The organism is Streptococcus vulneris (assembly GCF_019218685.1).
GTDB lineage: Bacteria > Bacillota > Bacilli > Lactobacillales > Streptococcaceae > Streptococcus > Streptococcus vulneris.
This window is the reverse complement of the sequence record NZ_JAHUZC010000007.1, coordinates 1-111020: the sequence shown is the minus strand read 5'-3', so window position 1 is coordinate 111020 and position 111020 is coordinate 1. Positions and strand designations below refer to the sequence as shown.

Below are 111020 nucleotides of genomic sequence, written 5' to 3'. Positions count from 1 at the left end.
TTGGGCGCGTAGCTCAGGTGGTTAGAGCGCACGCCTGATAAGCGTGAGGTCGGTGGTTCGAGTCCACTCGTGCCCATAAAGTTTGGTCCGTTGGTCAAGGGGTTAAGACACCGCCTTTTCACGGCGGTAACACGGGTTCGAATCCCGTACGGACTATTTTGGAGGATTACCCAAGTCCGGCTGAAGGGAACGGTCTTGAAAACCGTCAGGCGTGTAAAAGCGTGCGTGGGTTCGAATCCCACATCCTCCTTTTGTATTAACGCGGGATGGAGCAGCTCGGTAGCTCGTCGGGCTCATAACCCGAAGGTCGTAGGTTCAAATCCTGCTCCCGCAATAAGGCTCGGTAGCTCAGTTGGTAGAGCAATGGATTGAAGCTCCATGTGTCGGCGGTTCGATTCCGTCTCGCGCCATTATATATTTTTCGGAAGGGTAGCGAAGAGGCTAAACGCGGCGGACTGTAAATCCGCTCCTTCGGGTTCGGGGGTTCGAATCCCTCCCCTTCCATTACTTTAGTTACGGGCATAGTTTAAAGGTAGAACTAAGGTCTCCAAAACCTTCAGTGTGGGTTCAATTCCTACTGCCCGTGTTAATAAAATTATGGCGGGTGTGGTGAAGTGGTTAACACACCAGATTGTGGCTCTGGCATGCGTGGGTTCGATCCCCATCACTCGCCTATTTTATATTATTGGGGTATAGCCAAGCGGTAAGGCAAGGGACTTTGACTCCCTCATGCGTTGGTTCGAATCCAGCTACCCCAGTTACTATTTGCCGGCGTGGCGGAATTGGCAGACGCGCTGGACTCAAAATCCAGTGTCCGCAAGGACGTGCCGGTTCGACCCCGGCCGCCGGTATAGTATAGAGTTAAGGAACGTTGTAAATCTTCGTTCCTTTTTTATATTATTTTTGCTATAATAATAGTTATTCAAATTTTATTTAGATTATGAAAGTGTAGGGAAGTATGTCTCGTTCTATCGATTTATTAAAACATCGGTATTTGAAAAATATTAAAGAAAATCCTGAATTGTTTGTTGGGATTGAGTTGGAATATCCTGTTGTAAACTTGGAAGGGGATGCTACAAATGTTGAAGTTATCAAGCACTTATTCCGATATTTAGTTTCTTCTTTTGATTTTACTGTTGAAAAGGTAGATGATTTTGGAACTCCTATTCAGTTAGTGGATACAGTAAGTCATGATGCTATTTTATTTGAAGTTTCCTATACTACAATTGAGTTTGCATTTGGTAAGGCTGAAACGATACAAGAAGTTAAAAAACGTTTTAGTATTTATATGGAAGCAATCCAGAAGAAGTTAGCTGAATCAAATCATGCTATCGTTGGCTGCGGTATTCATCCTAACTGGGATATAAATGAGAATTGTCCAGTGGCTTACCCACGCTATCAGATGTTGATGGACTATTTGAATTTGAGTAGAAATGTGACTAAATCAAACTTACATCAATTCCCTGAATACGGAGCGTTTATTTGTGGGAGTCAGGTTCAGTTGGATGTTTCAAAGTCTAACTACTTACGAGTGATTAATGCTTTTACCCAAATTGAAGGGGCTAAGGCTTATTTATTTGCAAACTCTGAGTTTACAGGTGCGGATTGGGATACAAAAATCTCAAGAGATATTTTTTGGGAAGAATCGATGCATGGTATCTATCCAGAGAATGTTGGTGTCAATGCTAGACTTTTTAATGATGAAGCTGATTTTTTTGATTATCTAGATCATTCTGCAATTTTTACTGCGGAACGTGATGAACAAACCTATTATTTTTATCCCATTCAGGCAAGGGACTATTTGCCTACACCTGAAATCCAAGCATATGCACTTAATGGGGATGAGATTATTATTTATCCTCAAGAGAAGGATTTTGAAACTCATCGCAGTTATCAGTACCAAGACTTAACGATTCGAGGAACAATTGAGTTTCGTAGTGTGTGTACACAGCCACTTGATAGGACTTTTGCTTCTGCAGCTTTTCACTTGGGATTATTAGTTAATTTAGAGAAACTTGAATCTTACTTAGAAATCGCACCTTTCTTTAAAGCATTTGGGAGAAATTATAAGTCTTTAAGGCGGCAATTTTCTAAGAAAAAGCTAACAGATGAGGAGAAAACTGCGATTATAGAGTTTTCAAAAGACTTACTCTTGCTAGCTGAGGAAGGCCTGAAGATGAGAAATAAACAAGAAATGATTTATTTAGAGCCTTTGAAGAAAGAATTTGGACTATAATTTCTTTTACAAAGGGAGAATTTTCTGAAAAATCATGATATAATGGAAAAGACTATAGATAAAGGATAGAGAGTAATGACATTAGTTTATCAATCAACGCGTAATGCTAACAATACAGTAACTGCCAGCCAAGCTATTTTACAAGGTTTGGCGACGGACGGTGGTTTGTTTACACCGGTTACTTATCCAAAGGTAGATTTGGACTTTGACAAATTGAAAGATGCTTCTTATCAGGAAGTTGCTAAGTTAGTTTTGTCAGCATTTTTAGATGACTTTACAGCTGAGGAGTTGGACTACTGTATCAACAATGCCTACGATAGCAAATTTGATACTCCAACTATCGCGCCATTAGTGAAATTAGACGGACAATATAACTTGGAACTTTTCCATGGTTCAACAATTGCCTTTAAGGATATGGCCTTGTCTATCTTGCCATACTTTATGACAACAGCTGCTAAGAAGCATGGTTTGGAGAACAAGATTGTCATCTTAACAGCGACATCTGGTGATACTGGTAAAGCTGCTATGGCAGGATTTGCAGATGTACCTGGTACTGAGATTATCGTCTTTTATCCAAAGGATGGTGTCAGCAAGGTTCAAGAGTTGCAAATGACCACTCAGACTGGCGACAATACTCATGTTATTGCTATTGATGGTAACTTTGACGATGCGCAAACAAATGTGAAGCACATGTTTAACGATGTGGCTCTTCGTGAGAAGTTGGCAGCCAACAAGTTGCAATTTTCATCGGCTAACTCTATGAATATTGGCCGTTTGGTGCCACAAATTGTCTACTATGTTTATGCCTACGCTCAGTTGGTTAAGACTGGTGAAATTGTGGCTGGTGAAAAGGTTAACTTCACAGTACCAACAGGAAACTTTGGAAATATCTTGGCTGCCTTTTATGCTAAACAAATTGGTCTTCCAGTTGGTAAATTAATCTGTGCTTCAAATGATAACAATGTCTTGACAGACTTCTTCAAGACACGTGTTTACGACAAGAAACGTGAGTTTAAAGTAACAACTAGTCCATCTATGGATATCTTGGTATCTTCAAACTTGGAGCGTTTGATTTTCCATCTTTTGGGTAATGATGCAGTTAAGACAGCTGAACTCATGAATGCCTTGAACAAGCAAGGACAATATGAGTTGACAGACTTTGATGCAGAGATTCTTAACCTCTTTGCAGCTGAATATGCGACTGAGGAAGAAACAGTGGCAGAAATCAAGCGTGTTTATGAGTCAGATTCTTATATCGAGGATCCACATACGGCGGTTGCCTCAGCAGTTTATAGAAAATACCAAGCGGCTACTGGCGATGTGACTAAGACGGTGATTGCTTCAACAGCTAGTCCATACAAGTTCCCAGTGGTTGCAGTAGAAGCTGTAACTGGGAAAGTTGGCTTGACTGACTTTGAAGCCTTAGCTCAACTACATGAAATCTCAGGAGTGGCTGTGCCACCTGCAGTTGATGGGCTTGAAACAGCTCTAGTTCGTCATAAGACAACTGTGGCGGCTGCTGACATGCAAGCAGCGGTTGAGGCTTATCTAGAACTTTAAGACAGAGGGAGTAAACTCGGTTGGGAAACCAACTGAGTTTCTTTTCATCAGGAGGAAGGATTGTTTAAGAAAAATAAAGACATTCTTAATATTGCCTTACCAGCTATGGGCGAAAACTTTTTGCAGATGCTCATAGGGATGGTGGATAGTTATTTGGTTGCTCATTTAGGATTGATAGCTATTTCAGGTGTTTCAGTAGCTGGCAATATTATCACGATTTATCAGGCGATTTTCATCGCTCTGGGAGCTGCTATTTCCAGTGTTGTTTCAAAAAGTTTGGGGCAGAAGGATCAATCTATGCTAGCCTATCATGTGACTGAGGCGTTGAAGATTACTTTACTATTAAGTTTCCTTTTAGGAACTTTGTCTATCTTCGCTGGACAAGAGATGATAGGACTTTTGGGGACTGAACAGGCTGTGACCGAAAGTGGAGGACTCTACCTATCTTTGGTAGGCGGGTCGATTGTTCTTTTGGGATTGATGACGAGTCTGGGAGCCTTGATTCGTGCAACGCATAATCCACGTTTGCCCCTCTATGTTAGTTTTTTATCCAATGCCTTGAATATTCTCTTTTCCAGTCTAGCTATTTTTGTTCTGGATATGGGGATAGCTGGTGTTGCTTGGGGGACAATTCTGTCTCGTTTGGTAGGTCTTGTGATTTTATGGTCGCAATTAAAGTTGCCTGTTGAGAAACCGACTTTTGGTTTAGATAAGGAACTATTGACCTTAGCTTTGCCAGCAGCTGGAGAGCGGCTCATGATGCGGGCTGGAGATGTCGTGATCATTGCCTTGGTTGTTTCTTTTGGAACGGAGGCGGTGGCTGGAAATGCAGTCGGAGAAGTCTTGACCCAGTTTAACTATATGCCTGCTTTTGGAGTTGCTACGGCAACGGTCATGCTGGTAGCTCGAGCAGTTGGAGAGGATAATTGGAATAGAGTAGATAAGTTGAGTAAACAAGCCTTTTGGCTCTCTCTGGTCCTCATGTTACCCTTGACCTTTAGTATCTATGTCTTGGGTATACCACTAACTCATCTCTATACGACTGATTCTCTAGCGGTGGAGGCTAGTGTTCTAGTGACACTTTTTTCACTACTTGGTACTCCTATGACGATAGGAACAGTCATCTATACAGCAGTCTGGCAGGGTTTGGGCAATGCTCGGCTTCCCTTTTATGCGACAAGTATAGGAATGTGGTGTATCCGCATTGGAACAGGATATCTGATGGGGATTGTGCTTGGTTGGGGCTTGCCCGGTATTTGGGCCGGAACCCTTTTGGATAATGGTTTTCGTTGGTTATTTCTACGTTACCGTTACCAGCATTATATGAGCTTGAAAGGATAGGAAATGAAAAAAACAGCTTTTATTTGGGATTTAGACGGGACTTTATTGGACTCTTACGAAGCGATTTTGTCAGGGATTGAGGAAACTTTTGCTCAGTTTTCTATTCCTTATGATAAGGAGCAGGTGAGAGAGTATATCCTCAAGTATTCGGTGCAAGATTTGCTTGTGCGGGTAGCAGAAGATAGAAATCTGGATGTGGAAGTGCTCAATCAAGTCCGTGCCCAGAGTCTGGCTGAGAAGAATGCTCAGGTAGTTTTGATGCCAGGTGCGCGTGAAGTGTTGTCTTGGGCAGACCAAGTAGGAATTCAACAGTTTGTCTACACTCATAAAGGAGATAATGCTTTTACCATTCTAAGAGACTTGGGTTTGGAATCTTATTTTACAGAGATTTTAACAAGTCAGAGTGGCTTTGCGCGGAAGCCAAGTTCAGAAGCGGCTACCTATCTGTTAGGCAAGTATCAGTTGGATTCTGAGAAGACCTATTATATAGGGGATCGGACTCTGGATGTGGAATTTGCCCAGAATAGTGGAATTCAAAGTATCAACTTTTTAGAGTCGTCTTATGAAGGCAATTACAGGATTCAAGCGTTAGCAGATATTCCTCTTATTTTTAAGGTTAAGTGATAAAAATATTGTGTCAGTTTTGTGACAGAGACCTAACAAACTATTTCAAGTAATCGAGTTTGTTACAAGGAATAGACAGTTCTGTTAAATAGGCCCGAGAGGGCTTTTTTTCTGCATTTTTTGTGTTATGATAGACAGGTACTCATTTGAAAGGAATTTGAAAGAATGAAGAAAAGAATATTATTAGCCTCAACAGTAGCCTTGTCATTTGCCCCAGTATTGGCAACTCAAGCAGAAGAAGTTCTTTGGACTGCACGTAGTGTTGAGCAAATCCAAAACGATTTGACTAAAACGGACAACAAAACAAGTTATACCGTTCAGTATGGTGATACCTTGAGCACCATTGCAGAGGCCTTGGGTGTAGATGTCACAGTTCTTGCGAATTTGAATAAAATCACGAATATGGACTTGATTTTCCCAGAAACTATTTTGACAACGACCGTCAATGAAGCAGAAGAAGTAACAGAAGTCGAAATCCAAACTCCTCAAGCAGCTTCTGGTGACGAAGTGACAACTGCGACAGCAGATTTGACAACCAATCAAGTGACGGTTGATGATCAAACTGTTCAGGTTGCAGACCTTTCTCAACCGATTGCAGAAGCGCCAAAAGAGGTAGAAAATACAAGTATAAAAGAAGTAGCAACAAGTTCAGAAGTTACAGATACAGTGACTGTTTCAGAAGAAGTGACACCATCTACAGGAACTTCTGTCCCAGAGGAGCAAACAGCCGAAACAAGTAGTGCAGTTGCAGAAGCAGCTCCTCAGGCAACGACTCCAGCTGAGAAAGATGAAACTCAAGCAAGCACTCAAGCTGAATCAGCAGTAGAAGCAACTACAACACCAGTAGAAGAAAAGGTAGCCGAAACAACTTCAGCAACTTACGCAGCTCCAGCAGCGCCCGATTATGCTGGACTTGCGGTAGCGAAAGCTGAAAATGCAGGCCTTCAACCACAAACAGCTGCCTTTAAAGAAGAAATTGCCAACTTGTTTGGCATCACATCCTTTAGTGGTTACCGTCCAGGAGACAGTGGAGATCACGGAAAAGGTTTGGCTATCGACTTTATGGTACCAGAAAGCTCAGAACTAGGGGATAAGATTGCGGAATACGCTATTCAAAATATGGCCAGCCGTGGAATTAGTTACATTATTTGGAAACAACGTTTCTATGCTCCATTCGATAGCAAATATGGGCCAGCTAACACTTGGAACCCAATGCCGGACCGTGGTAGCGTGACAGAAAATCACTATGATCACGTTCACGTTTCAATGAATGGATAAATCAGACTTTGTAATATTATTTTGACGAATGAGATTTAGCTTTCGTGATAGGAAGCGATTCTCGTTCGTTTTTTTCTTTGTCATACTCTTCGAAAATCTCTTCAAACCACATCAGTTTCGCCTTGTCGTACTCAAGTAGAGCCTGCGGTTAGCTTCCTAGTTTTCTCTTTGATTTTCATTGAGTATCAATATGAATGGAAAATGGAAGTTACCATTTTGTAATGATTGAAGCAACATTCTTGCAATCTATTTTACTTTGTATTACACTTGATTAATCAACTATTGATAAATCAACAAAAAGGAGAAAGAAGTGATAGAGATTCAAGATCTGCTTTATCAACTCCGCTTGTCTGAGCAAGCGAGTACGCAATTGTTTGAAAAAAGACTTGGGATTAGTTTGACACGGTATCAAATTTTATTATTTTTGTTGAAGCATTCCCCTTGTAATCAAATAGCGGTTCAGGAGCGTTTGAAGATTGATCAGGCTGCTTTGACCCGACATTTCAAAATTCTGGAAAAGGAAGGTTTGGTGGAGCGTCATCGCAATCCTGAAAATCAGCGGGAAGTGTTGGTAGAAGCTACGAAGTATGCCAAGGAGCAGTTAGTGGTGAATCCACCTCTGCAGCATATCAAGGTTAAGCAAGAGATGGAAAGTATCTTAACAGAGTCTGAAAGAACAGAACTCAGCCGTTTATTAAATAAATTGGTTTTGGGTATTGAAAATATAGAAATTTAAGGAGAAATAGATGTCAATTATTACACTCATTTTAGCAACGATTGTTGCTTTGGAGCATTTTTACATTTTTTATTTGGAAAGTATTGCAACGCAATCAGAAGTAACTGGTCGTGTCTTTAATATGGACAAGGAAGAACTGGCTCGTCCGTCAGTAAGCTCATTGTTTAAAAATCAAGGGATTTATAATGCTCTGCTAGGAGTCTTTCTCTTGTATGGCATTTATTTTTCACAGAATTTAGAAATTGTGACTATTTTTGTCTTATTTGTGATTGGGGCTGCGGCTTATGGCTCTCTGACAGCAGACAAGAAAATTATTTTGAAGCAAGGTGGACCAGCTATTTTAGCCTTGATCAGCATTTTACTTTTTAAATAGACTCAAAAGGTCAATCCTAGTCTCGCTAGTCCTTTTCACTCCAGAATAAGGGAAATATGTTATACTTGTCTTTAAGAAAAGTGTTTCATGAAATAATTTGTAAGGAGTTAGAAATGAAAGTATTAGTGACAGGTTTTGAGCCCTTTGGAGGGGAAAAGGTCAATCCAGCTTTGGAGGCCATTAAAGGTTTACCAGCTGAAATCCATGGTGCGGAGGTTCGTTGGCTAGAAGTACCGACAGTCTTTCACAAATCGGCTCAAGTATTGGAAGAAGAGATGAACCGTTATCAACCTGACTTTATCCTTTGTATCGGCCAAGCAGGTGGAAGAACCAGCTTGACACCTGAGCGAGTGGCTATTAATCAAGATGATGCACGGATTCCTGATAATGAGGGTAATCAACCGATTGACCTTCCCATTCGACTAGACGGTGCTCCGGCCTACTTTAGTAGTCTACCGATTAAAGCGATGGTTCAAGCTATAAAAAAAGAGGGATTGCCGGCCTCTGTTTCCAATACGGCAGGGACTTTTGTCTGCAATCATTTGATGTATCAAGTCCTCTATTTGGTAGAAAGGGAATTTCTACATGTTAAGGCAGGTTTTATGCATATTCCTTATATGATGGAACAGGTGGTGAATCGACCGACCACTCCAGCTATGAGTTTAGTGGATATTAGGCGAGGGATAGAAGTGGCAATCGGCGCCATTATAGAACATGGAGAACAGGACCTCAAGTTGATAGGCGGAGAAACTCATTGATAGAAAAAAGCTTGAGGGAACAACCTTCAAGCTTTTGGACGTTTTCGAGCCAATACTGCTCGGTAAAAAATCATTTTATTAATTTGAATGTAGGGTAGGAGTGAGAAACTAGCAATCCCAAAAGTAATCCAATTGAGGAAGTACCAAGGAAGGAGTTGTAGGTCTAGAATAAAGCGCTGAAATTTGTAACCTTTCATTAAGAAACGGCTGGTTTTTAGGATTTGTCCTGGTTTGGCTTGTCCTAAGTCTAGGGTGTCACAGAGGAGAAATTCTACCTGCGAATAGGCATAGTATTGTGGAATATAGAGACTATTTCCGACAATCATCAAGAGGATACTTGCTAGAAAGTAAAGACCAAAGGTCAAGAGGAAACGCTCGGTTTCAATTGACGAGAGATCCAGATTAGGAAATTCAGGATGGATTTCAACGAATTTCTTTGCTAGAAAGCTACTGTAAAAGAGGAAGTAAATCCCAAGCAAACTAGGAATACTCCATAAGAAGAGATAGAAGCGTTTGAGAAGGAGAGTCAAAAAGGTTTGTGAAAAGTGCTCTTCGTTAAAGAGAGTGATACTATTTTTGATGGATAGTTCTGTATCGGGATTCTTGATGAGTTTCAGCGTTGTATAGACGGAACTGGTTAGAAGTATTGTTCCGATAAAGGAGACTAATAGTGGAAAAAGGTAGGCCTGGAATACATGACTAAGTACGCTTAAAAAGGGTTGTTCTAAAACACTCTCGTTGATGCGCTCTAAGGGATTGAGGAAGCCAGACAAAATGACCAGCATGCTAGGTAAGAGATAGACGAGAAAGAGGCGGGGATTTTCAGCCTGAAATTGTCTGGCTTGCAGACGAACGGTTTTTAAATCAATTTTTGGGTATTTCATTCTCTCATTATACCATAGTTCGTGACAGTTCCTACTTTTTTTGATAAAATCATACAGTATGCCCTTGGGCACAAAGTATGAACTGGGACTGTCTTTCCCAGCTTCGGAGGTAAAAAATGTCAGATTCACCAATCAAATATCGTTTGATTAAGAAAGAAAAACACACAGGAGCTCGTCTGGGAGAAATCATCACTCCCCACGGTACCTTCCCAACACCTATGTTTATGCCAGTTGGGACACAAGCCACTGTCAAAACTCAGTCGCCTGAAGAATTGAAGGAGATGGGTTCGGGAATTATCCTGTCAAACACCTATCATCTCTGGCTTCGTCCTGGAGATGAACTCATCGCTCGCGCAGGTGGTCTCCACAAGTTCATGAATTGGGACCAGCCTATCTTGACAGATAGTGGTGGTTTCCAGGTTTATTCTCTAGCAGATAGCCGAAATATCACAGAAGAAGGGGTAACTTTTAAAAACCATCTCAATGGCTCTAAGATGTTCTTGTCACCAGAAAAAGCCATTTCTATTCAGAACAATCTAGGCTCAGATATTATGATGTCCTTTGACGAATGTCCTCAGTTTTATCAACCATACGACTACGTTAAGAAATCAATCGAGCGTACAAGCCGTTGGGCTGAGCGTGGTTTGAAGGCTCACCGTCGTCCACATGACCAAGGGTTATTTGGAATTGTGCAGGGGGCTGGATTTGAAGACCTGCGTCGCCAATCGGCTCATGACCTTGTCAGCATGGATTTCCTAGGCTACTCTATCGGTGGCTTAGCAGTGGGAGAAACCCACGAAGAGATGAATGCGGTCTTGGACTTTACAACCCAATTGTTGCCTGAAAACAAACCTCGCTATTTGATGGGTGTGGGAGCGCCAGATAGCTTGATTGATGGGGTGATTCGTGGGGTGGATATGTTTGACTGTGTCTTGCCGACTCGTATCGCTCGTAATGGGACTTGTATGACTAGTCAGGGGCGTTTGGTTGTCAAAAATGCCCAGTTTGCTGAGGACTTTACGCCGTTGGATCCTGAGTGTGATTGCTACACATGTAAGAACTATACACGCGCTTATCTTCGTCACCTGCTCAAGGCTGATGAAACCTTCGGTATCCGCTTGACTAGCTACCACAATCTTTACTTCTTGCTTAACCTGATGAAGCAAGTGCGACAAGCCATCATGGATGACAATCTCTTGGAATTCCGTGAGTATTTTGTTGAAAAATATGGCTATAATAAGTCAGGCCGTAATTTTTAAACTGGAATTGATATAAGCTAAAAATCCTAAGTTTTCTCTTGGGATTTTTCTTCTTTTTTTGATAGAATAAAGTGTATAATGAAAGGGAGAATAAACTCGTATGCGCATTAAATGGTTTTCCTTGATTAGGATTACAGGTTTACTACTGGTACTCTTGTATCATTTCTTTCAGACGATCTTTCCTGGAGGATTTTTCGGGGTAGATGTCTTTTTCACGTTTTCAGGCTTCCTGATTACGGCTCTACTCATCGAAGAATTTTCTAAAAATCATGAGATTGACTTGATAGGATTTTTTAGGAGACGCTTTTATCGGATTGTGCCACCTGTGGTTTTGATGGTCTTGGTAACCATGCCCTTTACTTTTCTAGTTCGCCAAGATTATGTGGCTGGAATTGGGGGTCAGATTGCGGGTGTTTTAGGCTTCATGACCAACTTCTATGAGCTCCTAACAGGTGGGAGTTATGAATCTCAGTTCATTCCACATTTGTTTGTTCATAATTGGAGCTTGGCTGTTGAGGTTCACTACTATATCCTCTGGGGATTGGCAGTTTGGTTCTTATCTAAACAGGCTAAATCAAATGGTCAGTTGAGGGGGATGGTCTTTCTCTTGTCTGCTGCTGCCTTCTTGATCAGCTTCTTCTCCATGTTTATTGGTAGTTTTCTAGTAACCTCTTATTCCTCTGTTTACTTCTCCAGTTTAACTCATGTTTATCCATTCTTTTTGGGAAGTGTGTTAGCAACTATCGTAGGCGTTCGTCAGACGACTTCCCTAGTTAAGCAATTGGATAAAATCTGGGATTTACGCAAGACCCTTTTAGTTTTTGGGGGAGGTTTTGGATTCTTACTCATTTTGACCTTCTTTGTCAAATTTACCTATCTCTTTACCTATCTTATGGGCTTCTTGCTTGCCAGCCTTGCAGCCCTTGCTATGATTTTGGCGGCGCGTGTCTTACATGAAAAGACTCCTAACGTGCAGGAGCCAAAGATGATCAGCTTTTTAGCGGATACTAGCTATGCGGTTTATCTTTTCCATTGGCCTTTCTACATTATTTTCTCACAGTTGACATCAAATCTTTTTGCTGTGTTACTGACTTTGATTTTTTCTTATGGATTCGCCAGTCTTTCATTTTATGTGTTGGAACCTTGGATTGCAGGAAAGGACACACCTATTCTACAAACTCTTCGTCCCCTGCCTCATATTCACGCAATCCTTGCAGCAAGTACAGGAATCTTGGCCTTCATTGTCTTTTTAGTGACTTTGATGGCGCCACAAGTGGGAGCTTTTGAGACAGACTTAACTGTCAATGGCTTGAAGCAAGCTGCAACAAATATTAGCCAGACCAAGGTGATGACAGAACGAGCAGAAGCTGATAGTTTAGGAATTGCTGATGGCACTATGTTAATTGGTGATTCGGTAGCGCTAAGAGCTAATACAGCTTTGCAGACAGCCCTTCCTGGAGCACAGATTAATGCACAAGTCAGCAGAACAACCAAGACTGCCAATGAAATCATGCTAAATAATAGCCAGAATAAATTTCTACCAAAGATGGTGGTTATTGCAACTGGGGTAAATAATCCTGAAAATTACAAGGAAGATTGGGATAGCATCGTGAAAAATCTTCCTAAGGGCCACCATATGGTTTTGGTGACTCCTTATGAAGGAGATAAGACAAAAGAGACCTATGCAATCGTTGAGAAAGAGGCTGCCTATATGAGAGAATTGGCAGAGAAGACACCTTACATCACGATAGCAGATTGGAATCAAGTTGCTAAGGAACATCCAGAAATTTGGACTGGAACAGACCAAGTCCATTTTGGAAGTGACAACAGTAAAATTGAAGCAGGAGCAAAATTGTATGCAGATACCATTGCTACAGCCTTGCAAACAGCTCAAGACAAGCCAGTTAAATCAAAATAACTTGTATTAAAAAGAGAAGAGTTGGAGAAATCCAGCTCTTTTAAAATATCTCTAGAAAATAGGTCTATACCATTTACAAATAAAAAAGAAAGGTTTATAATGTAATTGACATAATAAATTGTAGAATCAATCTTTTAAGGAGGTTAACATTATGCCTAACTATATTAAAGCGGATCAGTTTTTCTACCCACACGGAGTGCGTCGTGGTGGTTACTTGGAACTTGTGGACGGCAAGTTTGGAAAACATGTCGAGCAGATTCCTGAGGGAGCTGAGATTATTGACTATACAGGTTATAGCATTGCTCCAGGACTTGTAGATACCCACATTCATGGATTTGGCGGTGTGGATGTTATGGATAATAATATCGAAGGAACCCTTCATACCATGAGTGAAGGACTCCTCAGCATGGGGGTAACGAGCTTCTTGCCAACCACTTTGACATCAACTTATGAGCAATTACTCGCGGTAACTGAAAATATCGGTGCTCGTTACCAGGAAGCAAGTGGAGCCAAGATTCGTGGAATCTATTTCGAAGGGCCTTATTTCACAGAGAAATACAAGGGGGCTCAAAACCCTGCCTACATGAAAGATCCTCGCATGGATGAGTTTCGTGCTTGGCAAAAAGCAGCTAATGGCTTGCTTAATAAAATTGCTCTTGCGCCAGAGCGTGAAGGTGTAGAAGACTTTGTACGGACTATCACTGGAGAAGGTGTGACGGTTGCTCTTGGGCACTCAAACGCGACTTTTGATGAAGCTAAAAAAGCAGTCGATGCTGGAGCGAGTGTTTGGGTACACGCCTACAATGGCATGCGTGGCTTGACTCACCGCGAACTGGGTATGGTTGGAGCCATGTACCAATTGCCACATACCTATGCAGAGTTGATCTGTGACGGCCATCACGTAGATCCAAAAGCCTGCGAAATTCTTATCAAACAAAAAGGAACTGAAAATATTGCCCTTATCACAGACTGTATGACAGCGGGTGGATTGGAAGACGGCGACTACATGTTGGGAGAATTTCCAGTTGTCGTTGCAAATGGAACTGCTCGTCTCAAATCGACAGGTAACTTGGCAGGTTCTATTCTCAAACTCAAAGACGGTTTGAAAAATGTGGTTGACTGGAACATTGCCTCTCCACACGAAGCAGTTATGATGGCCAGCTTCAACCCAGCAAAATCTGTTCATATTGACGATGTCTGTGGTCAAATCCGTGAAGGCTATGACGCGGACTTTATCGTACTAGATAAAGATTTAGAATTGGTAGCAACCTACCTAGATGGCGTGAAACGTTATCAAGCATAAGATAGAAAGCAGAAGTTAAAGACTGATTTCTTTTCAGGTTTTATAAAGAATAAATTGCACCCCAAAAGTTAGATTTTTTTCGCCTAACTTTCGGGGTGTTTTCGTTATGTGTAAAACAGAACTAAATTCACTAGGTAAATTATTCATCTAACTTTTTTTGGGGAGTACTGTTATGAAGATTTTTTAATTTCCTTAAATGAGTAGTAAGAATACAAATAAGGAAATTCTTTGTTGTCTTAAAGTGGCTTCCTTTTGTCTTTAGAAAACACCTCTAAGTATGGTAAAATAGTAGGAGAATAATGTGAGGAAAATGAATGTCAAATAGTTTTGAAATTTTGATGAATCAACTGGGGATGCCTGCTGAAATGAGACAGGCTCCTGCTTTAGCACAGGCCGATATTGAGCGAGTTGTGGTTCATAAAATTAGTAAGGTATGGGAGTTTCATTTCGTATTTTCTAATATTTTACCGATTGAAATCTTTTTAGAATTAAAGAAAGGTTTGAGGGAAGAATTTTCTAAGACAGGGAATAAAGCAATTTTTGAAATCAAGGCTCTGTCTCAAGAATTTTCAAATCAACTCTTGCAGTCCTACTATAGGGAGGCTTTCTCTGAAGGCCCATGTACTAGTCAAGGTTTTAAATCTCTTTATCAGAATTTGCAAGTTCGTGCTGAGGGAAATCAACTCTTTATTGAGGGTTCTGAGGCGATTGATAAGGAACATTTTAAGAAGAATCATCTTCCTAATTTAGCCAAACAACTTGAAAAGTTTGGTTTTCCAACTTTTACTTGTCAAGTAGAGAAAAATGATGTGCTGACCCAAGAGCAGGAAGAGGCCTTTCATGCTGAAAATGAGCAGATTGTTCAAGCTGCCAATGAGGAAGCGCTCCGTGCTATAGAACAACTAGAACAGATGGCACCTCCTCCAGCAGAAGAGAAACCAGCCTTTGATTTTCAAGCCAAAAAAGCTGCAGCTAAACCCAAGCTAGATAAGGCAGAGATTACTCCTATGATCGAAGTGACGACGGAGGAAAATCGTCTAGTCTTCGAAGGGGTTGTTTTTGATGTGGAGCAAAAAGTGACCAGAACAGGGCGTGTTTTGATCAACTTTAAAATGACGGACTACACTTCAAGTTTTTCGATGCAAAAGTGGGTTAAGAACGAGGAAGAGGCTCAGAAGTTTGATCTAATTAAGAAAAATTCTTGGCTCCGAGTTCGTGGGAATGTGGAGATGAATAACTTCACACGCGATTTGACGATGAACGTGCAGGATGTGCAGGAAGTTGTTCACTATGAGCGGAAGGATTTAATGCCAGAAGGAGAACGGCGGGTTGAGTTTCATGCTCATACTAACATGTCGACCATGGATGCTCTCCCAGAGGTTGAAGAAATCGTTGCGACAGCTGCTAAGTGGGGACACAAAGCAGTTGCTATCACTGACCACGGGAATGTTCAATCCTTCCCACACGGCTATAAAGCGGCTAAGAAAGCAGGAATCCAGCTAATTTATGGTATGGAAGCCAATATCGTGGAGGACCGTGTCCCTATCGTCTACAACGAAGTGGAGATGGACTTATCAGAAGCTACCTACGTGGTCTTTGACGTGGAAACGACGGGGCTTTCAGCTATCTATAATGATTTGATTCAGGTTGCGGCCTCTAAGATGTACAAGGGGAATGTTATTGCCGAATTTGATGAATTTATCAATCCTGGACATCCCTTGTCAGCTTTTACTACTGAGTTGACTGGAATTACAGATGACCATGTCAAAAATGCCAAACCACTGGAACAAGTTTTGCAAGAATTCCAAGAATTCTGCAAGGATACGGTCTTAGTTGCCCACAATGCTACCTTTGACGTTGGATTTATGAATGCCAACTATGAGCGTCATGGTCTGCCAAAGATTAGTCAGCCAGTTATTGATACGCTGGAGTTTGCTAGAAATCTCTATCCTGAGTATAAACGTCATGGTTTGGGGCCTTTGACCAAGCGTTTTGGTGTGGCTTTGGAACATCACCACATGGCCAACTACGATGCGGAAGCGACTGGTCGTCTGCTCTTTATCTTTATCAAAGAGGTGGCAGAAAAACATGGTGTGACCGATCTAGCTAGACTCAACATTGATTTGATTAGTCCAGATTCTTATAAAAAAGCTCGGATCAAGCATGCGACCATCTATGTCAAGAATCAGGTGGGGCTAAAAAATATCTTTAAGCTGGTTTCCTTGTCTGATACTAAGTACTTTGAAGGAGTGCCACGGATTCCGAGAACAGTTCTAGATGCCCATCGGGAAGGTTTGATTTTAGGTTCAGCTTGCTCTGAAGGTGAAGTTTTTGATGCAGTCGTTTCCCAAGGTGTGGATGAGGCGGTTGAGGTGGCCAAGTATTATGACTTTATCGAGGTTATGCCACCAGCTATCTATGCTCCCTTGATTGCTAAGGAGCAGGTCAAGGATATGGAGGAACTCCAGACCATTATCAAGAGTTTGATAGAGGTTGGAGACCGCCTTGGCAAGCCCGTTCTGGCTACGGGAAATGTCCACTATATCGAACCGGAAGAAGAAATTTATCGTGAAATTATCGTCCGTAGTTTAGGACAGGGGGCTATGATTAACCGGACTATTGGTCATGGCGAACATGCCCAACCAGCACCACTTCCCAAGGCTCATTTTAGAACGACCAATGAAATGTTGGATGAATTTGCCTTCTTGGGAGAGGAACTGGCACGTAAACTGGTTATTGAAAACACCAATGCCTTGGCAGAAACCTTTGAACCTGTTGAAGTTGTAAAAGGTGACTTGTACACGCCTTTCATCGACAAGGCTGAAGAAACAGTTGCTGAGTTGACCTATAAGAAAGCTTTTGAGATTTATGGAAATCCACTGCCAGATATTGTCGATTTGCGGATTGAAAAAGAATTAACTTCTATTCTGGGGAATGGATTTGCCGTGATTTATCTGGCTTCCCAGATGCTGGTGCAACGTTCCAATGAACGGGGTTACTTGGTAGGTTCTCGAGGATCTGTCGGATCTAGTTTCGTTGCGACCATGATTGGGATTACAGAGGTCAATCCTCTCTCTCCTCACTATGTCTGTGGTCAGTGTCAGTACAGTGAGTTTATCACGGATGGTTCTTATGGTTCAGGTTTTGATATGCCCAATAAGGACTGTCCGAACTGTGGTCACAAACTCAGCAAAAATGGGCAGGATATTCCGTTTGAGACCTTCCTTGGTTTTGATGGAGATAAGGTTCCCGATATTGACTTGAACTTCTCGGGAGAAGATCAACCTAGCGCCCACTTGGATGTGCGTGATATCTTTGGTGAGGAATATGCCTTCCGTGCAGGAACGGTTGGTACGGTGGCTGCCAAGACCGCTTATGGATTTGTCAAGGGCTATGAGCGAGATTATGGCAAGTTTTATCGTGATGCAGAGGTGGAACGTCTAGCCCAGGGAGCTGCTGGTGTCAAACGAACGACAGGACAACACCCAGGGGGAATCGTTGTTATTCCTAACTACATGGATGTCTATGATTTTACGCCTGTCCAGTATCCAGCAGATGACGTGACGGCTGAATGGCAGACCACTCACTTTAACTTCCATGATATCGATGAGAACGTCCTCAAACTTGATGTACTGGGACATGATGATCCGACAATGATTCGGAAACTTCAAGATTTATCTGGGATTGATCCTAATGAAATCCCAATGGATGATGAGGGAGTTATGGCTCTCTTTTCTGGGACTGATGTGCTAGGAGTGACACCTGAGCAAATCGGAACGCCTACGGGCATGCTGGGGATTCCTGAGTTTGGGACCAACTTTGTCCGAGGGATGGTCGATGAAACCCATCCGACGACTTTTGCAGAATTGCTTCAGTTGTCAGGGTTGTCCCACGGTACCGACGTTTGGCTGGGCAATGCTCAAGATCTGATTAAGCAAGGGATTGCTGACCTATCAACCGTTATCGGTTGTCGAGACGACATCATGGTTTACCTCATGCATGCTGGTCTGGAACCTAAGATGGCCTTTACCATCATGGAACGGGTACGTAAGGGCTTGTGGCTCAAGATTTCCGAAGAGGAACGCAATGGCTACATTGAAGCCATGAAGGCTAATAAGGTGCCAGAGTGGTATATCGAGTCCTGTGGGAAAATTAAGTATATGTTCCCTAAGGCCCATGCGGCAGCCTACGTTATGATGGCCTTGCGAGTAGCTTACTTCAAGGTTCATCATCCCATTTATTACTACTGTGCTTATTTCTCAATCCGTGCTAAGGCTTTTGATATCAAGACCATGGGGGCGGGCTTGGAGGCTATCAAGCGCAGAATGGAAGAAATCTCTGAAAAACGGAAGAACAATGAAGCCTCTAATGTGGAGATCGATCTCTATACAACTCTTGAGATTGTCAATGAGATGTGGGAGCGTGGCTTCAAGTTTGGGAAGTTAGACCTCTACCGTAGTGATGCGACTGAATTCATCATTGACGGAGATACACTGATTCCACCATTTGTCGCTATGGATGGTCTGGGAGAGAACGTTGCTAAGCAGTTGGTGCGAGCGCGTGAAGAGGGAGAATTCCTCTCTAAAACAGAACTCCGCAAACGTGGTGGACTCTCATCAACCTTGGTTGAAAAGATGGATGAAATGGGGATTCTTGGAAATATGCCAGAGGATAACCAGTTGAGTTTGTTTGATGAGTTGTTTTAAAAAATTGCTTATTTTGATCAAGTGGACAAAATATGTCCACTTGATTTGTTATAATTCTCTTAAAAATAATAGAAAAGAGAGTATAATATGGTGGATCAAGGAATTTTAAATTCTAACGTGTCAATTGAAGAGCAAATTTACAATTTTGAAAAAGGCTTGAAAGATGATGGGAGTGATTGGACTGGATTCCCACAAATAGACTTAAAAGAAGATTCTCAATGTATTTACATTTGCGGTATTTCAGAGACTGACAGATGGCATTTGTTTTATACGTTAACTAAAATAAAACCTGCTACTCCAATAGCATCACTTGGATATTATCGAGTGAGAGATAATTTGATTTTTTCTAAACATAGTCAATGGATAAAACTGCAAATGGAGCATACAGAGTATGACTTGATTTTTCTGGAGGGAGTTCAATTTTTGGGAGAGGCTGATCAAAGGGTACAGGAATACTGGATGCAGCAATTCAAAGAGAATAAGAAAAGAAACAAACTCTTCATTGTATATTCAGACTGCTTACCCGAAGACTTAAAAAATATGGCTGAATCCGTAGTTGAGTTCTTCGAATCTGGCATAGTGGTACAGTTGAAATCACCTAAGGGCTAGTTTATTTTGCTTTAATCGTTTTGAATATAAAGTGCAAAGTTAGAGGTTAAAATGATGAACAATACAGGATTAGATAACAAATATCAATTAAAAAATTTTCTAGAAAAAGATGGTAATGATTTAGCAAAGAAAGGGGCCGTAGCTGTAGTAGAAAACTTAGGGTTACAATATAATCCCCTTTATATTTATGGGGAATCGGGTTCAGGCAAAACACATCTCCTTCAAGCTATTGGGAATAAGGTGCTTGAGAACAATCCAGAAAAACGAGTAAAATACATTTCTGCCGAAAACTTATTGGAAAATGAGTTAGAAATACAAAAAGTTAGAAGTGAGGAGTTTGATCTCCTAATTGTAGATGATATTCAGGTATTGGGAGAAAAAGATGATATGATTCAAGAAAAATTTTTTAATCTATTTAATTCTCAACATATTAAGAATAAGCAAATTGTTTTATCTGGTGATTCTGAACCAGATCAGTTGAAAAATGTTCAATCTCGTTTAATTGTGCGTTTTAAGTGGGGGATGACAGCGTGTTTAACATCGCTTGAAAAATAATAAGAAGGACTGAAAATGAATGATCAAGAGAGACTACTAACGATTTTTTTACGTTTACAGTTAGGTACTTCATTTGAAAAAAAGCAATTGGCTCAGGAATTTGAGGTTAGTGAAAAGACTATACAGAGAGATTTTTCGCTACTCCGTGATATTTTATCTAGTAACACCAGTTATAGTGGAGATTTTCTTTATAACCGTAAGACGAATAAGTATTGTTTAGCAAGTAAGTCAGTTTTTAATAAAAAGGATATTCTCGTTATTTCAAAGATTTTATTGGAAAATCGAGCACTGAACAGACCAGAAATTGATAGCTTACTAAAAAATTTGCTGGTTTTAGTTCCTCGTGATGACCAAAAAGAAATTGAGCAGATTATTGGCAGTGAAAAGCTGAACTATGCTCCCTTAACGGATCAACAAAATAGAATAGAGAAAATTTGGAATTTATCAGAAGCTATTTTGCATGAACAGGTTCTAGATATTATCTATCAAAAACCTTATTCTGAATCTTCTAAGAGGCAGACTGTTTTGCCAGTCTCTCTTTACTATGATAATCATTATTTCTATCTGGTTGTTTACCAGTTGAAACATGCTACTTATATTACTTTAAGAGTAGACCGTATCCAGTCCTGGTCTTTTAGTGGTATAGAGAAACCTTCTATTTCTTATCGAGATAAATTTAGAGATGGTGATATTCGTAACGAGAGAGTGGATGCTTTTATCGGGAAGAAAATCAGTATTGAAATCGAGTACTTGTACGATCCGACGATTGTGATGGATCAATTTCCAAATGCAAAAATAGTTGGGAAAAATGGCGATTGGACTCATTTTCAGTTTGAAAGTCAGCATACACCGGGGCTTAAACGCTGGTTGCTGGGGCAAGGAGAAGCGGTTACTGTTTTGTCTCCTCGGATTTTAGTAGAGGATATGAAGCAAACAGTTCAAGAAATGATAGATAAATATAGATGAGGGTAAAATGACTATTCAATTTACTTCTAAAAAGGTTGGAGAACTATTGAAAGAAGGGAATTTGCGAATTCCTTCTTATCAAAGACCATATAAATGGAACAGAAAACATATCCGTAATCTTTTTTATGATTTACGAGATGCTATGGGGAAAAAGGAATATCAGATTGGTTCTGTTATCTTGCATGAAAATGATGGAAATGATAGATACTTAGATATTGTCGATGGACAGCAACGGCTAATTTCTATTTCCTTGTTTCTTCATTTATTAGATGATTTAGAGAATTATAAGGGTGCTAATCAACTGCTGAGTGCTGCTGAATTTGGAGAGCTATCTTGCTATCATGCGAGTGAAAATTATAATGAGTGGGAAAATTTGACTCAATTGGTTGGTGAAAATCAGGCAAAAGATATTTGCAACTTTTTATTGGAAAATTGTTCTGTCTCCGTGATTACTATGCCACAGAAACGATTATCTGAAGCCTTTCAGTTATTTGATTCTCAGAATAATCGTGGAAAATCTTTAGAACCTCATGATTTGCTCAAAGCCTACCATCTTCGCAAGGAAGATTCAGAGGATGAAAAGATTGTTGAAAAGTGGGAGCAATTTGTAGAAGATAAAGATTTAAGTCTCAAAGAGTTGTTTGATAAACATCTTTTCCGTATGAGACGTTGGTCGCGCGGAGAGACAGGATTAACAAACAAACGTTATGGATCTTATCTGCGTTTTACAGAGGATTTTATTGACGATTTTAAAGGCGTTGATTTGAATCAGAACTTTCCGTATCTAGAATTGTATCGTCATATTGAAAATCTCACCATGTCTATTACTATGCCAATCATTGATGGAAGTAAATTTTTTGAGTATATTGAATCTGCTCATGAAACTATTAAAAATCATAAAGATTTTTTAAATGAAAAGTTACGAGTCTCCAATGAGTCAGAGGGAGAAGAAAAAAATCTAACTTACCCAGAAGGTATGTTAAACATTTACAATAGCTCCAAAGGACGCTATCTCAAGTGTCACAATATATTCCTAAATATTTGCTCGCTTTTTGCTGAGAGATTTGGAAAAGATGAGCTATCAAAGGAGATAGTAGAGACTTTGTTTATTTGGTCTTATTACCCTAGAGTTAAGTCTAAAGCAATATATGACGCAACGGTAGGGAAATACGCTGCTGGTGGAAGTTTTAGACAAAAAGAGGCTCAAAAGCTATTTCAACTTTTATCTCATGCTGTCACTCCGAATGATTTCATGATTAAGATAGATAGAGGGCTATTTGAAAATTATACTGTGGACAAGATTATAGAAGAGGAAAAAGATAAATGGTAGAAACACATATAAGCTTATCAGTTAATCGTTTATTAAATGAAGATACCTATGCTATTCCTCTATATCAGAGAAATTTTGCTTGGACTTATGATGAAATTGAACAATTGTTGAACGATGTGGCGGATGCTTTTCAAGAAAATAGAGACAATTACTATAAAAATAGAGACAATTACTATATTGGAACATTAGTCGTTAATAAAGAGAATGGCATTTTCAAAATCATAGATGGGCAACAACGGACAACAGCCCTTAATTTGATTGCCTTAGCTTTGAAGCATGAGTTTGGTTTTGATAGATTGAAAGCTGTCAATCTTACCTTCCCAGCTAGGCAGAAATCAAATAAAAATATTAAAGATTTATTTGCCAAGCAAGAAATTTCAGAGGACGATGAAAATGAGCTGACTAGAGGTTACAGATATGCTAAAGACGCATTGAAAAAAGTGCTAGAGGAGCGCCGTCTTGATCCTCAGTCTTTCGTTGATTATCTTTTTGAGAATGTCATCATTTTTCGGAGTATACTTCCTGAGGATTTAGATTTGAATCTTTATTTCGAACGTTTCAACTCTCGAGGCGAACAACTAGAGGCTCATGAGATTCTTAAGGAACAAATGATGTCTAAATTTGGTGAAGATCAAGAAATGGCACAAAAATTTGCGAGAATTTGGGATGCCTGTGCAGAGTTTGATAAGCCGGTAATAAAAACTTTTCAAATCCGAAGTAGACCAAACAATACTGATGAAGAGGGAGAGAAAATTTTTGGTAAAGAATTTACTAACTTCAAATTGGAAAGTGTATTTGAGAAAATAAGAGTAAAAAAAATTGAGCAACGAAGTTTACTAGATGCAATTACTCAGACAAAATATGAAAGTAGTAGCTTAGTAAATAATGGAGCAGATATTTCAAATTATACGACTGTAATTGATTTTCCAACATTTTTACTTCAAGTTTTTTTCATCATGGAAGGAAATGACGAAACTACATTTGATGATAAAAAATTATTGAAAATTTTTGAAATTGAACGACGAGATAGAGAATGGGTCCAACAATTTGGGCAACTACTTCTGACTATGAAGCATATATTTGATACGCTTATCGTAAAAAATGTCCAATTAGAAAATGAAACCGAATGGCAAATCAAACGAGGTCAGTATGAGACATATCAACGAAATGAAAATGGAGGATGGAAATATGTTCGAATTAATTTTCAAAAAAATACTTTTGACAATTTAAACAAAAATATTATCCTCCTTCAATCCATGTTTGCTGTGACCTTTACTGCTAATCGTGATAGTCGTTGGTTATATGAAATCTTGCAATTCTTGTTTAACCATATTGAAGAGTTAAATCAAGCAGAATTTGCTAGTCTCTTTAAGGAGTTTCTGGAAAAAATGGCAGTGAGATATGCTGAGGAAAGATTGTTTACCGAAGATAAAAGTATCAAAAAATATGGGGCAATTCCTGTTTATGCTTTTAACTTTGTAGATTATGTTTTATGGAAAAATCGTGAAGAATTGAAGAAAGATTACGATATTGAGTTTGGAGATTTTAAATTTGCTTATCGTCGTTCAATAGAGCATTGGTATCCTCAGAATCCAAATGGACATGATGGAGAGAGCCAATTACCTGCTGAGTTTTTACATTCCTTTGGCAACCTTTGTATTATTACCGATAGTCAGAACTCCAGGTTTGGCAACTCCTATCCAGAAGCTAAATTAAAACAATGGGAAAAAGAAGATATATTCCATCGCCAGAGTTTAAAATTACAGATGATGGCAGAGATAACTTCTAAAAAAAATAGATGGGATATTGGTGAGATTCAATCTATGGAAAAAGAAGTGGAAAGATATGTACAAAATTTTTGTAATAGCTAATTAAAACAAGCTTCAGTAAGCTTGTTTTTTAAAATACCAATATATGTGATATACTAGTAAGGGAGGATATTTCATGAAACTAAGAATTTTTGCGGAAGATAAGCCGGCTGAGAAGGTATTTGAATATCAATTAGAACTTGCTGATCAAACAATTCTTTTATCAACAGCACTCTTGTCAGGTGCCATTGCTTTAGCAGGATTATTTTCTGCTTTGAAAGAAAAATAAAAATAGAAAAGAGAAAATTACATGGTTTTACCAAATTTTAAAGAAAATCTAGAAAAATATGCGAAATTATTGGTTGCGAACGGAATCAATGTGCAACCTGGTCACACTTTGGCTCTCTCTATCGATGTGGAGCAACGCGAGTTGGCTCACTTAATCGTCAAAGAAGCTTATGCTTTGGGTGCGCATGAGGTGATCGTTCAGTGGACAGATGATGTCATTAACCGTGAGAAATTCCTCCATGCGCCGATGGAGCGTCTGGACAATGTGCCAGAATACAAGATTGCTGAGATGAACTATCTTTTGGAGAACAAGGCTAGCCGTCTTGGGGTTCGTTCTTCTGATCCGGGTGCCTTGAACGGAGTGGACGCTGACAAGCTTTCAGCTTCTGCTAAAGCTATGGGACTTGCTATGAAGCCAATGCGTATCGCAACTCAATCCAACAAGGTTAGCTGGACTGTAGCAGCTGCTGCTGGGCTTGAGTGGGCTAAGAAAGTCTTTCCAAATGCTGCGAGCGACGAGGAAGCAGTCGATCTCCTTTGGGACCAAATCTTCAAAACTTGCCGTGTTTACGAAGAAGATCCTGTTAAGGCTTGGGAAGAGCATGCGGCTATCCTCAAGAGCAAGGCAGATATGCTTAATAAAGAACAATTCTCAGCCCTTCACTACACAGCGCCAGGAACAGATTTGACACTTGGTTTGCCAAAGAACCACGTTTGGGAATCCGCTGGTGCTATAAATGCCCAGGGCGAAGGATTCTTGCCAAATATGCCGACAGAGGAAGTCTTCACAGCACCTGATTTTCGTCGTGCAGATGGTTATGTCACTTCTACAAAACCGCTTAGCTATAATGGAAATATCATTGAAGGTATTAAGGTGACCTTTAAAGATGGACAAATCGTAGATATCACTGCTGAGAAGGGTGATCAGGTCATGAAAGACCTTGTCTTTGAAAATGCGGGTGCGCGTGCCTTAGGTGAATGTGCCTTGGTGCCAGATCCAAGTCCAATTTCTCAGTCAGGTATCACCTTCTTTAACACCCTTTTCGACGAAAATGCATCAAACCACTTGGCTATCGGTGCAGCCTATGCGACTAGCGTAGTTGGTGGAGCGGATATGAGCGAAGAGGAGCTTGAAGCCGCGGGGCTTAACCGTTCAGATGTTCACGTAGACTTTATGATTGGTTCTAACCAAATGGATATCGATGGTATCCGTGAGGATGGGACACGTGTACCACTCTTCCGTAACGGAGATTGGGCAAATTAAGGAGATAATATGCTAGGAAGTATGTTCGTTGGTCTCCTAGTGGGATTTTTAGCAGGTACTCTGACCAATCGTGGAGAGCGAATGGGGTGTTTTGGAAAAATGTTTCTAGGCTGGATTGGTGCCTTTATAGGCCATTTGCTTTTTGGGACTTGGGGACCGATAATAGCAGGAACTGCCATTATTCCGGCAGTACTAGGTTCCATGATTGTCTTAGCGATTTTCTGGAGACGAGGAAGTTAATTTCTTAAATCTGATACTCAATGAAAATCAAAGAGCAAACTAGGAAACTAGCCGCAGGCTGCTCAAAGCACTGCTTTGCGGTTGTAGATAGAACTGACGAAGTCAGCTCAAAACACTGTTTTGAGGTTGCAGATAGAACTGACGAAGTCAGTAACATATATACGGCAAGGCGATGTTGACGCGGTTTGAAGAGATTTTTGAAGAGTATGAAACGAAAAGGAGGTTGGTCATTGTACCAGCCTCCTTTTGAGTATGATATAATAGTTCTATGAGATTAGATAAATTTTTAGTTGCCTGCGCTGTGGGAAGTCGGACTGAGGTCAAAAACTTGCTCAAGGCTGGGCGCGTGACGGTAAATGGTAAAAAAGAAAAGTCAGCAAAATTGCAGATTGATGAAGAAAGAGATGAGATTCGCTTTGATGGGCAAGTGTTGGAGTATGAAGAGTTTGTCTACTACATGATGAACAAGCCCCAAGGGGTTATTTCAGCGACTGAGGATCCCAAGCACAGAACCGTTCTGGACTTGCTGGATGATATTGCTCGGAGCAAGGAAGTTTTCCCAGTAGGACGCTTGGATATTGACACGCATGGTCTTTTGCTCTTGACTAATAACGGCAAGCTTGCCCATGCTCTTCTTTCGCCAAAGCGTCATGTGGATAAGACCTATCTGGCTCAGGTCAAGGGAATTATGACCCAAGAAGACGTAGAGACATTTGCCAAGGGCATTCCGCTCAAAGACTTTACCTGTCAGCCCGCTAGACTGGAGATTGTGTCCATAGATAAAGAAAAAAATCAAAGCCAAATTCGTGTGACCATTGCAGAAGGGAAGTTCCATCAGGTCAAGCGTATGGTGGGCTACTGTGGCAAGGAAGTAGTAGACTTGCAACGTTTGACTATGGGAACTTTAGTTTTAGATGAGAATTTGCAGCGAGGAGAATGGCGTCGCTTGACCAAGGAAGAATTAGAGATTCTCCTTGCAAGTATTGCTTAGTTTGATTTATATTAGAAAAAGGTGAGGGACAATGTCCTTGCCTTTTATGTTTTTCAGTTGCTTCCTTTGTGAAAAGAGTTATAATAGACTGTAGAATAAAAGGAGGAATCTATGAACGCGATTCAAGAATCATTTACTGATAAACTATTTGCCAATTATGAAGCAAATGTAAAATACCAAGCGATTGAAAATGCTGCCAGCCACAACGGAATTTTTGCAGCCCTTGAGCGTCGCCAAAGCCATGTAGACAACACCCCTGTTTTCTCATTGGATTTGACCAAGGACAAGGTCACTAACCAGAAAGCATCTGGTCGTTGCTGGATGTTTGCGGCTCTCAATACCTTCCGCCACAAACTTATCTCTCAATACAAACTGGAGAATTTTGAGTTGTCACAGGCCCACACATTCTTCTGGGACAAGTATGAGAAATCAAACTGGTTCTTGGAGCAAGTCATTGCGACTGCAGACCAAGACTTGACGAGTCGTAAGGTTAAATTCCTACTTCAAACTCCACAACAAGATGGCGGTCAATGGGATATGGTCGTTTCTCTCTTTGAGAAATACGGTGTCGTGCCTAAGTCAGTTTACCCTGAGTCTGTTTCATCTAGTAGCAGTCGTGAGCTAAATGCCATTCTCAACAAATTGCTTCGCCAAGATGCTCAAATTTTGCGTGACTTGCTTGCTTCTGGTGCAGACCAAGCGACTGTTCAAGCTAAGAAAGAAGACCTCTTGCAAGAAATCTTTAACTTTCTTGCTATGTCTTTAGGACTTCCACCACGTAAATTTGACTTTGCTTATCGCGATAAAGATAACAACTACCAAAGTGAAAAGGGCATTACACCACAAGAGTTTTACAAGAAATATGTCAATCTTCCTCTAGAAGACTACGTTTCTGTTATCAACGCCCCAACTGCTGACAAGCCTTACGGCCAATCTTACACAGTTGAGATGTTAGGAAATGTGGTTGGTAGCCGTGCGGTTCGTTACATCAACGTGCCGATGGAGCGCTTGAAAGAGTTGGCAATTGCTCAAATGCAAGCAGGTGAGACTGTTTGGTTTGGTTCTGATGTCGGCCAGCTCAGCAACCGTAAGGCTGGAATCCTTGCGACAGATGTTTATGACTTTGAATCAAGCATGGACATTAAACTCACTCAAGACAAGGCTGGACGTTTGGATTACAGCGAAAGCTTAATGACCCACGCCATGGTCTTGACAGGTGTTGATTTGGATGAAAATGGGAAGTCAACCAAGTGGAAGGTTGAAAACTCATGGGGAGACAAGGTTGGTACCGATGGTTACTTTGTTGCCTCAGACGCTTGGATGGACGAATACACTTACCAAATCGTTGTCCGTAAGGAATTGCTGACAGCAGAAGAACAAGCTGCCTATGAAGCAGAACCAATTGTACTCGCACCATGGGATCCAATGGGTGCCTTGGCCGAATAAAAGTATAGAAAAAAGGAATCAGATTTTAGAACCTGATTCCTTTTAAGTTGCTTGATTACATGATGTGAAGAACATGTGCCACAATACCCACTGCGAAGAGTGCAAGGATAATAGTGATTGGAGATACTTTTTTCTTAAGCAAGTACATGCAAAGGAGAGTAAGGAGTAGTCCTGATAGTCCAGGGATCAACATATCCAAGTTTTGTTGGAAAGTAGTAACTTTTTCAGGTGTTTGAGACAATCCTTGTCCTACTTGTGCGAATGCTTCTTGGATACCTTTAGATCCTTCTGGCAATTTATCCCAATGGATATAAGCTTTTTCATCTAGTTGAACTTTGGCAACATCGAAAGCAAATTTAATATTTACCCAACGTTGAACAAGGACAGCAAGAATGAACATACCAAGGATAGAAGCTCCTTTAGTGATGTCTTGAAGGATACCGCCAGACATATCTTTAGTGATTTCTGATCCAGCCTTGTATCCAATCTCTTGTGTATACCACAAGAATGACATACGAATCAAGTTCCAAAGAACGAAGAAGAGGATTGGACCTAAGATATTACCAGTAAGGGCAAGTGAAGCACCGAGTGATCCAAGGATTGGGCGTACTGTAAACCAGAATACTGGGTCACCGATACCAGCAAGAGGTCCCATCATACCGATTTTAACCCCTTGGATAGCAGCGTCATCAATTTCAACACCGTTAGCACGTTCTTCTTCAAGTGCAAGAGTAACCCCCATGATTGGAGCGGCTACGTATGGGTGAGTGTTGAAGAACTCAAGATGGCGTTCAAGAGCAGCTATTTGATCTTCTTTTTTAGTGTAGAGTTTTTTAAGAGCTGGAATTAATGAGTAAGCCCAACCCAAGTTTTGCATACGTTCATAGTTCCAAGAACCTTGTAAGAAAGTTGAACGCCACCAAACTTTTTTACGATCTGATTTAGTTAATTGAAGTTTTTCAGTCATGATGTTTTCAGTCCTTTCTTATCTTAGTAGTCTTCTAGGATATCGCCGATTGGGTCGTTAGAAGTTGCGGCTCCTCCGCCACCGTTTCCACCAGTTTTAGAAAGGTGAAGGTAGATAAGAGCGATAGCAACACCGATAGCACCAAATCCGATTAGAGTAATATCTGACACGGCAGCAAGCACGAAACCGATAGCGAAGAATGGCCATACTTCACGAGTTGCCATCATGTTGATAACCATAGCGTAACCAACGGCAACGACCATACCACCACCGATAGCCATACCATCTTTGAGCCAATCAGGCATAGCATTTAGAATGCTTTGTACTGTTTCAGTTGGTACCATTAGAAGGAGTGCTGCAGGGACTGCAATACGAAGACCTTGAAGAAGAAGTGCGACAAAGTGAGCACGTTCAACTGCTTTGAAGTCACCTTTTTTAGCAGAAGCATCAGCAGTGTGAACCAATCCGACAGAGAGTGTACGGACAATCATAGTCAAGAATAGACCAGCAACTGCAAGAGGGATAGCAACCGCTTGGGCAACACCGATACCTGTCTTAGTAAAGTCGCCACCAAGAACCATGATAATGGCAGCAGCAACAGAAGCAAGAGCAGCGTCAGGAGCTACGGCAGCTCCGATGTTAGCCCAACCAAGGGCGATCATTTGAAGAGAACCACCAAGGATGATCCCTGCTTCAAGGTTACCAGTAACAAGGCCGATAAGGGTACAAGCTACGATTGGTTGATGGAATTGGAACTGGTCGAGGATACCTTCAAGACCTGCTAGGAAGGCTACAACGACTACTAAAACCATAGAAATAATAGACATCTTTAAAATCCTTTCATAAAATCGATTATTGCACGTTTGCTTTGTTGATCAAGTCAAACAAATCTTTTTTCGTGTCGTTTGGTACTTTACGTACATCAAATTCAACACCAAGGTCACGCATTTTTTCAAATGTAGCAACGTCTTCTTTATCCATAGACAAAACGTTGTTAACCATTGTTTTACCAGTTGAGTGAGCCATTGATCCAACATTAAGAGTTTTGATTGGCACGCCACCTTCAATAGCACGAAGGGCATCTTGAGGTGTTTCAAACAAGATAAGGGCATGTGTTCCTCCGAAGCGAGGATCTTTTGCAACGTCGATTAGTTTTTGGATAGGAACAACGTTTGCTTTCACTTTACCTGGAGCTGCTTGTTTAATCAATTCTTTACGTAATTCGTCTTTAGCTACGTTATCTGAAGCAACGATGATACGATCTGCTTTTGAATCTGGAGTCCAAGCAGTTGCAACTTGACCGTGAAGTAAACGAGTGTCTAGACGGGCAAGGTTGATTTTGAGTTTACCGTCTCCGATGACAGTTCCTTCTGGAATAGCAGCTTGGGCAACTGGATCAGCTGCAGCACTTGCTACTTCCTCAACTGGGTTTAGCTCTTCTGGAAGAGCCTTGATGCCATCTTTGGCTTCTTTAATGATATTAGCAGCGACTTTTTCGACACCTGCAGCAGCGTCCATGAGGCGCTCTGTGTAGGCTTGAATTAACATCGGTAAGTTCAGTCCTGTGATGATGGCAAACTTACGCTCAGGATTTTCTCCCATCACGCGGCTAGCTTGGTTAAATGGAGATCCACTCCAAAGGTCAGCCAAAACTAGAACCTCATCTTCTGCGTCAAATGCAGCAACAGCGTTATTAAACTTAGCGTATAGATCATCAGGACCTTCGTTTGGCATAAAGGTTACAACTTGAACCTTTTCTTGTTCACCAAAGATCATAGATCCTGACTGATGAATACCCGCAGCAAATTCGCCGTGGCTCGCAATAATGATTCCGATACTCATTATTGTCATTCCTCCTTTTTTGTTTTAGTTTTCGTTTAAGAAAACTTTAAGACTGTTTAAGTATAAACCGTTTTCATCTAAAAATCAACTATTTATCATAAAATAATTAAAAAGATTACATCTGAAAATATTGATATATTGAGTTTTAGAGAAGTTTTTTTGAATCCTTATTAAAAAATTTAATATAAAAAAGTTGGAAGCGCATTCCAACTTTTAAAATAGGTTTTTATTAGATTAGTGGGTGAAGTCAAGTACCATACGTCCTTGGATTTGACCTTTTTCCATTTCGTCAAAAATGGCTACGGCATCTTCGACTGGGCGTTTTTGGACAACTGGAACTACTAAACCTTCTGCACCGAATTGGAAGGCTTCTTCCAAGTCTTTACGAGTTCCAACAAGAGAACCGATGACTTGGATTCCATCTAGAACGGTTTTCACGATGCTGAGTTCCATCATTTCAGAAGGGAGACCAACAGCGACTACGCGACCACCAGCACGAACTGAGTCAACAGCCTGGTTGAAGGCAACTTTAGATACAGCAGTTACGACAGCTGAATGAGCTCCACCATCAGTTTTTTCCTTGATGAGTCCAGGTACATCTTCAACTTCGAGGCCGTTAATAACAATGTCCGCACCCACTTCTTTTGCAAGGGCAAGTTTGTCGTTATTGATATCAACTGCGATGACATGAGCATTGAATACTTTTTTAGCGTATTGAACAGCTAGGTTACCAAGTCCACCAGCGCCGTAAAGAACAACCCATTGGCCTGGTTCAACTTTGGCTTCTTTAATAGCTTTATAGGTTGTTACACCAGCACATGTGATAGAAGAGGCTTGGGCTGGATCAAGTCCGTCAGGAACTTTAACAGCATAGTCTGCAGTTACGATACATTGTTCAGCCATACCACCATCTACTGAGTAGCCGGCATTTTTCACTGTACGGCAAAGGGTTTCGCGACCAGTTGTACAGTATTCGCAAGTGCCACATCCTTCAAAGAACCAAGCAACGCTGACGCGGTCACCGACTTTAAGGCTTTTCACATCTGGGGCAATTTCTTTAACGATACCAACACCTTCGTGACCTAGGACACGTCCTGGTACCTGACCAAAGTCACCATGGGCAACGTGGAGGTCAGTGTGGCAAACACCACAATATTCAATTTCTACAAGTGCTTCCCCAGTTTCAAGTGGACGGAGTACTTTTTCTTCAACAGCAACACCAGTGCTTTCTGGATTTACAACAACAGCTTTCATAGCTATCCTCCTTGATATTAACTGAGAGCAGGAGAAACGGGACTGGATTGATTTTGTGTCAACAGAGTCGAGTGTGACGAGCTCTCTTGTATTTATATGTGAAGTATATCACAAAAGAAAGCCTTTTCCAAGGTTTTGGATGCAAAAAGTAGAACAATCGATTAACTGGTTGATGAGACTGTGAAAAGAACACAAAGACCAGCTCGCAAGCTGGTCATACTCTTCGAAAATCAAATTCAAACCACGTCAGCTTCGCCTTGCCGTACTCAAGTACTGCCTACGGCTAGCTTCCTAGTTTGCTCTTTGATTTTCATTGAGTATCAGTATGGACTATAAGAATAAGTCTTGCAGGGTTTTTGCAACCCCATCTTGGTCATTTGTCAAGGAAATTTGCTCATCTGCATAAGGGAGTAGCTCTGGGTTAGCATTTTTCATGGCATAGCCCTTCCCAGCAAAAGCTAGCATTTCGGTATCATTGTGTTCATCTCCAAAAGCAATCAAATCCTTTTTATCTCGGTTCATTACCTTGAGCAAGTAGTCCAAAGCAAAGGCCTTATTGACACCTTTTGGGGTACACTCAAGGATATTGAGCGGACCACCCCAAGTATTAATAGAAAGTTGATGCTGGTAGAAGGCATTCATTTCTTTTGCCAAGGCATACTTGTTAATGGCTCTGGTCTGTAACAGGATACAGTTAGGATCTTTGGTCACTAATTCAGGCTGAAATTGATCTTCAGGATGGAAAGCTTCCACACCAAATAGTTTGGGATTGGCAATTTCTTCATTAGGATTTGTAATGTAGAATTTTTTACGGTATTCTCCAGCGATAAAATCGGCTTGAATGTCCTCTGAACGTCGAACCATATCTAGCAGATATTTTTTGTCTACAGTCAAACACTTTTCAAAGTCCCAAGTTTGGTCTGGTAAATGAGTGAGGGAGCCGTTGAAATTAATCATAGGAGTGTCTAAGCCTAGTTCACGGTAGAAATCTTTTGACATGCGGTAAGGGCGCCCTGTCGTAATAATAACTTGATGGCCTTTTTCAGTAACTTTTTTTATGGTTTCTTTGGTAAAGTCAGAAATTTGACTGTCTGAGTTGAGCAGGGTTCCATCCAGGTCAACTGCAATAATTTTTTTCGTCATAGGGACCTTTCTAGTGTCTTTTCAGATAAGATGTCTTCTATTATAACAGAAAGCAGGCAGAAAAGCAGATTCCAAACAAAAAATGAAATTGGATCAATTTCTTAAATAAATCAAACAAAGATATTGAAAAAGTGAATGATAAATGATATAATTCTATTATTGTTCGTAAAAATTAAAAGGAGATTAATAATGGACAAATTATTTAAACTAAAAGAGAACGGTACAGACGTTCGTACAGAGGTTCTCGCTGGTTTAACAACTTTCTTTGCAATGAGTTATATTCTCTTTGTAAACCCACAAATTCTTTCGCAAACAGGAATGCCTGCTCAAGGTGTATTCCTCGCAACGATTATCGGTGCAGTTGCGGGTACCCTGATGATGGCCTTCTATGCTAACTTACCTTATGCCCAAGCACCAGGTATGGGACTCAATGCCTTCTTTACCTTTACAGTTGTATTTGGACTCGGTTATTCTTGGCAACAAGCCTTGGCTATGGTCTTCATCTGTGGGATTATCTCATTGATTATTACCTTGACAAATGTTCGTAAAATGATCATTGAATCGATTCCAAATGCTCTTCGCTCAGCTATTTCAGCTGGTATCGGTGTCTTTCTTGCCTACGTAGGAATTAAGAATGCTGGATTTTTGAAATTTACGATTGATCCAGGTAACTATACTGTTGTAGGAGAAGGGGCTGACAAAGCTAAAGCAACGATTGCAGCAAACTCTTCAGCAGTTCCAGGATTGGTTGACTTTAATAACCCAGCTGTTTTGGTGGCACTTGCAGGACTGGCCATTACAATCTTCTTTGTTATCAAAGGAATTAAAGGGGGAATTATCCTCTCTATCTTGACAACAACTATTCTTGCTATCGCAGTTGGTTTGGTAGATTTGTCAAGCATCGATTTTGCTAATAACCATGTTGGTGCAGCCTTTGAAGACTTGAAGACAGTCTTTGGTGTAGCTCTTGGTTCAGAAGGTTTGGGAGCTTTGATTTCAGATACAGCTCGCTTGCCTGAAACTCTGATGGCTATTCTTGCCTTCTCATTGACAGATATTTTTGATACAATTGGTACCTTGATCGGTACAGGTGAAAAAGTTGGTATCGTAGCGACAAATGGTGAAAATCACCAATCAGCTAAGTTGGATAAGGCTCTTTACTCTGACTTGATTGGTACTTCAATTGGTGCCATCGCTGGTACTTCGAACGTAACGACTTATGTCGAGTCTGCTGCTGGTATCGGTGCGGGTGGACGTACTGGTTTGACAGCCTTGGTCGTAGCTATCTGTTTTGCGATCTCAAGCTTCTTTAGCCCACTTCTAGCGATTGTACCAACAGCCGCTACAGCTCCAATCTTGATTATCGTTGGGATTATGATGTTGGCTAGCTTGAAAAATATCCATTGGGACGATATGTCTGAAGCGGTTCCTGCTTTCTTCACATCTATCTTTATGGGATTCAGCTACTCTATCACTCAAGGGATTGCAGTTGGTTTCTTGACTTACACTTTGACTAAGCTTGTCAAAGGTCAAGCTAAAGATGTTCATGTCATGATTTGGATTTTGGATGCCTTGTTTATCCTTAACTACATCAGCATGGCCTTATAATAGGATAACCCAGGGGGAATTTCCCCCTTTTTTAATACAAAGGAGATAGGTGATGAAAGAGAAAAGTATCTGGAAAGAATTATTGAATCGTGCAGGTTGGCTGTTAATCTTTCTGCTAGCGACAATTTTATATCAGATTCCTATAGGGGTTACTGCTATTTTAACTTTAAATGCAGTACCACTGTTGCAGTCAGGACTGATAGTTTCTGGTATTTCGATTGTGATTCTGGTGCTGTTTATTATTGGAGCTCGTAAAACGCAGTTAGCAAGTTTTAATTTTTCTTTTTTTAGAGCGAAGGATTTGGCACGTTTGGGATTAAGTTATTTAGTCATTATCTGTTCAAATATACTTGGTTCCATTTTATTGCAACTATCAAATGAGACGACAACAGGGAATCAGTCTCAGATTAACGACATGGTTCAGAATAGTTCTCTGATTTCCAGTTTCTTCTTGTTGGCCTTGCTTGCTCCAATTTGTGAGGAAATCTTGTGCCGTGGGATTGTTCCTAAAAAGATTTTCCGAGGAAAAGAGAACTTGGGATTTATAGTCGGTACGATTGTGTTTGCTTTATTGCATCAACCAAGTAATTTACCTTCTTTATTGATTTATGGAGGTATGTCGATCGTTCTGTCTTGGACGGCTTACAAGACCCAACGTTTGGAAATGTCTATCTTACTTCACATGATTGTGAATGGGGTTGCTTTCTGTTTGCTGGCTCTCGTGGTGATTTTGAGTCGGACATTAGGGATTTCTGTTTAAGATTTTTGACAATTGCTTACTTGTTTCTACTGGGAAAAAGATGAATGCAATCGTGTCCATCTTTTTCTTTTTATGGTAAAATAGAGAAATAATATGATGAAAAGCCTTGAGGGAGTGACCGATATGTCAACTAAAGTAAATCATGCAAAGACAGCTATTTGCGGAATTATCAATGTAACCCCAGATTCCTTTTCGGATGGTGGTCAATTTTTTGCTCTTGAGCAGGCACTCCAGCAGGCTCGTAAATTGATAGCAGAAGGAGCCAGTATGCTCGATATCGGTGGAGAATCAACTCGGCCGGGAAGTAGCTATAGCTATGTTGAGATAGAAGAGGAAATCCAGCGTGTTGTTCCAGTAATCAAAGCTATTCGCAAGGAAAGTGATGTTCTCATCTCTATCGATACTTGGAAAAGTCAGGTGGCAGAGGCGGCTTTGGCTGCTGGTGCTAATCTAGTTAATGATATCACTGGTCTCATGGGTGATGAAAAAATGGCTCATGTGGTAGCAGAAGCGAGAGCGAAAGTGGTCATCATGTTTAATCCAGTTATGGCGCGACCTCAGCATCCTAGCTCGCTCATATTTCCTCATTTTGGTTTTGGACAAGCTTTTACAGAGGAAGAGTTAGCTGACTTTGAAACATTGCCAATCGAAGAGTTAATGGAGGCTTTCTTTGAACGAGCACTAGCGAGAGCAGAGGAAGCTGGGATTGCACAAGAAAATATCCTGTTGGATCTGGGAATCGGCTTTGGTCTAACCAAGAAAGAAAATTTGCTTCTTTTACGGGATCTGGATAAACTACATCAGAAAGGTTATCCAATCTTTCTCGGAGTGTCGCGCAAGCGATTTGTCATCAATATCCTTGAAGAAAATGGTTTTGAAGTCAATCCTGAGACAGAACTTGGTTTCCGCAATCGGGACACAGCTTCGGCTCATGTAACTAGTATCGCTGCGAGGCAGGGTGTAGAAGTGGTGCGCGTGCATGATGTAGCTAGTCACAGGATGGCAGTTGAAATTGCCTCCGCTATTCGTCTGGCTGATGAAGCGGAAAATCTAGATTTAAAACAATATAAATAAGATGAAAGAATTTGAAAATAATCAGTGGATTGCTAACTACCGGACGGACCAACCGCATTTTGGCTTGGAACGAATGGTGGAACTATTAGCTTTGCGTGGCAATCCCCATCTCAAACTCAAGGTCATCCATATCGGAGGAACCAATGGCAAGGGGTCGACAATTGCTTTTTTGAAAAATATGCTAGAAAAGCTAGGGCTGAGAGTTGGTGTTTTCAGCTCGCCCTACCTCATTCATTACACAGACCAGATTAGCATCAACGGGGAATCTATTCCCGAGGCTAGACTCGAAACTCTCATGGCAGACTATCAGTCTTTACTTGAGGGAGAAGCGACCGCTAATTTACAGGGCACAACCGAGTTTGAGATTATCACAGCCATAGCCTATGACTACTTTGCCTCAGAGCAAGTAGATGTGGCTATCATGGAAGTGGGCATGGGTGGACTTTTGGATAGTACCAATGTTTGCCAGCCCATTTTGACAGGAATTACGACTATTGGATTGGATCATGTAGCCCTACTTGGTGACACTTTGGAGGCCATAGCAGAGCAGAAAGCTGGTATTATCAAACAAGGGATTCCCTTGGTAACAGGGCGTATTGCTCCAGAAGCTTTGGCTGTGATTGACCGCATTGCGGAAGATAAAAATGCGCCGAGACTTGCCTACGGGGCAGATTATCAGATCAGCCATCAAAAGAGTGTGGTAACGGGTGAAGTCTTTGACTATACAAGTGTTGTCAGGCAAGGTCGCTTCCAGACTGGCCTGCTTGGCTTGCACCAGATAGAGAATGCTGGGATGGCCATAGCTTTACTTGATAATTTTTGTCAAGAAGATGGTCGAGAGCTACCAGCTAATACCTTGCTTGCTCAAGCTCTGGAAGAAACAAGATGGCCGGGGCGTCTGGAGGTAGTGTCAAGAGAACCCTTGATGATTTTGGATGGAGCCCACAATCCCCATGCTATCAAGGCTTTATTAGCAACCTTGCAAGAACGCTTTGCGGATTATCGTAAGGAAATCCTCTTTACTTGTATCAAAACCAAGGCCTTGGAGGATATGTTGGACTTGCTGGGGGCCATGCCAGATACCGAGCTTACCCTGACACATTTTGACGATAGTCGGGCGACTGATGAAAATGTGCTGAAAGAGGCAGCCAAGTCTAGAAATCTCAGCTACCAAGGTTGGCAGGATTTTCTAGAGCAGAAATTGACAGATAAAAAAGAAGAGAAACAAACAGTTAGGATTGTCACAGGTTCTTTGTATTTCTTGAGCCAAGTGAGAGCCTATCTGATGGAGAGGAAGAACGAAAATGGATACACAAAAGATTGAAGCAGCTGTAAAAATGATTATCGAGGCTGTCGGAGAGGACGCTAACCGTGAGGGCTTGCAGGAAACGCCTGCTCGTGTGGCCCGTATGTACCAAGAGATTTTTTCAGGGCTTGGTCAAACAGCGGAGGAACATTTGTCAAAATCTTTTGAGATTATTGACGATAATATGGTGGTAGAAAAGGATATCTTTTTCCATACCATGTGTGAACACCACTTATTGCCATTTTATGGGAGAGCGCATATTGCCTATATTCCAGATGGCCGTGTAGCAGGTTTGTCTAAGCTAGCCCGTACGGTTGAAGTTTATTCGAAAAAACCACAAATTCAAGAACGTTTGAATATCGAAGTGGCTGATGCCTTGATGGACTATCTAGGTGCTAAAGGAGCCTTTGTTGTCATTGAGGCGGAACATATGTGTATGAGCATGCGTGGTGTCAGAAAACCAGGCACTGCAACCTTGACGACAGTAGCTCGTGGTCTATTTGAAACAGATAAGGACCTCCGAGACCAGGCTTATCGTTTAATGGGACTATAATACTCTTCGAAAATCAAATTCAAACCACGTCAGCTTTCATCTGCAACCTCAAAACAGTGTTTTGAGCAGCCTGCGGCTAGCTTTCTAGTTTGCATTTTGATTTTCATTGAGTATAAAAAAAATCCGCTTGAAGCGGATTTTTCTAGAAAGGAATCATTATGGATCAACTGCAGATTAAGGATTTGGAAATTTTTGCCTATCATGGTCTTTTTCCTAGTGAGAAAGAATTAGGGCAAAAGTTTGTCGTTTCAGCTATCCTATTCTATGATATGACTAAGGCGGCTACAGATTTGGATTTAACAGCCTCTGTCCATTACGGAGAACTGTGTCAGCAGTGGACGACTTGGTTTCAGGAGAGCACTGAAGATTTGATTGAAACGGTAGCCTACAAACTGGTAGAACGTACTTTTGAGGCTTATCCTCTTGTCCAAGAAATAAAGCTAGAACTGAAAAAACCTTGGGCGCCAGTGCATTTGCCGCTAGATACTTGCTCGGTAACCATTCATCGCCGCAAGCAACGAGCCTTTATCGCCCTAGGAAGCAATATGGGAGATAAACAAGCAAATTTGAAACAAGCCATTGAGAAAATGCGAGCTCGAGGTATCCATATTCTCAAAGAGTCCAGTGTCTTGACGACGGAGCCTTGGGGTGGTGTGGAGCAAGATAGCTTTGCTAATCAAGTGGTTGAGGTTGAAACCTGGTTGCCCGCCCCAGTTTTATTAGAGACCTTGTTAGCCATTGAGTCAGAGATGGGACGGGTGAGAGAAGTGCATTGGGGACCTCGTTTGATTGATTTGGACTTGCTCTTTGTGGAGGACCAGGTCATTTATACAGACGACCTCATCTTGCCTCATCCTTACATAGCGGAACGCCTTTTTGTCCTTGAATCTCTTCAAGAAATTGCGCCTCATTTTATCCATCCGACATTAAAGCAACCGATCCGCAACTTGTATAATGCTTTGAAACAATAGAAAAAACTCTAGTTTTCAGTCACTTGCAACTGAAGGCTAGAGTTTTTATACTCTTCGAAAATCTCTTCAAACCACGTCAGCGTCGCCTTACCGTAGGTATGGTTACTGACTTCGTCAGTTCTATCCACAACCTCAAAACAGTGTTTTGAGCAACCTGCGGCTAGCTTCCTAGTTTGCTCTTTGATTTTCATTGAGTATTAAAATAGGTCATTTTCTTCTGGGAGGAGGATAGTCTCTCTACCATCCATGTCTAAAACCAAGACTCTGGGGGGATAAAGAGGGTCGAAAGGGTGGTTAAAATCAAAATCAATGGCTGTAGGGAGGTGTTGACTTGAGAAGTGGAAGGTAATTTTTCCTTGGTTATTGAGCAATTGAAACTCGAGTTCTTCTTCCAATTCAAAGACATTTTTTAAGAAATGGTCGATGATATACCAAAATGAGTCAATAACGTCATCAGGCAAGCTGGTAACAATGCCAAAACTAGCTGACCGCATGTGGGTATTGGTAAAAGCCATATTTCTTCCCCCTTTCTTTTCCCTTATCATACAGCAAATAGGATTAAAAATCAAGAAAAGGTGATTTTTTCTTCATAAACATAGCTTCCTATGAAATTTTTTCAAATAATCTTCAAAAAATGCTTGAAAGTGTTTACAAATAGTGATAAAATGGAATAAGTAGAATCATGAAAACGAAATTTTCATACCGTCTCTTTTTTTGGAGTCTCGTGAGGTATGATATAGAAAGGAAATGGAATGAATACAGACGATACAGTAACGATTTATGATGTCGCCCGTGAAGCAGGAGTTTCAATGGCGACGGTTAGCCGTGTAGTTAATGGCAATAAGAATGTAAAAGAGAATACCCGTAAAAAAGTACTTGAGGTGATTGATCGTTTGGATTACCGTCCAAATGCCGTGGCGCGTGGTCTTGCAAGTAAGAAGACAACCACTGTCGGTGTTGTGATTCCAAATATCACTAATGGTTATTTCTCAACGCTTGCCAAAGGGATTGATGATATCGCTGAAATGTACAAGTACAATATCGTCCTTGCTAACAGTGATGAGGATGATGACAAGGAAGTTTCAGTTGTCAATACACTATTTTCTAAGCAAGTGGATGGTATTATCTTTATGGGTTACCACTTGACTGAAAAAATTCGTTCAGAGTTTTCGCGTTCTCGGACACCAGTTGTTCTTGCGGGAACAGTGGATGTAGAGCATCAACTCCCAAGTGTTAATATTGACTACAAACAAGCTACGATTGACGCAGTGACCTACCTTGCTAAAGAAAATGAGCGCATTGCGTTCGTTAGCGGTCCACTAGTGGATGATATCAATGGTAAGGTTCGTTTGGTTGGTTACAAGGAAGCCTTGAAAAAAGCAGGGATTTCTTATAGCGAAGGATTGGTATTTGAATCTAAATACACTTATGAAGACGGCTATGCCTTGGCAGAACGCTTGATTTCATCAAATGCAACTGCAGCAGTTGTAACAGGTGATGAATTGGCAGCAGGTGTCTTGAATGGTTTGGCTGACCACGGTGTGTCAGTGCCAGAAGAGTTTGAAATCATTACTAGTGATGATTCACAAATCTCACGCTTTACCCGTCCAAACTTGACAACGATTGCTCAACCTCTTTATGACCTTGGTGCCATCAGTATGCGTATGTTGACTAAGATTATGCACAAGGAAGAGTTGGAAGAACGTGAAGTTCTCTTACCTCATGGTTTGACAGAACGTCGTTCAACACGAAAACGTAAATAGAAAAAATCAGGGAATCGTGAAGATTTCCTGATTTTGCTTTCTAGAGAAGAGGTTAGCCTTCCATATAGTCTTTTAAGGCTTGTCCTTTTAATCCAGCATTGAGGGCAATGAGGAGTTTTAAGCGGGCTTTTTGGGCGTTGAGTTCTTTAACAAAGAAGACACCAGATTTTTGCAACTGCACGCCCCCGCCTTGGTAGGCATAAACAGGCTCAGCGATACCGTTAAAGCATCGTGAAACCAGGGCGACTGGGATTCCTTTTTGTAGAAGGCTTTCTAACTTTTCAGCCGTTTCTTTGGGAATATTACCAGCTCCGAAGGCTTGGATAATCAAACCGTCCAATTGTTCCAAATCCAGCATATCAATCAGCTCATCTGTCATACCAGCATAAGCAGAGATGATAGGGACTAAGCCTTGTATGTGATTAAGGTCAAAGCGGACACGAGGTTCAGCTGTTTTGAAGTAGAGGATTTCCTGTTTCATAATCAGGCCAAGCGGCCCGTGTGTTGGAGTCTGGAAGGTGCTGACGTTGGTCGTATGTGTTTTGGTGACATACTTGGCAGCGTGGATTTCATCGTTCATAACGACCAAAACTCCTTTGTCAGCAGCCCTGTCATCGCTAGCCACTCGTAGAGCACTCAGATAATTATAAACACCATCACTGCCGAGTTCGTTGGAGCTGCGCATGGCACCTGTTAGAACGATAGGCATATGGGGAACTTCCATTGTATCAAGGAAATAGGCTGTTTCCTCTAAAGTATCGGTTCCATGTGTAATCACAACCCCATCGTAGTTATCTGCTTCCTCTTTGATTTTCTGGTAGAGAGCCAGCATATGCTTGGGTTTGATATGGGGGCTTGGTAGGTTAAAAAAGTCCAAGGCGTGGACTTGGATTCCTTCAAGTGGGTTGGATACATGGTTCATGGGATTATCTGAACTCGTCACAACAGCGCCAGAAGCATCGGCCTGCATAGAAATAGTCCCACCCGTATGTAAAACAAGGATTTTCTTAGGCATGATTTACTCACTCTTTCTGAAATGTGGTATAATCATTGTATCACAAAAGGGGAGATTGGGATAGGATGGAAGTCAAAGCTGTTTTTTTTGATATCGATGGAACCTTGGTCAACGATCGCAAGAGTGTTTTGAAATCCACTAAGGACGCGATTAAAATCGTCAAAGAACAAGGGGTACTTGTCGGCGTAGCGACAGGACGAGGACCTTTTTTTGTTAAGGAATTGATGGACGATTTGGATTTGGACTTTGCGGTAACCTATAATGGCCAGTATATCTTTACTAAAGACAGAGTCTTATTCACGAGTCCTATTTCCAAGTTACATTTGCGCCAGCTTATTACTTATGCTAAAAAAGAGGGTAAGGAGATTGCCCTAGGGACCAAGGATGCCATGTTGGGTTCTAAAATCATGTCGTTTGGTTTGGGTTCTTTTTCCCAACGAATCAGTCGCTTCGTTCCCTCAGTTTTAACTCGGACAGTGAGTCATTCCTTTAATCGTATGGTCAGCAAGGTTGTTCCCCAAAAGGAAGAAGACCTGCTTCATCTGATGAATCAGCCTATCTACCAAGTTTTGATGCTGATGACACCAGAAGAATCTGAGAAGGCAGCAGCTGATTTTGAAGATTTGAAATTGACACGTAGCAATCCTTTTGCAGCAGATGTCATCAATCAAGGAAACTCTAAATTGGAAGGCATTCGACGAGTTGGGAAAGAATATGGTTTTGATCTCAACCAAGTCATGGCCTTTGGTGACTCCGATAACGACCTAGAAATGCTGGCGGGTGTAGGTATGTCGGTCGCTATGGGAAATGGTAGTAGCAGTGTCAAGGAAGTTGCCAAGCACATCACTACCAGCAACCAGCAAGATGGAATCCACAAGGCCCTAGAACATTTTGGTGTTCTGGCCTCAGAAAAAGTCTTTGTCAGCCGTGACTATCATTTCAATAAGGTCAAGACCTTCCACCACATGATGGATGAACGAACCCAAGAAGAACCTCGAGCTTGGGATTTAGAAGGTGCAACCCACAGGGCTGGCTTTAAAATAGAAGAATTGGTGGAATTTGTTCGAGCTGCCAGTCCTTCTGAAGAGGACTTTGATCAAGCTCTATTGCAACTTCATCAAGCTCTTGATAAGGCGGCAGATAAAGTAGCCAAGAAGACCCCTGCTCAGCAAGATTTGATAGGGCAAGTGGATGCCTTGATTGACACGCTTTATTTCACCTACGGTAGTTTTGTCTTGATGGGGGTGGACCCAGAACGTATTTTTGATATTGTTCATCATGCCAATATGGGGAAAATTTTTCCAGATGGCAAGGCTCACTTTGATCCAGTGACCCATAAAATCTTAAAACCAGATGATTGGGAAGAAAAATATGCTCCAGAACCTGCTATTAAAAAGGAACTGCAGCGCCAGCTCAAGGCTTATGAGCGTCATAAAGAGAGAAATAATACTCAATGAAAATCAAAGAGCAAATTAGGAAACTAGCCGCAGGCTGTACTTGAGTACGGCAAGGCGACGTTGACGTGGTTTGAATTTGATTTTCGAAGAGTATAAATAGTAAACAAAAAGGAGCGCTGAGCTCCTTTTCTTCGTGACTATAAGGTTTTTTCTTGTTCTCTCACAACCAGCAAATCAACCTTAGCATGGCGGAGGATGTATTCAGATGAAGAACCGACCAAGAGGCGTTCAAAGGCGTTGAGACCAGTTGCGCCAACGAGGATGAGGTCCACTTCCTCAGCATCGGGAATAGTACGTGCCAGTAGGGTCTTTGGATTTCCCATTTCAATGACGATATGAACATCTGCCACACCAGCATCTTTAGCACGTTTTTCGTACTCTTTCATCAGACTTTCAGCGTCGACTTGGAGTTCTTCATAAACTTCAGCATCAAAGGTGGATACGCTTTGGAGAGCGCGTGTGTCAATGACATGTGCGATGGTGAGTTTAGCGTCGTTTCGTAGAGCAGAATGAACTCCCTTGACAAAAGCCAAGTCTGCTTCTTTAGAACCATCGATTGCGACCATGATATTTTGGTAACGTTGTGCCATAATGAAACCTCCTGAAATTTTCTTACTATAATTGTAAACCTTTTCACTATAGAAGTAAAGCAAAAAAAGTATTTTTCAAAAGAATGTTATCGATTAAAATCTATATAAATATATGATAAAATAAAAGAAAGGATAGCAGGAAAGAAGTGAAGGGAGGGAGAATGACGAAGCACTCTTTTCAAGAAACAAAAAAATCAAATTTCCTTTATTATGGAATCATCCTAGTTTCAGTCTTGCTAGAAGTTATCATGATCTGGCAATTAGAGAGTCTGGTACCGTTTCTTTATCCAGGTTTTATCGGCTTTTTAGTCTTTCATGTACTCTACCATCTAATTTTATTCCTAGTTGCAAAACGAAGTGGGCGTTGGGATTACTTGATGATATGGGGACTTTTTCTCATGTTCAATCTTCTTTATGACTCCTTTTTAGGCTTGCTTTTTCTAGGTTTATCTTTTGGTATGTGATGTGACTTTCGCAAAATACCTGCTATCTCCCCTGTCTTAGCCTCGCTTTTAGCGAGGTTTTTCTTCTATCTTAATCTAGTAACACATTTCAGTAAACTTGTCGCATTTTCTTTCTAGTGGTATAATGTTACTATCCTGATGAATTGAGGAAACAAGATGAAAGAATATAACAAGTCTAGTAAGTTAGAGCATGTTGCTTATGATATCCGTGGTCCTGTTTTGGAAGAAGCCATGCGGATGCGAGCAAACGGAGAAAAGATTTTACGTCTGAATACAGGAAATCCAGCAGAATTTGGCTTTACAGCGCCAGACGAGGTCATTCATGACTTGATTATGAATGCGCGTGATAGTGAAGGATATTCTGACTCCAAAGGGATTTTCTCAGCCCGTAAGGCCATCATGCAGTATTGCCAATTGAAGAAATTCCCAAATGTAGATATTGATGATATCTACCTTGGAAATGGTGTCAGTGAGTTGATTGTCATGTCCATGCAGGGGCTTTTGGACAACGGGGATGAAGTCTTGGTGCCAATGCCAGACTATCCTCTCTGGACAGCAGCTGTTAGCCTAGCTGGGGGAAATGCCGTTCACTATATCTGTGATGAAGCTGCAGAATGGTACCCAGATATTGACGATATCAAGTCAAAAATCACTTCCAACACCAAGGCAATCGTCCTTATCAATCCAAACAACCCAACTGGAGCCCTTTATCCTAAGGAACTCTTGCTGGAGATTATTGAGATTGCCCGTCAAAATGATTTGATTATCTTTGCGGATGAAATTTACGACCGCATGGTCATGGATGGTCATGTGCATACGCCTGTCGCTAGCTTGGCACCAGATGTTTTCTGTGTCAGCATGAATGGTCTATCAAAATCTCACCGTATCGCTGGTTTCCGTGTAGGTTGGATGGTCTTGTCTGGACCTAAGACTCATGTCAAGGGCTATATCGAAGGGCTCAATATGCTGTCCAATATGCGCCTTTGCTCTAACGTTTTAGCTCAACAAGTCGTGCAAACTTCCTTGGGTGGTCACCAATCAGTCGATGAATTGCTCCTTCCAGGTGGTAGGATTTATGAACAAAGAAACTTCATCTACAATGCTATTCAAGATATTCCAGGTTTGTCTGCGGTTAAACCCAAGGCTGGGCTCTATATCTTCCCTAAAATCGACCGCAATATGTACCGTATCGATGATGATGAGCAATTTGTCCTTGATTTCTTGAAGCAGGAAAAGGTTCTCTTGGTTCATGGTCGAGGCTTCAACTGGCAGGAACCAGACCATTTCCGTATCGTTTACCTTCCTCGTGTTGATGAACTAGCCCAAATCCAAGAAAAGATGACTCGTTTCTTGAAACAGTATCGTAGATAGGGCTTACATTCGAAAAAGCTGGAAACATTTGTCTAGAGCTATTGACAAAAGTGAAAGAATCAGATAGAATAGTAAAGTATGTTTAGTAACTGATCACTTTATAGCCGGCTAAACGAATACAAAATCTATGAGGAGGTATTCATCGTGAAACGTACTTATCAACCAAGTAAACTTCGTCGTGCGCGCAAACACGGATTCCGTAACCGTATGTCAACTAAAAACGGTCGTCGCGTATTGGCAGCTCGTCGTCGTAAAGGACGCAAAGTTTTGGCTGCATAATCCAAACGAATTCTATCAAAAATCAGTAGGAACTCGAGTCTACTGATTTTTATTTTTGTAAAAAAGTACAAAAAGCTTTATGTTTTTACTTAAATAGTGTATAATATTTCACATACTGTAAAATTGGAGAATAATCATGAAGAAATCAAAAGTTATGCTTTTTGGAGCTATGGCTTTGACAGCAGGTCTAGCTTTAGCAGCATGTGGGTCTTCCCAATCAAGTAATGCAGATAAAACCTACTCTTATGTATTTGCCAGCAATCCGGATACATTGGACTACATTACTTCAACACGTGGTTCCACTTCTAGCATCACAACCAACTTGATTGATGGTTTGTTGGAAAATGACCGGTATGGCAATCTCATTCCTTCTATGGCTGAGTCATGGACTGTGTCAAAAGATGGTTTGACCTACACTTATAAAATCCGTCAGGGAGCTAAATGGTACACTTCTGAAGGAGAAGAGTATGCGGACGTAACAGCTCATGACTTTGTGACTGGTCTCAAGTATGCGGCTGATAAAAAGGCTGAAAACTTGTACTTGGTACAAGACTCTATCAAAGGGCTAGCAGACTATGTTGAAGGGAAATCATCTGATTTTGGGACTGTTGGTGTTAAGGCGGTGGATGATTACACACTACAATACACCCTCAATCAACCAGAGACTTATTGGAACTCTAAAACAACAGCAAGTATCCTTAGTCCGGTAAATGAAGCCTTCTTGAAGGCTAAGGGAGATGACTTTGGAAGTGTGACACCGTCAAGTATCTTGTCAAATGGTCCTTACTTGTTTAAGTCCTTCACATCCAAATCTTTGATTGAATTTGATAAAAATCCTAACTATTGGGATAAGGACAATGTCAAAATTGAGAAAGTGAAACTCTCTTTCTTTGACGGTTCAGACCAAGATAGTTTGGCCCGAGGTTTCTTAGAGGGAAACTATACAGACGGACGTATCTTCCCTACAAGTTCAGTGTTTGCTGAACTCAAAAAGGGGAATGAGGACAAGATTACCTACACACCGCAAAACTCACTTACTTTCTATTATCTTTTCAACGTTAATCGTCAAAGCTACAAGCAGACTATGAAACAGTCTGATAAGGAAAAGACAGATTCACGTGCAGCTATGCAAAATAAGGATTTCCGTCAGGCTATCAACTTTGCCTTTGACCGTCATGCCTATGCAGCACAGACAAATGGTGAAGATGGAGCAGATCGTATCTTGCGTAACACAGTTACACCAAGTAACTTTGTCCAAGTTGGCGATAAGAACTTCGGTGACATTGTCAATGAGAAAATTGTCAACTACGGTAAAGATTGGGCAAACATCAACCTAAATGATGGTAAGCAAGCCTTCTTGAATCCTGAAAAGGCCAAAGAGAAGTTTGCTAAGGCCAAAGAAAGCCTGCAAGCTCAGGGAGTAACTTTCCCAATTCATTTGGATATGCCAGTTGACCAAACTGCTAAGTTAGATGTGCAACAGGCTGGCTCTTTCAAACAAACTGTGGAAGAAACTCTTGGTAAGGATAATGTAGTTATCGACGTTATCCAACTTTCTCCAGATGAAAAAGACCAGGCAACTTTCTTTGCGGACACCGCCGATCAAAAGGATTACGACATTGATATCTCGGGTTGGAGTGGGGACTTCTCAGATCCGAAAACCTATCTTGATCTCTTGGATCCAGACTCTGGTTCTCAGTTGAAAAACATGGGCTTGTCTGAAGGAAAAGATAAGGAAGTTAAGGACAAGATTGGTCTTTCTGACTATAAGAAACTCTTGGATCAGGCTGATGCGGAAATCACAGATACTCAAGCTCGCTATGAAAAATTTGCCGAAGTTCAAGCTTGGTTGACAGATAGTGCTCTCTTCCTACCTGTTCAAAGTGGAGGAGCTAATCCAATTTTCCGTAAGACAGTTCCGTTTACAGGTCCATTCTCATTTGTTGGGCACAAAGGAGATTCTGACAACTACAAATATGTTGAATTGCAAAAAGAGCCAGTAACTGCTAAACAGTACCAAGAACTCTATGAAAAATGGCTGAAAGAAAAAGCTGAGTCAAATAAAAAAGCTCAGGAAGATTTAGCTAACCACATTCAATGATATTCCTAGTCATGCTTTTCAGTTAATACTCTTCGAAAATCTCTTCAAACCACGTCAGCGTTGCCTTACCGTATATATATGTTACTGACTTCGTCAGTTCTATCTACAACCTCAAAACAGTGTTTTGAGCTGACTTCGTCAGTTCTATCTACAACCTCAAAACAGTGTTTTGAGCTGACTTCGTCAGTTTCATCTACAACCTCAAAGCAGTGCTTTGAGCAGCCTGCGGCTAGCTTCCTAGTTTGCTCTTTGATTTTCATTGAGTATAGGCATAGTGACTGGTTTCAGAAAAAGGCCTTATCAGACGCTTCTCGCTTCTGGTAGGGCCTTTTCTTTATTCTTTTAAGTGATAGGAGTAGCTAGCGACAACGACGTCCTGGTGCCAACGGAGGGCGTATTTTAGTTTGAGGCTCATCTGATTGTGCAGGATATTTTGCCAAGGTTTATTAGGGATAAACTGGGGTACCAGAACAGTGACTGTATAGTTCTTTTTCTGGGCTTCCTCGGATATCCGTTTGACATACTTGACAGTAGGCGTAATGATGTCACGGTAGCTGGTCTTGATGTTTTTCAGAGTAATAGTGGGGAAGTAATCGGCAAATTCTTGGAGAATTTCTTGGTCTTTCTCTGCTGTTTCCTTAGTAGAAATGTGCATTGCTAAGACTTCATCTCCGATACTTTGAGCGTAGTTAATAGCTCCAACGCTTACACGGGTGACATTTCCTACGAGGACGAGAACCAGATTGCCATCGTAGGTACGTTTTTCGATTCCTTCATAGAGACGCAGTTGTTGGGCCACTTTTTGGTAATGACTGTGAATGGCCAAGAAGAGTAGGGTGAGTACGAGAATAATCGGGAAGAAAGGCCAGATATCACTGAGACGGAAAAAGAGCAAGATTAGTACAATCGCGTAGCAAATGATTGCCCCAATGATATTAGCAAGAGCAGGTTTTAAGAAATTTGCTCCTTTTTCCTTTTTCCAATGACGAATCATCCCAGTCTGAGATAGGGCGAAGGGAACGAAGACTCCGATAGTATAAAGAGGAATCAAGCGTTCTGTATTGCCATTAAAAATGAGAAGAAGAATCATAGCTCCAAAAGCCAGAGTTAAAATTCCATTGGAGTAGCCTAGGCGGTCTCCTTTTTCCATAAAGAGATGGGGCATGTATTTGTTTTTAGCCATATTGTAAGCTAGCATAGGGAAGGCCGAAAAGCCAGTATTTGCAGCTACGGCTAAAATCAAGGCTGTGGAGAATTGGAAGATATAATAGCCAAGGTGACCTAAGAAGGAATTACCAAGGATGCCTTGAGCCATCTGTGAAAGAATAGTTTCTCCGTGTTGAGGCAGAATCCCCATCCAGTAGTTTAGGAAGGTAATGCCTGCAAAAAGAAAACCTAAAATCAGTGACATAATGGTCAAGGTTTGAGCGGCATTCTTTTCTTTTGGAGCCTTGAAAAAGGGAACGGCATTTGAAATAGCTTCAACCCCTGTCAGAGAGGCAGAGCCACTGGTAAAGGCTCTTAGAATGAGAACGATAGACAGGCTCGGAACAGCATGCCCAATAGGTGAAGTTGCCTGATAGCTGAGAGACCCTGTCATTAGTTGAAAGATTCCGTAGAGCAAGAGAAAGATAGTACTGATGATAAAGAGATAGACAGGAATCATCAGTGAACTTGCAGATTCTTTTAAGCCCCGTAAATTCAAGAGCATAAGCAAGCAAACTAGAAAAATGGAGATGTGAAGGTTGTAAGGGTGGAGAGCAGGGAGAGCCGCTGTGATAGCGTCCGCTCCAGATGAAACAGATACTGCTACGGTCAGCATGTAGTCAACCAGCAGACTACCTCCAGCAATTAAGCCAAGTTCGGGAGATAGATTTTCTCGAGTAACCATATAGGCCCCTCCTCCTTGAGGGTAGGCATGGATGATTTGACGGTAGGAGACGGTCAGGCTAGCTAGGAGCAGGAGGACAAAGAGGCCGATAGGAAGACTCCACCATATCGCAAGAGGAGAGAGACTAGCCAAGACGAGGACTACTTGCTCAGGCCCATAGGCAATGGAAGATAGAGCGTCGCTTGACAACATGGCCAAGGCCTGCATTTTTCCCAGCAGACCTCCCTCGCCTTCTGTTAAGGACTTAAGAGGACGACCGATAAAGGTCTGTTTTAATTTTGTAAACATTGTATTTTCCTTTTCTGAAAATTTCAATAAGTGCTATTATACTGCTTTGGGAAAATAGCGTCAAGAGACGACGATGGATTTTAGAATATTTTGTACAGATGAGGAGAGAGGGCAGTTTTTTGGTATAATAGAAGATAGAAAACGAGGTTAGAAGAGATGATTTTTGATACACATACACACTTGAATGTAGAAGAATTTGCAGGTCATGAGGCAGAAGAAATCGCCTTAGCTGCTGAGATGGGTGTGACACAGATGAATATTGTTGGTTTTGATAAACCGACGATTGAGCGTGCCTTGGAGTTGGTAGATGAGTATGACCAGCTCTATGCGACTATTGGTTGGCATCCGACAGAAGCAGGGACTTACACGGAGGAGATTGAAGCCTACTTGCTTGATAAGCTCAAGCATCCCAAGGTTGTTGCTTTAGGTGAGATTGGTTTGGACTACCATTGGATGACAGCGCCAAAAGAGGTGCAGGAGCAGGTTTTTCGCCGTCAGATTCAGTTATCTAAGGACTTGGATTTACCTTTTGTTGTCCATACTCGTGATGCGCTGGAAGATACCTATGAGATTATCAAAAGTGAGGGCGTTGGTCCTCGTGGTGGGATTATGCACTCATTTTCAGGGACGCTTGAGTGGGCAGAGAAGTTTGTCGCGCTTGGCATGACTATTTCCTTCTCAGGAGTGGTGACTTTTAAGAAGGCCACCGACATCCAAGAGGCGGCTAGAGAACTTCCTTTGGACAAGATTTTGGTGGAGACGGATGCGCCTTACTTGGCTCCTGTTCCTAAACGTGGTCGTGAAAATAAAACAGCCTACACTCGCTATGTAGTGGACTTTATCGCCGACTTACGTGGTATGACGACAGAAGAGCTAGCGGCGATAACAACTGCAAATGCAGAACGAATTTTTGGATTGGACAGCAAGTAATGAAAGAAAAAATTTCCCAAGTTATCGTGGTCGAAGGGCGCGATGATACGGCCAATCTCAAACGCTATTTCGATGTAGAGACCTATGAGACACGAGGTTCTGCCATCAATGAGCAAGATATTGCACGTATTCAGCGCCTGCACCAGCGTCATGGGGTCATCGTTTTTACAGACCCAGATTTTAATGGGGAGCGGATTCGCCGCATGATTATGACGGCCATTCCAACAGTTCAGCATGCCTTTCTCAAACGAGATGAAGCTGTTCCCAAGTCCAAGAGCAAGGGGCGTTCTCTGGGAATTGAGCATGCCAGCTATGAAGACCTGAAAACGGCTCTAGCTCAGGTGACAGAACAATTTGAACATGAGAGTCAGTTTGATATCAGTCGTAGCGACTTGATTCGCCTTGGTTTTCTAGCAGGGGCAGATAGCCGTAAGCGCAGAGAATATTTGGGAGAGGCTCTCCGAATCGGCTATTCTAACGGCAAGCAACTCCTCAAGCGCTTAGAGTTATTTGGGGTTACCTTGGCAGAAGTGGAAGAAGCTATGAAATCTTATGAGAATAGTTAAGCAGACCCCAAATACAAGGGGAATGTGTTACAATAGAAGTAAGTAGATTTATGTCAGGGGATTCACTTTGATAATATTTAAATAGATGTTTAAAAGGGAAGAGTGAAATGAAAATACGAGTTGATAGAGAATCTATCTGTATGGGAGATGATGTTTTTTCTCATCAGATAGATCTTGATATCCCGGAGGATATGACAGTTGAGGAGCTTTGTAGTTTTCTTCAAAAGGACAGATATTTACCTAGCTTAGATACAGAATGGCTTTTACGACATGGTGGAAAGACAATAACAAGTTATAATACGGAAACAAAAGAACTGACGAATCCAAATGTTTATTTAAAAGACCTGATTCATCAGGGCTCTAGAGGAAATGATTTTGTTTGGATATATCGTCGTTCATATTAGAAAAGAGAATAAATGAGAATTGCAGATTATAGCGTGACCAAGGCAGTGCTAGAGCGTCACGGTTTTACCTTTAAAAAATCCTTTGGGCAAAATTTCCTGACGGATACTAATATCCTTCAAAAGATCGTGGATACGGCTGAAATTGATGACCAGGTCAATGTTATCGAAATCGGGCCAGGGATTGGTGCCTTGACCGAGTTTCTGGCTGAGCGTGCAGCAGAGGTCATGGCTTTTGAGATTGACCACCGTTTGGTGCCAATTTTGGCAGATACCCTGCGTGATTTTGATAATGTGACCGTAGTTAACGAGGACATTCTCAAGGTTGACTTGGCGCAACATATCCAGAATTTCAAAAATCCTGACCTGCCAATTAAGGTAGTGGCTAACTTGCCATACTACATCACGACGCCTATTCTCATGCACTTGATTGAAAGTGGCATTCCTTTTAGTGAGTTTGTGGTCATGATGCAGAAAGAGGTGGCAGATCGTATCTCAGCCCAGCCAAACACCAAAGCCTACGGCAGCTTGTCGATTGCGGTGCAGTATTACATGACTGCCAAGGTTGCCTTTATCGTGCCTCGTACGGTCTTTGTGCCAGCGCCAAATGTGGACTCGGCTATCTTGAAAATGGTGCGCCGTCCAGAACCAGCTGTAGCAGTGGAAGATGAGAACTTCTTCTTTAAGGTTTCCAAGGCAAGTTTCACTCATCGCCGCAAGACCTTATGGAACAACTTGACAGGTTGCTTTGGCAAGACTGAAGAGATCAAGGACAAGCTGACCAAGGCTTTGGATCAGGCAGGCTTGTCACCAAGTGTGCGTGGGGAAGCGCTCAGCTTGGCAGAATTTGCCAGCTTAGCAGACGCGCTTAAAGGGCAAGGGCTCTAAAATGCAGGGACAAATCATTAAAGCCTTAGCAGGCTTCTACTATGTAGAGAGTGATGGCCAGGTTTATCAGACACGAGCGCGTGGAAATTTTCGTAAAAAAGGCCACACACCCTATGTCGGGGATTGGGTCGATTTTTCTGCCGAGGAAAATTCAGAGGGCTATATTCTCAAGATTCACGAACGGAAAAATAGTCTGGTTCGTCCGCCTATTGTCAATATTGACCAAGCTGTAGTAATCATGTCCGTCAAGGAACCTGATTTTAACAGCAATTTGCTGGATCGTTTCTTGGTTCTTTTGGAGCACAAGGGCATCCATCCCATCGTCTATATTTCCAAAATGGATTTGTTGGAAGATAGAGGAGAACTGGATTTTTATGAACAGACTTATGGTGACATCGGCTATGACTTTGTGACCAGTAAAGAGGAACTCCTGCCCTTGTTAACAGGCAAGGTGACAGTCTTTATGGGGCAGACGGGCGTTGGGAAATCAACTCTTCTCAATAAAATCGCACCAGACCTCAATCTTGAAACAGGAGAAATTTCAGACAGTCTAGGTCGCGGGCGCCATACCACTCGAGCTGTTAGTTTTTACAACCTTAATGGGGGTAAAATCGCAGATACACCAGGTTTTTCATCCTTGGACTATGAAGTATCAACGGCGGAAGACCTCAATCAGGCCTTTCCAGAGATTGCTAGTGTTAGCCGAGACTGCAAATTCCGTACCTGTACCCATACCCATGAGCCGTCTTGTGCAGTCAAGCCAGCTGTCGAAGAGGGTGCCATTGCGTCCTTCCGTTTTGACAACTACCTGCAATTCCTCAGTGAAATTGAAAATCGCAGAGAAACCTATAAAAAAGTCAGCAAAAAAATTCCAAAATAAGGAGAAACCTATGTCTCAATACAAGATTGCTCCGTCAATTCTGGCAGCAGATTATGCCAACTTTGAACGTGAAATCAAACGTCTAGAAGCAACTGGTGCAGAATATGCCCATATCGATATCATGGATGGGCACTTTGTGCCACAAATCAGTTTTGGTGCAGGTGTGGTCGAAGCTCTTCGCCCTCATAGTAAGATGGTTTTCGATTGCCACTTGATGGTGTCAAACCCTGAGCATCATTTAGAAGATTTTGCGCGTGCAGGTGCAGATATCATCAGCATCCATGTGGAAGCAACGCCTCATATTCATGGCGCCCTCCAAAAAATTCGCTCACTCGGTGTCAAGCCTTCAGTCGTTATCAATCCTGGTACGCCTGTCGAGGCGATTAAGCACGTTCTTCACCTAGTTGACCAAGTCTTAGTCATGACAGTTAATCCTGGATTTGGTGGTCAAGCTTTTCTGCCTGAAACCATGGATAAGGTCCGTGAGTTGGTTGCTCTTCGTGATGAAAAAGGCTTGAACTTTGAAATCGAAGTGGATGGCGGGATTGATGACCAAACTATTGCTCTAGCCAAAGAAGCTGGTGCGACTGTTTTTGTAGCAGGTTCCTATGTCTTTAAGGGAGATGTCAATGAGCGAGTACAAACTCTCAGAAAACAACTGGACTAGGGTTGCTGTTTTTGCAGGCGGAGACCGCGGTCACTATCGGACGGACTTTGATTGCTTTGTCGGTGTGGATCGAGGCTCGCTCTGGGTCTTGGAGGAAAAACTACCTCTTGCTCTAGCAGTCGGAGATTTTGATTCTGTGACCGAAGAAGAGCGACAGGTGATTCAAAAACGTGCCCAGTATTTTGTCCAAGCCCGACCAGAAAAGGATGATACCGATTTGGAATTGGCTCTCTTGACTATCTTTGAGAAAAATCCTCAGGCTCAGGTCACTATTTTTGGTGCTTTGGGTGGCCGTATTGACCATATGTTGGCCAATGTCTTTTTACCTAGCAATCCCAAGTTGGCTCCCTATATGCGTCAGATAGCGATTGAGGATGGGCAAAATTTGATTGCCTATTGTCCAGAAGGAACCAGTCAGCTAGAACCTCGTTCAGACTACGATTATCTAGCTTTTATGCCGGTTCGAGATAGCCAGCTTACCATTCTCGGAGCCAAGTATGAGTTGACAGAGGACAATTTTTTCTTTAAAAAAGTGTACACTTCTAACGAATATATAGATAGGGAAGTGTCGGTGACTTGCCCAGATGGTTATGTGGTCGTGCTGCATAGCAAGGACAGGAGGTAGAATGGAAAGTTTACTTGTTCTATTATTGATTGCCAATCTAGCTGGCCTCTTTCTGATTTGGCAAAGGCAGGATAAGCAGGAAAAACATCTAGCCAAGAGCTTGGAGGATCAGGCAGATCATTTGTCAGACCAGTTGGATTACCGTTTTGAACAAGCCAGACAAGCCAGCCAGTTAGATCAAAAAGACTTGGAAGTGGCTGTCAGCGATCGCCTGCAAGAAGTGAGAATCGAATTGCACCAAGGCTTAACTCAGGTCCGTCAAGAAATGACTGAGAATCTCCTCCAAACCAGGGATAAGACTGACCAACGTCTCCAAGCCTTGCAGGAATCAAATGAGCAACGTTTGGAACAAATGCGCCAAACCGTCGAGGAAAAACTAGAAAAGACCTTGCAGACACGCCTACAGGCTTCCTTTGAGACAGTTTCCAAGCAATTGGAGTCTGTCAATCGTGGTCTTGGAGAAATGCAGACAGTTGCCCGCGATGTCGGAGCCCTCAACAAGGTTCTCTCTGGAACCAAGACACGAGGGATTCTGGGAGAATTGCAATTGGGGCAAATTATTGAGGACATCATGACCCCTGCCCAGTATGAACGAGAATACGCAACGGTTGAAAACTCTAGTGAACGAGTGGAGTATGCCATCAAGTTGCCTGGACAGGGTGACCTGGAATATGTCTACTTACCGATTGACTCCAAGTTTCCACTGGCAGATTACTACCGCTTAGAAGAAGCCTATGAAGCAGGTGACAAGGATGAAATCGAACGCTGTCGCAAGTCACTCCTAGCAAGTGTCAAGCGTTTTGCCAAGGATATCAAGAGCAAGTACATAGCACCACCTCGGACGACCAATTTTGGAGTTTTGTTTGTTCCGACAGAAGGTCTCTACTCAGAAATCGTCCGCAATCCGGTCTTCTTTGATGATTTGAGACGGGAGGAGCAGATTATTGTCGCAGGTCCAAGTACCCTATCAGCTCTTCTCAATTCCCTATCAGTTGGTTTCAAAACCCTTAATATCCAAAAGAGTGCCGACCATATCAGCAAGACGCTTGCCAGTGTCAAAACCGAGTTTGGCAAGTTTGGTGGTATTCTGGTCAAGGCACAAAAACATCTCCAACATGCCTCTGGCAATATTGATGAATTATTAAACCGTCGCACCACAGCTATCGAGCGGACGCTCCGTCACATTGAGTTGTCAGAAGGTGAGCCTGCGCTTGATCTACTCCATTTCCAAGAAAATGAGGAAGAATATGAAGATTAGTCACATGAAAAAAGATGAGCTGTTTGAAGGCTTTTACCTAATCAAGTCAGCTGACCTTAGACAAACTCGCGCTGGGAAAAACTACCTAGCCTTTACCTTCCAAGATGATAGTGGCGAGATTGAAGGGAAACTCTGGGATGCTCAACCTCATAACGTTGAGGCCTTTACCGCAGGTAAGGTTGTCCACATGAAAGGACGCCGAGAAGTTTATAACAACACCCCTCAAGTCAATCAAATTACCCTCCGCTTGCCTCAGCCTGGTGAACCCAATGATCCAGCTGATTTCAAGGTCAAGTCGCCAGTTGATGTCAGGGAAATCCGTGACTACATGTCGCAAATGATTTTTAAAATTGAAAATCCTGTTTGGCAACGGATTGTTCGAAAGCTCTACACCAAGTATGATAAGGAATTTTACTCCTATCCAGCTGCCAAGACTAATCACCATGCCTTTGAAACGGGTTTGGCTTATCATACGGCGACCATGGTGCGTTTGGCGGATGCTATTAGCGAAGTCTATCCTCAGCTCAATAAGAGCCTGCTCTATGCTGGGATTATGCTGCATGACTTGGCTAAGGTCATCGAGTTAACGGGACCAGACCAGACCGAGTACACGGTCAGAGGTAATCTTCTTGGGCATATTGCTCTCATTGATAGTGAAATTACCAAGACAGTGATGGAGCTCGGTATCGATGATACCAAGGAAGAAGTTGTTCTGCTTCGTCACGTCATCCTCAGTCACCACGGCTTACTTGAGTATGGAAGCCCAGTCCGTCCACGCATTATGGAAGCAGAGATTATCCATATGATTGACAATCTGGATGCTAGCATGATGATGATGTCAACTGCTCTTGCTTTGGTAGACAAAGGAGAGATGACCAATAAAATCTTCGCTATGGACAATCGTTCCTTCTATAAACCAGATTTAGATTAATAATTTAAGAAAAATGAGCATTTTTAGGATAAGAATGTTCGTTTTTTTATGTGAATATGGTATAATAGATAAAATATCAAAATTAAATGAAGTGGGAAATAGAAATGAAATTAAGAAGAAGTGATCGGATGGTTGTCATTTCCAACTATTTGATTAATAATCCTTATCAACTAACTAGTCTCAATACTTTTGCTGAAAAGTATGAATCTGCTAAATCATCCATCTCAGAAGATATCGTCATTATCAAACGCGCCTTTGAAGAAATTGAAATCGGTCATATCCAAACAGTAACTGGTGCTGGTGGAGGTGTCATTTTTACACCATCTATTTCGAGCCATGATGCCAAGAAAATGGTTGAGGACTTGCGTGCCAAGTTGTCAGAAAGTGATCGTATCTTGCCAGGTGGTTATATCTACCTCTCTGATTTGCTTAGCACACCAGCCATCTTGAAAAATATTGGTCGCATTATTGCCAAGAGCTTTATGGACCAAAAAATTGATGCGGTTATGACAGTAGCGACGAAGGGTGTGCCACTTGCAAATGCAGTTGCCAATGTCCTCAATGTTCCTTTTGTCATTGTGCGCCGTGACCTGAAAATTACCGAAGGTTCAACTGTCAGCGTCAACTATGTATCAGGTTCAAGTGGTGACCGTATTGAGAAAATGTTCCTTTCGAAACGTAGTCTCAAGGCAGGTAGCCGTGTTTTGATTGTGGATGATTTCTTGAAAGGTGGCGGAACTGTCAACGGGATGATTAGTCTCTTGCGTGAGTTCGACTCAGAACTAGCAGGTGTTGCAGTCTTTGCGGACAATGCCCAAGAAGAACGTGAAAAGCAGTTTGACTACAAGTCACTCTTGAAGGTAACCAATATTGATGTCAAGAACCAAACTATCGATGTTGAGGTTGGTAATATCTTTGACGAAGATAAATAAGAGATAGAACTAAAGGTTGGAACGATTGTCCCAGCCTTTCTTTGCAAATAGAATAGAAGGAAGCATATGAAAACACCATTTATCAATAGAGAAGACTTAGAAGCGATTGTTGCTGAGTTCCCGACTCCCTTTCACTTGTATGATGAGAAGGGGATTCGTGAGAAGGCAAGAGCCGTTAACCAAGCTTTTTCGTGGAACAAGGGCTTTAAGGAATATTTTGCAGTTAAGGCTACTCCAACCCCAGCCATCTTGAAAATCCTCAAAGAGGAAGGCTGTGGTGTAGACTGCTCTAGTTATGTAGAGCTTTTGATGAGTCATAAACTGGATTTTCCTGGTTCTGAGATTATGTTCTCTTCAAACAACACGCCAGACAAGGAATATGCCTATGCGCGTAAATTGGGTGCGACCATTAACTTGGATGCCTTTGAAGATATTGAACATCTAGAGCGTGCAGCAGGCATTCCAGAAATTATCTCTTGTCGTTACAATCCTGGAGGCGTTTTTGAACTGGGAACAGATATTATGGACAATCCTGGAGAAGCCAAGTTTGGTATGACCAAGGACCAGCTCTTTGAAGCTTTTGCCATCTTGAAGGAAAAAGGAGCCAAGACTTTTGGGATTCACTCCTTCCTAGCGTCCAATACCGTCACCCATCTCTATTACCCAGAGTTGGCTCGTCAGCTTTTTGAATTGGCTGTTGAAATCAAGGAAAAGTTGGGCATTTCGCTAGACTTTATCAATCTTTCTGGCGGTATTGGTGTCAACTATCGTCCAGACCAGGAGCCAAATGATATTGCCTTGATTGGTGAGGGAGTTCGTAAGGTGTATGAAGAGGTCCTTACGCCAGCAGGTCTTGGTCAGGTTAAGATTTTCACCGAATTGGGTCGTTTTATGTTGGCACCTCACGGTGCTTTGGTCACAAGAGTCACTCATAAGAAGGAAACCTACCGTACCTATCTAGGTGTGGATGCATCAGCAGTCAACCTCATGCGTCCAGCCATGTACGGAGCCTACCACCATATTACCAATCTGACCCATCCAGATGGACCAGCTGAAGTTGTAGATGTGGTTGGTTCACTCTGTGAAAACAATGATAAATTTGCAGTAAATCGTGAACTACCTCATACAGAAATCGGTGATTTGCTGGTAATTCATGATACAGGTGCTCATGGTTTTTCAATGGGCTACCAGTACAATGCCAAACTTCGTTCTGCGGAAATCCTCTATACCGAAGAAGGTAAAGCCCGTCAAATCCGCCGTGCAGAGCGCCCTGAGGACTACTTTGCAACCTTGTATGGCTTTGATTTTGAAGAATAAAATGATAAGTAATTGAAAATGAAATTGAAAAACAGATTGCTTTCTAAAAAATAGGCAAAAATCTTGTTTTTCCTTCAAGTCGTGATATAATAAAACTATAAAACGTTTTCAAGGAAGGTAACGATATGTCTGAAGAAACAATTGATTATGGACAAGTGACAGGAATGGTGCATTCGACAGAAAGTTTTGGGGCGGTAGATGGCCCTGGTATTCGCTTTATTGTCTTTTTGCAGGGCTGTCACATGCGTTGCCAGTATTGCCATAACCCGGATACTTGGGCTATGGAGTCCAATAAGTCACGTGAACGGACGGTAGATGATGTCTTGACAGAGGCCTTGCGCTACCGCGGTTTCTGGGGAAATAAGGGCGGTATTACAGTCAGTGGAGGAGAAGCCCTCTTGCAGATTGATTTCCTGATTGCTCTCTTCACCAAGGCTAAGGAACAAGGAATCCACTGTACTTTGGACACCTGTGCCCTTCCTTTCCGTAATAAACCACGTTACCTTGAGAAGTTTGACAAACTCATGGCTGTCACTGACTTGGTCCTCTTGGATATCAAAGAAATCAACGAAGAACAGCACAAGATTGTTACTAGCCAAACCAATAAAAATATCTTGGCCTGTGCCCAGTATTTATCAGATATTGGAAAACCTGTCTGGATTCGCCACGTGCTAGTTCCAGGGTTGACAGACAGAGATGATGACTTGATTGAACTTGGTAAATTCGTCAAGACCCTTAAAAATGTTGATAAGTTTGAAATTCTACCTTATCACACTATGGGAGAATTCAAATGGCGTGAATTGGGAATTCCATATTCACTCGAAGGGGTTAAACCACCAACAGCAGACCGCGTCAAGAATGCTAAGAAACTCATGGATACTGAAAGTTACCAAGACTATATGAAACGTGTACATGGATAAAAAAGAAGCCTGATGGAAACATCGGGCTTTTAAATTTACACAAATATAGATAATTAAATGAAACAAAATTTTATACTCTTCGAAAATCTCTTCAAACCACGTCAGCGTCGCTTTGTCGTATATATGTGACTGACTTCGTCAGTCTTATCTACAACCTCAAAACCGTGTTTTGAGCAGCCTGCGGCTAGCTTCCTAGTTTGCTCTTTGATTTTCATTGAGTATTAAATCTTTTTTACTCTCTAAATTCTGAAAAAAATCCGAAAATGAGTGTATAAGATATAGTTACTTTTAGAAATATTAAATAGAATAGGAGAACATCTATGGAACAAAGTATTACCATTAAAAATTTATGTAAGTCGTATGGCCAAACTCAAATTTTAAAAGATATTTCTTTTGAAGCAAAAGCAGGTAAAGTGACTGCTTTCCTGGGTCCAAATGGAGCTGGTAAAAGTTCAACCTTACGTATTTTATTAGGATTAGACAAAGCAACATCTGGTCTTACCAAAATTGGAGATCAAACTTATAAGGAATTAAAATTTCCTCTAAAGACTGTAGGAGCTTCATTTGACAGTGTAGGAGCTCCTGATGATCGGACTGTTTATCAACATTTGAAAATTGTTGCTGCTAGTAATGGGATATCCAGTCAGCGAATTGAACAAGTCTTGGATATGGTGGATATTAGTCATAAGAAAAAATCTAAAATTGGGAAATTATCATTAGGAGAAGGACAACGCTTGGGAATTGCAACAGCTCTATTAGGAAATCCTCAATATCTGATATTGGATGAACCGACTAATGGGTTGGATCCAAGAGGAATTCGGTGGTTTAGAGAGTTTATAAAAAAACAAGCTCAAGAAGGGAAGACCGTCTTACTGTCATCTCATATATTATCGGAAGTGGAAGCAGTAACAGATGATGTAGTTATCATAAATAAAGGAAAAGTTCTTATAAAAGGGACTTTACAAGAAGTGATGAAAAATCTTTCTTCACTAGAGGAAGTCTTCTTTAGTTTAACAGAGGGAGGGAAGTGACATGGCACTTATTTACTCTCTTCATTCTGAAATATTGAAATTACTTTATAATAGAGCTACTCATGTTGTACTATTCTTGATACTGGTATTTCAAACGTTTTTAGCAAATATTGGTGCTTCTCAAATTGTTTCAGTTGGTATCCATGCTACACCAGAGACAAATCCAGATTTAGCAGAGGCCTTACCTCCTATTGAATTTTTAGGTTTTGATGTCACTTTATTTGGTGTTTTTATTATGATTATCCTAGGCTCAATTTACGGAGCCGAGGAATACAAAGGCTTGGCTATTCGTACAAGCCTCCTCTCTGTTACAAATCGAAGTACTTTCCTAGTTTCAAAAACATTAGTTTGGCTTATATTTTCTTTTATCATTTCCTTTCTATCAATATTCTTGACAATTAACATGACACATTATGTTTTAGGACAAGATGGCTTATTGCTTTTTTTACTAAATGGAACAGTTTGGTTCTATATATTTTTAGCCAGTATAGCTTGGACTTTGTTGGGACTGCTGGCCTATATTATGGCTTTGACATTTAAAACAGCCATTGTTCCTCTATTATTTTTGCTTCCTCAAGTCTACAATTTAGGAACATTCTTAGCAAACTATATATCGGTTGCAAAATTTCTTCCAGTTGCATTGGGGCAAGGATTGATTGCTACATCTCCTCAAATTTTAGAATATAATAGTTTACAAAATATTTTACTTTTACTTTGTTGGAACTTCTCATTCTTGGCTTTAGCAATCTACCGCTTACTTAAGTCAGATATTGGAGGAGGTGAATAAGTTGAAAGAGCAACTTAAAAGTGAGTATCTCAAGTTTATTATGAATCCGTGGCACTGGTTGATTATAGGTGCTCTATTACTGTGTGTTCCAGCGTTAGTTATTTTTTTAAATAATAAGCCAGACCAGTTGACCCTACAGTTTGTTTTGGAACAGCTACTGCAAAGTCTCTATTTAGGACAGGCGGGTTTCATTAGTCTAGCTGTTCTATTTATAGGTCAAGAATTTACAGGTTCTAGCCTTCGTACCAGTTTTCTTACATGTCCAAATCGTTTGATATTTATAATCTGTAAACTAGCTATTGTATTATGTATGGAAATTGTATTATTGGTTGCTGTAATATCATTATGCATACTAATCGCGCAAGGATACTACAATATCAATCTTTTGAGTAATATTAAACATGTTCTAACAATTCTATTTCCAGCTTGTATTTCTATTCTAACCTTCTCTCTTTTAAGTGGTATTTTTGTATTTATTTCCCAGTCTTTTATCTTAATTTTGGGAATAAGTTTATCCCTTTTATTGGGGTTGGGACAAATGTTATTACAATTCAGTTCTTTTTTTAGAAATTTACCATTACTGGCTAGTATGAATTGTTTTTATACCTATCCATTGTCTCTTTATTATCCAGTGTGGCAAGGCTTAGGGATACAAATAGTTTGGTTATTAATTGTTTTTCTATTTGCTACATTGATACTTATAGGAAAAAATGTACGCTAAAGACAGGGGATATCCTGTCTTTTTCTCAGTTAGTGCTATAATATATTCAGGAGGGTGAGTTATGGCTTATAAAATTTTGGTTGTAGATGATGATCTTGCTATTCTTCGCCTAATAAAAAAAGTACTAGAATATGAAAAATATGAAGTAGTCATACGAAATAAGATAGAAGAGATTGATCTTTGTGATTTTACAGGCTTTGACTTGATTCTATTAGATATTATGATGCCTGTTAGTGGTTTAGAAATCTGTCAGATGATTCGCGAGCAGATAACTGTTCCTATCTGTTTTATAACTGCCAAGGATATGGATGAAGACTTAGTAGCTGGAATCAATGCAGGTGCTGATGATTATATTATGAAGCCCTTTAGTATGCAAGAACTTTTAGCACGTGTTAAAATGCACTTGCGTCGTGAAGAACGGACTAAAGGAAATGTTCATCAAATAAAGATTGGGAAGCTTATACTATATACGGATAGTAAGGAACTATTTGTAAACGATGATAAGATTGCCTTGACAAGGAGGGAATTTGATATAGTGAATCTTTTAGCAAGCACCCCAAGTAGAATATACTCTATAGAGGAAATTTATAATTATCTATATCCACAAAGTTCCGAAGCTCTTTTACGTTCGGTTTCAGAGTATATTTATCAAATTCGTCAAAAGCTGAAACCTTATCAATTAAATCCAATTAAAACCTTGTATGGTGGAGGATATCAATGGGTAGAATCAAAAGTTTTAGACAATTAATTCGAGAAACCTGTTGGAGAATTATTTGGCAGTTTAGTCTTGGCTTACTAATGGCCTATCTTATTCCCTTAGCTTCAGTATCTATACAAATAAATGAAGATGGGAAACCTTTAAACAATAGTGGTGTTCTATCAATCTTTTTTAATGTGTCATCATGGATATATATTTGTGTTTTATTGATTATTCTAATAAGTTATCACATTGGAAAATTGTTGAAAAAACTGAGTTATGAAATGACTTTGATTTATGAAAATAGTATGTGGTTGGAGAAGGAATGTACAGAAAGTTTAACGGTTAAAGAATTTCGCGAGACAGGAAATCGGATTATTGTGATGCAAGATAGAATTCGACAATTAATAGTTGATGAGAAACAGCAGAAGGAAGATTTAATGTTTCAGGTTTCAGCAGCTTCTCATGATTTAAAAACTCCCTTAACCATTATTAGGGGAAATGTGGAATTTTTGCAGACGATAACTGAAAACGACCAATCTCAAGAATGCTTAGCAGATATAGAAAGAGCTAGTCAACAGTTACTAGATTATTTCAATCAATTGATTCACTATTCTAAAACCTATTATGATGATGAGACAGGTTGGACGGAGTATTCCTCTTCAGATTTTATCAATGAATTAGAGAAAGAAGTCTCTTTTTTGATAAAAAATCAGATGAAGTTTTCTTTTGAACAAAATGTGAAAGGAACTGAAAACTATTATATAAATCCATCTCTTCTGATTCGTGCCATACAAAATATTTTAACAAATGCTTTGGAATACGCCGATAAACAGAATCCTAAAATTAACATTAGGGTAGAGCAAGAGGAGAAAGAATTGAAAATAGGCATATGGAATAATGGCTCGGAATTTCCAGATGAAGTTTTAAATAATTTTGGAAAGCTCTTTTATCGTATGGATAAAGCTAGATCGTATAAAGAGCAACATTATGGTATTGGACTTAGTTTTGTATGTAGAGTTGCAAAACTACACAAAGGCCGAGTTGAGCTTAGAAATAGAGACGCGGGAGCAGAAGTTTTAATAACTGTGAATTGTATTAAATCATAGTGATTTACTTGTTAATTTATGATTGAATAGTTTTTTATATGTGAGCTTTTAAACTATTTAACGTTTTCGATTAGTATAAGATGTAACGGTAGATAATAAAAACGAATGATGATATCTAGTTGATGAAAACTATTTATCATTCATTCGTTTTTTTAATTATTGGATAATTTACGTAGCCTTATCTCGAACGTTGTTTTCCAGCGTTGCGATTTTTATGTTTTTTCTTGCTTGTGATAGCAGTTGGTTGTCCAGGGGTAACGTCTTTTCGTCCACTTGGTGTAGAGAAAGTACTTGCTTTTGGTGGGTTCTTTGCCAGTTCTTCACGGACTTTTTTGCGAAGTTTTGGACGAACGATATAGTTGACGATAAACTGTTGGAGAATCATCATGAAACCACCGACAACCCAGTAAAGTGTGACACTGGCTGGTGAAATGAGGGAGAAGACAACAATCGTGATTGGGCTCACGTAAGCCATTTTCTTGATTTGTTCTCTTTGCGTTTCGTCTTCTACTCCGTGAAGTGAAAGGAGCGATTGAAGATAGTAAAGGACACCTGCGCAGGCAACCAAAATCATACTTGGAGAACCTAGAGGAATGCCTAGGTAGCTTGCTTGAGCAACCCCTTCAGTATGTTGGGCAGCAAAGTAGATAGCTGAGAAGAAAGGCATTTGAAGGAGAATAGGGAAACATCCTACACCACCAAACATGCTGATGCCGTGCTCTTTTTGAGCGGCAAAGAGAGCTTGTTGGGCTTCGAGTTTTTCTTCTTGAGTAGTTGCTTCTTTGAGACGCGTTTGGTGTGGCTCAAGGACGTGCTTGAGGGCGTTCATCTTTTCAGAGTGCAGAGTTGCTTTCCATGATTGGTAGATACCAAGTGGCAAGATAATCAAGCGCACGATAATGGTTACGATGATGATAGCGACACCAAAGCCTAGACCTTGATCAGTAGCGAAGTACTTGATAGCTTCAGCCATAGGCGCTCCGATAGTATTCCAAACCAATCCTGTTGGCTGGCCTGTGGTTTTATCGACATTGACACAGCCAGTTAAGACTAGCAACATAGCCACTCCCATAGCTGAGAGGGCAAAACGTTTAATAGCTTTCAATTTGTTCATTCCTTCTTTTAAAAATAATACCTTTCTATTCTACTGTTTTTTTACAAAATATACAATAGTTCTAGAGACCTAATTTGCGATTTTAAAGTCAGGGTAGGGAGGAAAGTTGCTTAGTTTGACATCTAAGTAGCTGATTTTTGAAAAAGGTGTTGGTCCTTTGCGGATTTCTTGGATAAATTTTGCCATGGTAGCAGATGAGTTTGCTTGGGCTAAAATTTCCACTGTGCCATCGTCGTTATTCCATACTCGACCTGTGATGCCACCAATTTCAAGTGCTAAGCTGTAAACACCCCAACGAAAGCCGACTCCTTGCACCCTACCTTGGGCAATCATTCTAACCTTTTGCATACCAAACCCCTTTGATTGTGTTATAATATTTCTATGACTATTATAACCTCAAAAGCCAATTCTGTGGTAAAAAATGCCAAGAAATTACACCAAAAAAAATACCGCAAGTCTACTTATTTGATTGAAGGTTGGCACTTGTTTGAAGAAACTGTTCAAGCTGGAGTGACGATTGAGAAAATTTTTGCCCTAGAAAGTTATAGAGATCAGTTAGCTGCTTTTCCGCAAACTATCTGGGTGTCAGAGGAGATTTTGCGGGATTTGGCAGATACGCAAACACCTCAAGGCATTGTCGCAGTTATTCAAAAAGAAGAAGTAGGAAAAGTTGACTTTAGTCAGGGTAAGTTTCTATTTTTAGAAGATGTCCAAGATCCTGGTAATGTAGGTACCATGATTCGGACTGCGGACGCGGCAGGTTTGACAGGGGTCATTGTTTCAGACAAGTCAGCGGATATTTACAGTCTCAAGACTCTGCGTTCCATGCAAGGAAGCCATTTTCATTTGCCCATCTATCGTATGCCTGTTGCTACCTTTATAGAAGAGGCAAAGAAGAGCAATTTGCCCATTCTGGCAACGACCTTATCGAGAGATTCCAAGGATTATCGTGAGCTTTCTCCCCTAGAAAATTTTGCTTTAGTCATGGGAAATGAAGGGCAAGGGATTAGTCCTATCATGGCTGAAAGTGCCAATCAGCTGGTTCATATTGGTATGAAAGGTAGGGCGGAGAGTCTCAATGTGGCAGTTGCCGCAGGCATTTTGATGTTTTATTTCAGCTAATTTAAAAAAACTTTGTTATAATCAAGATATAGTTATAGAAAAAGGAGAATCAGAATGAATCAAACAATTATTCAAGAACGTTCAGGTCTCAATCAATTTTACGCTAAGGTTTATGCCTTTGTAGGGATTGGAATTGGACTATCAGCTCTGGTGTCAGCTTTGATGTTGACAGTCTTTCAGGCTCAATTGACTTACTTTTTAATGCATGGCCGTCTCTGGTTGATGGTTGCAACTTTTGCAGAACTTGCTCTGGTATTTGTTGCAAGTAGCATGGCTGCAAAAAATAGCCCAGCAGCTCTGCCAGTATTTCTAGTATACTCCCTACTGAATGGCTTCACCCTTAGCTTTGTCGTAGCCTTCTATACACCGGGAACAGTTTTGTCAGCCTTTGTATCCAGCGCTCTTCTCTTCTTTGTCATGGCGGCAATCGGGATTTTCACCAAGAAGGATTTGAGTGGAATGGGACGAGCTTTGATGGCGGCGCTTGTTGGTCTCATCATTGCCATGGTTGTGAATCTATTTTTAGCCAATAGCTTCTTTGACTACATGATTAGTATTGCCATGGTCTTGGTTTTCTCTGGTTTGATTGCTTGGGATAATCAAAAGATTCGCTATGTTTATGAGCAGTCACGAGGACAAGTAGCGACAGGTTGGATCATCTCAATGGCACTCAGTATCTATCTTGATTTTATCAATCTTTTCCTCAGTATTCTACGTATCTTTGGTCGCAATGACTAAAGGTCCATGAAATCAGTGTTCGAAGGAGCACTGATTTTTTTAAATTTTCTCTTTTCTTTTCTTGGAAATAGGTGTATAATGCTTTTAATTAATTTTTGAGGAGTAGCCTATGAAGAAAAGTTTTATCCATCAACAAGAAGAAATTTCCTTTGTCAAAAACACTTTTACCCAGTATTTGAAAGATAAGCTAGAAGTTGTCGAAGTTCAAGGTCCTATCTTGAGCAAGGTCGGTGACGGGATGCAGGATAACCTGTCTGGTGTGGAAAATCCAGTATCTGTCAAGGTTTTGCAGATTCCTGATGAAACCTATGAAGTGGTGCATTCACTTGCCAAATGGAAACGCCATACTTTGGCTCGTTTTGGTTTCGGTGAGGGTGAAGGTCTCTTCGTCCACATGAAGGCCCTTCGTCCAGACGAAGATTCGTTGGATGCGACCCACTCTGTTTATGTTGACCAGTGGGACTGGGAAAAAGTCATTCCAAATGGTAAACGTAACATCGCTTATCTAAAAGAAACAGTTGAAAAGATTTACAAGGCTATTCGATTGACTGAGCTAGCAGTAGAAGCTCGCTATGACATCGAGTCTGTCTTGCCAAAACAAATCACTTTCATCCATACAGAAGAGTTGGTAGAACGCTACCCAGACTTGACACCGAAAGAACGTGAAAATGCTATCTGTAAAGAATTTGGTGCTGTCTTCTTGATTGGTATCGGTGGTGAATTACCAGACGGTAAACCGCACGATGGACGTGCACCAGACTATGATGACTGGACAAGCGAATCTGAAAATGGCTACAAGGGTCTAAATGGTGATATTCTTGTCTGGAATGAATCTCTAGGTGGAGCCTTTGAGTTGTCTTCTATGGGAATCCGTGTAGATGAAGAAACGCTTCGCCGTCAGGTTGCCATCACAGGTGATGAAGACCGCTTGGAATTGGAATGGCACAAGGCTTTGTTGAATGGCCTATTCCCATTGACAATCGGTGGAGGAATTGGACAATCTCGGATGGCCATGTTCCTACTTCGCAAGAAACATATTGGGGAAGTGCAAACAAGTGTTTGGCCTCAAGAAGTCCGCGATACTTACGAAAATATTTTGTAGAGAATCGAACCGCAAGGTTCGGTTTTCTTTCTCTTTTTGCCCATAATTTGGTATAATAAACGGTATGAAAATCGTATCAGGAATCTATGGGGGACGTCCCCTCAAGACACTAGAAGGCAAGACGACAAGACCTACTTCGGATAAGGTTAGGGGCGCCATTTTTAACATGATTGGTCCCTACTTTGAAGGGGGACGAGTCTTGGACCTTTATGCAGGTAGTGGTGGTTTATCTATCGAGGCAGTCTCACGTGGCATGTCCAGTGCTGTTTTGGTGGAGCGAGACCGTAAGGCTCAGGCTATCGTGGCTGAAAATATTCAGATGACCAAGGAAGTTGGAAAATTTGAGCTCCTCAAGATGGATGCAGAAAGGGCATTGGAACAGGTATCTGGGAAATTTAATCTCATTTTCTTAGACCCTCCTTATGCCAAGGAACAAATCGTAGCAGATATTGAAAAAATGGCTGAGAGAGACCTTTTTTCTGAAGATGTCATGGTCGTGTGTGAGACGGATAAGGCCGTTGAACTTCCAGAAGAAATTGCCTGCCTGGGTATCTGGAAGGAAAAAATTTATGGAATTAGTAAGGTGACAGTTTATGTCAGATAAGATTGGCTTATTCACAGGCTCATTTGATCCGATGACAAATGGGCATCTGGATATGATTGAACGGGCGAGCAGACTCTTTGATAAGCTCTATGTCGGTATTTTTTTCAATCCCCATAAACAAGGATTTCTCCCTCTTGAAAATCGTAAACGGGGACTAGAAAAGGCTTTGGAACATTTGGGGAATGTTGAAGTCGTGTTTTCTCATGATGAATTGGTGGTTGATGTTGCAAAAAGACTGGGGGCTACTTTCCTAGTGCGAGGCTTGAGAAATGCGTCGGATTTGCAATATGAAGCCAGTTTTGATTACTACAACCATCAGCTGTCTCCTAATATAGAGACCATTTATTTACATAGTCGACCTGAACATCTCTATCTCAGTTCATCCGGTGTTAGAGAACTTTTGAAGTTTGGTCAGGATATTACCTGCTATGTTCCTGAGAGTATTTTGGAGGAAATAAAAAATGAAAAAAAAGATTAGATGGCCCTTATATGTCATTGCGGCCTTAATTGTGACTTTCTTGGCATTTGTAGTGCCCTTGCCCTACTATATAGAAGTTCCAGGTGGTTCGGAAGATATTCGCCAAGTCCTTAAAGTCAATGACACAGAAGATAAGGAAGCTGGTGCCTATCAATTCGTTACGGTTGGTGTCCAACATGCCACTTTAGCTCATATGATTTATGCATGGTTGACGCCTTTTACAGATATTCGTAGTGCTCAGGAGACTACAGGTGGCTCTTCCGATGTTGAATTTATGCGGATCAATCAATTCTACATGCAAACATCACAAAACATGGCTAAGTATCAAGGGCTAAAAACAGCTGGTAAGGATATTGAACTAAAATATCTTGGGGTTTATGTTTTGACTGTGACGGATAATTCGACCTTTAAAGGGATTCTCAACATCTCTGATACGGTCACAGCAGTCAATGATCAAACCTTTGACAGTTCCAAAGACTTGATTGATTACGTCAATTCTCAAAAACTAGGGGACTCCGTCAAGGTCACCTATGAAGAGGATGGGCAAACCAAGTCTGCAGAAGGTAAGATTATCACCTTGGAAAATGGCAAAAATGGGATTGGAATCGGTTTGATTGACCGTACGGAAGTGACCAGTGATGTCCCAATTCGCTTTTCAACAGCTGGTATCGGCGGACCAAGTGCTGGTCTCATGTTTAGTCTGGCCATCTATACCCAAATAGCTGACCCTGGCCTTCGAAATGGCCGTATCATTGCCGGTACAGGAACCATTGACCGTGATGGTAATGTGGGGGATATTGGAGGTATTGATAAGAAAGTTGTAGCTTCGGCTAGAGAAGGTGCTGCTATTTTCTTTGCCCCAGATAATCCTGTTAGCGAAGAAGAACAAAAAGCACATCCTGATGCGAAAAACAACTACCAAACAGCCCTGGAAGCAGCTAAAACAATCAAGACAGATATGAAAATCGTGCCAGTTAAAACCCTACAAGATGCAATTGATTACTTGAAAAACAATCCCTAGTTTTTGAGTGAAGTTTCCAAACTAGCGCACAAACAGAGAAGATGGTATAATAGTCAAATGGTTCAATTATTATTCACTCTAAGCAGTCACATGCTCTTTATTTATGTGAGTTTTTACCTTTTAAAGAATCTTGTTAGATGGGAAAAGGTTTTAAAAGTGACAACTGAGAATACAGGAAAAGTTCGTTTACTAGTAGCCTTTTTCAGCATTGTCATGGGCTATATCATGAGTTCTTTCTTTATCAGCCTATATCAGTTGTGGCAAGAAGCGCTTAGAGGATTATTATAATTTGCGTGTTTAAGAAATTACTTTCAAGATATTATTAAACTTATAGGGAGAAATAGAATTCATGGATATTATAATCTTATTATTGATAACGCTATTAATTTATTTGTTACCTCAAAATAAGGATTATCTAAATGCTAAATCTACATCAGGGCTTAGAGGATTTCTAGCTATAGGAATAATATTTCATCATTTGTCACAATGGGTTACATCTGGTGATGAATTTTCTAATTTTTCCTATATGGGAACTTATATCGTTTCTATTTTCTTCTTTTTATCAGCCTATGGATTGTATTTTCAGAACGAAAATAAGAAAAACTACCTAGATAATTTTTTAGTTAAGAGACTTTCTAAAATTCTAGTTCCATTTTTTTCTATATCTTTGATTTATATGTTTTACAGATTCGTAAACGGTCAATTAATGGATTTAGATTTTTTTGCTAATTTATTTAAAAAAGGAAGTACAATTATTTATAATGGTTGGTTTGTCGATATTATAATTTTAATGTATATATTTTTTTATATATCATTTAAGTTTTTCAAAAATAAGTTTATTTCTATTGTTATCAATACAGTATTCATAATTGGTTATATCTGTTTAGCTATAAAATTAGGTTACGGTTTTTGGTGGTATAATAGTGTTTTTCCCTTCATTATTGGCTTAATATGGGCTAAAAATAAAGAGAAAATTGATGGAGTTTTAGATAGACATTATTTTATCATACTTGTTTTAGTAACTGTGTTACTCTTTATCTCACATCAATACGATATTTTGTTGAGGTATGTGCATTTAGAAGATAGTTATAGTTATGCGTTAGCTGCTAATTTAGATAATATTATTTTTACAATCTACTTTATTATTGTTTTTCTGAAAAAAATAAATTTTTCAAATATGTATTTGATTTTACTAGGTAGTATATCGTTTGAATTATATATGATACATGGATTAGTAATCTCTATTCTAGAAAAAATATTTGTGTCATCCAGAGTAAATGATGTGTTATTTACATTTTTTGTATTGATGATAAGTCTGATTTTGGCTTGGATTATTAACAAATTAGTTAATAGGTTTATTCAAAAAGTAAGTCTATTACAAAATCAAGAGTAAAGGAAATAAGTATGGAAAAAATTGTGGTTCAAGGTGGCGATAATCGTCTGGTAGGAAGTGTTACGATCGAAGGAGCAAAGAATGCAGTCTTGCCCTTGTTGGCAGCGACTATTCTAGCAAGTGAAGGAAAGACCGTCTTGCAGAATGTTCCTATCTTGTCAGATGTTTTCACTATGAATCAGGTGGTTCGTGGTTTGAATGCCAAGGTGGACTTTAATGAAGAAGCTCATCTTGTTGAGGTGGACGCGACTGGCGATATCACTGAGGAAGCTCCTTGCAAGTATGTCAGCAAGATGCGCGCATCTATTGTTGTCTTGGGACCGATTCTTGCTCGTGTAGGTCATGCCAAGGTATCCATGCCAGGCGGTTGTACAATTGGTAGCCGTCCTATTGACCTTCATTTGAAAGGCCTGGAAGCTATGGGGGCTAAGATTAGTCAGACTGCTGGTTATATCGAAGCCAAGGCTGACCGCTTGCAGGGTGCTCATATCTACATGGACTTCCCGAGTGTTGGCGCTACGCAGAACTTGATGATGGCAGCGACTCTAGCTGATGGTGTGACAGTGATTGAAAATGCTGCGCGTGAGCCTGAGATTGTTGACCTAGCCATTCTCCTCAATGAAATGGGAGCCAAGGTCAAAGGTGCTGGTACAGAGACTATTACCATTACCGGTGTTGAGAAACTTCATGGTACAACTCACAATGTAGTCCAAGACCGTATCGAAGCAGGAACCTTTATGGTAGCTGCTGCCATGACTGGTGGTGATGTCTTGATTAAAGACGCTGTCTGGGAGCACAATCGTCCCTTGATTGCCAAATTACTTGAAATGGGAGTGGAAGTGACAGAGGAGACTGAAGGAATTCGAGTTCGTTCTCAACTAGAAAAGCTAAAAGCTGTCCATGTAAAAACCTTGCCCCACCCAGGATTTCCAACAGATATGCAGGCTCAATTTACAGCCTTGATGACCATCGCAAACGGGGAATCAACCATGGTGGAGACAGTTTTTGAAAATCGTTTCCAACACCTAGAAGAAATGAGACGTATGGGATTGCATTCTGAGATTATCCGTGATACGGCTCGTATTGTTGGTGGACAACCTTTGCAGGGAGCAGAAGTTCTTTCTACTGACCTTCGTGCCAGTGCAGCCTTGATTTTGACAGGTTTGGTAGCACAAGGAGAAACTGTGGTTGGTAAATTGGTTCACTTGGATAGAGGTTACTACCGTTTCCATGAGAAGTTGGCGCAGCTAGGTGCTAAGATTCAGCAGATTGAGGCAAGCGATGAAGATGAATAAGAAATCAAGCTATGTAATCAAGCGTTTACTTTTAGTCATTTTGGTACTGTTTTTAGGTGCTCTAGCCTTAGGAATCGGCTTAATGGTAGGTTATGGAATCTTGGGCAAGAGTCAAGATCCATGGGCTATCTTGTCTCCAGCAAAATGGCATGAATTAATTCATAAATTTACAGGGAATTAGGCTGGGAGACCAGCCTTTTTATAAAGATAAGGAGAAATATGAACAAAAAAACAAGACAGACACTAATCGGACTGCTAGTGTTATTGCTTTTGTCTGCGGGAAGCTATTATATCAAGCAGATGCAGTTGACACCTAATAGTCCCAAAACCAAGGTTAGTCAGAAAAAACAAGCATCTGAAGCTCCTAGTCAAGCATTGGCAGAGAGTGTCTTAACAGACGCAGTCAAAAGCCAAATAAAAGGGAGTATTGAGTGGAATGGCTCAGGTGCTTTTATCGTCAATGGTAATAAAACAAACCTAGATGCCAAGGTTTCAAGTAAGCCCTACGCTGACAATAAAACAAAGACAGTGGGCAAGGAAACAGTGCCAACTGTAGCAAATGCCCTCTTGTCTAAGGCTACTCGCCAGTACAAAAATCGTGAAGAAACTGGCAATGGTTCAACTTCTTGGACTCCTCCAGGTTGGCATCAGGTCAAGAATCTAAAGGGCTCTTATACCCATGCCGTCGATAGAGGTCACTTGTTAGGCTATGCCTTAATCGGTGGCTTGGATGGTTTTGATGCCTCAACAAGTAATCCTAAAAACATTGCTGTTCAGACAGCCTGGGCAAATCAGGCACAAGCCGAGGATTCGACTGGTCAAAACTACTATGAAAGCATGGTGCGTAAAGCCTTGGACCAAAACAAGCGCGTCCGTTACCGCGTGACCCTTTATTACGCTTCAAACGAGGACTTAGTTCCTTCAGCTTCACAGATTGAAGCCAAGTCTTCAGACGGAGAATTGGAATTTAATGTTCTAGTCCCCAATGTTCAAAAGGGACTTCAACTGGATTACCGAACTGGAGAAGTGACTGTTACTCAGTAAAATATAAAATAAGCTCCTATGTCACTTGTGGATGTAGGAGTTCTTTCTTACTAGTTTCAGCAGGGCTACAATAGACACTAATACTCAATGAAAATCAAAGTGCAAACTAGGAAGCTAGCCGTCAAAACACTGTTTTGAGGTTGCGGATAGAACTGACGAAGTCAGTAACCATACCTACGGCAAGGTGAAGCTGACGTAGTTTGAAGAGATTTTCGAAGAGTATGAGAAAAAAATAATATGTACTGGATTAGATTTTGTGATATAATAAAGGATAAGATACTATTTTAGGAGAAGAACTATGGAAGACCCAAGTAGTCAGAATTTGTTGCTACAGTTTGTTTTATTGTTTATCTTGACGGTGTTAAATGCCTTTTTCTCAGCCACAGAAATGGCCATGGTGTCACTAAACCGTGCGCGGGTTGAACAAAAGGCAGAAGAAGGAGATAGACGTTATATCCGTCTACTGAAGGTACTAGAAAATCCTAACCACTTTTTATCAACCATTCAAGTAGGGATTACCCTGATTACGATCTTATCTGGGGCGAGTTTGGCAGAAACTCTGGGACGAGAGATTGCTTCTTGGCTTGGAAATGGCGAAACAGCTTATGCCGTTGCAAGTTTTCTGTCTTTAGCATTTTTGACTTATATTTCCATCGTTTTTGGGGAATTGTATCCTAAGAGAATCGCTCTTAATCTAAAGGATGCTTTGGCGATTCGTACAGCGCCAGTTATCATTGGGCTGGGGAAACTAGTTAGTCCCTTTGTTTGGCTCTTGTCTGCATCTACCAATCTCTTGAGTCGCTTGACTCCTATGACCTTTGACGATGCTGACGAAAAAATGACCCGTGATGAAATTGAGTACATGTTGACCAATAGTGAAGAAACACTAGATGCTGACGAAATTGAAATGTTACAAGGAATCTTTTCACTGGACGAATTAATGGCCAGAGAAGTCATGGTTCCTCGAACGGATGCCTTTATGGTCGATATTCAGGATGATAGTCAAACCATCATCCAAAGTATTTTAAAACAAAACTTTTCCCGTATCCCTGTTTATGATGGGGATAAGGATAACGTGATTGGAATCATTCACACTAAGAGTCTTCTTAAGGCAGCTTTTGAAGACGGTTTTGATAATATTGTATGGAAGAGAATTTTACAAGATCCACTTTTTGTTCCTGAAACTATTTTTGTGGATGACTTGCTAAAAGAATTGCGAAATACTCAAAGACAAATGGCAATCTTGCTAGATGAATACGGTGGGATGGCTGGTTTGGTGACCCTGGAAGACCTCTTAGAGGAAATCGTTGGGGAAATCGATGACGAAACAGATAAGGCTGAAATCGAAGTTCATCAAATCGGAGAAGATACTTATATTGTTCAAGGTACCATGAATCTCAATGATTTCAATGATTACTTTGATGTTGAACTGGAAAGTGATGACGTTGATACCATCGCTGGTTATTATTTGACGGGAGTTGGGACCATTCCAACGACTGAGAAACTCAGCTATGAATTGGTCAGCCAAAACAAACAGCTTATCCTAACCAATGATAAAGTGAAAAATGGACGTGTTACCAAGGTAAAAGTCCAAATCACAGAAGTCGAAATAGAAGAAGAAACAGAATAAGTTAAAGGCTTTTGTCACCATGCGTGACGAAGCTTTTTTAGTTGATTTTAAAAAATTGTCTCCTAAAAAGAAGTCTGCCCCAAATCCGCCCCAAAGGTTTTTTAAAGTTATGCTTATTTATCCGAAGAAAATAAAAAAGCCCTTTAAATTGGGCTTTCTGTTTAAATGAAACCTGATAAATCAAGTTATAGAAGGCGGTAGACGGATTTGAACCGACGATCAAGCTTTTGCAGAGCCGTGCCTTACCACTTGGCTATACCGCCTTAACGTTTATTATTATACCTTGAAAATGATTTTCAGTCAATAGCTTTTTCAGATTTTTTGTCTCAATAAGCCTAAATATTCTGAAAATTCGTTTACTTTTCTTGAAATCTATGATATAATTGATGATAACCTATACTTTATAAGAGGAGTAAAGAAATGAAAAAAAGTAGAGTCTTTGTTGCAGCAGGAGTTGCTTTATTAGCAACAGGTGTATTAGTAGCTTGTGGGAATTCAAAATCATCTGATTCGACAGCTCCAAAAACCTATGGTTATGTCTATTCGGCTGACCCAGAAACATTAGATTATATTATTTCTGGAAAAGAGAGTACGAAAGTGGCTACTTCAAACGGGATCGATGGCCTCTTCACAAATGACAAATACGGGAATTTGGCTCCTGCGGTTGCAGAAGACTGGTTTGTATCAAAAGATGGATTGACTTATACCTACAAAATTCGTAAAGGTGTCAAATGGATGACATCTGATGGTGAAGAATATGCTGAAGTGACTGCTAAAGATTTCGTGAATGGATTGAAACATGCGGCAGATAAGAAATCAGAAGCCCTATATCTAGCTGAAACTTCTGTTAAAGGTTTGTCTGATTATTTAGCCGGAAATTCAAAAGATTTCTCTACAGTAGGTGTTAAAGCAGTTGATGATTACACTCTCGAGTATACTTTGAACCAACCAGAACCTTATTGGAACTCTAAGATGGCTTACGCAATTTTCTGGCCATTAAACGAAGAATTTGAAAAATCAAAAGGTTCTGATTTTGCTAAAGCAACAGACCCTACATCTTTGCTATATAATGGACCTTTCTTACTTAAAGGTTTGACTGCTAAATCTTCTATCGAATTTGCTAAGAACGAGCAGTACTGGGATAAAGAGAATGTTCATTTAGATACAGCAACACTTGCATATTTTGATGGTTCGGACCAAGAATCACTTGAACGTAACTTTACAAGTGAAGCATACAGCTTTGCTCGTCTTTACCCAACCAGTTCAAACTTCTCAAAGGTAGAAGAGTCATACAAGGATAATATTTTCTACACTCCATCAGGAGCCGGTATTGGAGGTTTAGGTGTAAATATTGATCGTCAAAATTACAAATATACCTCTAAAACAACAGATGAAGAGAAAACATCTACTAAGAAAGCTCTTCTTAACAAAGACTTCCGCCAAGCCTTGAACTTTGCCTTTGACCGTACAGCTTACTCTGCTCAAGTTAATGGTAAAGAAGGTGCTCCTCTAGCAGTTCGTAATCTATTTGTGAAACCGGACTTTGTTTCTGCAGGTGAAAAAACTTTCGGTGACTTGGTTGCTGAAAAAGTTACGACTTATGGAGACGAGTGGAAAAATGTAAACTTTGCCGATGGTCAAGACGGTCTCTTTAATGCTGATAAAGCTAAAGCAGAATTTGCTAAAGCTAAAACTGCTTTGGAAGCAGAAGGTGTGAAATTCCCTATCCACTTGGATGTTCCAGTAGACCAAACGTCTAAAAACTTTATCGCACGTATTCAGTCATTCAAACAATCAGTTGAAAAAGTTTTAGGTGAAGAAAATGTTGTAATCGACATTCAACAAATTTCTAAAGATGAATTCTTTAATGCGACTTATTATGCTGCTAATGCGGCGGCTGAGGATTGGGATCTTTCAGGTGCGGTTGGATGGAATCCAGACTATGAAGATCCATCAACTTATCTTGATATCCTTAAATCAACTAATAGTGAGCAAACGAAAACTTATATGGGTTATGATGATCCATCAAATGCAGCTGCAGCAAAAGTTGGTGTGAAAGATTACGATAAATTGCTTGATGAAGCTGGAAAAGAAACAAGTGATCTTAACAAACGTTATGAAAAATATGCTGCTGCTCAAGCTTGGTTGACAGACAGCTCACTCTTCTTACCAGCTATGTCTTCTAGTGGTGCTGCACCATTCATTTCTCGTGTTGTACCATTCTCAGCTTCTTATAGCCAATCTGGAGACAAAGGTTCAAATGTCTACTTCAAATATATTCAGTTACAAAATAAGGTTGTAACAAAGGCTGATTATGAACAAGCTCGTGAGAAATGGCTCAAAGAGAAAAAAGAATCAAACGAAAAAGTTCAAAAAGAATTGACTAAACACGTTAAATAAATAACTCTCAAGGGAACTTTCTCTCCATGAGGAGAAGGTTCTTTTGGGATTTTAAAAGGAAACGATATGAAGAAATATATTTTTATGCGTGTCTTGCGGTCATTGGTTTCTATCTTCTTAGTAACAACCTTGACTTACACGATTATCTATACAATGGTTCCTCGAAAATTGATTTTCAAACAGGATACCAACTATAACAAGATTGCTACAACTGCTGATAAACGTGATAACTATGAGAATACCGTTTATGAGCGTATGGGCTATATCGAGTACTACGATACCAAAGAGTTGCAAGAAAAAGCTAGCCAGATGGATGCTTCTGTAACAGTTGAAGCCAATGATACCAACAAGGCTATCTATGAAAAATACATCAAACAAATCGGTCATGGTTGGACCCTGGGAGAATTTACTGAAAGTGGCCAATTCTACGCTACACGTGAAATTCCAATTTTTGAACGTGTGTTTAAATTCTATGCAAACTTGCTTGATATCGACCACACAAACAAGATTCAGGACCCAGAAAATCCAAATTTGGAGCGTTATTTGCGTTTTGAAAATGATCCCGCTATCGGCTGGTCTCTGGTAGGTTCAGGGACTAAACACAAGTACCTCTTGTACTTCAATAGTCAGTTCCCATTTGTTCACCAAAACTTTGTGAACTTGAATTTGGGTGATTCATATCCAACTTATGCTAATACTCCTGTGCTTCAAGTTATCACACAAGGACAAGGTCAAACTAAGACATCAGAAGTGCAATTCCCAACTGGTAAGAAAACATCTTCAGTTAATATCTACTCAAGAACCTACAAATCGCCTAGTCAGGCTGATTCTCGTGAAGTAGCTAACTATGGGAAAGATGACCCATATACTGCAACTGAAAGCAACTACCAATATCCTTCTATGATTGCTAGCTCTGCAGTCGTTGGATTGATTGGTTTGGTGATTTCTTATGCGATTGCCGTGCCACTTGGTTCAGCTATGGCTCGCTTCAAGAATACTTGGATTGATAGCTTCTCAACAGGGTTTTTGACCTTCTTGATGGCCCTTCCAACCATTGCCTTGGTTTACATTGTTCGTTTGATTGGATCATCAATTGGTCTTCCAGATTCATTCCCTATCTTGGGTGCTGGAGATTGGCGTTCGTATGTTTTACCAGCAGTTATCCTTGGTTTATTGGGTGCTCCTGGTACAGCTATTTGGATTCGTCGTTACATGATTGACTTGCAATCACAGGACTTTGTTCGTTTTGCTCGTGCAAAAGGTTTGTCTGAAAAAGAAATTTCAAACAAACACATCTTTAAAAATGCCATGGTTCCGCTGGTTTCAGGAATTCCTGGTGCTGTTATCGGGGTTATCGGTGGTGCAACCCTTACTGAAACAGTCTTCGCTTTCCCAGGTATGGGTAAAATGTTGATTGACTCTGTAAAAGCATCTAATAACTCTATGGTCGTAGGTCTTGTCTTCATCTTTACATGTATTTCTATCTTCTCACTTCTTTTGGGAGATATTTGGATGACTATTATTGACCCACGTATTAAATTGACTGAGAAAGGAGGCAAATAATGTCTACAATCGATAAAGAAAAATTTCAGTTCGTAAAACGTGACGATTTTGCCTCTGAAGCCATTGATGCGCCAGCCTATTCATACTGGGGCTCAGTGTTTAGACAATTTATGAAGAAGAAATCAACTGTAGTCATGTTGGGAATCTTGGTAGCTATCATTTTGATGAGTTTCATCTACCCAATGTTTTCTAAGTTTGATTTCAATGATGTCAGCAAAGTAAACGACTTTAGTGCTCGTTATATCAAGCCAAATGCTGAGCATTGGTTCGGTACAGACAGTAACGGTAAATCTCTCTTTGACGGTGTCTGGTTCGGAGCTCGTAACTCTATCCTCATTTCTGTGATTGCGACAGTGATTAACTTGGTTATCGGTGTTTTTGTCGGTGGTATTTGGGGAATTTCAAAATCAGTTGACCGTGTGATGATGGAAGTTTATAATGTCATCTCAAACATCCCATCTCTTTTGATTGTCATTGTCTTGACTTACTCAATCGGAGCTGGATTCTGGAATCTGATTTTTGCTATGAGTGTGACTACTTGGATTGGTATTGCTTACTCAATTCGTATTCAGATCATGCGTTATCGTGACTTGGAGTATAACCTTGCTTCACGTACACTTGGAACACCAACCTTTAAGATTGTTGTAAAAAACATTATGCCACAATTGGTATCTGTTATCGTTACGACGACATCTCAAATGCTTCCAGCCTTTATCTCATACGAAGCTTTCCTTTCATTCTTTGGACTTGGATTGCCGATTACAGTTCCAAGTTTAGGTCGTTTGATTTCAGATTACTCTCAGAACGTAACGACAAATGCATACCTCTTCTGGATTCCATTGACAACTCTTGTCTTGGTATCCTTATCCCTTTTCGTAGTTGGTCAAAACTTAGCGGATGCTAGTGATCCACGTACACATAGATAGGAGTAGAAATGACAAAAGAAAAAAATGTAATTTTGACTGCTCGCGATATTGTCGTGGAATTTGACGTTCGTGACAAAGTATTGACAGCCATTCGCGGCGTTTCCCTTGAACTAGTTGAAGGAGAAGTATTAGCCTTGGTAGGTGAGTCAGGATCAGGAAAATCTGTTTTGACAAAGACTTTCACAGGTATGCTTGAAGAAAATGGTCGCATTGCCCAAGGTAGCATTGACTACCGTGGTCAAGATTTGACAGCTTTATCTTCTCACAAGGATTGGGAACAAATTCGTGGCGCTAAGATTGCGACTATCTTCCAAGATCCAATGACTAGTTTGGACCCAATTAAAACAATTGGTAGTCAGATTACAGAAGTTATTGTAAAACACCAAGGAAAAACAGCTAAAGAAGCGAAAGAATTGGCCATTGACTACATGAATAAGGTTGGGATTCCAGATGCAGATAGACGTTTTGATGAATACCCATTCCAATATTCTGGAGGAATGCGTCAACGTATCGTTATTGCGATTGCTCTTGCCTGCCGACCTGATGTCTTGATTTGTGATGAGCCAACGACTGCCTTGGATGTGACCATCCAAGCTCAGATTATTGATTTGTTGAAATCTTTACAAAACGAGTACCATTTCACAACAATCTTTATCACCCACGACCTTGGTGTGGTGGCAAGTATTGCAGATAAGGTAGCGGTTATGTATGCAGGAGAAATCGTTGAGTATGGAACTGTTGAGGAAGTCTTCTATGACCCTCGCCATCCATATACATGGAGTCTCTTGTCTAGCTTGCCTCAGCTTGCTGATGATAAAGGGGATCTTTACTCAATCCCAGGAACACCTCCGTCACTTTATACTGACCTGAAAGGGGATGCCTTTGCCTTGCGTTCTGACTATGCAATGCAAATTGACTTCGAACAAAAAGCTCCTCAATTCTCAGTATCAGAGACACATTGGGCTAAAACTTGGCTACTTCATGAGGATGCTCCAAAAGTAGAAAAACCAGCTGTGATTGCAAATCTCCATGATAAGATTCGTGAAAAAATGGGATTTGCCCATCTGGCTGACTAGGAGGAAGGAAATGTCTGAAAAATTAGTAGAAATCAAAGATTTAGAAATTTCCTTCGGTGAAGGAAGTAAGAAGTTTGTCGCAGTTAAAAATGCTAACTTCTTTATCAACAAGGGAGAAACTTTCTCGCTTGTAGGTGAGTCAGGTAGTGGGAAAACAACTATTGGTCGTGCCATCATCGGTCTTAATGATACAAGTAATGGGGATATCATTTTTGATGGTCAAAAGATTAATGGTAAGAAATCGCGTGAACAAGCTGCAGAATTGATTCGTCGTATCCAGATGATTTTTCAAGATCCTGCCGCAAGTTTGAATGAACGTGCGACTGTTGATTATATTATTTCTGAAGGTCTTTACAATCACCATTTGTTTAAGGATGAAGAAGAACGCAAAGAGAAAGTTAAAAATATTATCCGTGAAGTGGGGCTTCTTGCTGAGCACTTGACTCGTTACCCTCATGAGTTCTCAGGTGGTCAACGTCAACGTATCGGTATTGCCCGTGCCTTGGTGATGCAACCAGACTTTGTTATTGCAGATGAGCCAATTTCAGCCTTGGACGTTTCTGTGCGTGCCCAAGTCTTGAACTTGCTCAAAAAATTCCAAAAAGAACTTGGTTTGACCTATCTCTTTATTGCTCATGACTTGTCGGTTGTTCGCTTTATTTCAGATCGTATCGCAGTTATTTATAAGGGTGTTATTGTAGAGGTTGCTGAAACAGAAGAATTGTTTAACAATCCAATTCACCCATATACTCAGGCCTTGCTTTCAGCTGTACCAATTCCAGATCCAATCTTGGAACGTAAGAAGGTCTTGAAAGTTTATGACCCAAGCCAACACGACTATGAGACTGATAAGCCATCTATGGTTGAAATCCGTCCAGGTCACTATGTTTGGGCTAACCAAGCCGAATTGGCACGTTACCAACAAGGACTAAACTAATAATGGTTTTATAATTTCCATGTCAGTTTTTATGGAAATTATAAAACTTTTTTTGTTGGAATGATTTGAAAGGCTTTGAAATCTTCCTGAAAGAATTTTCGAAAAATTTTAAAAAATTCTGAAATATTCTTGACAGGTGATGAAAAAGGTGGTAAGATAGGAAACATCAAAAAAGAAAGCAGAAAAAGAAATGAATAAGAAACAAGCTGTAACGATGAATCAAAACTTTTACTTTAGCTACTTTAGATAGTGTTTGTAGACATGTCACCATGGATGCAAACAGTTCAAGCAATTTGTTTGTATCTATGTGGCTAAGATTTTTGATTGCGGTCCATATAGATGAATATCTAAATGGACTAGCTAAGTTATAACTTGTTAGATTATTTCAAGCATCCGTTTAGATATTATCTAGGCGGTTTTTTGTTTTATCTTTTCTGAGAAGGAGTTTCATTATGAAAGTTGTTCGAAAATTACTAGCCCCTCTCTTGGTAGTGGGAATCCTCTTGACCTCTCTGATTAGTTTGCATCAGTTGAAGGCAGATAAGAAAAAAGATGTGTTTCGTATCGGTATTTCGCAATTTATCACTCATCAATCTTTGGACGCTACTAGAGAAGGATTTGTGGATGAACTGGCGAAGCAAGGCTATATTGAGGGGAAAAATATTGAGATTGATTTGCAAAATGCACAGGGAGAACAACGAAATCTTAAAACGATTTCCCAGCAACTAGCAGAATCAAGCGATGTTGTTCTAGCTATCGCAACGCCTTCTGCTCAGAGCTTGGCCAATACAACACAAACGACACCGGTTATCTTTTCAGCTGTAACAGATCCTGTCAGTGCCAAGTTGGTTGAGTCAAGAGAGCATCCTGGGGGCAATGTAACTGGGACAAGCGACCAGTCATCAGATGCCATTTCAACTCAAATCAATTTGATAAAGAAAGTGTTGCCAAAGGCTAAAACAATTGGAATTCTCTATACTCAGAGCGAGCCAAACTCAGTTGTCCAAAAGGATGAAGCTAAGCGTCTTCTGGAAGAAAAAGGCTTTACCGTTGTTGAAAAAACAATCTTGGACAGTAACAACGTCAAGGCTGCTGCAGAAAGCTTGATGGCAGAGGTGGATATGGTTTTTGTACCAACGGATAATATCATTTCATCAACCATGGAAACAGTCAAGCAGGTTTCTATTAAACACAAGGTACCAGTATTTGGTGGTTCAACAGAAATGATTGCTGTTGGTGGCTTGTATAACTACGGAACTAATTATGAAGAATTGGGACGTCAGACAGCGCGAATGCTGATTCGTGTCTTAAAAGGTGAGAAGCCAGAAAATATAGCAGTTGAGTTGCCTGAAAAACTGGAATTGCATACTAATCAAGAAATGGCAGATGCATTGGGAATTGATATCAGTAAGTTAGAAGGTAAGGAATAAGGAGGTTTAAGATGAATTTTGTATTATCTAGTTTATCAGAAGGTTTGTTGTGGTCGATTATGGCTATTGGGGTCTACTTGACTTTCCGGATTTTGGATATTGCGGATATGACAGCTGAGGGATCCTTTCCCTTGGGGGCGGCTGTCGTCGTATCTCAGATACAGGCAGGGACAAATCCTTGGATTGCGACCTTGCTAGCTTTGCTGGCAGGTATGGTAGCAGGTCTTGTATCAGGAATGCTCCACACCAAGATGAAAATCCCAGCGCTTTTGACAGGGATTGTGACCTTGACAGGGCTTTATTCAATTAATATTAAAATCATGGGTAGCGTGCCCAATCTTTCCTTGGGAGATTCTTCAACCGTCTTTAAACAATTGGCGAGTTTGGGTCTGACAAATGAAGAAGCTGTTTTCTCACTCAGCTTAGCCTGTCTCTTACTTGTTTGTTTAGTCTTGACTCTTTTGATGAAAACAGAGATTGGTTTGGTCTTGCGTTCGACTGGGGACAATATTCCGATGAGTGAGGCTAATGGGGTCAATGTCGACACTATGAAGATTGTTGGTTACATGATTTCAAACGGTTTGATTGCTCTATGTGGTTCCTTGTTCGCCCAAAATGATGGATTTTCAGATGTGACTTCTGGGACAGGAACCATTGTTGTTGGTTTGAGTGCAGTTATTATTGCGGAAGTTTTGATACACGACTTGACCATTGGAGGTCGCTTGTTATCCATCGGAATTGGTGCTATTGTTTACCGTTTGATTATTTTAAATATCTATGAAATTCCAAATCTAGATCAAAACCTGGTTCGTCTCTTTAATGCAATCTTGCTTGCCTTGGTTTTATTTGCACCAGAATTGCAAAAGAGACTAAAGATTCGTGGTTTGAAACTGAGAAATGAATAGGAGGAGAAAGTTATGGCAAGTTTATTAACACTTGAAAATATTCACAAGACATTTGAAACAGGGACGGTCAATGAGAATCATCTCCTCAAAGGATTAGATTTAGAAGTTGAAGAGGGAGATTTTATCTCTGTGATTGGTGGAAATGGAGCAGGGAAATCCACTTTGATGAATATCTTGGCTGGCAATCTATCGGTGGATGAAGGGGACCTTTTATTGGCAGGGAAATCCATTAAAAATCTGAGTGTCAGAAAGAGAGCCAAGGATATTGCCCGTGTTTTTCAAGATCCTAAGATGGGAACAGCTTCTCGTTTGACGATTGAGGAGAATATGGCTATTGCCTTGAGACGCGGGCAGAAGAGAGGGCTTGGTTGGGGCGTGAAGGAGAAGGATAGAATCCAGTTCCAAGAGGCCTTGAAGGAGTTGAATATTGGTCTTGAAAACCGCTTAAAAGTAGATACTCAATACCTCTCAGGAGGACAAAGACAGGCTTTGACCCTAGTCATGGCAGCTCTGGTGAAACCCAAACTCTTGCTTTTGGATGAACATACTGCGGCACTTGACCCGAAAACGAGTCAAATGGTGATGGATTTGACGCAAAAGATTGTGGAACACCATCAGTTGACGACTTTGATGATTACCCACGATATGAACCATGCGATTGAGTACGGCAATCGTCTCATTATGCTCTATCAGGGTAAGATAGTGGTGGATGTCAAAGGGGAAGAGAAAAAGAATCTAACAGTTGAAGATCTCATGCATCTCTTCCAGAAAAATAGTGGCCAAAGTCTGGTCAGTGATGAATTAGTTTTGGGATAAAGAAAAACACCACACTTTGTAAGACACAAGGTGTGGTTGTATTTTATCTCTTAGACCAAGTTCTCTTCATAAAGAGAAGTAGGATTGGGTATATCTCCAAGCGGCCTGCAATCATTGCAAAGGAGAGGAGAATTTTTGAGATAGGACTAAAGATTGAGAAACTAGAAGTGGTTCCTAGGATAGGCCCAATATTATTGAAACAGCTAAAGACAGCGCTGGTCACAACCAGAAAATCATTGCTATCTAGGCTGACAATAAAGATAAGGGATAGCAAAATCATAGAATAGATGACAAAGTACTTGAGAATCTTATGCTGGGTATCTTTGTCAATCACTGTTTTATTAACATGGAGGGTCAAAACACGGTGGGGCGATAGGATTGACAAAATCTGATTTTTAGCAATTTTTGAAAGGATAAGACCTCGAATAACCTTGAGTCCACCTGCGGTTGAACCAGCAGAGCCACCGATACCCATGAGGAAGAGAAGGATAAACTGGGAGAAGAGGGGCCAGTTGGTAATATCTCCGTAACCAAAACCAGTCGTTGTAATGATATTGGAAACCTGGAAGAAGGCCATTTCAAAGCTCTTGGAAAATCCTGAGTAGAGATAGAGGGTATTAAGGCTAATCAAGCCTGTCGAAACCAGCACGATGACCAAGTAAGCCCGAAGTTCTTCGTCACCAAAGAAGGCTTTGACGCGACGGAGCATGAGGTAGTAGTAGAGATTGAAATTTACCCCAAAAACCAAAACCCCGATACTAACCAGATAGGTAATCAGTGAGCTACCATAGTGAGCAATTCCATCGTTATAGACTGTAAAACCTCCTGTACCTGCTGTTCCCATGGCAATGACAAAACTATCAAATAGGGGCATGCCAGCCAGATAATAGATGATGACAAAGAGGGAGAAGAGAGCTAGATAAAGGAGATAGAGAATCTGGGCAGTGTTTTTTAGTTTGGATACTACTTTACCAAAAACAGGGCCAGGAACCTCAGCCTTCATCACTTCTAGGTGACTATTCTTGGCATTATCCATAATAGCAAGTGCAAAAACAAGCACTCCCATCCCTCCAATCAAGTGGGTAAAACTTCGCCAGAAGAGGAGGGAGCGACTGAGGACCGAAACGTCGTTCAGAATAGTTGCTCCAGTAGTTGTAAAGCCAGAGCTGATTTCAAAAAAGGCATCGATAACGCTGGGAATTTGCCCAGCAAAAACAAAGGGGAGACCGCCAAAGAAAGACCAAAGGATCCAACAGAGGGCAACAATCAAGACTCCCTCCTTGGCATAAATCCGTTGATTTTTTGGCTTTTGTAAAATTCCTGAACCGCCTAGTAATACGAGAATCCCTATTGTTGAAAAGAGGGCTGTAAAGACTTGGCTCGATTCACGGTAATAGAGAGCAACAACTACAGGAACCAAAAGAAGAACAGCTTCAATCAAAAGTAATTTTGAAAGGAGGTAGCGAATCATACTTTTATTCATTACTTACCTCGCAATCAAGTCATAAATCTTGGTGATGTTTGGCAACAGGGTTGTTACTAGGAGCTTGTCTCCAACTTCCAGCATATCCTCCCCAGTTGGGAAAATAGTCTTGCCCTTTCGAATGATAGCTGCAATCAGAACCCCTTTTTTCAATTTCAGTTGAGAAAGAGGTTTGGCAGTCATCTTATTAGCTTCCTTGATATGGAATTGCAGGGTTTCGATTTGGCCATTGGCTAGATGGTGCATGGCCTGAAGGTCTGAATACTGGGCATTAACCCGACCACGAATAAAGTGCATGATTGTATCTACAGCGATGCTTTTAGGTGTGATGATACTTGAAAAATCAGGTGCATTGATAATCTCGAGGAGACTGGTACGATTGACCTTGGTGATATTTTTTTGTACACCTACCCTGTCAAGGAACATAGAGGTAATCAGATTTTCCTCATCGACCCCTGTTAGAGTTGCAACGGCATCATAGTTTTGAGCACTTTCTTCCAGCAGGATATCTTTTGCGGTACCATCTCCTTGAACGATGTAGAGATTTGGGAATTTCTCGCTAAAGAAGCTGGCGATTTCAGGATTGATTTCAATAACCTTGGTATCGATACGACTGTCTTTGAGAATACCTAGAAGATAATAAGCAATTCTACCTGCGCCAACAATAAGAAGACTCTTCACGGCACGAGACTTGAAATAATTATGGAAGAGCATCATGTCAACACGGTTACCAGTGACAAAGATTCTATCTTTATCCTGTACAGTCATGTCACCGCTTGGAATGATAATTTGATGATCCCTCTCTATCGCACAGACAATGACATTGCCAAATTTTTTCCGAAAATCAGAAATGGGCATTTGGCAAAGACCACTGGAGGATTTAACAGTGAATTCCATCAAGCTGACCCGTCCACCAAAGAAACGTTCGACAGAGAGGGCGTTGGGGAAGTCAATGATATTCGCGATAGCACGAGCAGCCAAGAGCTCAGGGTTAACGATAAGAGAAAAACCGAGAATATTCTTTTCCTTGAAATAAGAGTTAGAATATTCAGGGTTCCGCACACGAACGATGGTCTCTTTAGCTCCCATTTTTTTGGCTAGAACAGCTGCAATCATGTTGACTTCATCGTATTCAGTCAGGGCGATAAAGATATCACAATCCTGGACACTGGCTTGCTCAAGGATGGTAAAATCGGCCCCGTTACCAAGGATACCCATGATATCAAAGCGATTAACAATATGATTGAGAACAGCTTCGTCTTGCTCAATCAGCAAAACATCATGCTTTTCTGCAACCAAGGAGCGACAGAGGGCAGAACCAACTTTTCCCCCTCCGACAAGGATAATTTTCATAATAAAACCTACTTCTTCATTATGTAACTATCATACCTTTTTTCAAGAAAAAATGCACCTACTAGCTAATCAGCAGAGTTTTTAGTAGGAAATTTGTTATAAGGTAAAACTATACCCTATACCTGTTAAATCTGGTCATTAAGTACCTTTGCACCATTCCTCTGGCTATTATCTTTTTGATGACAACACATCCTAGTCAGTTTGCTTCCAGTTTAAATCAAATTGGTGTGCCTTATAAGATTGCCTATTCTGTCAGTCTGACCTTGCGCTATATTCCAGATTTGCAGGAAGAATTCTTTACTATCAAGATGTCTCAGGAAGCGCGTGGGATGGAATTATCCAAGAAAGCTTCTCTTATGCAACGAATCAAAGGCAATCTGCGCATTATTACACCCTTGATTTTCAGTTCCTTGGAACGTATTGATACCATCGCGACCGCCATGGAGCTTCGTCGCTTTGGGAAAGAGAAAAAACGCACTTGGTATAGTTACCAGGCCTTGAAAAAAGGAGATTATCTTACCTTGCTCTTGGCAGCTGTGTTTTTAGTAGCTAGTTTACTACTTATCTTGCAAAATCACGGACGATTTTACAACCCTTGGAAATAGCTTGAAAAAATTGAAAAAATCAAGTCGTTTCTATTGACAATGATTCTGAAAGTGTTATACTAAGAAAGTAGTTTCGCTGATTTACTTCAAACCTGTTGTGAGGTAAGTTAACGATGCCTTAACCACGCTGTTTGCTGAGCTTGACTCCGGGCAGTGTGGCTATTTTTTTGCAATGGTAAAAGGAAGCAAGTCATGACAAATCACATTGTATTATTTGAGCCACAAATTCCACAAAATACAGGCAATATCGCGCGTACTTGCGCTGCAACCAATTCTCCCCTCCACATCATCAAGCCTATGGGCTTTCCTATCGATGACCGCAAGATGAAGCGAGCTGGTTTGGATTATTGGGATAAGCTAGAGATTTATTTTTACGAGAGTTTAGAGGATTTCATGTCTCAGATGAAGGGAAAACTCTATCTGATTTCTAAATTCGCTGAGAAAGTGTATTCTGATGTGGATTTATCGACTAACGAAGACCATTATTTTCTATTTGGACGTGAAGACAAGGGCTTGCCTGAGGACTTTATGCGAGAACATCCTGAGAAAGCTCTCCGTATTCCTATGAATGATGAACATGTCCGCAGTCTCAATGTGTCTAATACTGTCTGCATGATTGTCTATGAGGCTCTTCGCCAGCAGAACTTTGCAGGTCTTGAGCTTGTTCATACCTATGAAGTGGATAAATTGAAATAAAAAATGAAAATGAACAAAATGCTTGCGCTTGCAAGCGTTTTTTGTTATGATAAAAGAGTCTTCAGGGCAGGGTGAAATTCCCGACCGGCGGTAAATTTGACTAGCTATTTTAGCCTTCTCGTCGTTGTCTTGTCTCGATATACTTTAAGTATTATCTTCGACTGCGACGCCTAGATAAATCTAAAATATCTTAGCCAAATAAGTCCGCGAGCGCAAGCTGATGTGGTGAGATTCCACAACCGACAGTATAGTCTGGATGGGAGAAGACGAAAGAATAGCTTTGTCTGTTCTGATAGATTTATAGCCAAACTGTAACCGCTTGCTTAACAGAGTAAGAGGGAACTTTTTGGATATAAAAAGTGAGAATAGATAGAGGAAGCCTTTCTAACTTCTTCTGATTTTATAGAAAATTGGAGGAACCTGTTATGACAAACACACGTCGACTTTCGACCATTGCGATTTTATCAGCCATCTCATTTGTGCTGATGTACTTTGACTTTCCGCTTTTACCAGCGGCGTCCTTCCTCAAGATCGAATTTAGTATCTTGCCAGTCCTTGTGGGCTTGGTGGTCATGGATTTGCCTGCTGCTCTAGGAGTTCTCTTGCTTCGCTCACTCTTGAAATTGCTTCTTAACAGCCAGGGAGTGAATACTTACATTGGTTTGCCGATGAATATCGTAGCTTTGGGAGTTTTTGTCATCGTATTTGCTTTGATTTGGAAAAAGGAACGGACAACCCTTCGTTTCCTACTAGGCTCTCTAGCTGGGACTATTGGTTTAACCGTGGCTATGTTGGTTCTCAACTATGTTTATGCTGTTCCTTTGTACGCTAAGTTTGCTAACTTTGATATTGGAAAAATTTTGGGACTTTCCAACTACCTAATGACCATGGTATTACCTTTTAACTTGATTGAGGGTGTAATCTTTTCCGTTTCATTCTGGTTGTTGTATGTTCTTTTGAAACCAACCTTAAAACATTATGAAAGATAAACAAACATTTTTAATGAAGGGCAGTTTTGCCCTTTTACTTTTCGTTATTCTTGGCTATATGGTCAAATTTTACCCTGAAACGCTAGTCGGTTTTGACCAACCGATACAGACTGCTGTTCGAGGAGACTTGCCAGATTACTTGACTATTCTTTTTAGGGCCATCACACGCTTGATTGATATTCCAGTGATTATCACTTGGGTTGTCATTACAGCTTTTGTCTTTTATCGTAAGCGGTGGAAGATAGAAAGTTTCTTCATGCTGGGAAATCTGGCTTTGGCAGGTCTTTTAATCGTGACCTTTAAAAATATCTACCAGCGCCCACGGCCAGATATCTTACACTTGGTTGAGGAGAAGGGATTTTCCTTCCCAAGCGGCCATTCTCTGGCTGTAACCTTGATGGTCGGCTCTCTGATTGTTATTCTTAGTCAGCGGATTAAAGATCCGGTCTGGAGAAAAATCGTACAAATCGTCCTTGGCCTCTACCTAGTCAGTGTGTTGGTATCAAGGGTCTATCTGGGAGTTCATTACCCATCAGACGTCCTTGCCAGTCTCTGTGTGGGCTTGGGAGTCTTGTTTATCGAATTTCCCTTCTATGACAAGCTACGCTTCCAATGGCGATTTAAAGGCAAGCAGAAGTGAGATAGGTCTTGCAAGAATGGTAAAAATCTGATAAACTATGTAGTAATTGAATAGAAATCTGCAAGACTAGTAACTCAAGGGAAGTATATCAGGGAGGAGAGCCGTGACTGTAAGCTCTCTATATGAAAGCTGGGTGAATTCACTTGTGCATGGATTTAGAAATGAAGGTCTGACTTGTCAGATGAAAACGGATGGTACCGCGTGTCAACGCTCCGAGTGGAGTTTTTGGCATGTGGTTTTCTTTTTATCTACGAGAGACTGATGGAGGAATTATGTCAACTATTAAAGAACAATTAAAAGCGCTTCGTGAAGAAACGCTGGCTAGCTTGAAGCAGATTACTGCTGAAAATGAAAAAGAGATGCAAGATTTGCGCGTCTCTGTCCTTGGTAAAAAGGGGTCTCTTACTGAAATCCTCAAAGGGATGAAAGATGTCTCTGCTGAAATACGCCCGATTATCGGAAAACACGTTAATGAAGCTCGTGATGTCTTAACAGCAGCCTTTGAAGAAACAGCTAAGCTTTTGGAAGAAAAGAAAGTTGCAGCTCAATTGGCTAGCGAGAGCATTGATGTGACACTTCCAGGGCGTCCTGTTGCGACTGGTCACCGTCACGTTTTGACACAAACCAGTGAAGAAATCGAAGATATTTTCATTGGGATGGGTTACCAAGTCGTGGATGGTTTTGAAGTGGAGCAAGACTACTATAACTTTGAACGTATGAACCTTCCCAAAGACCACCCAGCCCGTGATATGCAGGACACATTCTATATCACAGAAGAAATCTTACTCCGTACTCACACGTCTCCAGTGCAGGCGCGTGCCATGGATGCCCATGATTTCTCTAAAGGTCCTTTGAAGATGATCTCGCCAGGGCGTGTCTTCCGTCGTGATACGGACGATGCGACTCACAGTCACCAATTCCACCAAATCGAAGGTTTGGTTGTTGGGAAAAATATCTCTATGGCAGACCTTCAAGGAACACTTCAATTGATTGTGCAAAAAATGTTCGGTGAAGAGCGTCAAATTCGTTTGCGTCCATCTTATTTCCCATTCACAGAGCCATCTGTTGAGGTGGATGTTTCTTGTTTCAAGTGTGGTGGAGAAGGCTGTAATGTATGTAAGAAAACTGGTTGGATCGAAATTATGGGGGCCGGTATGGTTCACCCACGTGTCCTTGAAATGAGTGGTATCGATGCGACTGTTTACTCTGGATTTGCCTTTGGTCTTGGACAAGAGCGTGTAGCTATGCTCCGTTATGGAATCAACGATATCCGTGGGTTCTACCAAGGAGATGTCCGCTTCTCAGAACAGTTTAAATAATGATTAGAAAAGTAGAAATGGCAGATGTTGAAGTGTTGGCTAAAATAGCTAAACAAACCTTTCGTGAAACATTTGCTCATGATAATACGGAAGAGCAGTTACAGGAATACTTTGAAGAGGCTTATAGTCTGAGAGTTTTGTCAACTGAGTTGGAAAATCCAGAATCCGAAACCTATTTCATTATGCATGAAGAGGAGATAGCTGGTTTTCTCAAAGTCAACTGGGGAAGTGCTCAAACTGAGAGAGAATTAGAGGACGCTTTTGAAATTCAACGCCTCTATGTGCTACAAAAATTTCAAGGATTTGGACTAGGTAAGCAATTATTTGAATTCGCTCTGGAACTTGCTACAAAAAATAGTTTTTCTTGGGCTTGGTTAGGTGTTTGGGAGCATAATACAAAAGCTCAAGCGTTTTATAATCGATATGGTTTTGAAAAATTTAGCCAACATCATTTTATGGTTGGTCAAAAAGTAGATACAGATTGGTTACTGAAAAAGAAATTAAGGTAAGAAGATGATTCTTCTATTGAAATGATAGGAAAGGAAAAGAACTAGAGTGGCAACTGTCATTCTGGAGAACTAAATTATGCTTGTATCTTATAAATGGTTAAAAGAATTGGTGGACATTGATGTGCCATCACAAGAGTTGGCTGAAAAAATGTCAACCACAGGGATCGAGGTAGAAGGTGTCGAATCACCAGCTGCCGGTCTCTCAAAAATTGTCGTCGGTGAGGTCTTGTCTTGCGAAGATGTGCCAGAAACTCACCTCCATGTTTGTCAGGTTAACGTTGGCGAAGAAGAAGCCCGTCAAATCGTTTGTGGTGCACCGAATGTGCGTGCTGGAATCAAGGTCATGGTGGCACTTCCAGGAGCTCGCATCGCTGACAATTACAAAATCAAAAAAGGGAAAATCCGTGGCTTGGAGTCACTTGGAATGATCTGTTCACTTGGTGAATTGGGAATTTCTGACTCAGTTGTACCTAAGGAATTCGCAGATGGCATTCAAATATTGCCAGAAAATGCCCTTCCTGGGGATGAAGTCTTCTCATATCTAGACTTGGATGATGAAATCATCGAACTTTCTATCACACCCAACCGTGCAGATGCCCTTTCTATGCGTGGAGTGGCTCACGAAGTGGCAGCCATCTATGACAAGGCAGTAAACTTTAAAGAATTCAGTTTAACAGAAACCAATGAATCTGCAGCAGATGCTCTTTCTGTCAACATTGACACAGACAAGGCGCCTTACTATGCCGCTCGTATCTTGGACAATGTGACCATCGCACCAAGTCCACAATGGTTGCAAAACCTCCTCATGAACGAAGGTATCCGTCCAATCAATAACGTAGTGGATGTGACCAACTACATCCTGCTCTACTTTGGTCAACCAATGCATGCCTTTGACTTGGATACCTTTGAAGGGAGTGACATCCGTGTGCGTGAAGCGCGTGCTGGTGAAAAATTAGTGACTTTGGATGGTGAAGAACGTGACTTGGAAACAAATGACCTAGTTATCACTGTCGCAGACAAGCCAGTAGCTCTTGCAGGTGTTATGGGCGGTCAAGCAACAGAAATCTCTGAAAAATCTAGTCGCGTTGTCCTTGAAGCAGCAGTTTTCAATGGCAAATCAATTCGTAAGACTAGCGGTCGCTTGAATCTTCGTTCTGAGTCATCTTCTCGCTTTGAAAAAGGCATCAACGTGGCAACTGTTAACGAAGCCCTTGATGCGGCAGCTAGTATGATTGCTGAGCTTGCAGGTGCGACGGTGCGCAAGGGTATTGTTTCAGCGGGTGAACTTGACACTTCTGATGTGGAAGTTTCTTCGACACTTGCAGACGTTAACCGCGTCCTTGGAACTGAGCTTTCTTACGCTGATGTTGAAGATGTCTTCCGTCGTCTCGGCTTTGGCCTTTCTGGAAATGCAGATAGCTTTACAGTCAGCGTACCACGTCGTCGTTGGGATATCACCATTGAAGCAGACCTCTTTGAAGAAATCGCTCGTATCTATGGATATGACCGCTTGCCAACTAGTCTTCCAAAAGACGATGGAACAGCTGGTGAATTGACTGCGACACAAAAACTTCGTCGTCAAGTTCGTACGATTGCTGAAGGGGCAGGTTTGACAGAAATCATTACCTACGCTCTAACAACTCCTGAAAAAGCAGTTGAGTTCACAGCTCAACCAAGTAACCTTACGGAACTTATGTGGCCGATGACAGTGGATCGTTCTGTCCTCCGTCAAAATATGATCTCAGGTATCCTAGATACAGTTGCTTATAATGTGGCTCGTAAGAACAAAAATTTGGCACTTTACGAGATTGGAAAAGTCTTTGAACAAACAGGTAATCCAAAAGAAGAACTTCCAAATGAAATCAACAGCTTTGCCTTTGCCTTGACAGGCTTGGTTGCTGAAAAAGATTTCCAAACAGTAGCAGTTCCAGTTGATTTCTTCTATGCTAAGGGAATCCTAGAAGCGTTATTTACTCGCTTGGGATTAGAAGTGACCTTTACAGCAACAGCTGAGATTGCTAGTCTTCACCCAGGTCGTACAGCTGTGATTTCACTTGGTGACCAAGTTCTTGGTTTCCTTGGCCAAGTGCATCCAGTTACTGCTAAGGCTTACGATATTCCAGAAACGTATGTAGCGGAGCTTAATCTTTCAGCCATCGAGGCTGCCCTTCAACCTGCTACTCCATTTGTGGAAATCACGAAATTCCCAGCAGTCAGCCGTGACGTTGCCCTCCTTCTTAAAGCAGAAGTGACTCACCAAGAAGTTGTAGATGCTATCCAAGCTGCAGGCGTGAAACGTTTGACAGATATCAAACTCTTTGACGTTTTCTCAGGCGAAAAATTAGGACTTGGTATGAAGTCAATGGCTTATAGCTTGACCTTCCAAAATCCAGAAGACAGCTTAACGGACGAAGAAGTCGCACGCTATATGGAAAAAATCCAAGCGTCTCTCGAAGAAAAAGTGAACGCAGAAGTGCGTTAAAGTATCAATCCATCCTTCGGGGTGGATTTTTGCTTTTCAAATAACAATTCAGGATCAAAAATAGACAGTTGAGGAACAGAGAAGATAAATTGGAGTTTACCAGTGTATAATGTACTCATAACTCAAAGTACCCTAAGATTTTTTACTAAAATGAGGATGATGAAAATGGACAGAAATCATTGTAAAGGCTATCAAAAAGGAGTATAATGAGTGCAAGACATTTCGGAGGTGAAAGATGCTAGAGGTAAGAAGTCTAGAGAAAAGTTTTGGATCCAAGCAAGTTTTGTTTGGTATTGACTTTCAAGCGCGACCAGGTCGTATTTTGGGACTAGTCGGGAAAAATGGTGCTGGGAAGACAACGATTTTCCACAGTATTTTGAAGTTTTTAGAATATCAAGGAGAGATTAGTCTGGATGGTCAGGATATTCGTCAGGAGACCTATGCTCGGATTGGCTATCTGCCTGAAGAACGCAGTCTCATGCCTAAATTGACAGTACTTGAACAAGTTCGTTACTTGGCGACTCTAAAAGGTATGGATGCTAAGGAAATCAAGGAAAAACTTCCTCAATGGATGAAGAGGTTGGAAGTGAAAGGGAAGCTGACTGATAAAATCAAGAGTCTGTCAAAAGGAAATCAGCAGAAGATTCAGCTCATTATTACTCTGATTCATGAACCAGACCTGATTATCCTGGATGAACCTTTTAGTGGTTTGGATCCAGTCAATACAGAATTGCTCAAGCAAGTCATTTTTCAGGAAAAAGAACGTGGGGCAACCATTATCTTTTCTGACCATGTCATGACCAACGTCGAGGAGCTTTGTGACGATATTCTGATGATTCGAGATGGTCGTGTAGTCTTGCATGGACCAGTTCAGGATGTTCGCAATCAATACGGGAAAACGCGTCTCTTTGTTTCAAGTGAACGAAGCAAGGAAGAATTGGAGAATCTTCCTCGTGTTAAACAGGTGAGTTTGACCAAACAAGGCAGTTGGAAATTAATCTTGGAGGATGAGAGCGCTGGAAGGGAACTTTTCCCAATCTTGACTCAGGGGCAATATATCGCAACCTTTGATCAACAAGCGCCAACAATTGATGAAATCTTTAAACTAGAATCAGGGGTGGAAGTATGAGAAATATGTGGGTTGTAATCAAGGAAACCTATCTTCGACATGTCAAATCGTGGAGTTTCTTCTTTATGGTGATTTCGCCGTTCCTCTTTTTAGCCTTATCTGTAGGAATTGGCTATCTCCAAGGGTCTTCTATGGCCAAAAATAGTAAGATAGCAGTAGTAACAACTGTGCCATCTGTGGAAGAAGGGCTCAAGGGTACCAATGGTACCAACTTTGATTATCAGGATGAAGCCAGTGCCCAGGCTGCTATCAAGGATGAGAAAATCAAGGGTTACCTAACCATTGACCAAGAGGACAGCGTCCTCAAGGCCGTCTATCATGGTGAAACTTCTCTTGAAACAGGCATCAAGCTAGCAGTAACCAATAAGCTCAACGAACTGCAATACCAACTCAATCGCTCGGCGGCTAATTTGTCTCAAGAACAGGAAAAACGCCTGAGTCAAACCGTTGATTTTACTGAGAAGATTGATGAATCTAAGGAAAACAAAAAAATTGTTCAAACCATTGCGGCCGCAGGGCTTGGTTTCTTCCTTTATATGATTTTGATTACCTATGCTAGTGTCACTGCTCAGGAAGTGGCTAGCGAGAAAGGAACCAAAATTATGGAGGTGGTCTTCTCTAGTATCCGAGCTAGTCATTATTTCTACGCTCGCATGCTGGCTCTGCTTCTTGTGATTTTGACTCATATTGGCATTTACGTCGTGGGTGGACTTGCTGCCATTCTTCTCTTTAAAGACCTACCAATCTTGGCACAATCTGGTATTTTAAACCATATAGGAGAGGCTTTCTCGCTCAACACCTTATTGTTTGTCTTGATTAGCCTCTTTATGTACGTTGTTTTAGCAGCCTTCCTAGGTTCTATGGTTTCTCGTCCTGAGGATTCAGGAAAAGCCTTGTCGCCTTTGATGATTTTGATTATAGGTGGTTTTTTTGGAGTGACAGCTCTAGGTGCAGCTGGTGACAATCTCATCTTGAAGATTGGTTCATATATTCCCTTTATTTCGACTTTCTTCATGCCGTTTAGAGCTATTAATGGCTATGCAAATGGGTTAGAAGCTTGGATTTCGCTTGCGATTACGATTGCTTTTGCAGTAACGGCAACAGTCTTTATCGGACGTATGTATGCTAGCCTCGTTCTGCAAACAGATGATTTAGGTCCTTGGAAAACCTTTAAACGTGCCTTATCTTATAAATAGAAGAGCCTCGCGAAAGCGAGGTTTTTTAGAGATAAAAAGAGTGGAATTCAGAAAAATATTTTTCATATCTATTGACTTTTAGGGGTGAAATTTGGTATTATAGTAGGCGGTATTGTTTACCCCATTTGAAAGGCCCCGGAACCTTCCAAATACTTTTCGATGGGAAGGAACACCCATCACCGTAAACAAAAATCGAACTATATATAGGAGAAATCATGAACAAAACAACATTTATGGCTAAACCAGGCCAAGTTGAACGTAAATGGTACGTAGTTGACGCAACTGATGTACCACTTGGACGTCTTTCTGCAGTAGTTGCTAGCGTACTTCGCGGAAAAAACAAACCAACATTTACACCACACACTGATACAGGTGACTTTGTGATTGTTATCAATGCTGAAAAAGTTAAATTGACTGGTAAAAAAGCAACTGATAAAATTTACTACACTCACTCAAACCACCCAGGTGGATTGAAACAAATCTCTGCAGGTGAACTTCGTTCTAAAAATGCAGTACGTTTGATCGAGAAATCAGTTAAAGGTATGCTTCCACACAATACTCTTGGACGCGCTCAAGGTATGAAGTTGAAAGTATTTGTTGGAGCTGAGCACACTCACGCTGCACAACAACCAGAAGTTCTTGATATTTCAGGACTTATCTAAGGAAAGGAACAATAAAGTATGTCACAAGCACAATATGCAGGTACTGGACGTCGTAAAAACGCTGTTGCACGCGTTCGCCTTGTTCCAGGAACTGGTAAAATCACTGTTAACAAAAAAGATGTTGAAGAGTACATCCCACACGCTGACCTTCGTCTTGTAATCAACCAACCATTCGCAGTTACTTCAACTGCAGGTTCATACGACGTTTTCGTTAACGTTGTAGGTGGTGGATACGCTGGTCAATCAGGAGCTATCCGTCACGGTATCGCTCGTGCCCTTCTTCAAGTAGACCCAGACTTCCGCGATTCATTGAAACGTGCAGGACTTCTTACACGTGACTCACGTAAAGTTGAACGTAAGAAACCAGGTCTTAAGAAAGCTCGTAAAGCTTCACAATTTAGTAAACGTTAATTCGAAAGAATTACTATACTTACAAAGAGCACCTTTCGAGGTGTTCTTTTTGTACTTTCTTACTAAATTGGTGCAATTGACACAGTTGTTGCGACTTTAGTCGCTTACAAATGTGGCTGCAACATGACGAAGTCAGTTGCCTCAAAACGTTAATCAATACGATTATATCAACGTTTCAAAGCACTCAAGAGTTTACCTCATGGGTGCTTTTTTCGTGTTTTTTTAAAAAGTTTACCTCAAAGTTCACCTTATTTTTACCTTATTGTTTTAGAGACTTTAAAGCAAATTCACCAACTGCTATAGGAACTACATTCGAAGTATTGACATAAATCTGAGTTGTACTTGTATCGCTATGTGTCGATGCTTTATAGATTCCATAGTTTAATCCAGTTTTAGCTATTTTATTTTCTCCTTTATTTTGTTATTTTTTGAGTACTAGCTTCTCAGCAAAAACGTTGAGTGCAGGTGCGGCAGAATTTCCATTCAGTGAAGTATCCGATAAGAAAATAGGGTTAACTGCTTCAACAAGAGCATCTTCTGGAAAGACTGTTGTAGAAGCCGGTGTAATAACGTGGAAGGCACCATGAGTTTCACTATTTAAAATATGTCTTTGGTACTTTCCTTCCTTACCAAAGACATAACGTGGTGCATTTCCTAATTTTTCATAGTAAGCTAGGCCAATAAATTCTGGTTTCATTTTTAAAGTTTCTGGTATCATATGTTGTTTCCTTTCTGAGTGTAAAATAAAAAGAGTTAAGCTAGTTGCTTCACTCTTGAGTAGTAATGAGTAAAAAGTTTTCGTTTAAACATTCTGGTATAAAATTGTACTTCACCTTGAGCAAAGCCAGTAAGCAGTGATTGGTTGGCAAGTTTATCTAAAGCCTTTTGGGCTTGATGATAGAGTTGTCCCTGGAGTTGTTCGGATGTAGAAAACATATCATAGGTGAATATGTAATTATTGTAGAGTCGTTCACATTGTTGTGCGAAAAAAGCTAGACATAGTGTTCTCCTTTATTGTAAAAGTAAAAAGCTACTAAGAAAATGGACTTAGTAGCTAGAGTAAATCTATCTAGTAAATTAGATAGACAGCAGTAGAAAAAAGTTATTTGGTTGAAGGATTCTTCCTTCATGGTGGCAACGTTTAGCAAGGTGCATTGTATCAATTACCATCGCTTGCCCAGCCAATCTCATCAGGTAGTCGTTGTCATACCATTAAGATTCTCTTACTCCCTTTGGCGAAGCCAGTTCACTTTACTATTCGGAAAAGTGCGAAAGTCCGAAATGCGTGGAAGTCCACAAAAATGTTTTTAATCTTCACTTCAACCATCAAGCAGACTTGACTTTTCTTTCCAAAACATTTACAATAAAGGCACGAAGTTTAGTGTAGTTTTGGCAATCAGTCCTCTGGTTGTCAGACGCACTTTTTATTTAATTGTCAATGATCGTGGTTTAGCCTTGAAGATAAGATTATTATTTTCAACTGCTATACAACCATTAGTTGTAAATACCAACGATTTTCTGCAAAATTTTAAAATAATTTTTTGAGGTTACATATGGAATTTGCAGAACGCTTGAAGACACTAAGGAAACAAGTAAAACTAACACAAGGTCATATAGCTGAAAAACTAAATATTTCCCAACAGGCATATGCTTCATGGGAACGTGGAGTAAAAAAACCAACACAAGAAAATCTTGTTAAGATTGCACAAGTTTTAAATGTGTCCGTTGATTACCTAGTTGGAAATTCAGAAGAAAAATCAGATGAACTAGATAATATTGAGTTACTTTTTCGTATGAACTCAAAAGGTTTAACTGATGAAGAGAAGAAAGTCTTTCAAAAAGAGTTGATTGAATTTATGGAAGAACGGAAGAAGGCATTTGAATATAGAGAAAAATCGGAAATAAATAGGAGTGAGTATATATGTTTCAAATGATTTCAGTTTTATTTTCATTGATTTTACTTTTTGCATATTTTAAATTCAAGGAGAAAGCAAAAAGAAAGTATGCAGGCTCTATAGTTTTCCAAATAATTGATAGAGAGTATAGTAATTGGTATAAGCGAGAACGGAATGGGATAGTTATCAATAAAAAAACAACCTCTATGTTTGAGGTTGATAAAGTAGTTTTTGGTTTAAAAGAAAAATTTGAAGTTCAAGGCATTTCAAAAGAACAACTTAAGGACTATTTAGATTTCTTATATAATAATGAACCTAAAAAGATTGGTATTTATAGCATTATATTAGCTGTCTTTGGATATTTAGGTTCAACTAAATTCTTAAAAGTTTTACTACCCGATCTAAGTAATATCAAGGATGTTCCAACAGTTTTTAATAATGTTGCTGACACATTTAATAAATATAGGGACTTTGCGTTAATTGTTTTATATCTTTTACTTTTTATAGCTATTATAGTGCTGTTATCTTATATTTCTTATAAAATAGCGACAATTGATAACATGTATATTGATACCCAAAAGATATATGTATTAAAGAGAGCAGAAAAAATATGGGATTTTGAAAAAGATTATAGTGTATATACAAACACAGATGCAAGAGATAAATTCAAAGATAGAAATAATTTAATCTTCCCAGAACTGGAGGATAGTAAATCAAAATTCGAGAAAGATTTTAATCGTGCTATTGGAGATACTTTTAATAGAAATGACGATTTCTTTAAAAACTTACCAGGGATAAATATGATTAAGTGGAAGAGTGTAAAAGAATGGTTCCTGGGTATGTTAATACCTGTAATTTTTATAATAATTATTTTTATAATGAGTTATTTGATGGTGTTTTATAAGGATGAATTTCCGACTATATTAATTTTTGCAATGTACATTATAACACTTTATATAGTATATCTGTTTATGCTTATATATATGACTCAAATAGATAGGCAAAATAAACTGATTGTTACGGAACAACCAAATATGGTCACTCCGGAACAGGCTGAATCGGAGTCACAAAATGAAGTAAGACGTTTAGAATATTCAGATTCTGGTGAAGTAAAACTAAAGATTAAACGTAGACACTACATTAATAAACGTATATACTTCTCTCTTGCTACAACTGTACTTATTCATTATATTTTATATTCGATCTTTGTAAACGGCTCACTTAGCCCTTTGGGGTTAATTGATAATGTTGTTATCCTTTTTAAAATACCGTTACATATTTTACTTTTAAGTGTTCCAATCTTAATTAGCTTTATAGTTATATTTTTTTCTACATTCTTCCAAATTGGAAGTGACAATAATTAAGAGTAAAATTAATGGGTAATAGATAGCTTTTCATTTAGATATAAATAAAGTTCGTATCAGTCATTAAGGGATAAGTTGTATAATAAATATGAATACGATAAGAATATTAGATTTTATTACTCATCATTTTTAGAAGATTAACAATCTGATAAACAGATAGTTAAAGAAATTATTAATAGAAAATAATTTATGATAATAAAATACCATCTCTGAATGATGAAGTTTTCAGACTACTAAAGACGGCTTCTCTTCCATATGAATTAAAAGATAGATTGTTAAATCAATTCATCAATGCGAAAAATTCTCATGAGTTAATGAATATCTTGCATCATCAGGATAAGGAATTGAGAGGGCGTTTGTTGGAAATGATATTTACTAGCGAAAACTAATTGAGAAATTTCGTACACAATTTCTATTATTTAATGTGTAACAGTTTTACATCTCTATGCTTATTGGCTTGTATTTTAGTAATTACAAGTTTGGCATAGGGATGTTTTTTTGTTTACTGAAGAGGAAAGGATAAGTAGGTTTCAAGGTTTGAAACATTTTTAAACTAAACAAGAGCAAATTTTTAAAGGAGATTTTTCAACGTAACTTCCACTTGCCTGACCGAAGTGGAAGTTAGTCTAAAACGGATTTTTATGGTGGAATTAAGTATGAGACGTTAGATTTTTTCAGAAAATTTTCTAAAACAAACAGGATTTGTTTGACATTTATTTGAAAATTCTGTAAAATGAATTATTATATCGTTCAAGGAGAATATATATGGAAAAACAGAAAACATTTTTTGGACATCCTATGGGCTTGTCCACCCTCTTCTTTACGGAGATGTGGGAACGCTTTTCTTACTATGGGATGCGAGCAATCCTGCTTTACTATATGTACTATAGTGTGCAAGATGGTGGATTGGGGATGGAGAAGACCACAGCTGCATCGGTTATGGCGATTTATGGCTCGCTGGTATTTTTGTCCTCGGTTGTCGGTGGTTTTGTCAGTGACCGTATTTTAGGAAGCCGTAAGACTGTCTTTTACGGTGGGATTCTGATTATGCTAGGGCATATTGCTTTGGCAACACCTTTTGGACAAATGGCTCTCTATCTTTCTATTGCCTTGATTATCTTTGGAACTGGATTTTTAAAACCCAATATCTCAGATATGGTTGGGGGAATTTATGAGAAAGAGGATGATAGACGGGATGCAGGTTTTAGTATCTTTGTCTTTGGTATTAACTTAGGTGCCTTCGTTGCCCCTTATCTAGTAGGTTATCTAGGTCAGGAAGTCAATTTCCACCTAGGTTTCTCATTAGCTGCCATTGGGATGTTCTTTGGTCTGGTGAAGTATGTTTTGGATGGGAAGAAATACCTGCCTGAATCAAGCCTTTACCCCACTGATCCACTTTCACAGAAGGAGCAGCAGATCTTGATTAAACGTTTGCTGATTGCACTTGTCGTAGTTATTCTCGTGGTTATAGGTTTAGTCTTTACTCACCAGTTTAATGTGGATATGATTGTTAATATCTTTACAGTGATTGCTGTAATTATTCCAATCTACTATTTCTTCAAGATTTTATCTAGTCAGAAAATAACTACCACTGAGAGATCCCGAGTATTTGCCTACATTCCTCTATTTATCGCTGGAGTACTCTTCTGGTCTATTGAGGAACAGGGTTCTGTTGTTCTCGCTCTATTTGCGGATGATCAAACTCGACTTTACTTTAATGTATTTGGTAATCAGATTCATTTCCCATCTAGCTTTTTCCAAAGTATCAATCCACTTTTCATTATGATTTATGTACCGATTTTTGCATGGTTGTGGGGGAAAATGGGTAAAAAGCAACCGTCCTCTTCTAAGAAATTTGCTTACGGTTTATTTGCGGCAGGTTTATCCTTCTTGTGGATGATGTTACCAGGGATGCTCTTTGGGACAGATGTTAAGGTCAGTCCTCTCTGGTTGATTATGAGTTGGGCTATTGTGATTGTAGGGGAAATGTTGATTTCGCCGATTGGTCTATCAGTCACTACAAAGTTAGCACCAAAATCCTTCCAAGCACAAATGATGTCTATCTGGTTCTTGAGTAATGCAGCTGCCCAAGCTATCAATGCTCAAATTGTAAAATTTTATACAAGCGAAACTGAAGTTGCTTACTATGGAATTGTTGGAGGAATTACGATTGTATTCAGTATTATCTTACTCTTCTACGTTCCACGTATTGAAAAACTAATGTCTGGTATCAAATAGAGAAACATTGAAATTTCTGTAGGGATTCTAAAAGTTAGGACAATTATTTATTCATGGGATTTAGTTCTGTATTGTGTAGGGCTAGGTCCTTTTAGTTTGATTAATACTCTTCGAAAATCAAATTCAAACCGCGTCAACGTCGCCTTGCCGTACTCAAGTACAGCCTGCAGCTAGTTTCCTAGTTTGCTCTTTGATTTTCATTGAGTATAAAACTCACGATGTTTCTGATATTCCTAGTGGACATTTGTCTACTTTTTTTATATAATAAAAATAAACCAAATAGGTTGAGTTTTAAAAGTGACTTAGCTAAAGATTAGTTTTTCTAAGGAAAATCATTTAAGATAATGTTCTATACTAGGAGGTGAAGTATGTATCAGCCAGAAAAACTCAAGGCTCGTAGGAAAGAGTTAAAATTAACACAGAAGGAAATTGCAGAGCAACTTGGGATTAGCTTCCAGGCTTACTCGGCTTGGGAACGTGGAATCAAGGAACCATCCAAGGAGAAAGTTGCTAAGTTAGAGAAGATTTTGAAAGTCGCAAAAGGCTATTTCACCCAGATCGAGATTGTCCGTCTCTACCATAGCCTCTCCAAGCAAGGGAAGGAGAAGATTGTTATCTATGCTCGCAATCTGGCTCAAGAGGAACAGGCTCAGAAAGTGACAACCATGCCAGAGCGTCTCTACGAGTACCGTGTCTACGAACGCATGTCAGCAGGTATTGGAGCTTCAGTCTACGATGATCAGAATTTTGATACGGTTTACTTTAATGAGGAGTTGGCCCATGATTTTGCATCCTGGGTATCTGGGGACTCCATGGAACCTAAATATCAAAATGGTTCAGTAGCACTGATTCGAGAGACTGGATTTGACTATGATGGGGCTGTTTATGCAGTGGTTTGCAACAACCAGACCTATATCAAACGGGTCTATAGGGAGGAAGATGGTCTGCGTCTGGTCTCTATCAATCCTAAATACAAAGATATTTTCATCTCCTATGAGGAAGATCCTCGGATTGTGGGGATTATCGTTGGGAACTTTGTGCCGATGGAGGGCTAGACTATGGGCTACTTTGATTATTCCAGAGAGCCCAAAAGTGACATTGCCTTTGTCGATATGAAATCCTTTTATGCCAGTGTTGAGTGCGTGAAACGGGGCTTACATCCGCTGAAAACCTCGCTTTGTGTCATGAGTCGCGCGGATAATTCAACTGGTCTTATCCTAGCCTCCTCTCCCCTGTTTAAGAAGATTTTTGGCAAGTCAAATGTTGGTCGAGCCTATGATTTGCCTTTTGATATCAAAACGCGAAAATTTTCCTATTACAATGCTCGAAAGCAAGGGCTACCGACTGACTCGGACTATGTTCGCTACATCGAAGATTGGGCTCAAGTTACCTTGATTGTCCCTCCTCGAATGGACGAGTACATCGCAGTCAATATGGAAATCCAGCGAATCTTTCAAAACTATGGCAGTCCAGATGATATTTATCCCTACTCTATCGATGAGGGCTTTATTGATCTGACTAGTTCGCTCAACTATTTCATCCCAGATAAGAGTCTCTCTCGCAAAGACAAGCTGGATCTGCTTTCTGCCCGTATTCAGAGGGATATTTGGAGGCAGACAGGGATCTACTCTACAGTGGGCATGTCCAATTCCAATCCCTTACTGGCTAAGTTGGCTCTGGATAATGAGGCCAAGCACACTCCGACCATGAGGGCTAACTGGTCTTACCAGGATGTGGAAGAGAAGGTCTGGGCAATCCCTAAGATGACGGATTTTTGGGGAATTGGCAGACGGATGGAGAAACGCTTGCATGCTCTGGGGATTTATTCCATCAAGGAATTGGCAACCAGCAATCCAGACCAGTTAAAGAAAGCTCTGGGTCAGGCTGGTCTGCGTTTGTGGTTTCATGCTAACGGGATTGATGAGAGCAATGTTCATAAGCCCTATAAAGCCAAATCCAAGGGCTTGGGGAATTCTCAAATCTTGCCGAGAGACTACGTGAAGCTACGTGATATTGAAATTATTCTCCGGGAAATGGCGGAGCAGGTGGCTATTAGATTGAGAAGGTCTGGCAAGAAAACAACCCTTGTCTCTATCTATGTCGGTTTCTCTAAACAGGAGGTCAGGTCGTCTATTCACACACAAATGAAGGTCGAACCGACCAATAATACAGCTGTCTTAACGGATTATGTTTTGAAGTTATTTCATAACAAATACACTTCAGGAGCAGTCAGAAGTGTTGGAATCAACTATTCAGGATTTGTGGATGAGTCCTTTGGTTTGATATCTCTCTTTGATGATGTTGACAAGTTAGAAAAAGAAGAAAGGCTCCAGACGGCCATTGACTCCATTCGGGAACAATTTGGTTTCACTTCCCTTTTAAGAGCAAATGCACTGGAAGAAGCCTCTAGGAGTCTTGCTAGAAGCAAGCTGATTGGGGGACATTCTGCTGGAGGATTAGATGGATTAAAATGATTGATCGTTCTTATTTACCTTTTCAATCTGCGCGAGATTATCAAGATCCAGGTATGCAGAAGTGGATGGGATTTTACCTTTCAGAACACACCAGTTCGCTCAGTGAAGAAAAAAGTCGTGTTGATTTTTCGACGGATTTGACTCCAGATGAGAAGTTTCACTTGCTTTCTCAGCTTTATGTTGGCCAACTTAGGGGAAATTTTGTGCTAAAGGAAAAGAAGCAGAAAACCACTATCATCGGTGAGGTGAGAGAGTTATCACATCAGACTCTATCTATTAGGACAAACGAGGGATATAGGTTGATAGAGGTTGCAGATATCCTAGAAATTCGGCTGTGGGAGGAGGGAGTTTATGACTAGAAAAGAGCTGTATGAAAACAAACTGCAGATGGATTATTTTTCAGATAACTATATTCGTTTTGAAGAGGATTTTCAAAAATACTCTGCCATGAACGTACCCTTGACTTTCTTGATTGATGACATCCTACGAACCATGGCGATGAATCAGAAAAACTACTTTGTCTTAAACAAGGAAAATGCCAAGGATGGGCGGGAGCATAGCTTTTACTTTAGGGTGGTAACGGAAAAAGAGTGTCCCAGAAATAGGACCTATGTATATGTTGGGGTTAAAAATAGTGACCAGTAGATTTGGTAGGAGATGAGCTCGTTCTCTGGTGTACACCATTGTAGTTATCTGCGGAGAGCTTGCAGCAGATTATTATGGTATTTCTGATTAAATCAGATAAGAGCTCCATCTTTTTGGATGATTGTGTACTTGATATCGTAGTTGAATTCGAAAATACTTATCCCAAATAATCATTCTGTTTTATAGATACTAAGATATCCATAGAAATTTATGGATATTTTTTGATTTATATATAGAAAAAGAGAAGACCGGCTGGTCTTCTCTTTGGGGGAACTAGAATCATTGAAAAGAATTAAGTAAAGATTTTAATTAGTCTTTGAAATTCTTTTGGAAGATGAGTAGAGACAATACTGAAGTAATAGCAGCCAAGAATAAGAAGGCATTTGCTTCTTGCTCTCCAGTTTCTGGGAGTTGTTTTGCCTTATCTTGTTTAGCTGTAGTAGCAACAGGTGCTTTTTCATCTTTTCTTGGTAAATCTTCTGTTACAACTGCAGGAGCTGGTTTTTCAGTTTCTCTAGGTAGAACATACTCAGGGAGAGTCACAACTGGTGGCGCCTCTGTTCCTACAGAACTTTGTTTAGTTCCAACCTCGATTACTCGGTCTAAAGCTGGAGTTGATTTGGTTTGGACTACCTTGCGATTGCTACCATCTACTTCGACATACTCAATTAGCAGGCCGTCTTTCCCTTCTGCTAGAACTTTCTCTTTTCCTTTATCTAAGTTTGGATTTTCGTGACGGATAGTCTTGAATGGTACTGCCTTCTTGACAATATCCAAACTTGGAAGCTTAAAGACAAGGTCCTTAACTCCCTCTTCAGGACTTGAAGAAGTAATTGGTTTTTCAGGTTCTTTTGGTAGAAGGTACTCAGGAAGAGTCACAACTGGTGGAGTATCTGTTCCTACAGAACTTTGTTTAGTCCCAACTTCAATCACTCGGTCTAGAGCTGGAGTTGATTCGGTTTGAACTACCTTACGATTGCTGCCATCTACTTCGATATACTCGATTATAGCACCATCTTTCCCTTCTGATAGAACTTGTTCTTTCCCTTTGTCTAATTGTGGATTTTCGCGACGGATAGTCTTGAATGGTACTGCCTTCTTAACAATATCCAAACTTGGGAGTTGGAAGGTAAGCTCTTTAACTCCTTCTTCAGGATTTGAAGAAGTAATTGGTTTTTCAGGTTGTTTCGGTTCAACCGGTTGTTCTGGTTGACTAGGTTGCAATTGTTTGATTTGTTCAAGAGCGTTATTGAGAGCTTTGTTGACGTCTTCTTGAGTCTTAGCCTCTTGAATAGCTGCGATTGCTTTGTCAGTAATTTCAACTAATTTTTTCTTAGCAACGTTGTTAGCACCAAGTTCAGCTACTTTTTTCTCGATAGCTTCAGTCAGGCTAGCCATAGCCTTATCATAATTGATTCCAGGCTGTTCCGGTTGTTTCGGTTCAACCGGTTGTTCTGGTTGACTAGGTTGCAATTGTTTGATTTGTTCAAGAGCGTTATTGAGAGC

104 protein-coding genes, 11 tRNA genes, 3 pseudogenes and 1 riboswitch are annotated in these 111020 nt (G+C 40.5%); of the genes and pseudogenes, 100 read left to right on the top strand and 18 right to left on the bottom strand.

What is annotated here, in order from left to right; all coding sequences use genetic code 11:
• The first annotated feature begins 2 nt into the window (after positions 1-2).
• The 18 genes from KUA57_RS06250 (at position 3) to pcp (ending at position 8906) form a co-directional block, all read left to right on the top strand.
• A tRNA-Ile gene (locus tag KUA57_RS06250) sits at positions 3-76 on the top strand.
• A gap of 8 nt (positions 77-84) precedes the next feature.
• Positions 85-156: transfer RNA gene (locus KUA57_RS06245), tRNA-Glu, on the top strand.
• A gap of 4 nt (positions 157-160) precedes the next feature.
• A tRNA-Ser gene (locus tag KUA57_RS06240) sits at positions 161-250 on the top strand.
• 10 nt (positions 251-260) lie between these two features.
• Positions 261-334 (top strand) — tRNA-Met (locus KUA57_RS06235).
• 3 nt (positions 335-337) lie between these two features.
• Positions 338-410 (top strand) — tRNA-Phe (locus KUA57_RS06230).
• A gap of 13 nt (positions 411-423) precedes the next feature.
• Positions 424-504, top strand: a tRNA-Tyr gene (locus tag KUA57_RS06225).
• A gap of 11 nt (positions 505-515) precedes the next feature.
• Positions 516-586, top strand: a tRNA-Trp gene (locus KUA57_RS06220).
• A 14-nt stretch (positions 587-600) separates the two neighbouring features.
• A tRNA-His gene (locus KUA57_RS06215) sits at positions 601-673 on the top strand.
• A gap of 13 nt (positions 674-686) precedes the next feature.
• Positions 687-758, top strand: a tRNA-Gln gene (locus KUA57_RS06210).
• Positions 759-767: 9 nt separating this feature from the next.
• A tRNA-Leu gene (locus KUA57_RS06205) sits at positions 768-851 on the top strand.
• Between the two features lie 107 nt (positions 852-958).
• Positions 959-2236 (top strand): glutamate-cysteine ligase family protein, encoded by a 1278-nt coding sequence (locus tag KUA57_RS06200; protein WP_004263327.1) that lies wholly within the window; start codon positions 959-961, stop codon positions 2234-2236.
• Positions 2237-2311: 75 nt separating this feature from the next.
• A complete protein-coding gene (gene thrC / locus KUA57_RS06195; protein WP_004263325.1) occupies positions 2312-3796 on the top strand; it encodes a threonine synthase in 1485 nt (494 codons plus the stop codon).
• Between the two features lie 60 nt (positions 3797-3856).
• Entirely contained in the window at positions 3857-5137 is a 1281-nt protein-coding gene (locus tag KUA57_RS06190; protein WP_125447668.1) for an MATE family efflux transporter, read from the top strand.
• 3 nt (positions 5138-5140) lie between these two features.
• Positions 5141-5761: an HAD family hydrolase gene (locus KUA57_RS06185; protein ID WP_061864476.1), complete on the top strand. Its 621-nt coding sequence runs from the start codon at positions 5141-5143 to the stop codon at positions 5759-5761.
• A 165-nt stretch (positions 5762-5926) separates the two neighbouring features.
• Positions 5927-7039, top strand: a complete 1113-nt coding sequence (locus KUA57_RS06180) for a LysM peptidoglycan-binding domain-containing protein (RefSeq protein ID WP_004263316.1) — start codon at positions 5927-5929, stop codon at positions 7037-7039.
• A 310-nt stretch (positions 7040-7349) separates the two neighbouring features.
• The gene (locus KUA57_RS06175; protein ID WP_050243374.1) at positions 7350-7775 is read left to right on the top strand and encodes a MarR family winged helix-turn-helix transcriptional regulator; all 426 of its coding nucleotides are present in this window, start codon (positions 7350-7352) and stop codon (positions 7773-7775) included.
• Between the two features lie 10 nt (positions 7776-7785).
• On the top strand, positions 7786-8148 hold the full coding sequence (locus KUA57_RS06170; RefSeq protein ID WP_061759602.1) for a DUF1304 domain-containing protein: 363 nt from the start codon (positions 7786-7788) through the stop codon (positions 8146-8148).
• Between the two features lie 113 nt (positions 8149-8261).
• Positions 8262-8906 carry a pyroglutamyl-peptidase I gene (gene pcp / locus KUA57_RS06165; RefSeq protein WP_061864478.1) on the top strand — a complete coding sequence of 215 codons (645 nt, stop codon included), beginning with the start codon at positions 8262-8264 and terminating at the stop codon, positions 8904-8906.
• A gap of 26 nt (positions 8907-8932) precedes the next feature.
• Here pcp and KUA57_RS06160 read toward each other — a convergent pair whose 3' ends face one another.
• A complete protein-coding gene (locus tag KUA57_RS06160) occupies positions 8933-9790 on the bottom strand; it encodes a DUF975 family protein (RefSeq protein ID WP_061864479.1) in 858 nt (285 codons plus the stop codon).
• A 116-nt stretch (positions 9791-9906) separates the two neighbouring features.
• Between KUA57_RS06160 and tgt the strand changes: the two genes are divergently transcribed.
• The 14 genes from tgt to pepC all read left to right on the top strand — a co-directional run bounded on the left by tgt (position 9907) and on the right by pepC (position 28473).
• Positions 9907-11049: a tRNA guanosine(34) transglycosylase Tgt gene (gene tgt, locus KUA57_RS06155; RefSeq protein ID WP_061864480.1), complete on the top strand. Its 1143-nt coding sequence runs from the start codon at positions 9907-9909 to the stop codon at positions 11047-11049.
• A 100-nt stretch (positions 11050-11149) separates the two neighbouring features.
• Positions 11150-12967 (top strand): acyltransferase family protein, encoded by a 1818-nt coding sequence (locus KUA57_RS06150; RefSeq protein WP_125447671.1) that lies wholly within the window; start codon positions 11150-11152, stop codon positions 12965-12967.
• A 151-nt stretch (positions 12968-13118) separates the two neighbouring features.
• Positions 13119-14270 (top strand): N-acetylglucosamine-6-phosphate deacetylase, encoded by a 1152-nt coding sequence (nagA, locus tag KUA57_RS06145; RefSeq protein ID WP_061864481.1) that lies wholly within the window; start codon positions 13119-13121, stop codon positions 14268-14270.
• A 314-nt stretch (positions 14271-14584) separates the two neighbouring features.
• Positions 14585-18976: a PolC-type DNA polymerase III gene (locus KUA57_RS06140; RefSeq protein WP_218493867.1), complete on the top strand. Its 4392-nt coding sequence runs from the start codon at positions 14585-14587 to the stop codon at positions 18974-18976.
• Between the two features lie 87 nt (positions 18977-19063).
• Positions 19064-19585 (top strand): DnaA ATPase domain-containing protein, encoded by a 522-nt coding sequence (locus KUA57_RS06135; RefSeq protein ID WP_061864482.1) that lies wholly within the window; start codon positions 19064-19066, stop codon positions 19583-19585.
• A 51-nt stretch (positions 19586-19636) separates the two neighbouring features.
• Positions 19637-20140 (top strand): DnaA ATPase domain-containing protein, encoded by a 504-nt coding sequence (locus tag KUA57_RS06130; protein WP_049510061.1) that lies wholly within the window; start codon positions 19637-19639, stop codon positions 20138-20140.
• Between the two features lie 15 nt (positions 20141-20155).
• Positions 20156-21106: a helix-turn-helix transcriptional regulator gene (locus KUA57_RS06125; RefSeq protein ID WP_218493866.1), complete on the top strand. Its 951-nt coding sequence runs from the start codon at positions 20156-20158 to the stop codon at positions 21104-21106.
• 7 nt (positions 21107-21113) lie between these two features.
• The gene (locus KUA57_RS06120; RefSeq protein ID WP_061864483.1) at positions 21114-22436 is read left to right on the top strand and encodes a DUF262 domain-containing protein; all 1323 of its coding nucleotides are present in this window, start codon (positions 21114-21116) and stop codon (positions 22434-22436) included.
• A complete protein-coding gene (locus KUA57_RS06115) occupies positions 22430-24307 on the top strand; it encodes a DUF262 domain-containing protein (RefSeq protein WP_218493865.1) in 1878 nt (625 codons plus the stop codon). The genes KUA57_RS06120 and KUA57_RS06115 overlap by 7 nt, the downstream gene beginning before the upstream one ends.
• A 73-nt stretch (positions 24308-24380) precedes the next feature.
• Positions 24381-24533 carry a hypothetical protein gene (locus KUA57_RS06110; RefSeq protein WP_000776626.1) on the top strand — a complete coding sequence of 51 codons (153 nt, stop codon included), beginning with the start codon at positions 24381-24383 and terminating at the stop codon, positions 24531-24533.
• 21 nt (positions 24534-24554) lie between these two features.
• A complete protein-coding gene (locus KUA57_RS06105) occupies positions 24555-25796 on the top strand; it encodes an aminopeptidase (protein ID WP_218493864.1) in 1242 nt (413 codons plus the stop codon).
• 9 nt (positions 25797-25805) lie between these two features.
• Positions 25806-26036 (top strand): GlsB/YeaQ/YmgE family stress response membrane protein, encoded by a 231-nt coding sequence (locus KUA57_RS06100; RefSeq protein WP_000901572.1) that lies wholly within the window; start codon positions 25806-25808, stop codon positions 26034-26036.
• 268 nt (positions 26037-26304) lie between these two features.
• Entirely contained in the window at positions 26305-27027 is a 723-nt protein-coding gene (locus tag KUA57_RS06095; protein WP_218493863.1) for a pseudouridine synthase, read from the top strand.
• Between the two features lie 111 nt (positions 27028-27138).
• Positions 27139-28473 (top strand): aminopeptidase C, encoded by a 1335-nt coding sequence (gene pepC, locus KUA57_RS06090; protein WP_023947023.1) that lies wholly within the window; start codon positions 27139-27141, stop codon positions 28471-28473.
• 55 nt (positions 28474-28528) lie between these two features.
• Here the strand turns inward: pepC and KUA57_RS06085 are convergent, their stop codons facing one another.
• The 5 genes from KUA57_RS06085 to KUA57_RS06065 form a co-directional block, all read right to left on the bottom strand.
• Positions 28529-29440, bottom strand: coding sequence for a PTS system mannose/fructose/sorbose family transporter subunit IID (locus KUA57_RS06085; RefSeq protein ID WP_000136864.1), 912 nt, complete (start codon positions 29438-29440; stop codon positions 28529-28531).
• Between the two features lie 23 nt (positions 29441-29463).
• Positions 29464-30267: a PTS mannose/fructose/sorbose transporter subunit IIC gene (locus tag KUA57_RS06080; protein ID WP_000022716.1), complete on the bottom strand. Its 804-nt coding sequence runs from the start codon at positions 30265-30267 to the stop codon at positions 29464-29466.
• A gap of 25 nt (positions 30268-30292) precedes the next feature.
• Entirely contained in the window at positions 30293-31282 is a 990-nt protein-coding gene (locus tag KUA57_RS06075) for a PTS sugar transporter subunit IIB (protein WP_218493862.1), read from the bottom strand.
• Positions 31283-31516: 234 nt separating this feature from the next.
• Complete coding sequence (adhP, locus tag KUA57_RS06070; RefSeq protein ID WP_000649186.1) at positions 31517-32536, bottom strand: alcohol dehydrogenase AdhP; 1020 nt, start codon at positions 32534-32536, stop codon at positions 31517-31519.
• Positions 32537-32866: 330 nt separating this feature from the next.
• On the bottom strand, positions 32867-33679 hold the full coding sequence (locus tag KUA57_RS06065; RefSeq protein WP_218493861.1) for a Cof-type HAD-IIB family hydrolase: 813 nt from the start codon (positions 33677-33679) through the stop codon (positions 32867-32869).
• Between the two features lie 189 nt (positions 33680-33868).
• Here KUA57_RS06065 and KUA57_RS06060 point away from each other — a divergent pair, with 189 nt between their 5' ends.
• The 6 genes from KUA57_RS06060 to folK all read left to right on the top strand — a co-directional run bounded on the left by KUA57_RS06060 (position 33869) and on the right by folK (position 39951).
• The gene (locus KUA57_RS06060; RefSeq protein ID WP_064276419.1) at positions 33869-35287 is read left to right on the top strand and encodes an NCS2 family permease; all 1419 of its coding nucleotides are present in this window, start codon (positions 33869-33871) and stop codon (positions 35285-35287) included.
• A 52-nt stretch (positions 35288-35339) separates the two neighbouring features.
• The gene (locus KUA57_RS06055) at positions 35340-36047 is read left to right on the top strand and encodes a CPBP family intramembrane glutamic endopeptidase (RefSeq protein ID WP_153210442.1); all 708 of its coding nucleotides are present in this window, start codon (positions 35340-35342) and stop codon (positions 36045-36047) included.
• Between the two features lie 93 nt (positions 36048-36140).
• The gene (folP, locus tag KUA57_RS06050; RefSeq protein WP_218493860.1) at positions 36141-37121 is read left to right on the top strand and encodes a dihydropteroate synthase; all 981 of its coding nucleotides are present in this window, start codon (positions 36141-36143) and stop codon (positions 37119-37121) included.
• A gap of 1 nt (position 37122) precedes the next feature.
• Entirely contained in the window at positions 37123-38445 is a 1323-nt protein-coding gene (locus KUA57_RS06045; RefSeq protein WP_218493859.1) for a bifunctional folylpolyglutamate synthase/dihydrofolate synthase, read from the top strand.
• Positions 38426-38980, top strand: a complete 555-nt coding sequence (gene folE / locus KUA57_RS06040; RefSeq protein ID WP_000380918.1) for a GTP cyclohydrolase I FolE — start codon at positions 38426-38428, stop codon at positions 38978-38980. The genes KUA57_RS06045 and folE overlap by 20 nt, the downstream gene beginning before the upstream one ends.
• Positions 38981-39138: 158 nt before the next feature.
• On the top strand, positions 39139-39951 hold the full coding sequence (gene folK, locus KUA57_RS06035; RefSeq protein ID WP_218493858.1) for a 2-amino-4-hydroxy-6-hydroxymethyldihydropteridine diphosphokinase: 813 nt from the start codon (positions 39139-39141) through the stop codon (positions 39949-39951).
• A 197-nt stretch (positions 39952-40148) separates the two neighbouring features.
• On the opposite strand, the gene KUA57_RS06030 is transcribed toward folK, so the two are convergent.
• Positions 40149-40466, bottom strand: a complete 318-nt coding sequence (locus KUA57_RS06030) for a DUF960 domain-containing protein (RefSeq protein WP_000886035.1) — start codon at positions 40464-40466, stop codon at positions 40149-40151.
• A gap of 237 nt (positions 40467-40703) precedes the next feature.
• Between KUA57_RS06030 and ccpA the strand changes: the two genes are divergently transcribed.
• The gene (gene ccpA / locus KUA57_RS06025) at positions 40704-41714 is read left to right on the top strand and encodes a catabolite control protein A (protein ID WP_020900851.1); all 1011 of its coding nucleotides are present in this window, start codon (positions 40704-40706) and stop codon (positions 41712-41714) included.
• A gap of 52 nt (positions 41715-41766) precedes the next feature.
• Here the strand turns inward: ccpA and KUA57_RS06020 are convergent, their stop codons facing one another.
• Positions 41767-42729, bottom strand: coding sequence for an asparaginase (locus KUA57_RS06020; protein WP_218493857.1), 963 nt, complete (start codon positions 42727-42729; stop codon positions 41767-41769).
• A 65-nt stretch (positions 42730-42794) separates the two neighbouring features.
• Between KUA57_RS06020 and KUA57_RS06015 the strand changes: the two genes are divergently transcribed.
• Positions 42795-44186, top strand: a complete 1392-nt coding sequence (locus KUA57_RS06015) for a Cof-type HAD-IIB family hydrolase (protein ID WP_218493856.1) — start codon at positions 42795-42797, stop codon at positions 44184-44186.
• 137 nt (positions 44187-44323) lie between these two features.
• On the opposite strand, the gene KUA57_RS06010 is transcribed toward KUA57_RS06015, so the two are convergent.
• Complete coding sequence (locus KUA57_RS06010; protein WP_000079148.1) at positions 44324-44776, bottom strand: universal stress protein; 453 nt, start codon at positions 44774-44776, stop codon at positions 44324-44326.
• Positions 44777-44937: 161 nt separating this feature from the next.
• Here KUA57_RS06010 and KUA57_RS06005 point away from each other — a divergent pair, with 161 nt between their 5' ends.
• The 4 genes from KUA57_RS06005 to KUA57_RS05990 all read left to right on the top strand — a co-directional run bounded on the left by KUA57_RS06005 (position 44938) and on the right by KUA57_RS05990 (position 48991).
• Positions 44938-45240 carry a hypothetical protein gene (locus KUA57_RS06005; RefSeq protein WP_218493855.1) on the top strand — a complete coding sequence of 101 codons (303 nt, stop codon included), beginning with the start codon at positions 44938-44940 and terminating at the stop codon, positions 45238-45240.
• Positions 45241-45396: 156 nt separating this feature from the next.
• Positions 45397-46611, top strand: coding sequence for a pyridoxal phosphate-dependent aminotransferase (locus KUA57_RS06000; RefSeq protein ID WP_000666455.1), 1215 nt, complete (start codon positions 45397-45399; stop codon positions 46609-46611).
• A gap of 144 nt (positions 46612-46755) precedes the next feature.
• Positions 46756-46890, top strand: coding sequence for a 50S ribosomal protein L34 (rpmH, locus tag KUA57_RS05995; RefSeq protein WP_000831905.1), 135 nt, complete (start codon positions 46756-46758; stop codon positions 46888-46890).
• A gap of 136 nt (positions 46891-47026) precedes the next feature.
• Entirely contained in the window at positions 47027-48991 is a 1965-nt protein-coding gene (locus KUA57_RS05990) for a peptide ABC transporter substrate-binding protein (protein ID WP_033681219.1), read from the top strand.
• A 334-nt stretch (positions 48992-49325) separates the two neighbouring features.
• Here the strand turns inward: KUA57_RS05990 and KUA57_RS05985 are convergent, their stop codons facing one another.
• Positions 49326-51170: an APC family permease gene (locus KUA57_RS05985; RefSeq protein ID WP_201058694.1), complete on the bottom strand. Its 1845-nt coding sequence runs from the start codon at positions 51168-51170 to the stop codon at positions 49326-49328.
• A 156-nt stretch (positions 51171-51326) separates the two neighbouring features.
• Here KUA57_RS05985 and KUA57_RS05980 point away from each other — a divergent pair, with 156 nt between their 5' ends.
• From KUA57_RS05980 to KUA57_RS05900, 17 genes are all read left to right on the top strand, one after another.
• On the top strand, positions 51327-52100 hold the full coding sequence (locus KUA57_RS05980; RefSeq protein ID WP_033684736.1) for a TatD family hydrolase: 774 nt from the start codon (positions 51327-51329) through the stop codon (positions 52098-52100).
• Positions 52100-52666: a ribonuclease M5 gene (gene rnmV, locus KUA57_RS05975; protein WP_218493854.1), complete on the top strand. Its 567-nt coding sequence runs from the start codon at positions 52100-52102 to the stop codon at positions 52664-52666. Before KUA57_RS05980 ends, rnmV begins: the two co-directional genes overlap by 1 nt.
• Positions 52667-52773: 107 nt before the next feature.
• Complete coding sequence (locus KUA57_RS05970) at positions 52774-53070, top strand: hypothetical protein (protein ID WP_218493853.1); 297 nt, start codon at positions 52774-52776, stop codon at positions 53068-53070.
• A gap of 12 nt (positions 53071-53082) precedes the next feature.
• Positions 53083-53955: a 16S rRNA (adenine(1518)-N(6)/adenine(1519)-N(6))-dimethyltransferase RsmA gene (gene rsmA / locus KUA57_RS05965; RefSeq protein ID WP_218493852.1), complete on the top strand. Its 873-nt coding sequence runs from the start codon at positions 53083-53085 to the stop codon at positions 53953-53955.
• Position 53956: 1 nt separating this feature from the next.
• Positions 53957-54835, top strand: a complete 879-nt coding sequence (rsgA, locus tag KUA57_RS05960; RefSeq protein WP_218493851.1) for a ribosome small subunit-dependent GTPase A — start codon at positions 53957-53959, stop codon at positions 54833-54835.
• Positions 54836-54845: 10 nt separating this feature from the next.
• Complete coding sequence (gene rpe, locus KUA57_RS05955) at positions 54846-55502, top strand: ribulose-phosphate 3-epimerase (RefSeq protein WP_218493850.1); 657 nt, start codon at positions 54846-54848, stop codon at positions 55500-55502.
• Positions 55465-56127, top strand: coding sequence for a thiamine diphosphokinase (locus KUA57_RS05950; protein ID WP_125430938.1), 663 nt, complete (start codon positions 55465-55467; stop codon positions 56125-56127). The genes rpe and KUA57_RS05950 overlap by 38 nt, the downstream gene beginning before the upstream one ends.
• 1 nt (position 56128) lies before the next feature.
• Positions 56129-57385 (top strand): DNA recombination protein RmuC, encoded by a 1257-nt coding sequence (locus KUA57_RS05945; protein WP_218493849.1) that lies wholly within the window; start codon positions 56129-56131, stop codon positions 57383-57385.
• Positions 57375-58316 carry a 3'-5' exoribonuclease YhaM family protein gene (locus tag KUA57_RS05940; protein WP_078237939.1) on the top strand — a complete coding sequence of 314 codons (942 nt, stop codon included), beginning with the start codon at positions 57375-57377 and terminating at the stop codon, positions 58314-58316. Before KUA57_RS05945 ends, KUA57_RS05940 begins: the two co-directional genes overlap by 11 nt.
• 104 nt (positions 58317-58420) lie before the next feature.
• Positions 58421-59248 (top strand): pur operon repressor, encoded by an 828-nt coding sequence (gene purR, locus KUA57_RS05935; protein WP_218493848.1) that lies wholly within the window; start codon positions 58421-58423, stop codon positions 59246-59248.
• Between the two features lie 66 nt (positions 59249-59314).
• Positions 59315-60565: a diaminopimelate decarboxylase gene (locus tag KUA57_RS05930; protein ID WP_218493847.1), complete on the top strand. Its 1251-nt coding sequence runs from the start codon at positions 59315-59317 to the stop codon at positions 60563-60565.
• Between the two features lie 125 nt (positions 60566-60690).
• Positions 60691-61485, top strand: a complete 795-nt coding sequence (pflA, locus tag KUA57_RS05925) for a pyruvate formate-lyase-activating protein (protein WP_004255837.1) — start codon at positions 60691-60693, stop codon at positions 61483-61485.
• A 320-nt stretch (positions 61486-61805) separates the two neighbouring features.
• Positions 61806-62516, top strand: a complete 711-nt coding sequence (locus KUA57_RS05920) for an ABC transporter ATP-binding protein (protein WP_020901990.1) — start codon at positions 61806-61808, stop codon at positions 62514-62516.
• A gap of 1 nt (position 62517) precedes the next feature.
• Entirely contained in the window at positions 62518-63303 is a 786-nt protein-coding gene (locus KUA57_RS05915) for an ABC transporter permease (protein ID WP_020901991.1), read from the top strand.
• Position 63304: 1 nt separating this feature from the next.
• Complete coding sequence (locus tag KUA57_RS05910; protein WP_020901992.1) at positions 63305-64024, top strand: ABC transporter permease; 720 nt, start codon at positions 63305-63307, stop codon at positions 64022-64024.
• 61 nt (positions 64025-64085) lie between these two features.
• Positions 64086-64772 (top strand): response regulator transcription factor, encoded by a 687-nt coding sequence (locus tag KUA57_RS05905; RefSeq protein ID WP_020901993.1) that lies wholly within the window; start codon positions 64086-64088, stop codon positions 64770-64772.
• Positions 64742-65830, top strand: coding sequence for a sensor histidine kinase (locus tag KUA57_RS05900; protein ID WP_125416614.1), 1089 nt, complete (start codon positions 64742-64744; stop codon positions 65828-65830). The genes KUA57_RS05905 and KUA57_RS05900 overlap by 31 nt, the downstream gene beginning before the upstream one ends.
• Before the next feature lie 178 nt (positions 65831-66008).
• Here the strand turns inward: KUA57_RS05900 and yidC are convergent, their stop codons facing one another.
• On the bottom strand, positions 66009-66935 hold the full coding sequence (yidC, locus tag KUA57_RS05895; protein WP_218493869.1) for a membrane protein insertase YidC: 927 nt from the start codon (positions 66933-66935) through the stop codon (positions 66009-66011).
• Positions 66936-67013: 78 nt separating this feature from the next.
• Positions 67014-67292: an acylphosphatase gene (locus tag KUA57_RS05890; protein WP_033684743.1), complete on the bottom strand. Its 279-nt coding sequence runs from the start codon at positions 67290-67292 to the stop codon at positions 67014-67016.
• Positions 67293-67325: 33 nt separating this feature from the next.
• On the opposite strand from KUA57_RS05890, the gene KUA57_RS05885 reads away from it, so the two are divergent.
• The 12 genes from KUA57_RS05885 (at position 67326) to KUA57_RS05830 (ending at position 77371) form a co-directional block, all read left to right on the top strand.
• Positions 67326-68066, top strand: coding sequence for a TrmH family RNA methyltransferase (locus KUA57_RS05885; RefSeq protein ID WP_218493846.1), 741 nt, complete (start codon positions 67326-67328; stop codon positions 68064-68066).
• 54 nt (positions 68067-68120) lie between these two features.
• Positions 68121-68804: a Bax inhibitor-1/YccA family protein gene (locus KUA57_RS05880; RefSeq protein WP_084861995.1), complete on the top strand. Its 684-nt coding sequence runs from the start codon at positions 68121-68123 to the stop codon at positions 68802-68804.
• A 109-nt stretch (positions 68805-68913) separates the two neighbouring features.
• Positions 68914-69906: an aspartate--ammonia ligase gene (gene asnA / locus KUA57_RS05875; RefSeq protein WP_033681255.1), complete on the top strand. Its 993-nt coding sequence runs from the start codon at positions 68914-68916 to the stop codon at positions 69904-69906.
• 64 nt (positions 69907-69970) lie between these two features.
• On the top strand, positions 69971-70510 hold the full coding sequence (gene rsmD, locus KUA57_RS05870; RefSeq protein WP_218493845.1) for a 16S rRNA (guanine(966)-N(2))-methyltransferase RsmD: 540 nt from the start codon (positions 69971-69973) through the stop codon (positions 70508-70510).
• A complete protein-coding gene (gene coaD / locus KUA57_RS05865) occupies positions 70500-70988 on the top strand; it encodes a pantetheine-phosphate adenylyltransferase (RefSeq protein ID WP_004255857.1) in 489 nt (162 codons plus the stop codon). Before rsmD ends, coaD begins: the two co-directional genes overlap by 11 nt.
• Entirely contained in the window at positions 70972-72009 is a 1038-nt protein-coding gene (locus KUA57_RS05860; protein ID WP_218493844.1) for a SepM family pheromone-processing serine protease, read from the top strand. The genes coaD and KUA57_RS05860 overlap by 17 nt, the downstream gene beginning before the upstream one ends.
• Positions 72010-72066: 57 nt before the next feature.
• The gene (locus tag KUA57_RS05855; RefSeq protein WP_004260552.1) at positions 72067-72297 is read left to right on the top strand and encodes a DUF1146 family protein; all 231 of its coding nucleotides are present in this window, start codon (positions 72067-72069) and stop codon (positions 72295-72297) included.
• Between the two features lie 61 nt (positions 72298-72358).
• Complete coding sequence (locus tag KUA57_RS05850) at positions 72359-73402, top strand: acyltransferase family protein (RefSeq protein WP_004260556.1); 1044 nt, start codon at positions 72359-72361, stop codon at positions 73400-73402.
• Positions 73403-73413: 11 nt separating this feature from the next.
• On the top strand, positions 73414-74697 hold the full coding sequence (gene murA, locus KUA57_RS05845) for a UDP-N-acetylglucosamine 1-carboxyvinyltransferase (RefSeq protein WP_218493843.1): 1284 nt from the start codon (positions 73414-73416) through the stop codon (positions 74695-74697).
• Entirely contained in the window at positions 74690-74878 is a 189-nt protein-coding gene (locus tag KUA57_RS05840) for a DNA-directed RNA polymerase subunit beta (RefSeq protein ID WP_218493842.1), read from the top strand. The genes murA and KUA57_RS05840 overlap by 8 nt, the downstream gene beginning before the upstream one ends.
• Positions 74879-74916: 38 nt before the next feature.
• A complete protein-coding gene (gene endA, locus KUA57_RS05835) occupies positions 74917-75741 on the top strand; it encodes a DNA-entry nuclease EndA (protein ID WP_218493841.1) in 825 nt (274 codons plus the stop codon).
• A gap of 298 nt (positions 75742-76039) precedes the next feature.
• Positions 76040-77371, top strand: coding sequence for a hemolysin family protein (locus KUA57_RS05830; RefSeq protein ID WP_218493840.1), 1332 nt, complete (start codon positions 76040-76042; stop codon positions 77369-77371).
• Positions 77372-77563: 192 nt separating this feature from the next.
• Here the strand turns inward: KUA57_RS05830 and KUA57_RS05825 are convergent.
• Positions 77564-77634: transfer RNA gene (locus KUA57_RS05825), tRNA-Cys, on the bottom strand.
• Positions 77635-77791: 157 nt separating this feature from the next.
• On the opposite strand from KUA57_RS05825, the gene KUA57_RS05820 reads away from it, so the two are divergent.
• The 8 genes from KUA57_RS05820 (at position 77792) to KUA57_RS05785 (ending at position 87424) form a co-directional block, all read left to right on the top strand.
• Positions 77792-79771 carry a peptide ABC transporter substrate-binding protein gene (locus KUA57_RS05820; protein ID WP_218493839.1) on the top strand — a complete coding sequence of 660 codons (1980 nt, stop codon included), beginning with the start codon at positions 77792-77794 and terminating at the stop codon, positions 79769-79771.
• A 66-nt stretch (positions 79772-79837) separates the two neighbouring features.
• On the top strand, positions 79838-81334 hold the full coding sequence (locus KUA57_RS05815) for an ABC transporter permease (protein WP_020902008.1): 1497 nt from the start codon (positions 79838-79840) through the stop codon (positions 81332-81334).
• Positions 81334-82260: an oligopeptide ABC transporter permease OppC gene (gene oppC / locus KUA57_RS05810; protein ID WP_004255894.1), complete on the top strand. Its 927-nt coding sequence runs from the start codon at positions 81334-81336 to the stop codon at positions 82258-82260. Before KUA57_RS05815 ends, oppC begins: the two co-directional genes overlap by 1 nt.
• Before the next feature lie 8 nt (positions 82261-82268).
• Positions 82269-83336 carry an ABC transporter ATP-binding protein gene (locus tag KUA57_RS05805; protein WP_000159550.1) on the top strand — a complete coding sequence of 356 codons (1068 nt, stop codon included), beginning with the start codon at positions 82269-82271 and terminating at the stop codon, positions 83334-83336.
• A gap of 10 nt (positions 83337-83346) precedes the next feature.
• A complete protein-coding gene (locus KUA57_RS05800; protein WP_001291284.1) occupies positions 83347-84273 on the top strand; it encodes an ATP-binding cassette domain-containing protein in 927 nt (308 codons plus the stop codon).
• 452 nt (positions 84274-84725) lie between these two features.
• Positions 84726-85703, top strand: a complete 978-nt coding sequence (locus KUA57_RS05795) for an ABC transporter substrate-binding protein (RefSeq protein ID WP_060627154.1) — start codon at positions 84726-84728, stop codon at positions 85701-85703.
• Between the two features lie 11 nt (positions 85704-85714).
• Entirely contained in the window at positions 85715-86608 is an 894-nt protein-coding gene (locus KUA57_RS05790) for an ABC transporter permease (protein ID WP_120719149.1), read from the top strand.
• Positions 86609-86620: 12 nt separating this feature from the next.
• The gene (locus tag KUA57_RS05785) at positions 86621-87424 is read left to right on the top strand and encodes an ABC transporter ATP-binding protein (RefSeq protein WP_218493838.1); all 804 of its coding nucleotides are present in this window, start codon (positions 86621-86623) and stop codon (positions 87422-87424) included.
• A 43-nt stretch (positions 87425-87467) separates the two neighbouring features.
• Here the strand turns inward: KUA57_RS05785 and KUA57_RS05780 are convergent, their stop codons facing one another.
• On the bottom strand, positions 87468-88907 hold the full coding sequence (locus KUA57_RS05780; protein ID WP_033681268.1) for a TrkH family potassium uptake protein: 1440 nt from the start codon (positions 88905-88907) through the stop codon (positions 87468-87470).
• A 3-nt stretch (positions 88908-88910) separates the two neighbouring features.
• A complete protein-coding gene (trkA, locus tag KUA57_RS05775) occupies positions 88911-90260 on the bottom strand; it encodes a Trk system potassium transporter TrkA (RefSeq protein WP_042750050.1) in 1350 nt (449 codons plus the stop codon).
• A 119-nt stretch (positions 90261-90379) separates the two neighbouring features.
• On the opposite strand from trkA, the pseudogene KUA57_RS05770 reads away from it, so the two are divergent.
• From KUA57_RS05770 to rpsI, 11 genes and pseudogenes are all read left to right on the top strand, one after another.
• A pseudogene (locus KUA57_RS05770) lies at positions 90380-90865 on the top strand (energy-coupling factor transporter transmembrane component T family protein); the annotation flags it as partial.
• Between the two features lie 192 nt (positions 90866-91057).
• Complete coding sequence (locus KUA57_RS05765; protein ID WP_000181383.1) at positions 91058-91561, top strand: tRNA (cytidine(34)-2'-O)-methyltransferase; 504 nt, start codon at positions 91058-91060, stop codon at positions 91559-91561.
• Positions 91562-91614: 53 nt separating this feature from the next.
• A riboswitch (FMN riboswitch) is annotated at positions 91615-91833 on the top strand.
• 153 nt (positions 91834-91986) lie between these two features.
• Positions 91987-92550, top strand: a complete 564-nt coding sequence (locus tag KUA57_RS05760; protein WP_000185834.1) for an ECF transporter S component — start codon at positions 91987-91989, stop codon at positions 92548-92550.
• A complete protein-coding gene (locus tag KUA57_RS05755) occupies positions 92540-93190 on the top strand; it encodes a phosphatase PAP2 family protein (RefSeq protein WP_250646324.1) in 651 nt (216 codons plus the stop codon). Before KUA57_RS05760 ends, KUA57_RS05755 begins: the two co-directional genes overlap by 11 nt.
• Before the next feature lie 272 nt (positions 93191-93462).
• Positions 93463-94509, top strand: coding sequence for a phenylalanine--tRNA ligase subunit alpha (gene pheS, locus KUA57_RS05750; protein ID WP_153192586.1), 1047 nt, complete (start codon positions 93463-93465; stop codon positions 94507-94509).
• Positions 94509-95018, top strand: coding sequence for a GNAT family N-acetyltransferase (locus KUA57_RS05745; RefSeq protein WP_218493837.1), 510 nt, complete (start codon positions 94509-94511; stop codon positions 95016-95018). The genes pheS and KUA57_RS05745 overlap by 1 nt, the downstream gene beginning before the upstream one ends.
• 76 nt (positions 95019-95094) lie before the next feature.
• Entirely contained in the window at positions 95095-97500 is a 2406-nt protein-coding gene (gene pheT / locus KUA57_RS05740) for a phenylalanine--tRNA ligase subunit beta (RefSeq protein ID WP_061864521.1), read from the top strand.
• Between the two features lie 235 nt (positions 97501-97735).
• On the top strand, positions 97736-98629 hold the full coding sequence (locus tag KUA57_RS05735) for an ABC transporter ATP-binding protein (RefSeq protein ID WP_061864522.1): 894 nt from the start codon (positions 97736-97738) through the stop codon (positions 98627-98629).
• Positions 98626-99825 carry an ABC transporter permease gene (locus KUA57_RS05730; protein WP_061864523.1) on the top strand — a complete coding sequence of 400 codons (1200 nt, stop codon included), beginning with the start codon at positions 98626-98628 and terminating at the stop codon, positions 99823-99825. The genes KUA57_RS05735 and KUA57_RS05730 overlap by 4 nt, the downstream gene beginning before the upstream one ends.
• A 215-nt stretch (positions 99826-100040) precedes the next feature.
• Complete coding sequence (rplM, locus tag KUA57_RS05725) at positions 100041-100487, top strand: 50S ribosomal protein L13 (RefSeq protein WP_001044624.1); 447 nt, start codon at positions 100041-100043, stop codon at positions 100485-100487.
• Between the two features lie 18 nt (positions 100488-100505).
• Positions 100506-100898: a 30S ribosomal protein S9 gene (gene rpsI, locus KUA57_RS05720; protein ID WP_000075964.1), complete on the top strand. Its 393-nt coding sequence runs from the start codon at positions 100506-100508 to the stop codon at positions 100896-100898.
• Between the two features lie 259 nt (positions 100899-101157).
• Here the strand turns inward: rpsI and KUA57_RS09755 are convergent.
• Positions 101158-101271: pseudogene (locus KUA57_RS09755) on the bottom strand (site-specific integrase); the annotation flags it as partial.
• Between the two features lie 48 nt (positions 101272-101319).
• A complete protein-coding gene (locus KUA57_RS05715) occupies positions 101320-101616 on the bottom strand; it encodes a hypothetical protein (protein ID WP_004269886.1) in 297 nt (98 codons plus the stop codon).
• An 835-nt stretch (positions 101617-102451) separates the two neighbouring features.
• Here KUA57_RS05715 and KUA57_RS05710 point away from each other — a divergent pair.
• The 8 genes and pseudogenes from KUA57_RS05710 (at position 102452) to KUA57_RS05675 (ending at position 109514) form a co-directional block, all read left to right on the top strand.
• Positions 102452-102832: a helix-turn-helix domain-containing protein gene (locus KUA57_RS05710; protein WP_004269888.1), complete on the top strand. Its 381-nt coding sequence runs from the start codon at positions 102452-102454 to the stop codon at positions 102830-102832.
• On the top strand, positions 102820-104157 hold the full coding sequence (locus tag KUA57_RS05705) for a hypothetical protein (RefSeq protein WP_218493836.1): 1338 nt from the start codon (positions 102820-102822) through the stop codon (positions 104155-104157). The genes KUA57_RS05710 and KUA57_RS05705 overlap by 13 nt, the downstream gene beginning before the upstream one ends.
• Before the next feature lie 191 nt (positions 104158-104348).
• Positions 104349-104546: pseudogene (locus tag KUA57_RS05700) on the top strand (TIM-barrel domain-containing protein); the annotation flags it as partial.
• A 376-nt stretch (positions 104547-104922) separates the two neighbouring features.
• A complete protein-coding gene (locus KUA57_RS05695; RefSeq protein ID WP_218493835.1) occupies positions 104923-106395 on the top strand; it encodes a peptide MFS transporter in 1473 nt (490 codons plus the stop codon).
• Between the two features lie 368 nt (positions 106396-106763).
• Positions 106764-107450, top strand: coding sequence for a LexA family transcriptional regulator (locus KUA57_RS05690; protein WP_218493834.1), 687 nt, complete (start codon positions 106764-106766; stop codon positions 107448-107450).
• 3 nt (positions 107451-107453) lie between these two features.
• A complete protein-coding gene (locus KUA57_RS05685) occupies positions 107454-108869 on the top strand; it encodes a Y-family DNA polymerase (protein ID WP_218493833.1) in 1416 nt (471 codons plus the stop codon).
• Positions 108866-109228, top strand: coding sequence for a hypothetical protein (locus KUA57_RS05680; RefSeq protein ID WP_218493832.1), 363 nt, complete (start codon positions 108866-108868; stop codon positions 109226-109228). Before KUA57_RS05685 ends, KUA57_RS05680 begins: the two co-directional genes overlap by 4 nt.
• Entirely contained in the window at positions 109221-109514 is a 294-nt protein-coding gene (locus KUA57_RS05675; RefSeq protein WP_061590062.1) for a DUF5960 family protein, read from the top strand. Before KUA57_RS05680 ends, KUA57_RS05675 begins: the two co-directional genes overlap by 8 nt.
• Before the next feature lie 309 nt (positions 109515-109823).
• Here the strand turns inward: KUA57_RS05675 and KUA57_RS05670 are convergent.
• Positions 109824-111020 (bottom strand): G5 domain-containing protein (locus KUA57_RS05670; protein WP_218493831.1); only part of this gene is annotated, 1197 nt, incomplete at its 5' end.

Bases quoted from the DNA above. Each gene is read 5' to 3' on its own strand.
- KUA57_RS06200 (WP_004263327.1), top strand. From the start codon at position 959: ATGTCTCGTTCTATCGATTTATTAAAACATCGGTATTTGAAAAATATT.
- thrC (WP_004263325.1), top strand. From the start codon at position 2,312: ATGACATTAGTTTATCAATCAACGCGTAATGCTAACAATACAGTAACT.
- KUA57_RS06185 (WP_061864476.1), top strand. From the start codon at position 5,141: ATGAAAAAAACAGCTTTTATTTGGGATTTAGACGGGACTTTATTGGAC.
- KUA57_RS06180 (WP_004263316.1), top strand. From the start codon at position 5,927: ATGAAGAAAAGAATATTATTAGCCTCAACAGTAGCCTTGTCATTTGCC.
- KUA57_RS06170 (WP_061759602.1), top strand. From the start codon at position 7,786: ATGTCAATTATTACACTCATTTTAGCAACGATTGTTGCTTTGGAGCAT.
- pcp (WP_061864478.1), top strand. From the start codon at position 8,262: ATGAAAGTATTAGTGACAGGTTTTGAGCCCTTTGGAGGGGAAAAGGTC.
- KUA57_RS06160 (WP_061864479.1), bottom strand. From the start codon at position 9,790: ATGAAATACCCAAAAATTGATTTAAAAACCGTTCGTCTGCAAGCCAGA.
- tgt (WP_061864480.1), top strand. From the start codon at position 9,907: ATGTCAGATTCACCAATCAAATATCGTTTGATTAAGAAAGAAAAACAC.
- KUA57_RS06150 (WP_125447671.1), top strand. From the start codon at position 11,150: ATGCGCATTAAATGGTTTTCCTTGATTAGGATTACAGGTTTACTACTG.
- nagA (WP_061864481.1), top strand. From the start codon at position 13,119: ATGCCTAACTATATTAAAGCGGATCAGTTTTTCTACCCACACGGAGTG.
- KUA57_RS06140 (WP_218493867.1), top strand. From the start codon at position 14,585: ATGTCAAATAGTTTTGAAATTTTGATGAATCAACTGGGGATGCCTGCT.
- KUA57_RS06135 (WP_061864482.1), top strand. From the start codon at position 19,064: ATGGTGGATCAAGGAATTTTAAATTCTAACGTGTCAATTGAAGAGCAA.
- KUA57_RS06130 (WP_049510061.1), top strand. From the start codon at position 19,637: ATGATGAACAATACAGGATTAGATAACAAATATCAATTAAAAAATTTT.
- KUA57_RS06125 (WP_218493866.1), top strand. From the start codon at position 20,156: ATGAATGATCAAGAGAGACTACTAACGATTTTTTTACGTTTACAGTTA.
- KUA57_RS06120 (WP_061864483.1), top strand. From the start codon at position 21,114: ATGACTATTCAATTTACTTCTAAAAAGGTTGGAGAACTATTGAAAGAA.
- KUA57_RS06115 (WP_218493865.1), top strand. From the start codon at position 22,430: ATGGTAGAAACACATATAAGCTTATCAGTTAATCGTTTATTAAATGAA.
- KUA57_RS06110 (WP_000776626.1), top strand. From the start codon at position 24,381: ATGAAACTAAGAATTTTTGCGGAAGATAAGCCGGCTGAGAAGGTATTT.
- KUA57_RS06105 (WP_218493864.1), top strand. From the start codon at position 24,555: ATGGTTTTACCAAATTTTAAAGAAAATCTAGAAAAATATGCGAAATTA.
- KUA57_RS06100 (WP_000901572.1), top strand. From the start codon at position 25,806: ATGCTAGGAAGTATGTTCGTTGGTCTCCTAGTGGGATTTTTAGCAGGT.
- KUA57_RS06095 (WP_218493863.1), top strand. From the start codon at position 26,305: ATGAGATTAGATAAATTTTTAGTTGCCTGCGCTGTGGGAAGTCGGACT.
- pepC (WP_023947023.1), top strand. From the start codon at position 27,139: ATGAACGCGATTCAAGAATCATTTACTGATAAACTATTTGCCAATTAT.
- KUA57_RS06085 (WP_000136864.1), bottom strand. From the start codon at position 29,440: ATGACTGAAAAACTTCAATTAACTAAATCAGATCGTAAAAAAGTTTGG.
- KUA57_RS06080 (WP_000022716.1), bottom strand. From the start codon at position 30,267: ATGTCTATTATTTCTATGGTTTTAGTAGTCGTTGTAGCCTTCCTAGCA.
- KUA57_RS06075 (WP_218493862.1), bottom strand. From the start codon at position 31,282: ATGAGTATCGGAATCATTATTGCGAGCCACGGCGAATTTGCTGCGGGT.
- adhP (WP_000649186.1), bottom strand. From the start codon at position 32,536: ATGAAAGCTGTTGTTGTAAATCCAGAAAGCACTGGTGTTGCTGTTGAA.
- KUA57_RS06065 (WP_218493861.1), bottom strand. From the start codon at position 33,679: ATGACGAAAAAAATTATTGCAGTTGACCTGGATGGAACCCTGCTCAAC.
- KUA57_RS06060 (WP_064276419.1), top strand. From the start codon at position 33,869: ATGGACAAATTATTTAAACTAAAAGAGAACGGTACAGACGTTCGTACA.
- KUA57_RS06055 (WP_153210442.1), top strand. From the start codon at position 35,340: ATGAAAGAGAAAAGTATCTGGAAAGAATTATTGAATCGTGCAGGTTGG.
- folP (WP_218493860.1), top strand. From the start codon at position 36,141: ATGATGAAAAGCCTTGAGGGAGTGACCGATATGTCAACTAAAGTAAAT.
- KUA57_RS06045 (WP_218493859.1), top strand. From the start codon at position 37,123: ATGAAAGAATTTGAAAATAATCAGTGGATTGCTAACTACCGGACGGAC.
- folE (WP_000380918.1), top strand. From the start codon at position 38,426: ATGGATACACAAAAGATTGAAGCAGCTGTAAAAATGATTATCGAGGCT.
- folK (WP_218493858.1), top strand. From the start codon at position 39,139: ATGGATCAACTGCAGATTAAGGATTTGGAAATTTTTGCCTATCATGGT.
- KUA57_RS06030 (WP_000886035.1), bottom strand. From the start codon at position 40,466: ATGGCTTTTACCAATACCCACATGCGGTCAGCTAGTTTTGGCATTGTT.
- ccpA (WP_020900851.1), top strand. From the start codon at position 40,704: ATGAATACAGACGATACAGTAACGATTTATGATGTCGCCCGTGAAGCA.
- KUA57_RS06020 (WP_218493857.1), bottom strand. From the start codon at position 42,729: ATGCCTAAGAAAATCCTTGTTTTACATACGGGTGGGACTATTTCTATG.
- KUA57_RS06015 (WP_218493856.1), top strand. From the start codon at position 42,795: ATGGAAGTCAAAGCTGTTTTTTTTGATATCGATGGAACCTTGGTCAAC.
- KUA57_RS06010 (WP_000079148.1), bottom strand. From the start codon at position 44,776: ATGGCACAACGTTACCAAAATATCATGGTCGCAATCGATGGTTCTAAA.
- KUA57_RS06005 (WP_218493855.1), top strand. From the start codon at position 44,938: ATGACGAAGCACTCTTTTCAAGAAACAAAAAAATCAAATTTCCTTTAT.
- KUA57_RS06000 (WP_000666455.1), top strand. From the start codon at position 45,397: ATGAAAGAATATAACAAGTCTAGTAAGTTAGAGCATGTTGCTTATGAT.
- KUA57_RS05990 (WP_033681219.1), top strand. From the start codon at position 47,027: ATGAAGAAATCAAAAGTTATGCTTTTTGGAGCTATGGCTTTGACAGCA.
- KUA57_RS05985 (WP_201058694.1), bottom strand. From the start codon at position 51,170: ATGTTTACAAAATTAAAACAGACCTTTATCGGTCGTCCTCTTAAGTCC.
- KUA57_RS05980 (WP_033684736.1), top strand. From the start codon at position 51,327: ATGATTTTTGATACACATACACACTTGAATGTAGAAGAATTTGCAGGT.
- rnmV (WP_218493854.1), top strand. From the start codon at position 52,100: ATGAAAGAAAAAATTTCCCAAGTTATCGTGGTCGAAGGGCGCGATGAT.
- KUA57_RS05970 (WP_218493853.1), top strand. From the start codon at position 52,774: ATGAAAATACGAGTTGATAGAGAATCTATCTGTATGGGAGATGATGTT.
- rsmA (WP_218493852.1), top strand. From the start codon at position 53,083: ATGAGAATTGCAGATTATAGCGTGACCAAGGCAGTGCTAGAGCGTCAC.
- rsgA (WP_218493851.1), top strand. From the start codon at position 53,957: ATGCAGGGACAAATCATTAAAGCCTTAGCAGGCTTCTACTATGTAGAG.
- rpe (WP_218493850.1), top strand. From the start codon at position 54,846: ATGTCTCAATACAAGATTGCTCCGTCAATTCTGGCAGCAGATTATGCC.
- KUA57_RS05950 (WP_125430938.1), top strand. From the start codon at position 55,465: ATGAGCGAGTACAAACTCTCAGAAAACAACTGGACTAGGGTTGCTGTT.
- KUA57_RS05945 (WP_218493849.1), top strand. From the start codon at position 56,129: ATGGAAAGTTTACTTGTTCTATTATTGATTGCCAATCTAGCTGGCCTC.
- KUA57_RS05940 (WP_078237939.1), top strand. From the start codon at position 57,375: ATGAAGATTAGTCACATGAAAAAAGATGAGCTGTTTGAAGGCTTTTAC.
- purR (WP_218493848.1), top strand. From the start codon at position 58,421: ATGAAATTAAGAAGAAGTGATCGGATGGTTGTCATTTCCAACTATTTG.
- KUA57_RS05930 (WP_218493847.1), top strand. From the start codon at position 59,315: ATGAAAACACCATTTATCAATAGAGAAGACTTAGAAGCGATTGTTGCT.
- pflA (WP_004255837.1), top strand. From the start codon at position 60,691: ATGTCTGAAGAAACAATTGATTATGGACAAGTGACAGGAATGGTGCAT.
- KUA57_RS05920 (WP_020901990.1), top strand. From the start codon at position 61,806: ATGGAACAAAGTATTACCATTAAAAATTTATGTAAGTCGTATGGCCAA.
- KUA57_RS05915 (WP_020901991.1), top strand. From the start codon at position 62,518: ATGGCACTTATTTACTCTCTTCATTCTGAAATATTGAAATTACTTTAT.
- KUA57_RS05905 (WP_020901993.1), top strand. From the start codon at position 64,086: ATGGCTTATAAAATTTTGGTTGTAGATGATGATCTTGCTATTCTTCGC.
- KUA57_RS05900 (WP_125416614.1), top strand. From the start codon at position 64,742: ATGGGTAGAATCAAAAGTTTTAGACAATTAATTCGAGAAACCTGTTGG.
- KUA57_RS05890 (WP_033684743.1), bottom strand. From the start codon at position 67,292: ATGCAAAAGGTTAGAATGATTGCCCAAGGTAGGGTGCAAGGAGTCGGC.
- KUA57_RS05885 (WP_218493846.1), top strand. From the start codon at position 67,326: ATGACTATTATAACCTCAAAAGCCAATTCTGTGGTAAAAAATGCCAAG.
- KUA57_RS05880 (WP_084861995.1), top strand. From the start codon at position 68,121: ATGAATCAAACAATTATTCAAGAACGTTCAGGTCTCAATCAATTTTAC.
- asnA (WP_033681255.1), top strand. From the start codon at position 68,914: ATGAAGAAAAGTTTTATCCATCAACAAGAAGAAATTTCCTTTGTCAAA.
- rsmD (WP_218493845.1), top strand. From the start codon at position 69,971: ATGAAAATCGTATCAGGAATCTATGGGGGACGTCCCCTCAAGACACTA.
- coaD (WP_004255857.1), top strand. From the start codon at position 70,500: ATGTCAGATAAGATTGGCTTATTCACAGGCTCATTTGATCCGATGACA.
- KUA57_RS05860 (WP_218493844.1), top strand. From the start codon at position 70,972: ATGAAAAAAAAGATTAGATGGCCCTTATATGTCATTGCGGCCTTAATT.
- KUA57_RS05855 (WP_004260552.1), top strand. From the start codon at position 72,067: ATGGTTCAATTATTATTCACTCTAAGCAGTCACATGCTCTTTATTTAT.
- KUA57_RS05850 (WP_004260556.1), top strand. From the start codon at position 72,359: ATGGATATTATAATCTTATTATTGATAACGCTATTAATTTATTTGTTA.
- murA (WP_218493843.1), top strand. From the start codon at position 73,414: ATGGAAAAAATTGTGGTTCAAGGTGGCGATAATCGTCTGGTAGGAAGT.
- KUA57_RS05840 (WP_218493842.1), top strand. From the start codon at position 74,690: ATGAATAAGAAATCAAGCTATGTAATCAAGCGTTTACTTTTAGTCATT.
- endA (WP_218493841.1), top strand. From the start codon at position 74,917: ATGAACAAAAAAACAAGACAGACACTAATCGGACTGCTAGTGTTATTG.
- KUA57_RS05830 (WP_218493840.1), top strand. From the start codon at position 76,040: ATGGAAGACCCAAGTAGTCAGAATTTGTTGCTACAGTTTGTTTTATTG.
- KUA57_RS05820 (WP_218493839.1), top strand. From the start codon at position 77,792: ATGAAAAAAAGTAGAGTCTTTGTTGCAGCAGGAGTTGCTTTATTAGCA.
- KUA57_RS05815 (WP_020902008.1), top strand. From the start codon at position 79,838: ATGAAGAAATATATTTTTATGCGTGTCTTGCGGTCATTGGTTTCTATC.
- oppC (WP_004255894.1), top strand. From the start codon at position 81,334: ATGTCTACAATCGATAAAGAAAAATTTCAGTTCGTAAAACGTGACGAT.
- KUA57_RS05805 (WP_000159550.1), top strand. From the start codon at position 82,269: ATGACAAAAGAAAAAAATGTAATTTTGACTGCTCGCGATATTGTCGTG.
- KUA57_RS05800 (WP_001291284.1), top strand. From the start codon at position 83,347: ATGTCTGAAAAATTAGTAGAAATCAAAGATTTAGAAATTTCCTTCGGT.
- KUA57_RS05795 (WP_060627154.1), top strand. From the start codon at position 84,726: ATGAAAGTTGTTCGAAAATTACTAGCCCCTCTCTTGGTAGTGGGAATC.
- KUA57_RS05790 (WP_120719149.1), top strand. From the start codon at position 85,715: ATGAATTTTGTATTATCTAGTTTATCAGAAGGTTTGTTGTGGTCGATT.
- KUA57_RS05785 (WP_218493838.1), top strand. From the start codon at position 86,621: ATGGCAAGTTTATTAACACTTGAAAATATTCACAAGACATTTGAAACA.
- KUA57_RS05780 (WP_033681268.1), bottom strand. From the start codon at position 88,907: ATGAATAAAAGTATGATTCGCTACCTCCTTTCAAAATTACTTTTGATT.
- trkA (WP_042750050.1), bottom strand. From the start codon at position 90,260: ATGAAAATTATCCTTGTCGGAGGGGGAAAAGTTGGTTCTGCCCTCTGT.
- KUA57_RS05765 (WP_000181383.1), top strand. From the start codon at position 91,058: ATGACAAATCACATTGTATTATTTGAGCCACAAATTCCACAAAATACA.
- KUA57_RS05760 (WP_000185834.1), top strand. From the start codon at position 91,987: ATGACAAACACACGTCGACTTTCGACCATTGCGATTTTATCAGCCATC.
- KUA57_RS05755 (WP_250646324.1), top strand. From the start codon at position 92,540: ATGAAAGATAAACAAACATTTTTAATGAAGGGCAGTTTTGCCCTTTTA.
- pheS (WP_153192586.1), top strand. From the start codon at position 93,463: ATGTCAACTATTAAAGAACAATTAAAAGCGCTTCGTGAAGAAACGCTG.
- KUA57_RS05745 (WP_218493837.1), top strand. From the start codon at position 94,509: ATGATTAGAAAAGTAGAAATGGCAGATGTTGAAGTGTTGGCTAAAATA.
- pheT (WP_061864521.1), top strand. From the start codon at position 95,095: ATGCTTGTATCTTATAAATGGTTAAAAGAATTGGTGGACATTGATGTG.
- KUA57_RS05735 (WP_061864522.1), top strand. From the start codon at position 97,736: ATGCTAGAGGTAAGAAGTCTAGAGAAAAGTTTTGGATCCAAGCAAGTT.
- KUA57_RS05730 (WP_061864523.1), top strand. From the start codon at position 98,626: ATGAGAAATATGTGGGTTGTAATCAAGGAAACCTATCTTCGACATGTC.
- rplM (WP_001044624.1), top strand. From the start codon at position 100,041: ATGAACAAAACAACATTTATGGCTAAACCAGGCCAAGTTGAACGTAAA.
- rpsI (WP_000075964.1), top strand. From the start codon at position 100,506: ATGTCACAAGCACAATATGCAGGTACTGGACGTCGTAAAAACGCTGTT.
- KUA57_RS05715 (WP_004269886.1), bottom strand. From the start codon at position 101,616: ATGATACCAGAAACTTTAAAAATGAAACCAGAATTTATTGGCCTAGCT.
- KUA57_RS05710 (WP_004269888.1), top strand. From the start codon at position 102,452: ATGGAATTTGCAGAACGCTTGAAGACACTAAGGAAACAAGTAAAACTA.
- KUA57_RS05705 (WP_218493836.1), top strand. From the start codon at position 102,820: ATGTTTCAAATGATTTCAGTTTTATTTTCATTGATTTTACTTTTTGCA.
- KUA57_RS05695 (WP_218493835.1), top strand. From the start codon at position 104,923: ATGGAAAAACAGAAAACATTTTTTGGACATCCTATGGGCTTGTCCACC.
- KUA57_RS05690 (WP_218493834.1), top strand. From the start codon at position 106,764: ATGTATCAGCCAGAAAAACTCAAGGCTCGTAGGAAAGAGTTAAAATTA.
- KUA57_RS05685 (WP_218493833.1), top strand. From the start codon at position 107,454: ATGGGCTACTTTGATTATTCCAGAGAGCCCAAAAGTGACATTGCCTTT.
- KUA57_RS05680 (WP_218493832.1), top strand. From the start codon at position 108,866: ATGATTGATCGTTCTTATTTACCTTTTCAATCTGCGCGAGATTATCAA.
- KUA57_RS05675 (WP_061590062.1), top strand. From the start codon at position 109,221: ATGACTAGAAAAGAGCTGTATGAAAACAAACTGCAGATGGATTATTTT.